This window comes from Blastomonas sp. CCH9-A1 (assembly GCF_001557175.1).
GTDB lineage: Bacteria > Pseudomonadota > Alphaproteobacteria > Sphingomonadales > Sphingomonadaceae > Blastomonas > Blastomonas delafieldii_A.
In genome coordinates this window covers 1-115343 of record NZ_LSHM01000035.1, presented here as the reverse complement: position 1 = coordinate 115343, position 115343 = coordinate 1, and the positions used below count along the sequence as shown (strand labels likewise).

Below are 115343 nucleotides of genomic sequence, written 5' to 3'. Positions count from 1 at the left end.
GGCCTGCGCCTCGTTCATCTGGCGCTGCACGGTCTGCGCCGCTTCCTGCGCAGCCGCCATCATCTCTTCCATGCTTTTCATGCCTTGGCACTCCGTGTTGGCAGGGTTTCATCTCCATGTGGGGAGATTTCCGCCGCAGTCCAGTCTATTTCCGCATCGGGAAAGGCCGCTTGCGTGGCCTTTACCAGCGGATGGTTCAGAATTTCGTCGCGCATCGCCGCTTCGGCCTGCTGCTCGAGCTCAGCCAGGGTCGGCTGCGCCTCGCCCTCGCCGCGTTCGACCTCCCAGCGGCGCCCGGTGATCGAGGCGAGCGCCTCGCGCAGCAACGGCACATAATCGTCGCGGCCAGTGGCGGACTGATAGATCAGCCTGTCCTCGCCCAGCTCGATCAGCCGCATGTCCGCCTTGACCTGCGCGGCGATCAGCCATTTGTTGGCATTGTCGAGCATGTCGACCAGATCGGCCATGGTGCGCGGCGTTGCGGGCGGCGGCGCTACCGGCTCGTCGGGAGCCGCATTCCAGGGCGGGCTATCCTCGGCAGGCGGTGGCGGCGGCGGCGTCGCAGCCTCGGTGGGAGCAGTGGTGTTACCACCAGCCGCTGAAGGCGCATCCGCCAGCTTGCGGGCGAGCGTGCCCGGATCGGGCATGGTCGCGGCATAGAGCGCGCGCAGCAGCGCCATCTCGCACGCCTCACGTGGGACAGGCGCGCTCTCGATCTCGTCATGCCCCTTGAGCAGCAGCTGCCACAGCCGGTGCAGGCTTGCATGGCCGAGCTTGGCCGCCCAGTCGGCGAGCGCCGCGCGATCTTCCTCGCCATGCACGGTGCGGACCCGGCCCGCCGATTTCTGGAGCGTGATCGCATGCACCATCGCCAGCAGCCCGCGCATCACGCTGACCGGATCGACTCCCAGACTGTGCTGCGCATCGAGATCGGCGAGCATCGCGTCGGCATCGCCCGCGATCAGATGCGCGAACAGCCTCCGCATCGCGCCGCGATCGGACAGGCCGAGCATCGCGCGGACCTGTTCGGCACGCACCTGCGGCGCGCCTTCGCTGGCATCGCCGCCAAGGTCCGCATGCGCGATCGCCTGGTCGAGAATCGACAGGCCGTCGCGCACCGATCCTTCTGCCGCATCGGCGATCATCGCCAGCGCGTCGGGTTCGGCGGTGATCGCCTCCTTCACGCAAATCTCGCCGAAATGACTGGCGAGCAGTTCGGACGGAATGCGTTTCAGGTCGAAGCGCTGGCAGCGCGACAGCACCGTGATCGGCACCTTGTTGACCTCGGTCGTCGCGAACAGGAATTTCACGTGCGGCGGCGGCTCTTCCAGCGTCTTGAGCAGGCCGTTCCACGCCTGTTTCGACAGCATGTGCGCTTCGTCGATGATGTACATCTTGTAGCGCGCAGACACGGCGGCATAGCGCACCGCCTCGGTAATCTCGCGAACATCGTCGATGCCGGTATGACTCGCGGCGTCCATCTCGATCACGTCGATATGGCGGCCCTCGGCAATCGCGATGCACGGCTCGCACATGCCGCAGGGCGAAATCGTCGGGCCGCCCTTCCCATCCGGGCCGATGCAGTTCAGCGCCTTGGCGATCAGCCGTGCGGTCGAGGTCTTGCCGACCCCGCGCACCCCGGTCATCAGGAACGCATGGGCCAGCCGCTCGCGCCGGATCGCATTGCCCAGCGTCTGCACCATCGCGTCCTGGCCGATCAGCTCGGCAAAGGTCTGCGGGCGATATTTGCGCGCGAGCACACGATAGGCCTGCCCCGTCGCGGGTACGGGCGCGGCGACCGGCGGCAGATCGAGCCCGAGGCCCGGCATTTCGCCTGCGTCATTATCCATATCGTTGGGCCGGGAATCGTCCATAGATGCTGATTAGCCGCTGCCGCCGGTGGATCAAACCGAAACCGCCCGCCTGTTCAAAACAGAGGGTGTGGGAGGGGTACGGCGCTGAGGGATGGTAGGAGCCGGACGACCCGCGGCGAAAATCGTTGTGGCTGCTTCCTTCCGGACCTGACCAGATTGGCGACGGCTACGTCCGCCCGACTCCCGAGCGCCATATGGCGAGTTGATGACAGAAAAGCAAGCCGGGCCGAAAACGCGGTCAGACGCCCTGCATATCGTAGCTTTCGGCCGGGACGCGGCAGGTCAGGCTGCCCCATTCCTCGCGCAGGAATATCTGGCACGACAGGCGCGAGGTGCGCGTCACGGCAACCGCCAGATCGAGCATGTCCTCTTCCATCTCGACCGGATCGGGCAGCTTGGCGAAATCCGCCGGATCGATGATCAGATGGCAGGTCGAACAGGCCATCTGGCCCTCGCACGTGCCTTCGAGCGGCTGACCATTGGCCTGCGCGACATCAAGCAGGCGGTCGCCCTCGCTCGCCTGCACCATCTGACGGGTCTTGCCGTCCGCGCTGATGAACGTCACTTCGATCATCGATCACCCCATCTGCCGATTGGCCGCATCGACGATCAAATGCGCGGCGCGTTCGATTTCGTCAATGGTGGTGTAGCGCCCGAAGCCGAGCCGGATCGACGAACGCACTTGCGGGCTCGACAGGCCCAGCGCCGTCAGCACATGGCTCGGCCGTCCCGACCCGCTGGCACAGGCCGAACCTGCGGAAAAGGCGACCCCGCGCACATCGGACATCAGCCGCGCGACGTCGAGCGCCTCGCGGCGCAGGTTGAGATTGCCGGGATAGCGATTGCTGAGCGATCCATTGACCTGCCATCCCTGGAACAGTGCGAGCGCGCGATCCCGCAACCGCGCGACATGCGCCGCGTCCGCATCCGCCCGCTGCGCCGCCAGCTTCGCCGCAGCGCCGAATCCCGCGCAAAGCGCTGGTGAGAGCGTCCCCGATCGCAAACCCTGTTCCTGCCCGCCGCCATGGATCAGCGGTTCAAGCGCCACGCCCTCGCGGACCCAGAGCGCGCCGATGCCCTTGGGTCCGTGGATCTTGTGCGCGGTGACCGCGATCATGTCCGCAGCGTGCGGCAGCCCGACACGGCCGAAGCCCTGCACCGCGTCGCATAAAAACAAAGCTCCCGCGTCGTGCGCCATGTCCGCCAGAAGCTCGACCGGCTGGATGACTCCAATCTCATTGTTGACCAGCATCGCGGCGACGAGCGCAGTGTCGGGCGTGATGGCAGCGCGCGCCGCATCCATGTCGACCAGCCCCTCACGGTCCACCGGCAGCAGCACGACATCATGGCCCTGCTTCTCCAGCCACAGACAGGTGTCACGAACGGCGGCATGTTCCGTCGCGATGGTGACGATCCGTTTGCGCGGTGCCAGTGCAGGCAGCGCCCCACGGATCGCGAGGTTGAGCGCCTCGGTCGCCCCGCTGGTGAAGATCACGCGCCCGCCCGGCGGCATCAGCGCATCGATCTGGCTTCGCGCGACCTCGACCGCGGCCGAGGCCTTGCGCCCCATGGCGTGCGCGCTGTGCGGATTGGCCCAGCCGCCGGGGCTGTCCGGCCCACCGAGCCATGGCTGCATCGCGGCCAGAGCTTCGGGCGCGAGCGGCGTCGTCGCCTGATAGTCGAGATAGATCGGAGCAGTCGCCATCAACGCTTCGCCCGTGCCGCCATTTCGCGCCACAATTCGATAAAGCGATAGACATGCGCGCGCGTGGTCGAGGGGCCGAAGCTCACCCGAACCACCTCGCCCGCCGCTTTTTCGTCCCAGCCCATCGCGGTCAGCACTGCACTGGTCTTGAGCGTGCCCGACGAGCACGCACTGCCCGCCGAGACCGACACCCCCGCAAGGTCGAACTGGATCAGCTGCGCATTCGCCGCCATGCCGGGCATCCGATAGCTGCCGATGCTGGGCAGACGCGGCGCATTTTGCGCGACCACCTCGCCGCCCGCGCCGCGAATGGCGCTGTCGAGCTGATGACGCAGGTCCGCCGCGCGATCGGTCCAGTAGCGCGCATGGGTAAGCGCGGCGGCAAAGCCCATTGCAGCAGGCACATTCTCCGTCCCGCCGCGATAGCCCTTTTCCTGTCCGCCAGGCGGTTCGAGCAGCCCGAGATCGCGCACCAGCAGCGCGCCGATCCCCGGCGGTCCGCCCAGCTTGTGCGCCGAAACCACGATCATGTCGGCATCGGGCAGCGGCAGCTTGCCTGCGCTCTGCGAGGCGTCGCACAGGCTGAGCGCACCGTTCTCGCGCGCCACCGCGGCGATCGCGGCATTGTCCTGGATCACTCCGGTTTCGCTATTGACCGACTGCACCACCACCATCGGGCGTCCGCCGCAGGTTTCGAGTGCGCGCGCGAGGCTTGCCATCACCAGCCGTCCGTCGAGATCGACCGCGAGCCGCATCAGCGACCGTCCTGCCGGGATGCGCGCCGTCAGACGCTGCACCGCGTCATGCTCGGTGGGATTGACGATCCAGCTATCGGCCTTGCCCGCCAGCATGGCGAGCGCGATCGCCTCGCTCGCACCGCTGGTCAGGATCACCTCGCCATCCCAGTTCAGCGCACCCGCGATCTGCCGCCGCGCCTCTTCCAGCGCCGCCCGCGCCGAGCGCCCATCGCTGTGCGGCGAGGACGGGTTGGCCCAGCGCTCGATCCCCGCAATCATCGCCGCGCGCGCCTCGGTCAGCACCGGTGTGGTGGCGGCATGGTCCAGATAGATGCGCGGTTCGCTCATGGCTGCAACAGGTAGACGGGGTCAGGACAACGGTTCATCGCGTTCCTCTAACCGCAGTCAGGCGCGAATCCACGCATTTTGTTGCTTTTCGCAAGGCGGATTGCGTATAGCGCCCCTTCCCGGCAGCCGCTGCGACCTTATCTGATGCTTCTGCCGCCCCGATATTCACCATGCCGACATTCATGTCGTTTCAGCCGAAAGAGCGCAAAACATGCCCGCCGTCATCTTTCCCGGTCCCGAAGGCCGTCTTGAAGGACGCTTCAGCCCTGCCCCCCGTCCGCGCGCACCCGTCGCGATGATCCTGCATCCGCACCCCCAGGGCGGCGGCACGATGAACGACCGGATTACCCAGGCGCTGTACAAGACCTTCGTGCGCCGCGGCTTTGCCACGCTGCGCTTCAACTTCCGCGGTGTCGGCCGCAGCCAGGGCACGTTCGACAATGGCATCGGCGAACTGTCGGATGCCGCCGCCGCGCTCGACTGGGTGCAGAGCTTCCATCCCGAAGCGCAGACCACCTGGGTCGCCGGCTTCAGTTTCGGTGCCCTCATCGCCATGCAGCTGCTGATGCGTCGCCCCGAGATCCGCGGCTTCATCTCGGTCGCGCCGCCCGCGAACATGTACGATTTCAGTTTCCTCGCGCCCTGCCCCGCTTCGGGCATCATCGTCCAGGGTGCCGCCGATACCGTGGTGACGCCGGGCGCGGTGCAGAAGCTGGTCGACAAGCTGCGCACGCAAAAGCACATCACGATCCACCATGACGAGATCAGCCGCGCCAACCATTTCTTCGAGCACGAGCTCGACGATCTGATGCACTCGGTCGACAATTATCTCGACATGCGCCTCGCGCCGGATTCGCCGATCCGGTGAAAACAGTCATTCGCAAAAGCTGATTGAATAAAAATTTGCAACGGGGTGGGAGATAGCGTAGACTTGAAGTAACTTCAATATGGAGCCATCTTATGAACGGACTCTTGAAGTACTTTAAGGCTGCGCTTTTGCTTTCTGGTGCTTTTGCAGCAGCCCACCCCCTTGCAGCTCAGCCTGTCGCGTCCGATCAGGAAGCTTTTGGTGCGGAAATCGAAGTCATAGGGCGACGACAAACGGAGCCTGAAGTCCGCGAACAAGCCTTTGACTATGTTCGGCGCTCGGGCGTTATAAAAGGTGACAGCCCTATTGCGCGGTGGCATCAGCCGGTATGTCTCAAGATCATCGGCGCGAAGCCCGATTATGCGCGAGTTGTGGAACATAAATTCCGGGCGATTGCGACGATTGCGGAGGTGGAACTCGCCACCGGTCGGTGCAAGCCCAATGTGGTGATCGCGTTCACCACCAACGGCAAACGGGTGGCGCAGGAAATAATCAAGCGCGAGCCGCAGCAGATCAACGAAGTACCGCTTCCCGACCGCAGAATGGTGATCGAAGGCGATGCAGCGGTCCGCTGGTGGTACACGACCCAGCTCGCCACCAGCGAAGGCATGATCACCGGGCTGGATGGCATCGCCATCGCGGATTACGGGTCATCCGAAGGCGGCGGCTCGGTTGTCTCCGACAAATACCCGATGGTTCGCGTCTATCATTCGAGCCTCATTCGGACATCGGTCATGCGGGTGTTGCGAAGCGCTACGATCGTCATCGATGTCAATCAGGCGAATGGCATGTCGCTGGATGCGGTCGCTGCCTATGCGACCCTGGTGGGCTTGGCGGAAATCGCTCCGATCCGCATGCAGCCTCCAAACTCTATTCTTGGCCTTTTCGGGCCGGATGCGACCGTTGCCAGCGCGACTGATTGGGACATCAGCTTCCTGAAAGGCTTATATGCCATCCCCCCCGCCAGATTCGGATGGAAGCAGAAAAAAATGCTCGCCAACCATCTGGTACGGTCCGCCGATGCAGCGGGACAGATTATCGACGAAGGCCAGTTGAACGCGGTGCTGGAAGAAACCAATCGATGACCTAACCGGAGATGACCCGAGGTTTTGCTTAGGAAAAGGATATCAGATGCGCGGGGCATTGAGAAATACTAGCATTGCCTGATAATCGGACCTGCACTATTGTGTACCTCGCCAGTCACAGCTGAGCCGGCCGGAAATAACGAAAATTCTTCCAGCGGGGTGGATATCCAGGTCATTGGTCGGCGCCTGCCAGAGGCCGAATTACGCGAGCAGGCAAACGATTTCGTGCGCCGCTCTGGTGTTGCTAACAAATCCGATCCCGTAGCGCGATGGATCGACCCAGTCTGCCCGAAAGTCGTAGGGATCAAGCCCGAATATGCCGAGATCTTCGAGCAGCAGATGCACGATATCGCGAAGCTGACAGGCATCCGTGCCGCGAGTAAAAGCTGTGCAGCCAATATCGTTGTCAGCTTCACCTCAGACGGAAAGGGCGTTGTGCAGCAGATCGCAGAACGATCGCCCACGCGACTATCGGAACTGATGTCGGCGGAACGCAGACAATTGCTGTCGAGCAATGCACCAATCCGCTGGTGGTACAACGTCCGAACGCAAAATGCCGATGGCATGCAAACGGTCAATTCGGATGGCTTGCTGGCACCGGCCATGGGGACGGATGGGACCACTTTCAGCAGCGGAGTCGGAGGCGAGTCCGCGATTGGAAACGGAACACAGTCCGTTCAGGCCTACCGCTCCAGCATCATCAGCACGCTGGCAGTTCGTGCGTTGGTCAAGGCGACGGTTGTCATCGACGTCAACCTGTCAGAAGGCTATTCGCTCGACGCGGTTGCAGGCTATGCCGCTATGGTCGCGTTTGCCGAGACCAAGCCCAGCGCACAACCGATGGTCAATTCCATTCTTGGCCTGTTTGAGCCCGGGCATCTCTATGACAGCCCAACGGATTGGGACATCACGCTGCTGCGCACGCTATACGCGATGCCGCATGACCGGGCGGGATGGAAGCAGCGCAGAATGCTCGTCGGTGCCATTGTTGACGCGTCGCGGCCGAGCGAAGCGCAGCAATAGCGGCGACGTGATCCCGCAAAGCCTTATCGGAGGCTTCGCCCATATTTAAACTGGCTGCCACTGGACGACGTTCCGTTTTCAGTGCCGCATCGAGACGACTGGTGGCTGTTCCTGCATCTGGAAACGTGGTGATAGCTCAACCGACCTGTACCACCTGCTCGATCGCACCGAAGATGGTGTGTTCCTTATCGTCATGCACGTCGATGCGCACCGTATCGCCGTGCTTGAGGAACGGGGTCTTCATCTCGCCGGTGGTGATCTTTTCGACCATGCGGACCTCTGCGATGCAGCTGTAACCCAGGCCGCCCTCGCTCACCGGGCGACCGGGGCCGCCATCGCTGTCGCGGTTGGAAACGGTGCCCGATCCGATGATCGAGCCTGCGCGCACGCGGCGGGTCTTGGCGAGATGCGCGATCAGCACGCCGAAATCGAAGGTGCAGTCGTCCGATGCCACCGCGCGGCCAAAGGGCTGGCCATTCAGATCGACCAGCAGCTTGCGGTGCAGCTTGCCGTCCTTCCAGTAATCGCCAAGTGCATCGGGCGTCACGAACACCGGTGAAAAGGCACTGGCCGGCTTGGACTGGACGAAGCCGAAGCCCTTGGCGAGCTCGTCGGGGATCAGGTTGCGCAGCGAGACATCGTTCACCAGCCCGACGAGGCGGATATAGCCGCGCGCTTCTTCGGGCGTCACGCCCTGGGGCACATCGCCCGTCACCACCACGATCTCGGCCTCCAGATCGCAGCCCCAGGCCTCGTCCTTGAGCAGGATCGGATCGCGCGGGCCCATCAGGTCGTCCGATCCGCCCTGGTACATCAGCGGATCGGTCCAGAAGCTCTCTGGCAGCTCGGCCCCGCGCGCCTTGCGCACCAGCTCGACATGATTCACATAGGCCGATCCGTCCGCCCATTGATAGGCGCGCGGCAGCGGCGCAGCGGCATCATGTTCGTGAAAGCGCTCGCGCGGGATCGCGGCATGTTCGAGATCGCGCGCCAGCACCTCGAGATACGGCGCCATGCGGTCCCAGTCGTCGAGCGCGGCCTGCAGCGTGGGCACCAGATCGCTGGCATCGGCATACCAGGCGAGATCGTTCGAGACGACAACGAGATGGCCATCGCGGCCGCTCTTGAGTGATGCAAGCTTCATGGGATGCGGCTGCCTTTTCTGTTGCCGGAATGCGAGAATGCTGCGCGCAGCATAGTATCAACTGAAACTTGAATGCAAGACCCGGGCGGCGCCGGTCAATCATCAGTCAGCGCATCCGCGCGCGCCAGCAGCTTGTTCATCAGCGCCGAGAGCTGCGCTCGCTCCTCATCATCGAGCACGGTCATGATTTGCGCCTCCATCTGGAGTGCGAGCGGCATGATCTCGGCATAGAGCGCCTGCCCCGCCGCCGTCAGCGCCAGATGGTGCGACCGCCCGTCCGCCATGTTCGGCGCACGCTGGATCAAGGCGCGCTCGCCCAGCGTCTTCGTAGCGCGGTTGACGGCCACCTTGTCCATCCGCGTCGCCGCCACCAGCTCGCGCTGCGTCGCCTCACCCACATCGCCCAGCACCGCCATCACGCGCCACTCGGGAATCTTGAGGCCGAAGCGCGTGCGATACTCGCGCGCGATGAGATCGCTCACCGCATTCGACGTGATCGACAGGCGATAGGGGAGGAAATCGGCAAGGCGGGTGATGCTGCGGGTCATGTTGCGGATGTCAGGCTATTCAATGTCCAGTTTCACGCCAAGCCAAATCGTGCGTGGCGTTGCGCGCTCGATAATGCCGGGGCCGCTGATGCCGGCCTGCACGGTCGTGTCGAACAGGTTCTCGCCGCGCAGTTCGACCAGCAGATTGCGGTTGATCCGCATGGCGGCTCGCGCATCGACCGTGACCGCATCGTCGAGCGCAAGCTGGCCAAGATCGTCCTCGAACTGCGATCCGACATAGCGCGCGGTGAGATTGATGCCGCTGTCGCCGCCTCGCGGGAACCAGCCGACCGAGCCGGTGGCAAAGTGGCGGGGCACCTGCGCGGGCCTGCGTCCATCGATCGCCGCCTGGCCGGGCGCGGCCTCCACCTTTGCATCGACATAACTATAGGCGGCGGCAAGGCGGACATCGCCGATATCGCCGCTCGCCTCGATCTCGACGCCCCTCGCCTCGACGGCATCGAGATTCTGCCGTTGGCTGAACGCACCCGCCGCCGAAACGAAGCCGACGCCGGGGAAATTGCCGGGTCCGCGCGCCAGCGTCACATTGGCTATGGCATTGTCCAGCCGGTTCCAGAAGACAGTTGCGCCCAGCCGGATGGTGTAGATTTCGTAATCCAGCCCCAATTCTGCGCCGCGCAGCCGTTCGGGCGCGAGCGCGGCATTGGCAGCGGTCGCATCAGGCCCGACACGGAAGGGGCGATACAGTTCGTTCAGCGTCGGCAAGCGCCAGCCGAGATAGCCCGCCCCGCGCAGCTTGAGCAGCCCCGCCGCGTCCCAGGCGAAACCGACCCGGCCAGTCCCTTCCCAGCCGCTGCGGTCATCGAACGCAGCGATGGTCACCGGCGCGCCGGTAGCGAGAACCGTTTCGCGTAATCGGCCATCGCTCAGCCGCCAATGGTCGACCCGCCCGCCGCCGGTCAGCAGCAGATCGGGCGAAGCCTGAAAGCTCGCCTCGGCAAAGGCGCCCAGCGTCTCGCTCGCCCCGCCCGCGCGGCGCAGACGCGTGGGAGCACCCGCGACAAAGGTGAACAGCTCGCGCGTTTCTCCCGTCGTGCGCCGCCATTCGGCGCCAAGGCGCAGTTCGCCCGCGCTACCCAGCGAAGGGCGAATTTCGGCGCGCGCACCCAGCCCGGTGGAGGGCGTGTTGTACTGGTCGAGGCTCTGCGTGACGGTGCGGCGATCCGCGCTGACCGCCCCGAAGCTGCTCTCGAAGCGGCGCATCTGCACATAGGCGAGCGCCGACCAGGGCAGGCTGCCGCGCCCTACCAGCCTCAGGCTGGCGTCGGCGCCGTCGTTGCGGTTGTCGCTGAAGGCAAAGCCGCGCTCGCGCTCGTCGGTAAAGACGCGTCCACTTGCCTGCAGTTCGGTGCTGGCATTGAGCGGCGCGACGAAGCGCAGATTGACACCCAGCTTCTCGAAGGGCGCTGGCCGGTCGACCGGTCCGCGCTGCCGCGCGATCACCGGCGTAAATCCATCGCCCCGCGCATATTGGGCGGAGATCGTAAGACCGCCCTGCCCGAGCGCCTGGCTGGTGCCGATGCTCGCCTCGAGCGACTGTCGGCTGCCATAGGCAACATCGCCATAGAGATTCGACTGGTCGGGCGCGATCCCCGAGCTGTCGAGCTCGATCGTTCCGGCGAGCGCGCCGGGGCCGTCGCCACCGGTGCCGCCGCCGCGCCGCACGCGCACGCTGCCCAGGTTGATGGCGTCATAGCCGGGAAAGCTGATCCAGCCGCCGAACGGATCGCTCTGCGGTACGCCGTCGAGCAGCATCAGCACACGGCTTGAGGCGTTGCCGCCGAGCCCGCGCAGCGTCACCCCCTGGCTCGTCGGATTAGCGCTGCGCGCATCCGACCGGCGGAACTGCTGCAGCCCCGGCACCAACCGCAGCGCGTTCTCGAGCCGCTGGCTGGGTTCGTTCGCCAGCATGTCGGGCGAGATGGTGGTGACGCTATAGGCGCGGTCGCCGATCGGCGCATCGAGAGGGCGCCCGACCACCGTGATCGGCGCATCAGGCCAGCTGATCGTGTCGCCCTGCGGCTGGGCATCCTGCGCATGCGCGGGGGCAGATGCGAGTGCCGCCAGTCCGACGCCGCATATCAGATGGAGGATGGCAACCTTCACGCGGGCTTCACCTTTTCCGGATGGGCAGCGGCAAAGGCCGGGATCGCCTGCAGCGCGGCATCGATCCGCGTCAGGCGCGGATAGGGCGTCATGTCGAGTTCGAACCGCCGCGCATTGACGACCTGCGGCACCAGACACACATCGGTCAGATCGGGGGAATCGCCGCCGAACAGGCTGTTTTCGGGCGCCATAAGTTCGAGCGCGGCAAAGCCCTCGGCGATCCAGTGGCGGTACCAGGTGTCGACCGCCGCCTGGTCCTGGCCCATCTCGTTCTTGAGATAATGCAGCATCCTCAGGTTGTTGACCGGGTGGATGTCCGCGATGATCACCATGGCGCGCGCGAGTGTCGCAGCGCGCGCGACCGGATCGGCGGGGATCAGGCGCGGCTCGGGGCGGGTTGCATCCAGATAATCGATGATCGCCAGCGACTGGGTCAGGTCCTGCCCGTCGATCTGCAGCATCGGCACCAGCCCCTGCGGGTTGCGCGCGACATAATCGGGAGCCTTTTGCTGGCGGGTCAGCAGGTCGGTCGGCACTGCCCGATAGGCGATCCCCTTGAGATTGAGCGCGATGCGGACGCGGTAACTGGCGGACGAGCGCCAGTAATCGAACAGGATGGTGTCGGACATGCGCGAGGCTCCTCGAGGTCGGTTGGCCGGGCCGCGCACCATATGGCGGCAGGATAGCGATGCAAGGCTTGTTTCCCTTTCGCGGAGCGTTAAGCCTTGCGCGATGACCGCCCTGCCCGATCTCGTGCTGTTCGCCAAATATCCGGTGCCGGGCTATGCCAAGACGCGGCTGATTCCTGCTCTGGGCGCGTCAGGAGCGGCAGCAGTCCATCGTCACCTCGCAGGGCGGACCGTCGACATCCTGTTGCAGGCGGGAGCGCCCGTGGAAATTCGCTTTGCTGGCGCTGATGAGACCCAATTCCGCGATTGGCTGGGCGATGGGGTCCTGCTGATCGAACAGGTGGAAGGCGGGCTTTCCGAGCGGTTGATCGATGCCGCACGCGATGATCCGCACATCTTCTTCGGCGCAGACACGCCGGATCTGGATGTCGCGACTGTCGCATCCGCCATGGCCGCGCTGGAAAGCCATGATGTCGTGATCGGCCCCGCAGAGGACGGCGGCTATTATCTCATCGGAATGCAGACGGCACGGCCCGAACTGCTGATCGACATGCCGTGGAGCACCGAAGCCGTGCTACGCGAGACCTTGCGGCGGTGCGATGCTCGCGGCCTTGACGTGGCCCTGTTGCCAACGCTCGCAGATTGCGACCGGCCCGAGGACCTGGCGCGCTGGCCGTATCTCGCGGAGGCTGGCCGATGCGCGTGACGCTGATGATCCCGGCGCTCAACGAGGCCAAGGCCCTGCCGGCAACGATCGCCAATGTCGCCGCGCTCGATCCACAGCCTGATGAAATCCTGCTGGTAGATGGCGGCAGCGAGGACGAAACGGTTGCACTGGCGAGAGCGGCAGGCTGGCGGACGGAGCTTTCGCCGACGCGCGGACGCGGGCCGCAGATCAATTTCGGGGTGGAACAGGCCGGCGGCGATCTCGTCTGCATCCTGCACGCCGACAGTCTGCTGCCGCCCGATGCGATCACGCACATTCGCCAGGTGCTGGCAGACCGCCGCATCGCGCTGGCCACTTTCCTGCCGATCATCCGGGGCGAGAAGACCCGCTGGTTCACCACCGCGCACAACTGGTGGAAGACCTATTATCCCATCGTCACCCACCCGCATCTTTTCGTGCGCGGTGTCCGCCTGCTGTTCGGCGACCATGCGATGTTCTTCCGCCGCACCGATTATCTGCGCATCGGGGGAATCCCGGCGGACGCCACGATCATGGAGGAGGCCGATCTGTGCATCGGCTTTGCGCGACTCGGCAAGCTGAGAATGACGCGCAAGCCGGTCATCACATCCGACCGCCGCATCGCAGCATGGGGACCGCTGAAAGCCAATTATATCTATCTCAAGATCGGGCTCGCCTGGACCTTCGGTATGCGGCACCGGCTCAAGGACATGTACCCGGACGTCCGATAAAAGCGGCATTTTGGGGATATTCGGCTGTCTTCACCTATCGCAAACTTTCGCCACCGTTATGGTACGCTATGGTTATTTCGCACTTGCAACATAGGCCTGATTGTGTCATCTGACCGTTGAACGCAAAAACTCCTTATGGGGAATATCAAAATGAAAATGTTCAAAGCCACTGTGGCCGCGATCGCTCTGACCACCATGGTCGGCGCACCGGTCCTCGCTCAGGCAGCCGGTCGTGTGGCCGCTTCGTCGAGCGAAGAGAGCGAAGCTGAAGGCAGCACCGGTATCATCATCGGCGTCGTCGCTGCTGCTGCCGTGATCGGCGGCATCATCGTCATCGCTGACGACGACGAGCCGAACAGCCCCTGATTTCATCAGGCGCAAGCTAAACGGAAAAGGGCGGCTCCCAAGGGCCGCCCTTTTTTGTTGTGTCAAGCAAGGTCGTACCGTTTGATCGCCCGACGGTGGCCAATGCCGAAGGGGCCGGGTTCGCGAGGAAAAGCGATAAGGCCACGCAGCAGCCCTAGCGAACTAGGCCCTGAAATTGCCACTCTTGCGGGTGATCGAGCCACTGCTTACCGGTTTTTTAACCGGGACGCGGCTAGAGCGGGGCTCTATGGTTCGCCGCCTCACGCCGCCGGGCCGACCACGATCGGGGATTGAGCATGCTGTCCGAAAAGAAGCCTGAAGTTTGCGTTCTGGGTCTGGGCTATATCGGCCTGCCCACAGCAGCGATCATCGCGCGCTCGGGCTGCCGCGTGCTAGGCGTCGATGTCTCCGAGCATGTCGTCAGCACGATTGCCGAGGGCCGCATCCATATCGAGGAAGTCGATCTCGACGGGCTGGTTCAGGGTGTGGTCGCGCGCGGCATGCTGCGCACCTCGCTTCAGGTCGAGCCTTCGGACGTGTTCGTCATTGCGGTACCGACTCCGTTCGACGACAAGCACGCACCCGATATCAGCTACGTGCTCCAGGCCGCGAGCAGCATCGCCGCGGTGCTGAAGGCCGGCGACTGCATCATCCTCGAATCGACCTCGCCCGTCGGCACCACCGAGGAAATGCGCGACCTGATCGCCAAGCTGCGTCCCGACCTCAAGGTGCCGGGCCTCACCACCGACATTCCCGATATCGCGATCGCCTATTGCCCCGAGCGCGTGCTGCCGGGCCGCATTCTCGAGGAACTCACCAACAATGACCGCTCGATCGGCGGCATCACCCCCCGCTGTGCGCGCAAGGCGCTGACCTTCTATCGCCGCTTCGTGCGCGGCGAGTGCATCACCACCGATGCGCGCTCGGCGGAAATGACCAAGCTGGTCGAGAACGCCTATCGCGACGTCAACATCGCCTTTGCCAACGAGCTGTCGATCGTCGCCGACCGCATGGGGCTCGACGTGTGGGAGGTGATCCGCCTCGCCAACCGCCATCCGCGCGTCAACATCCTGCAGCCCGGCCCCGGCGTCGGCGGCCATTGCATCGCGGTCGATCCGTGGTTCATCATCCATGGCGCTCCGGATGAAACCCCGCTGATCCGCACCGCCCGCTGGGTCAATGACGGCAAGGTCGATCATGTGCTCGGCAAGGCGGGCGCGCTGATCGAGGCCAATCCCGACGCGCGCGTCGCGTGCCTGGGCCTTGCGTTCAAGGCCAATATCGACGACTTCCGCGAGAGCCCGGCCAACAAGGTCGCGCTGGCGCTGGCGCAGAAATTCGGCGAACGGATTCACATCGTCGAACCCTATGCGCAGGCGCTGCCGCCCGCCTATGACGGGCTGGGCGCCAGCCTGATCGATGTCGACGATGCGATTGAAAGCTGCGACCTGTTCATCGTGCTGGTCGACCATGACGTGTTCAAGTCGATCCCGCTCGCCGAACGCGCTGCCAAGATCGTCTACGACACGCGCGGCATATGGCCGGACCAGCCTGCGACGCCGGAGCGTCCCAGCGGCCATTTGCGTCTCGCCGGCTGATCGGGCAGACCAAATTCCATGACCATCATCGTCACCGGAGCCGCCGGGTTTATCGGCCATGCCCTGACGCGCGCGCTGATGCAGCGCGGCGAGCATGTCGTCGGCATCGACAATCTCAACCCCTATTACGATCCCGCGCTCAAGCATGCGCGCATTGCCGACCTCGCAACGGTCGACAGCGGACGCTTCGACTTTGCCGAGCTTGATTTCGCCGACCATGAGGCGCTCGAGACCGCGCTCGCACCGCACAAGCTGTCCACGATCGTGCATCTCGGCGCGCAGGCGGGGGTGCGCTACAGCATCGACAATCCGCGCGCCTATGTGCAGTCGAATCTGGTCGGCCATCTCAACCTGCTTGAGATCGCGCGCCACCGTGACGTGCGCCAGTTCGTCTATGCCTCGTCCTCATCGGTCTATGGCAACAGCGATACCGTGCCGTTCAGCGTCGACCAACGCGTCGATCATCCGATCTCGCTCTATGCCGCCACCAAGAAGGCCGACGAGCTGATGAGCGAGACCTATGCGCATCTCTATCGTCTGCCGATGACGGGCTTGCGGTTCTTCACCGTCTACGGGCCCTGGGGCCGACCCGACATGGCGCTGTGGAAGTTCACCAGCGCGATCCTGCAGGGCAAGCCAATCGACGTGTACAACCATGGCGATATGCGCCGCGACTTCACCTATATCGACGATATCATCGCCGGCGTGCTCGCCGTGATCGACCACCCTCCGGCGGACGACGGCGAGGTCAAGCCCGGCGGAAGCGTCTCGCCGCACCGGCTGTACAATATCGGCAATAACCAGCCCGAGCCTCTGGGCCGGATGATCGACGTGATCGAAGCGGCCTGCGGCAGACAAGCGATCCGCAACATGCTGCCGATGCAGCCGGGCGACGTGTACCAGACCTATGCCGATATCAGCGCAATTGCTGCAGACCTGGGCTATGCGCCGTCCACCGGGATCGACATCGGCATTCCCCGCTTCGTCGACTGGTATCGCGGCTATACCGGCAGCTGACTTGCCCTTGTGATGCTGGGCTCGTAACCCTGTCTGGAAGCCGTGCGAAGCATCGGCACAGGCAGGAGACAGGACATGCTCATCATCGAAGGCTGGCTGCAGTTCGCACCGGGTGAAATCGACAAATTTGCCGAGGCCGCCAGGCAGATGGTCGAGGCAACGCGCGAGGAGGAAGGCTGCCTGCATTATGCCTTTGCCCGCGACATGAACGATCCCGATATCATCCGCATCTCGGAACGCTGGGTGGATCAGGCTGCGCTCGATGCGCATTTCCAGTCGCCGCACATGGCCGCTTTCGGGGCAGGACTGGCCCAGGTCGAGCGGCTGGGATCGGACGTGCGGCTCTATGATGGCGATGAAGTCCGCCGCATCATGTAGGGCTTGCAGCCCCTGCCCCGCTCCACCATATCGCGCGCCATGAGCAGAGACAGCAGCAGCATGCCGACATGGCATGGAACCACCATCGTCGGCATCCGCAAGAACGGCAAGGCGGTGATCGCAGGCGATGGCCAGGTATCGATGGGCCAGACGGTGATGAAACCCAATGCGCGCAAGGTGCGCCGCCTCGGCGACGGATCGGTGATCGGCGGGTTCGCAGGCGCCACGGCCGACGCGTTCACGCTTTTCGAGCGGCTGGAAGCCAAGCTCGAGCGGCATTCGGGCCAGCTGATGCGCGCGGCGGTCGAACTCGCCAAGGACTGGCGCACCGACAAATACTTACGCAACCTCGAGGCGATGATGATCGTCGCCGACAAGGAAGTGACGCTGATCCTCACCGGCAACGGGGACGTGCTAGAGCCCGTCGACGGAGTCGCCGCGATCGGATCGGGCGGCAATTTCGCGCTCGCTGCTGCCCGCGCGCTGATGGAGTACGAGCAGGACGCCGAGACGATCGCGCGCAAGGCGATGAAGATCGCCAGCGACGTCTGCGTCTATACGAACGACCAGCTGACGATCGAGACGCTCGACACCGCCGCCTGATGCCCTAGGGTCCGCAGCCATGCTGTGGCAGACGAACAGGCGGGGGTTGGTGACAAGCGGCGGTGCCGCATTGTTGCTGGGGGGATGCACGACAGACGCGACGACGCGCCCGATGCGTGCGCTCCCTGCCCCACCTGCCTGCCTGCCCAGGGTTCAGGTCGATCCCAACCGCGTGATCCGCACCGTGGCCGGGCTGCGTCCGTTCCGTCCCTCCGGCTTCGTGGTGCGCGCCGAGGCATTGGGCGATACGCGGCTGGTGCACAATTACGGGCATGGCGGCGGCGGCATCTCGCTGAGCTGGGGCAGTTCGCGGCTGGCGACCTCGCTCGGTCTGCCGAGTCATTCGGGCCCGGTCGCGGTGATCGGTGCGGGGATCATGGGGCTGACCACCGCAAGGCTCGTGCAGGAGGCCGGCTATCCGGTCACCATCTATACCGCCGCGCTGCCTCCGCAGACGACATCGAACATCGCAGGCGGCCAGATCTTCCCCACCGGCTATTTCGACGACCATGTCGCGACGCCCGAATTCCGCGCGCAGGCCGATGCCGCCGCCGATTACAGCCGCCGCCGTTTCCAGATCATGGCGGGCGACGATTACGGTATCCGCTGGCTGCCCACTTATGATCAGACGCGCCGCGTCGGGCCGCTTCCGTCCGATTTGCGCTTTCCCGGGCGGGTCCGCCTCACCCCCGACGAGCACCCCTTCGCACTCGACAATGTCGTCCGCTACGAGACCATGTATGTCGAGACCGGGCGCTTTCTCGAGCGGCTGCTGCGCGACATTAGGGTGGCCGGCGGCAAGGTCGAGCTGCGCCGTTTCAACACGCCGTCCGAGGTCGCGGCGCTGCCCGAGCAGCTCGTGTTCAACTGCACCGGGCTCGGCGCAGCCAAGCTGTTCGGTGACCCCGAACTCGTGCCGGTACGCGGACAGCTCGCGGTGCTGATCCCCCAGCCCGAAATCCGCTATGCCTATGCCTTCCCCGCCGGATACATGTTCCCGCGCGGCGACGGCATCTTGCTCGGTGGCACCTATGAGCGCGGCGAATATCTTGCCGAGCCTCAGCCGCAGGACATTGCCGCAATCGTCGAATCGCACCGCAGCCTGATGGCGGGATGGCGCTGCGCTTGAAGCCAGCGCGGCCACACCCCAATTTGTGAGCGCGATACTCCCTTCCAGAGAAGACACTGAATGACCGATACGCTTACCCCGAAGAACATCGTTGCCGCGCTCGATGCGCATATCATCGGCCAGAAGGACGCCAAGCGCGCTGTTGCCGTCGCGCTGCGCAACCGCTGGCGGCGTCAGCGCCTCCCCGCCGAGCTGCGCGACGAGGTGACGCCGAAGAACATCCTGATGATCGGCCCTACCGGCTGCGGCAAGACGGAGATCTCGCGCCGCCTGGCGAAGCTTGCCGATGCGCCGTTCATCAAGATCGAGGCGACCAAGTTCACCGAGGTCGGCTATGTCGGCCGCGACGTCGACCAGATCGCCCGCGACCTGGTCGAGGATGCCGTGCGGCTCGAAAAGGAGCGCCGCCGCGAGAAGGTGCGCGAGGCAGCGTCCGAGGCGGCGATGGAGCGGCTGCTCAATGCGCTGGTCGGCGACAATGCCAGCGAAGCGACGCGCCAGAGCTTCCGCCAGCGCATCATCGACAATCACATGAACGATACCGAGGTCGAGATCGAGGTCGAGGCGACGCCCAATATGCCGATGGAAATCCCCGGCATGGGCGGCCAGGTCGGCATGATCAACCTCAGCGACATGATGGGCAAGGCCTTCGGCCAGAAGCGCACCAAGCCGCGCAAGATGCGGCTCGCCGATGCGTGGGACAAGCTGATCGAGGAAGAGTCCGAAAAGCGCATGGACCAGGATGATGTCGCGCGCGTCGCGCTCGCCGACGCAGAGGCGAACGGCATCGTGTTTCTCGACGAAATCGACAAGATCGCGGTGTCCGACGTGCGCGGCGGATCGGTGAGCCGTGAAGGCGTGCAGCGCGATCTGCTGCCGCTGATCGAGGGCACGACCGTCGCCACCAAATACGGCCCGATGAAGACCGACCACGTGCTGTTCATCGCCTCGGGCGCGTTCCACATCGCCAAGCCCAGCGACATGCTGCCCGAACTGCAGGGCCGCCTGCCGATCCGCGTTGAATTGAAGGCGCTCAGCGAGGAGGATTTCTTTCATATCCTGACGCAAACCAAGGCCAATCTGGCGCAGCAATACAGCGCGCTGCTGGGAACCGAGGAGTTGAAGCTGGAATTCAGCGAGGACGCGCTGCGCGAGGTCGCGCGGATTGCCGCCTCGGTGAACGAGACGGTGGAGAATATCGGCGCTCGCCGTCTCCAGACCGTGATGGAGAAGTTGCTGGAAGATATCAGCTTTAATGCAGAAGATCACCGCGGCGAGACGATCAATATAGATGCCGATTACGTTCGATCGCAGCTGACCGGTATCGCCAAGAATACCGATCTCAGCAAATACGTGCTGTAAATTATCGGGGGTTTGATCGACGGACGCCTTGCCTGCGAATCATTTTAGCGGCGTGTTAACCACGAACGTGACAAGTGATTCGCATGACAAGCTTGCGATCTCGGCAGAAACTGGCCCGAAACATGGGACAGCTCGGATTCCGTGCGCAACCCTCCCTGGGCGATGGCACGGATAGCCATCGGCATCCCGAACTCGCATCGATCTCTATCGCCGTCCACCATATGCAGCGCATCTGCACCTGCAGCGTGCACATGCTGCCCAGTGCGATCATTGTGGCGGTGGTCCTCAGCTGGGCGGCCTGGGGCACGCCGGGACGGATGCTGACGTTGACGGGCACGAGCCTGAGCGTCCTGTGCGTGTTCAGCCTTGTTCCGTTGGGCGGTGTATTGAAGCGGTTGGCGGAGGGCCAGGACAGTGCCGACCAGAACCGGCTGGCCAGATTGCATCTGCTGTTCTGCATCAATGCGCTGGTCTCGGGACTGAGCTGGGCCTTGGCATTTGGCGGCCTGATGCACTCGCAAAACAGCCATCTGATCGATCTGGCCGTTCCCCTGGGCATAGGTATCGCCGCGATCGGCGCACTCAACTTCCTGCCCCTGCCCTCTGCCAATCTGTTCTGGTTGAGCGCCATGATGAGCGGTCTGTTCACGGGGATCATGGCGACCGGATACGCCATCACCGTCTACTTCTTTCCGCTCGCGGCGATCTTTGCCATCATCATGTGGCGCAACACTGCGGCCCTATGCAGCAACTTCGCCAGCTATCTTGTGCAATCGGATGAACTGGCCAAGGCGCGAGAGCGCGAATTTGCTCTGCGGCAGAGCGAGGCCGTGGCGGTCGCCGAACGCGATCAGCGTGCCCAGGCGGCGCTGGTTGCGCAACGCGAACAGCATATGGCTGCGCAGCGCAAGGCAATGGCAGCGCTGGCCGAAGGGTTCGAGCTTTCCGTCGTGCAGACGGTCGATCGGCTGACCGACGCGCTGGCGCAACTGGGCAAGAGTGCGGCGGCGCTGCACAGCATCGGCGAGGAGACCGACAGCAGCGCGACCCAGGTCACTGCGCGAGCGAGCAATGTCGGCCTGTCGGTGCAGCATGTCGCCACTGCCATCGAGCAGCTCAACCGATCGGCCAAGGCGATTGCGCAGCGCGTCGATGCCCAGCACCAGGCAGCGGCGGCCGCCCGCAGCGCCAGCATGTCAGGCAGTGTGGCTGTGAGTGCGCTTGCCACCCAGGCGGAAAAGGTTTCGGAAATCACCACGCTGATCAACGAGATCGCCTCGCAGACCAATTTGCTGGCGCTCAATGCAACGATCGAGGCTGCCCGTGCGGGCGAGGCAGGCCGCGGCTTTTCGGTCGTCGCGCACGAGGTCAAGCAGCTTTCGGGACAAACGCGCGGCGCAATCCAGTCCGTCGACGAAACGGTACAGGGAATCCGCGCACGCATGGACCTGACCGAAATGACGATCGATTCGATCGCCGACCAGATCGACCTGGTAACCGAAGGCGCGGCGCATATTGCCAAGGTCATCGCCGATCAGGGCGAGGCGACCAGCGACATCCACTCGAGCAGCCTGCAGGTGGCCAGCGATGCGCACGCGATGGAAGAAACCGCGCAGGCCGTCCGCCACAATGCCGAACGGGTCAAGTCGGTCTCCGATGACATGCGGCTTGTCACCTCGCAGCTGGAGGAACAGGCGCTGGCGCTGCGCCGGGCGAGCAGTGCGTTTCTCGCGGAACTCAGGGCCGCCTGAACCACCAGTCACCGCATTTGTTGCCGCCCCGCTGGGCATATCGTCCGCACCACGCTAAGCTTGACTCCGAGTGTGCGGTTTCATCGCATGTTCATCGGCGGGGCTTCACCTGTCCCGCCTTCGATCGAGCCTCCAGCCATGGAAACCGGCAGCGCATGCAGCACCGCTCCCAGCCTCAGCCTCCTGCGATAGCCCGGCTGCTTGCCAGGATGCTGGCGCTGTGCGCGGCTGCCATGCTGGCGATCCAGCCGGCGGCGGCGCAATCGATCCTGCGCGATGCGGAGACCGAGGCGCTGCTCGCAGATATGTCGCGCGACCTGATCCTTGCCGCAGGGCTTCTGCCGTCCAATGTCAATGTCGTCGTCATCAACGACCGCAGCATCAACGCCTTCGTCGCCGGGACGCAGGACGTGTACATCCATAGCGGGCTGATCGAGGCGGCGGACAATGCCAACGAGGTCCAGGGCGTCATCGCGCACGAACTCGGGCATATCGCGCTCGGCCATTCGATCACTCGGTCGGAAAACGCCTCAAAGGCGGGCAACATCACCATATTGTCGCTGCTGCTCGGGCTGGCGGCAGTGGCCGCTGGCGCGGGCGAAGCGGGGCTTGGCATCATCGGCGCGGGGCAGCAGGCGGCACTGGGCAGGTTCCTGGCACATACCCGGGGCGAGGAATCGGGAGCCGATGTCGCGGGCGCGAAATATCTCTCGCAGGCGGGGCTGACCGGCAAGGGCTCGCTCGCCTTTTTCAAGAAGCTGCAGAATCTGGAATTCCGTCTCGCGATCCCGCAGGAGGACAGCTACAACCGCTCGCACCCGCTGTCGGGCGAACGCATCACACTGTTGCAGGAAATCTATCAGAACGACCCGGCGTACAACAATCCGCTCGATCCGGCGCTCGAAGCGCGGTTCCAGCGGGTCAAGGCCAAGCTGGTCGGCTATGTCGCAGAGCCCACCGAGACGCTACGCGATTATCCCGAGACCGACCAGAGCGTGCCCGCGCGCTATGCCCGGGCTTATGCTTGGCACAAGAGCGCCTACCCTGAAAAGGCGCTGGCAGAGGTCCGCTCATTGCTCGCCGAGGCACCCGACGACCCGTATTTCCTTGAAATCTACGGCCAGATCCTGCTCGAATCGGGGCGCCCCAAGGAAGCAATCGCCCCGCTGCAAAGGGCGGTGGCCAGCACCAACGCCCAGTCGTTGATCGCCGGCGTCTATGGCCATGCGCTGATCGCGACCGAGGATCCGTCGAACCTCGCCGAAGCCGAGCGCGTGCTCAAGGCGGCGGTGGCACGCGATGCGGAAAATCCGTTTGCATGGTATCAGCTGGGCGTGGTCTATGCCGATCGCGGCGATACCGCGCGCGCGGCGCTGGCCAGCGCAGAACGTTACGTGCTTCAGGGCAATGCGCCATTGGCGCTTCAGAGTGCCGAACAGGCGATGACCACCCTGCCCCAGGGCAGCGCCGACTGGATCCGCGCGCAGGATATCGCGATCCTTGCCCGCGATGCGGTTGAACGCCAGCGCCGCCGCCGCTAAGCCGCATCGATCCATTGCATTTCACCAACCAAGGGCCCGCCATGACATCGCAATCGTCTTCTTCCGGCGAGGCCCGTTCAGGGAAACTTCCATTTATGATCGGTGCCGGTTTGCTCACCATCGCCGCAGGTGTCGGCACGCTTCTGTGGCAGAGCGGTGCGACCGTGACCTCGGGCGGCGCGGCGGCACAGGATGCCGACAAGGCGGCGGCCGCCGCCGGGTTCGATACGAAGGACAAGGCGGCGATCGAGGCCATCGTGCGCGCCTATATCCTGGAAAATCCGGAGATCATTCCCGAGGCGGTCGAGAAACTGCGCGGCAAGCAGGCGGCCAAGCGCATCGCCTCGGTGCGCAGCGAAGTCGAAACGCCCTATGCCAGCGCCTTTGCCGGCAATCCCCAAGGCGATGTCGTGCTGGTCGAATATTCGGATTTCGCCTGCGGTTTCTGCCGCCAGAGCGTGGCCGATGTCGCGAAGCTGTTGGGCGAGGACAAGAACCTCAAGATCGTGTTCCACGAGCTCCCCATCCTGTCGGACGAGAGCCGCGTTGCAGCCGCCTGGGGCCTGGCCGCCGCAAAGCAGGGCAAATATTATCCGTTCTACAAGGCGATGTTCGCCGCCGGACGCCCGAGCCAGGCGACGATCGAGCAGGCCGCCAAGACCGCAGGCCTCGACATGGCCGCTGCGCGTGGCTTCGTTGCCAGCAAGCAGGCCGAACAGGTGCTCGACGACAATATCCGCATCGCGCAGCAGCTCGAATTCAGCGGGACGCCCAGCTGGGTCGTGGGCAACCGCGTGCTCAACGGCGCGGTCGGCTATGACGAGCTCAAATCGGCGATTGCCGATGCCCGGTCGGTGAAGAAGCCGGTCGGCTGATTCATGCGCAGGGCAGCGTGCGCCTGGGCCATGGCGGGGCTGATGGCCCTCGCGGCCCCGCTGCCCGCCATCGCGGCTTCAGGACCGTCCAAGGCTTCCGAATGGTCGCTTGGTGAGTTGCGCGCGGCCGATGTCCGCGTGCTCAGCGTGGGTTACCGGCTCGCCACGGCCAACGCTCCCTTCTGCCGCGCGATCGAGAACGCTGCCGGGATGACGCTGCATCATATCGGGCAATATCCCGATGCAGGCGCGGCGCGTGCGACCTTCGGCTTTGCCGGCGACTATGCCGTGCTTGCGCTGGTCGCCGATGGCCCGGCTGCGCGCGCAGGCCTTCGCACCGATGATGCGATCGTCTCGCTCAACGGCATGCCCCTTGCCCCAACTGCCGAGGAACTCGCGGCGATCGATCAGGTCGCGGCCTATCGCCCAATCGCCTGGGCCGATGCGCGGATGCGGGCAGCGCTGGACAAGGGACCGGTGGCGCTGGGCATCCTGCGGGGCGGCGAGCCGATGACGGTCACGGTCGCGGGCACACCGGCCTGCCGAAGCCGGTTCGAGCTGCGCCCGAGCGATTCCTATGGCGCATCCGCAGACGGCGATATCGTCGGCATCACCGTGCCGATGCTGGCCTTCATGGTCGATGATGACGAACTTGCGGCCATCCTGGCGCACGAACTGTCGCACAATCTGCTCGAGCATCGCAGGCGGCTCAACGAGGCGGGGGTTCAGCGCGGGCTGATGCAGCAGCTCGGCCGCAACGCCCGCATCACCCTGGCCACCGAGATCGAGGCGGATCGGCTATCGGTCTGGCTGATGGCCAATGCCGGCTATGATCCGCGCGGCGCCATCCGCTTCTGGACGCGCTATGGCCGCCAGCGCGGCAAGGGCATCTTTTCTGCACCGACGCATTACCGCTGGAAGAAGCGGGTGAGGCTGTTTGAAGATGAACTCGCGACACTGCAGGCGTCCGTGCAGGAGCCCCGCGGCTGGTATCCGCCGCTGCTCGCTGAACCACCAGCGCCGCTCGAGTAACGGTCCAGGACCGTTTGTTCCTCGCCTCGCCGCATGCATCGGGTCGTCTTGCCGCAGGTTTCGAGTCGCAACAGGAACCGATAGCCCCATTTGTCAGTCTCCCGAGGAACAGGGACGAATTTCATTTCCTCAAGGAGCATCTATGCCTTTTCATGCCACCACGTCGGGCATTCGTCTGACCCTGGCCGCGCTCGCGCTTTCCGCCTCGCCTGCGCTCATCGCCCAGCAGAACACGCCACTGCGCGCCGATGTCGCGAGCGAAGCCGAAGCGCTTCCCGATCCCGCGACGATGACCAAGGGGCCCGAGATCAAGGGCGTGCTCACCGCGCGCCAGGGTGACCGAATCCAGGTGCAGACTGCCGATGGCAGCCGCACGATCCTGTTCGTCAACGACCAGACCCAGGTCCGCGCGACTGGCGGTCTGTTCGGAGCAAGCCGCACCCAGCTCGATACCGGCGCGCTGCTCAACGGCCTGCCGCTGACGATCAAGACGCTGCAGTCGGGCGACGCGCTGCTCGCCAGCCAGATCACCTTCAAGAACACCGACTTCAAGACCGCTTCAATGATCCGCACCGGCACCGCGCAGCAGTTCGCCGAACAGTCGGCGGCGACCGAGGCGCTGCGCGGACGCATGGGCGATATCGACCAGTATAACGTCAAGGCGACGACCAACGTCTATTTCGACACCGCGCAGGCGAAGCTCAGCGATCAGGCCAAGGCAGAACTGTGCGCCGCTGCAGGGTCGGCTGAGCAGATGGACAACGCGCTGCTGCTGGTCGTCGGCTATACCGACGCTGATGGCGACGAGGAATTCAACCAGACGCTGAGCGAGAAGCGCGCGGCGAGCGTGATCAACTATCTGCAGCAGGTCTGCAAATGGAAGCCCTACCGAATGCTGACGCCTGCCGGGATGGCCGAGGCCGATCCGGTCGCAGACAATATGACCGAAGAGGGCAAGGCGCAGAACCGCCGTGTTGCGGTCAATGTGCTGGTGAGCAAGGCGGTGGATGGCCTTTACGCCGAAAATTCGGCGCGCTGACCGGTCCGGGTGCCAGAAACATGCAAGGAAGCCCTCCCGCTTGGGGAGGGCTTTTTGCTGTCAGGCCTGTTCGGCGACCTTGGCATACATCGAGTTGATCGGGCGAGCCATCACCCGGCGCACCATCGGCTCGAAGAATTCGAGCGGTTCGCTCTCGTAATCCGGATCGAAGGCTGCCTGGTCGTATTTCTCGCAGAATTCCGCGCAGGCGTCGAAATGGGGCGAGCTGCGGAAATTCTCGCGCACGTCGCGGTCGCCACCGATGAAATGGAAATAGTAATAGCCCTGGAACGCACCGTGATTGGCGCAGATCCAGTGGATTTGCTCGGACACGAACGGCTTGACGATCGCAGCTGCGATATCGGGATGGTTGAAGCTGCCCAGCGTGTCGCCGATATCGTGGAGCAGCGCCATCACGACATATTGCTCGTCGCGCCCGTCGCGATGCGCGCGAGTTGCAGTCTGCAGGCTGTGCTGCAGCCGATCGATCGGAAAGCCGCCGAAATCGCCATCGAGCAAGCGCAGGTGCGCCAGCACGCGATCGGCCAGCCCTCCGGCGAATTCGCGGTACTGCCCGGCGATGATCGCCCAGTCTTCCTGCGTCCCGTTGGTCATCGCGGTGAACTTGGCCCGGGCCTCGGGCGCCAGCATATCCGTCATGGGGCATCCTCTCCTGTCTGTTTGCACGAAGCGTAACCCAGCCTGTCAGAGGATGCAAAAAATTGTGGGGTGCGGGAGCGAAACCGGCTAGACCGGGTTCACCATGGCGATGCTGCCCATCAAGCCGACACCGTTCTTTGCCAACAAGAACCGGGCCTTCTGGAACCTGCAGACGCTGGGCTGGGCGGGAGCCTTGGCGCTGCGCGGCATATCGGGGCTCGCCAATGGCCAGCCGATCTCGTTTCTGGTACCGATCATCATCGCGACGATCACCGGCTATTCGGTCTCGCTGGTGATGAGCGTGATCTATCAGACGCTGATCGACCGCAAGCCGCTAGTCACCTGGGGCGTCACCCTCATCGTGCTGCTGACCGGCTCTGCGCTCTGGGCGTTTGTCGATGCCTGGGTAGCCACGCTCTATCGCCCCGGCACCGACAGCAATTTCACCGCGATCCTGCTCGGCGCCTTCTATCTCGACCTCACCCTGCTCGGCGCGTGGTCGGCGCTCTATTACGCGATCAACTTCTTCCTGCGCATCGAAGAGCAGCAGGACCAGATGCTGCGGCTGGAGAACCAGGCAACCAGCGCGCAGCTCGCAATGCTGCGCTATCAGCTCAACCCGCATTTCCTGTTCAACACGCTGAACAGCATCTCGACGCTGGTGCTGCTCAAGCAGACCGAACCGGCGAACGCGATGCTTTCGCGCCTCTCGTCGTTCCTGCGCTACACGCTCGCCAACGAGCCGACGGCGCGCGTGACGCTCGAGCAGGAAGTCGAGACGCTGAAGCTTTATCTCGACATCGAGAAGATGCGCTTCGAGGAGCGGTTGCGCGCGCATTTCGACATCGAGGCGAACGCGGCCAAGGCGCTTCTGCCATCGCTGCTCTTGCAACCGCTGGTCGAGAACGCCATTAAATATGCCGTGACGCCCAAGGAGGACGGCGCCGATATCACCATCTCGGCGCAACTCATCGGACCTCTGCTGCGTATCACCGTGACCGACACAGGGCCCGGATTGAAGAAGCAAGGCGAGAAGGCCAATGCGTCAACCGGGGTCGGGCTGGCGAATATCAGGGACAGACTGTCCCAGGCATATGAAGACAATCACCGGTTTGAGACACGATCATCACCCGGGGGCGGCTATAGCGTGATTATCGAAATTCCGTTTGAAACACGCGAACAAAGGCAATTACAGGCATGACCATCCGCACCATCCTGATCGATGACGAGAAACTCGCGATCCAGGGCATGCAGCTCCGGCTGGAAAAGTTCGAAGACATTGAGATTATCGATACCTGCCTCAACGGACGCGAGGCCATCCGCAAGATCAAGACGCTCAAGCCCGATCTGATCTTTCTCGACATCCAGATGCCGGGGTTCGACGGTTTTTCGGTCGTGCAGGGGATCATGGATATCGAACCGCCGCTAGTGGTGTTCTGCACCGCCTATAGCGAACACGCGATCAAGGCGTTCGAAGCGCAGGCCGTCGATTATCTGCTCAAGCCCGTCGAGGACGTGCGCCTGGCCGATGCGATCGATCGCATCCGCGAGCGCATCCGCGACAAGAAGGGCCGCGAGGAAGCGGTCAAGCTGATGAACGTCCTCAACGAGGTCGCTCCCGATGCGGTCGAAAATCTCGATCTGGGCGAAGAGGACGAGGCGGCTGCTTCGAACCGCTACGAAAAGCTCATCAACATCAAGGATCGCGGCCAGATTTTCCGCGTGGATGTCGACACGATCGAGCGCATCGACGCCGCGGGCGATTACATGTGCATCTATACCGGGGACAATTCGCTGATCCTGCGCGAGACGATGAAGGATCTGGAAAAGCGGCTCGACCCGCGCAACTTCCAGCGCGTGCACCGCTCGACCATCGTCAACCTGGGGCTGGTCCGTCAGGTCAAGCCGCACACCAATGGCGAGTGCTTCCTGGTGCTCGAATCGGGCGCGCAGGTGAAGGTCTCGCGCAGCTATCGCGACGTGGTGGCAAGATTCGTCCACTGATCGGGTAGCCGTATTGATCGCTTGTGGTCGTCACCCCCGCGAACGCGGGGGTCCCGCTTTTTTCGCGGCCCGTCGCTGATAAGCGGGATTCCCGCGTTCGCGGGAATGACGGCGACGGCGCTAACGCCGCGCGGCGAAGAACGCCTTGAGCATCGCGGCGGCCTCTTCCTCTCCCACACCAGCATAGACCTCCGGCTTGTGGAGCACCGTGAGCTGATGAAACAGGCGCGGGCCATGTTCCACCGCCCCGCCCTTGGGGTCGCTGGCCGCATAATGCAGCCTCGCGATCCGGGCGTGCGCGATCGCGCCCGCACACATCGCGCACGGTTCCAGCGTCACCCATAAATCGCATCCCGTCAGCCGATCGCTGCCCAGTGCCGCGCAAGCCTGGCGGATTGCCATGATCTCGGCATGCGCGGTGGGATCGTGCAGGGCACGCGGCTGGTTATGACCTCGCCCGATGACCTCGCCCTTGCGGACGACGATCGCGCCCACCGGCACCTCGCCCAGCTCTGCTGCCTTGCGCGCAAGATCGAGCGCGAGAGCGGCATATTGGCGGGCGGTTTTGAGCGTCATGCCCTCCGCCTTGCCGCAATGCGCCTTGCGCTGCCAGCAGATTCACGGCAGATACGGGTTATCGGCGCGCAGGCGGTTGACTTGAAGGTCATCTGACGCTAACCGCCCCGTTCTTCTAGCAAACCTATTGCATCAGGATTCTTTATCATGTCGCGCATCTGCGAACTGACCGGCAAGGGCCGGATGGTGGGCCACAATGTGTCTCACGCCAACAACAAGACCAAGCGCGTGTTTCTGCCCAACCTGCAGAACGTCACGCTGATGAGCGAAAAGCTCGAGCGCAGCTTCAAGCTCCGCGTGTCGACCTCGGGCCTGCGCTCGGTCGAGCATGTCGGCGGCCTGGACAACTGGCTGCTCAAGACCAGCGAAGACAAGCTGTCGGCGCGCGCTGCCAAGATCAAGCGCGAACTGCACAAGGCTGCGGCCTGATGGCCTGCCAGCGCACCGTGCTTCATGCCGGTGCGCTGGGCCTTGCAGTATTGGCCGTCCCCGCACAGGCGGGCACGCGCACCACTGCCGAGGTACTCTACTCCGAAAATCCGCAGGAACGCGCCTTTCAGGAGAGCGCGGGCTATAGCGATGCCGTGATCCTGCGCGACGGTACCGTCTATCTGTCGGGCGTGGTGGTTGGCCCAACGGCAGACAAGGCTGCGTTCGAGCGCAGCTACCGCCGCATCAGCGACATCCTGCTGCGCGCAGGCGCGACCTGGGAAGATGTGGTCGAAATCACCAGCTATCACACGGATATAGAGCCGCAAGTTGCGGTCATGTCTGAAGTGCAGAAGCAGTTCATCACCCCGCCTTTTGCCGCCTGGACCGCCGTGCAGGTCACGCGCCTCTATTCGCCCGGCGGTGTTACCGAAATCAAGATCGTGGCGAAGAAGGCGGTTCGCTGAGTTCGAACTTGAGCAGCAGGCTGCGCTGCAGCAGCAGGTAATTGTCGTCCGCAATCACCCACAGGATCGTACGCTGGCCGTCGCGATCGACGGCGATCCCTTCCATATTGTCGACCGGCAGAGGCGGTCTCAGCGTCGCGATGACGCGCGGGCGCACCAGCGCCTTGGGCTTTATCTCGTCCGTCTCGATCAGCGCTATCTTGGCGCTCACCCCTTCGGCCAGATTGAACCTTCGGTGCAGCGCGACCAGTCGGCCGCTTGGCAGCTGTGCGATATCGGTGATGCGATAGCCCTGTGGTGGCTGATAGGCGAACGACGCAGCCTTGGCACCCGGTTCGGCAGGATCGCTTCGGAAGATGAGCCCCACCGTCACGCCAGGACGAATCGAACGCGATTCGGAAAACACGAGAAACCGGCCGTCGCGCAGCCGCACCATCGCCTCTGCCCCGCCGTTGTTCGGCCATTCCTGCATGGACCGCGGCTTGCCGGTCGCCTCGGCGCGCGCGAAGCCGGGGGCATAGCGCCGGATGCGGTGGCGCTGCTCGAACCCCACCCAGAACCGGCCCGAGACGGGATCGAAGGTCAGGCTTTCCGAATCCTGATCCTTCTTGGTGCTGCGCTCGCCCTTGCGCACCGGCAGCGGTGCAATGAAGCTGTCCTGCGCCCTGCCCTTGGGCGTGATCGTGAAGCCCGCAAGGATGGCGGCATCGCTCAGCGCGATCAGGCGGCCATTCCCCATGGCATGCAAAGCGGAAAAGCCGCCGAATTCGCTGTTGTCGCTTTGCAGTTCCCAGCCTCCGACCAGCGTCAACAGTCCGTCGCCGATCCGACGCGGCAGGCGCGGCAGGTCGCGCGGCGTCCGCACCGTAATCTGCTGGCTATCATTGCCGGGGATCGGCGAATCGGCAACGAACGCACCAGTACCAAGGAAGAACAGCAGCGAGGTGAGCGCGAGAGCGCGCCGCAGCGCGACGCGCCCGCGCGGTTCGGCTTTGATCGGCTCCACCGCCCGGCCCTCCCCGTCACTCGGCAGCGAGCGGCCCTTCGTTGAACTGCAGCGCCGAAAGCCGCGCATACAGGCCATTGCGCGCCGAAAGCTGGTCGTGCGTGCCTTCCTCGACGATACCGCCATCGCTCATCACGACGATGCGATCGGCTGAGCGGATGGTCGCGAGCCGGTGCGCGATGACCAGCGTCGTGCGGCCCTGCATCAGGTGCTCGAGCGCATTCTGCACCAGCTTCTCGCTCTCGGCATCGAGCGCCGAGGTCGCCTCGTCGAGCAGCAGGATCGGCGCGTTGCGCAAGAGCGCACGGGCGATCGAGATGCGCTGGCGCTGACCGCCTGAAAGCCGTGCCCCGCCCTCGCCCAGATAGCTGTCGAGCCCCTCGGGCAGCTTGCGCAGGAATTCCTCGGCATTGGCCGCGCGCGCCGCCTCCCAGATCTGCTCATCGCTGGCCGCCCAATTGCCGTAGCGCAGATTGTCGCGTGCGCTGGCGGCGAACAGCACGCTGTCCTGCGGCACGAAGGCCATGCGCTGGCGGATTTCCCTGGGGTCGGCGGAGGACAGCGCCACGCCATCGATCCGTACCGATCCGGCCTGCGGATCGTAGAACCGCTGGGCGAGCTGGAACAGGGTCGACTTGCCTGCACCCGAGGGCCCGACGATCGCAACGGTTTCGCCCGGCGAGACCTGGAGCGAGAAGTCCTTGAGCGCCAGCGTTTCGGGGCGGGTCGGATAGGCAAAGCTCACATTCTGGAAGCTCAGCTGGCCGCGCGGGGGCACTGGCAGCACGATCGGATTGGCCGGGGCCTTGATCTCGGGCTGCTCGTTGAGCAGCTCGTTCAATCGTCCGGCCGCGCCGCCCGCGCGCAAAAGGTCGCCATAGACCTCGGTCAGCGCGCCGAAGGCTCCCGCGACCAGGCCACCGGTCAGCACGAACGCGGCAATATCGCCGCCCGAGAGCCGCCCTTCGATCACGTCGATCGCACCCTGCCACATGATCGCGGTGATCGCGCCGAAGATCAGCGTGATGACGACCGCCGTCAGGCTGGCGCGCAGCGTGATGCGGCGGCGCGCGGTGGCAAAGGTCGTCTCGACCGCCTCACCGAACCGAGCAGCCTCGCGCTCTTCCTGCCCGAATGCCTGAACGATCTTCATCGCGCCGAGCACTTCGGTGGTGGTCGCGCCGACATTGGCGACGCGGTCCTGGCTCGAGCGTGCGACCTTTTCGAGCCGACGGCCGATGAACACGATCGGCAGCACGACCAGCGGGATGCCGAGCAGCAGCATGCCGGTCAGCTTGGGCGCAAGCGAGAACAGATAGACGATGCCGCCAATGCCCACGACCAGATTGCGCAGCGCGACCGAGACCGTGGTGCCGACGACCTGCTCGACGATCGCGGTGTCCGAGGTCATGCGCGAGGCGATTTCCGACGGACGGTTGGTTTCGAAGAACGATGGGGCAAGGCCCAGCATGTTGCGCTGCACCGCGAGCCGGATATCGGCGACGACGCGCTCGCCCAGCCACGAGACGAAATAGAAGCGCAAAGCGGTCGAGACGCCCAGGATCACCGTGATCATGAACAGATAGCGGAACCAGCGGCCAATATCCTCGGTGCTGCCGCCATCGCCGCCAAAGCCGCGATCAATGACGAGCTTGAAGCCTGCAGGAATGGCGAGCGTCGCCCCGGCGGCCACGGTCAGCGCCAGCAGCGCAAAGGCGATCTGGCGCGGATAGGCCGCTGCAAACTTGGCAAGCATCGCCAGATTGCCCAGCTGGCGGGGATTGCCGCGCTTGCCCTTGCCACCCTCGGCAAGGTCTGTGACCGGTTCGTCGAGGCCCGCAGGGTCGTTTGCAGCCGCCGCAGCTACCGCTGGATTGTGTGTTTCCGCCATGGCTGTGCGACTAGCAGGCCATCCGGCTGCACTCAACGTTTTTGGGTTGCCCGCCACCGTCAACGTCACCGTTTCGGGACGTCAGATTTACATCTCCCTAAACGCCTGTAACCGATTGATTAACCCGTGCGTGCGAAGCTTTTTACCGGCAACCACGCACGCCGCACCTGCGTTAATCGCTTGTATTTTCGGTGGTGCAGCGCAACATTGGCAGGTGAGAGGCCGCCGGACAGAGCCGCACCAAGCGGACACGGCGGTTTGCAGGGGAATTTGATGCTTTACCACGCCTATGAACTTCAACGCTCGTTTCTTTCGAGCGCCAGCGCCATCGCGACGATCGGCGCGAACATGCTGAACAGCCCGCTCAATCCCATGACATTCTTCGGAGGCGAGCCGATCATGGCTTCGGCGCTCGAGGTGTTTGCGCACGCCTCCGCGCCCTATGGCAAGCCGGCCTTCGGCATCACCACGGTCGATATCGACGGCGCGCCAAGCGCGGTGAACGAGGAAATCGTGCTCAAGCGGCCGTTCGGTGACCTGATCCGCTTCCGTCATGAGAAGCTGGCCAAGGATGCGCCGCGGCTGCTGATCGTCGCGCCGATGTCGGGTCATTATGCCACGCTGCTGCGCGGCACGGTCGCGCGGATGATCCCCAAACACGAAGTCTACATTACCGACTGGGCCGATGCGCGCGACGTGCCGCTGAAGGAGGGCCGGTTCGATCTCGACGACTATATCGACTATCTGGTCGGTTTTCTCGAGCATGTCGGCCCCGGCGCGCACATGCTCGCGGTATGCCAGCCTTCGGTGCCGTGCTTTGCCGCCGCTGCGCTGATGTCGGCGGACCAGCATCCCTGCCGTCCGAAAACGCTGACGATGATGGGCGGGCCGATCGACACGCGCGAGGCACCCACGGCGGTCAACACCATGGCCACGCAGCGTCCGCTCGCCTGGTTCGAGCATAACGTGATCGCCAAGGTGCCCTTCCAGTACAAGGGTGCAGGCCGCAAGGTCTATCCGGGCTTCATGCAGCTCACCGGCTTCATGACGATGAACCTGGGCAATCACATGATGAGCCATTGGGAAATGTTCAAGCATCTGGTCAATGGCGACGGCGAAAGCGCCGATGCGACCAAGGATTTCTACGACGAATATCGTTCGGTCTGCGACATGACCGCCGAATTCTATCTGCAGACGGTCGAGAACGTGTTCCAGACGCACAGCCTGCCCAAGGGCGAATTCCTGCACCGGGGCAAGCGGATCGATCCGTGCGCGATCACCGACATCGCCTTGCTGGCGATCGAGGGCGAACGCGACGACATCAGCGGCCTCGGCCAGACCCGCGCGGCGCTGACGCTGACGCCGAAACTGCCCAAGGCGAAGAAGAAATATCTGATGGCCGAAAGCGTCGGCCATTACGGCATATTCAACGGCAGCAAGTGGCGCGAACGGATCGCCCCGGTCGTCGAGGACTGGATTGCAAACCACGATTGATCGCATGATCGGACCGGGAGCGGCGTTTCAGGCTTGCCGCCCCGGCCCCCGGCCCTTATCGCCGCGACCATGATCAAGTTGAAGACCGTGCGCGTCGAGCGCTTTGCCGTTGACGGCAGTTTCATCATCAGCCGCGGCGCCAAGACCGATGTCGACGTCGTCTATTGCGAAGTCACCGATGGCACGCATGTCGGCTGCGGCGAGGGCACGCCCATCTATTACGAGGGCGAGACCGCGGACCTGTGCGCCGAAGCGATCGACATGCGCGCCAAGCAGAATCGGCCGCTGACACGCGAGGACCTGCTCAAGACGATGATGGAAGGCGCAGCGCGCAACGCGCTCGATGCCGCGCTCTGGGATCTCGAGGTTCAGGCGACCGGCAAGCCGCTCTGGCAGCTGGCGGGCCTTCCGCAGCCCAAGCCGCTGGTTACCGCGTATACCATCTCGCTCAACGAGCCCGAAGTGATGAAGGCCGATGCCCGGAAGGCCGCCGCCAAGGGCTATCCGCTGCTCAAGCTGAAGCTGAATGGCGAGGATGACCTGCTGCGCGTCGCTGCGGTACGCGTCGGTGCCCCCGATGCGCGGCTGATCGTCGATGCCAACGAGGCTTGGGAAGAGGTCGATCTGGAAGAGATGACGGGTGCGCTGAAGAAGCTCGGCGTCGAGCTGATCGAGCAGCCGGTCGAGGCCGGTTTCGAGGAGGATCTCGAAGGCGTCGAGAGCGCCCTGCCCTTCTGCGCCGACGAAAGCTGCCATGTGGCCGAAGATATCGACCGGGTGGCGTCGACCTTTCAGGCGGTGAATATCAAGCTCGACAAGGCTGGCGGACTGACAGAAGCGTTGCGTCTGAGCGAGGCCGCCAAGGCGCGCGGGCTGAAGACGATGGTCGGCTGCATGCTCTCGACGAGCTTGGGCATCCGCCCCGCCTTCCATCTGGCGCAGACCGCCGATTGGGTTGATCTCGACGGTCCGGCATTGCTCAAGAAGGACCGCGCAGGCGGCTTCAAGTTCGAAAATGGCATCATCAGCCTGGGCTGACACGAAAATCCGCCGTCTGTCCGGACGCGATGGGCAGACGGCGGAAACTTTCAGGTCAAAGCGCAGTTTCGACGTGCTTGCCCTCGAGGTCCTTGGCCGACATCGTGCCGCCGAACGCCATTTTCAGCTTGCCCATCAGCGACATGTCCGCCTGCCAGATTTCGATATGGCTGGGGTCGAAGCGGAACATCACCAGATCGGGATCATTCTTGCCCTGATCGTACCAGGCCTCGACCGTGTTCGACCAGAATTTGTCGATGACGGCGGGATCGTTGTCGATCGTCAGCATACCCGCAATGCAGGCGAACAGCTTGTGCCCTTCGCCGACATATTGCGCCATCGCATCATTGGTCGAGCTGAGACCTTCGGCGAGGCGGCTCGAGCGCGAGCCGTAGAACCAGATCGGACCGTGGCGGCCATCAAACTGTGCGGTCATCGGCATGCTGTGCGCAACCTGCGCAGGCAGGCCGAGCATCAGGAACGGACTGCTTTCAAGCGCGCTCCAGAAGGCGTCGAGCGCCTCTGACGTATCTTCGGTGGAAGCATGGGGGGTGTCGGGGGTCATATCGTGCTCCTGTCTTGGTAACAGGGGATACGACGGACCGCGAAGCGCGTTCCCGAGCTCGCCTTTGCTGCACACAAAGAAGAACCCGCCCTGGCATCGCTACCAGGGCGGGTTCCGGATGCCTTATCGGCGTCTGCGCGATCAGAAGACCTCGTACAGGCCCGCCGCGCCCATGCCGCCGCCGACGCACATGGTGACGACGACGTATTTCGCGCCGCGGCGCTTGCCTTCGATCAGCGCGTGGCCGGTGCAGCGCGCGCCGGTCATGCCATAGGGGTGACCGATCGAGATCGAGCCGCCGTTGACGTTGAGCAGCTCGTCAGGAATGCCAAGCACGTCCTGGCAGTACAGCACCTGCACCGCGAACGCCTCGTTGAGTTCCCACAGACCGATATCGTCCATCTTCAGGCCGAAGCGCTTCAGCAGCTGCGGCACCGCGAAGACCGGGCCGATGCCCATCTCGTCGGGCTCGGTGCCGGCAACGGCCATGCCGACATAACGGCCCAGCGGCTGCAGACCCTTCTGCTCGGCGAGCTTGGCTTCCATCAGCACCGACGACGATGCGCCGTCGGACAGCTGGCTGGCATTGCCCGCAGTGATGTTCATGCCCGGACCCATGACGGGCTGCAGGCCCTTCAGGCCTTCCAGCGTGGTGTCGGCGCGGTTGCCCTCGTCCTTGGTCACCTCGACATCGGTCATCGTGACCTCGCCGGTTTCCTTGTTCTTGAACGCCATCTTCGCCTTTACCGGCACGATCTCGTCGTCGAACTTGCCAGCAGCCTGGGCGGCGGCAGTGCGCATCTGCGAGCGATAGGCATATTCGTCCTGACGATCGCGGCTGATATTGTAGCGCTTGGCCACCGTTTCGGCGGTCTGCAGCATCGGCATGTAGATGTCCTTGTGCATCGCCAGCAGCTCCGGATCAGGGCCGACGCGCATTTCGGGGGTCTGCACCATCGAGATCGATTCGACGCCGCCTGCGACGACAACGTCCATGCGATCGACGATGATCTGCTTTGCCGCGGTCGCGATCGACATCACGCCCGACGAGCACTGGCGATCGATCGACATGCCGGCGACGGTGACCGGCAGACCGGCACGCAGCGCGGCGGTGCGACCGATGGTGTGCTGCACGCCCTGCTGGAGCGCAGCGCCCATCACGACGTCATCGACTTCGGCGCCCTCGATGCCGGCACGCTCGACGGCGGCGCGGATCGAATGCGCCGCGAGCGTCGGCGACGGGGTGGCGTTGAAGCCGCCGCGATAGGCCTTGCCGATCGGCGTACGTGCGGTGGAAACGATAACTGCATCACGCATGGAAATTCTCCTTCAAAGGCTCGCCGCTGTTCGATGGCGAGCGGAAACGGGTCACACGAAAAACTGGCTGATCCACTCGGCCATCACGGCGGGTTTCTCTTCGCCCTCGATCTCGACCGTGAACTCGAGCGTCTGCTGCCACTGGCCAGGGCGCTTCTCCTCGAGCTCGAGCAGCTTGAAATGGCCGCGAACGCGCTTGCCCGAGCGGACGGGCGCAAGGAAGCGAACCTTGTTGCCGCCATAGTTGACGCCCATCTTCACGCCCTCGACGCGCGGGCAGTCCGACTTGGCCATCAGCACCGGGAAGAGCGAGAGCGTGAGAAAGCCGTGCGCGATGGTGCCGCCAAACGGCGTCATCTTGGCCATTTCCTCGTTCACATGGATGAACTGGTGATCGCCCGTCGCATCGGCGAACTTGTTGATCATCTCCTGATCGACCAGCAGCCATTCCGACGTGCCCAGATTCTGGCCCACCATGTCCTTCATTTCCTGCGGGGAAATTGCGCTCATTTCTGTCCCTCCTGTCGATAGTGCAGCAGCCGCCGCGGCGTGCCGCTGTCGTTTGGAATGCGCGTCTTTTGGCGCTTTTCCGCCAGTCATACAAGGCAAGACTGCGCGCCGCTACGGCATGCGGGCGAAGCAAAGCAGTTTACGGAAACGGAAAGCGCAAACCGGCAGAACGACTCGGGTGATCCTCAGCTGTGTTCCTGCACTGTCACCGGAAATCCGCCCACCGGATAGGGCATGATCATCGCACCATCGGGCCCAGCGGTGAAGGTGGTCTGGGTCGGATAGGCAAATTCCAGCTTCTCGGCGTTGAAGCGCTCCAGAATAGCCAGACCGATCCGATGCCGCCCTTCGAACACGACCTCAAAATCGGCGCTCATGATATCAAAATCGAGCTCGAAATCGATCGAACTGGCTCCAAAGCGAACAAAGCCGCATCGGATGAAGACTGCCCCTGCCTCTTCGACAATCTGCTTGAGCATGCCCGGCACCAGTCGTGCCCTGTCCGGCGCGGTCTGATAGATCAAACCGATCGTGTAGCGCGTGCGCCGACGGTTGAGCCGGGTATAGTTGATGATCTGCTTGCCGAGCAGATTGGTGTTCGAAATGATGATCTCCTCGCCCGTAATCGAGCGGAGCCGGGCGCTCTTGAGGCCGATCTTCTCGACCGTCGCGGTGGTCGTATCAAAACCGATCGTCTCCCCGCGCTTGAACGGCTTGTCGAAGATGATCGACAGCGCCGCGAACAGGTCCGAGAATATGCCCTGCGCCGCCAGACCGATGGCGATACCGCCGATCCCCAGACCCGCAATCAGGCCGGTGACGTTCACGCCCAGATTGTCGAGCACCATGATCGCGGCGATGGCGAACAGCACCACCGTCACCAGCAGCCGGATCAGCGACATCGCGTTGGCCAGCGTCTCGCTGCCCGCATCGTCGCTGCCCGAAGCACGGCGCTCGATCATGCCCAGAATGATCTCGCGCGCCCAGATGGCGACCTGGAACACGGCGGCGACGGTGAACAGGAAGGTCACGACGCGGAAAATGCCATCGGGGGCTTCGGAGAAGCCGACGACGAGCCGCGCCGAGACCATGATCAGGAAATACTGCTTGGTCTTGGACAGGGTGCGCCCGATGATCGCGGCGAGCGACAGCCGGTCGGGCTGGCGTTCCGCGTATTTTCGGGCGTGCCGCTGGACATAGGCGAGCGCCAGATAGATCGCCGTACCGACGCCCACCGCAATCGCGATTTCTACCGCATGCGCACTGATCCAGGCCCATAGGCCCGTCAGCTTCTGCTCGACATCTTCAGCGGTGATCGGTTCAGGCAGAACCGGGGATGCGTCGGCGGTCTTTTTGGTCGTCATGCCGCCGAGTTAGGGTTGCACTGTCCATTAGGCAAGTTTGGGCGCAGCTTTGCCATCGATCAGCGGACGGAAGGCGGCCTCCTTGCGACGACGCGCCAGATAGGTGTCGAGCCCGATCTGCATTGCGATCAGCATATAGACGAACGGCTGGAACGCGATGCCGACAAAGGCCGACCCGACCATGAAGATGATCTGCCCGTTCTGCAGCGCCAGCGCGAGCGGGACGACCCAGCGTTCGTCCTCGCGATCGCGCTTGCGGTGGATCCGCTGGATGATCTCCATCCGCACGATTCCGCCGAAATGGATGACCAGCCACAGGAAGAGCCCGAAAAAGCCCTGCTCGCCCAGCATCTCGAAATAGCTCGAATGATAGGCGCGGCCCTTGTCGACGATCTCGTTCTTCTCGATCAGGGTGTTGGGGCCATCGCCCTTGGCCGCGACCGTATCGAACTTGACCCGGTTCTGGAGATAGGCCTCGAAGCCGCCGCCTCCCGGGTTCTGCTGCACATATTTCCAGGTCCAGGCCCAGACAGCAACCCGGGTGGAGGCCGACTGATCCGCCTTGTATTCGCCGATCGTCGCCATGCGGTTGGTATAGCTTTGCGGCAGGAACGGCACCGCTGCCACCGCCAGCGCAGCCGCCACGCCGGCATAGAGGAAGCGATAGCGCACGAAGCGCAGCATCAGCACACCGAGAACCCCGATGCACACCAGCCCGGTTCGCGCCTGGGTTCCGATCGGGATCAGCAGACAGGCGAAGATCAGCGCATAGGCAAAGGTCTTCACCCGCCAGTCGGGCGGAAACACCGTGCCGTAATTGGCCAGCCACAGGATCAGCGGGATGATGCAGATGGCGACGGTCGAGATGATCGAGCCTTCGTAAAGCCCGCTATTGTCCGAAATCAGCAGCTGCATGACGCCATAGCCGCCACCGCCCGAGGCCAGCGTCTTGATGCCGCCGGTGATGATGATCGAACTGGCGCACAGCACCATCATCAGCCCCAGCGCCTCGATGCGCAGCTTGGTGCGCAAGGTCAGTGGCAGGAACATCGCGAAAACCAGCGCCTTCCACACCCATTCCCATTTGCCTTGCGCGTCGATCGGAAAGTCCGCCGTCCGCGTGGTATAGGCGCACCACAGGAACAGCAGCAGCATCACGCCCTGGCGGAACGAGACGCGCATGTCCTTCTTGTCGTCGGCGATCAGCCAGCCCAAAAAGGCAAGGCCGAAGACGATCAGCGAGATGGGCACCGCATTGAGCATCCAGTAGGACAGGCGCTGCGGCGCGACGATATCGATATAGGCGTAGGCCAGCACGAAAAGGAACGGCCGCTTGAAGCCCAGCGCAAGAAATGCGGCCAGGAACGCGACAAAGGCAAGGTCACGCATCGCTGCGCTCCTGCTGGCGAGGCCGTGGTTTCGGCTGGAAGAAGCCGGAGCCCAGCTTGTCCTTTTCGGGCGGATCTTCCTTGTCCAGATCGGCGCGCCAGACGAGCCGCCATGCCGCAACGGCAATCAGCAGGTGCGAGATCGCAATGGCAAAATTGTCGACCATGAACCTGCGGCCCTGCCCCAAATGGTGATGCACCGACTATGCAACAGCCGGCTTGCGGTTTACAGCCATAAGAGCAATGGGTTGACGCGGCGTTAATCCTTTTGCGCCATAGGCTTGCGCGCCATGACCCGGATCCTGCACGTTCTCGATCACAGCCTGCCGCTGCACAGCGGCTACAGCTTCCGCACGCGTGCGATCCTGACGGCGCAGCGGCGCGCCGGGCTTGAGGTGCGCGGCGTGACCAGCGTCCGGCATCAGGCGTCGCTTCCCGCCGGTTCGCATGTCGAAGCGGTCGAGCAGCATGACGGCCTGACCTTTCACCGCACCATGGAAGCCGTATCGGGTCCGCCGGGGCTGCGCGAATGGCGCGACATTGCCGCGCTTGCCCGTGCGACAGAGGCGACGGCGGCGATCTGGAAACCCGACATCCTGCACGCGCATTCGCCCGCGCTCGATGGACTTGCCGCGATCCGCGCCGGGCGCAGGCTGGGCCTGCCGGTGCTCTACGAGATCCGCGCCTTCTGGGAAGACGCCGCGGTCGGCAACGGCACGGGCAGCGAGACCTCCGCCAAATACTGGCTCACCCGGCAGATGGAGAACCGCGTCGTCGCCCAGGCAGACGCGGTCGCCGTCATCTGCGCGGGGCTTCGCGACGATCTCATCGCGCGCGGCTTCCCGGCGGACAAGATCATGGTCTCGCCCAATGGCGTCGATCTGGAGCTGTTCGGCACGCCCGTGCCCGCCGACCCGGCCCGCGCCGAGGCGCTGGGGCTGACCGGCAAGACCGTGCTCGGCTTTATCGGCAGCTTCTACCCCTATGAGGGGCTCGACGACCTGATCGCCGCCATGCCTCTGCTCATCGCGCACAATCCCGACATCCGTCTGCTGCTGGTTGGCGGCGGCCCTGCCGAAGCGGATTTGCGCGCGCAGGCCGAGGCCTCCCCTGCGGCGCACGCCATCCGTTTTGTCGGCCGCGTGCCGCATTCGGAGGTGGAGCATTATTACAGCCTGACCGACATTCTGGTCTATCCGCGCAAGGCGATGCGGCTGACCGAGACCGTCACCCCCCTGAAGCCGCTCGAAGCGATGGCGCAAGGGCGCCTGGTTGCCGCCTCGAATGTCGGCGGCCACCGCGAACTCATCGCCGATGGCGTCACCGGCACGCTGTTCGCGCCCGATGACCCCCAGGCGATGGCCGATGCGCTGGCCGGGCTGATCGCGGGGCGCGAGGGCTGGGACGAGCGACGCGCCACTGCCCGGCGCTTCGTTGCCAAGGAGCGCAACTGGGCGCGAAATGTGGAACGTTATCAACCCGTTTACCAACGCATGCTAGAACGGACCATGGGCAGGCGCATTTCCAGCGCGGCCTGATGACGATGGCACCAGGGTCTTAGCAGCATGGCGACACCGCAAGCGGACGAACAGGAGAGCACCGGCGCCGCCGGAGCCAGCGTCCTCGCGCGCCATCCTTCGGCGATCGCGCTGGGTGGAGGGGTCGCTGCAGCGTTCGGCAGCAGCTTCATCCCGATGAATGCCATCGAAGGCTTTGTCACTGCCTATGGCATCGCCGAATTGCTGCCCGCGGCCGCCCCGCCGCTGGGCGATACCGCCAGGCTGGCGCTGAGCGCGGGCATTGGCACACTGACCGCAGGAGCGCTGCTGGCGCTGCTGCCGCGTGCGGAGAGCGACGAAATGGGTTTTGAAACTTCCATCCGGAAAGCCGACAACACCGGCACCGACGCGAGCCAGACTGGCGCGCCAGTGGCCAAGAGCGGCAAGCTGGCCAGTTGGCTGCGCACGCTGCGCTTCGGCAAGAGCGAACCCGCTCCCGGCACGATCACCGACTTTTCCGACCTCGCCGCGCCGCGCATCCGCAATGGCGACCAGCATCCTGATGCCCCGGTCCGTGCGCCGATCCGCGCCAGCGAAGACCTGGGTGCACCGCTGACCGAGAGCGAGCCGGTCGCGGCAGCGCCGCTCGAACTGGGTGAAAGCATGGCGGTCATCGCACCCGTGAACGCTCCCGAGCCGATTGCGCCGGCCCCTGCCCCGTCGCTGCGCTTTGCGCCCCCGCCCTTTGCAGCGCCGCTCGTCGAGCCTGATATCGAAGAGGACGCCAAAGCGCGCGTCGCCGAGCCGGACGCGCCCGAACCCGAACCTACTGTCGAACTGGCGCAAGCATCGGAAGAACCGGCTGCCGACGCGCGGTTCGAGCACGTCGCCGAACCCGAACAAGCCGAAGCGGCATGGTCCGTCGCCGCTGCAGCGCATCCCGTGCTGGATGCCATGCCGGTCGACGCTCTGCCCGAAACCGGGCTGGCGGACGAGCTCGACCATCTCAGCGTGGCCGAATTGCTGGCGCGGCTCGAATCCGGTCTGGCGCGGCGGCGGCACCAGGCGCAAACCGATCGGACCTCAATGGCGGCTGCCGAGACTGGGGCGCAGATTTTCGCGCTTGGGAAGCCGTCGGTCGACGAAACCGGCGAAGGCGAGGCCGTCCGTCCGTTTCGCCTCCGCCTTGGCGATGTTCCGCACTTCGAAGAACAGGCCGTCGCTGCGGACGAACCCACCGAAGTCCCGGCGGTCGAGGACAGCGCTGAAGCGGAGACGGCCAGTTTCCGGGCGCAGCCGCTCTGGGACGAGGAGGTGGAATATCTGCCGCCTTCGGTTTCGACGAGCGCCGCGGAGCCGATGGTCGATGAAGCTGCGACCCACGCGCCCGGATCTGTCGAAGCCGCTCCTGCGGCACGGGCTGCCACCGAGGACGACATGGACGCAGCGCTGCGCGATGCGCTCGCGACGCTGCGTCAGCTTTCGGATCGCCAGCGCGGCAGCTGATCGCCGCATAGCTGGCACGAAAAGGGGCCAGGCAAAGAAAAAGGGCGGCGTATCGCTACGCCGCCCTTTTCTGTTTCAGCACCAGGGCTGCCGGTCCATTACTGGCCCGGCGGCTTCTGGAAGGTGCCGTACTGTTCGTTACCCACGAAGCCCAGCTTGGTCACACCGCTGCGCTTGATCACGGCGAGAACCTCGTCGGTGATCTGATAGCGCGAACGGGCATCCGGCTGGAACTGCAGTTCGGGTTCCGGATCCATGTTGCGGGTCTGTGCCAGAATGCCGGCCAGCTGTCCCTGCGATACCGGGGTGCCATTCCAGGCGATGGTATCGTTGGTATCGACGGTCAGCTTGTTCTTGACCGGTTCGATCTGGACATCCGGCGGAGTCTGGCTGTCGACCGGCAGGTCGATCTTCACCGCATGGGTCTGGACCGGGATGGTGATGATGAACATGATGAGGAGCACGAGCATGACGTCGATCAACGGCGTCGTGTTCATCTCCATCATCGGCTCGCCATCGTCCTTGCCGCCACTCATTGCCATATCAAGCTACTCCAATTCCTGTGTGCGCACCGAAGCGCTTAACCTGCTTCAACCAGCGCGATGGGCGAGGAAATGAAGCCCACCTTGGCGAAACCGGCGCGCTGCACGGTGAAGATTGCGCCACCGATGCAACGATAGGGTGCATTGACGTCGCCGCGGATGTGCACTTCGGGAAGATCTTCTTCCTTCAGGTTTTCCACGCCACCGGCATTTTCAATGATCGATTCCAGGCGCTTCACAGCGAGTTCCTGAAGCTCGGCATTGTCCACCGGCGTCACGTTCACATAGACGCGGCATTCGCCGTTCGGGCTTGCGCCCGCAAAGCCTTCGTCACCCGGGCTGAGGCCATTGGCATCAGTCGAGGAAACCGAAAGCAGGATGTTTTCGTTCTTCGTCTCGGTCGGTTCGAATTCGACGACCGGGATTTCCAGATCATCCACCGTCTGGATCACGACCGGGATCGCGATCAGGAAGATGATGAGAAGCACCAGCATCACGTCCACGAGGGGCGTGGTGTTGATGTCCGACATCGGCTTCTCTTCGCCGCCGGCGCCTCCAACGCTCATTGCCATCGCAACAAATCCTATTCTGTCATGCCACTAGCCCGAAAGAGCGGTGGCTGTGTCACCGGCCGGTCGGGAAAACCCGGAACGGCCAGTCTATCCGATGCAGCTTCGGCGACGATCGCCGGGCTGCGCGGGAGGGATGCGGTGCCGGAAAGGCTGGCCGCATCCCTGCCCCATGCCGGATTACTTCTTGATCGGTGCGGCGGCCGGAGCGGCGGGCTTGGCAGCGGGAGCCGCCGGAGCCTTGGTCGCCGGGACCACAGCGCCGTTCGAAGCCATGTAGCCCAGAACGTCGGTCGAAAAGGCGCTCAGCTGAGCAGCGATCAGCTTGTTGCGAGCCTGCAGCCAGTTATAGGCAAGCACGGCGGGAACGGCCACGCCCAGACCCAGCGCGGTCATGATCAGAGCTTCACCGACGGGGCCGGCGACCTGGTCGATCGATGCTTGCCCTGCGATACCGATCTTGATCAGTGCGCGGTAGATACCGATAACGGTACCGAACAGACCGATGAACGGCGAGGTCGCGCCCACGGTTGCCAGGAACGGCAGACCACCAGCCAGCTTGGCGTTGATGGCAGCTTCCGAACGGCTCAGCGAACCGTGCAGCCAGTCATGCGCTTCGACGGGGTCGGTCAGCTTGGCATGCTCTTCCTGTGCCTTCAGGCCGTCGTCGACGATCTGGCGATAGGCGGTGTTCTTCTCGAGCTTGTTGGCGCCTTCCTTCATGCTGCCAGCGCGCCAGAAGGTTTCACGAACCTTGGCACCCTGCGAAAGCACCTTCTGCTGTTCGAACAGCTTGGTGAACAGGATGAAGAACGAACCGAACGACATGATACCCAGGATAACGACGGTGGCGTAAGCGATTACACCGCCCTGCTCGAGAGCTTCCGCGAAACCGAAAGCGTTTTTCGGCGCTTCACCTGCAGCCGCAGCCAGCATTTCAATCAACATCAAAACTTCCTCTCAGAAAATAGATAGAGCGCCGCGTGAAAAATCGGTGCGTCTAGAACCAAAACCCAATCCGCCGCAGCGGCATCCAGTCCAAATGTTACTTCGGAATTTCCCAGCGAACCGCGTTCGAATAGGTATCCGAAATCGCGTTTCCGGCAGCGTCGAGAGCCGGCTTGAAGCGCGCCCTGCGGGTCACGTTCTTGCAGGTCGCCTCGTCGAGGTCGGCATGGCCGCTCGATCCGGTGATCTCGCAGTTCGTCACACGGCCGTCGGGACCGATGGTGACGCGGAAACGAGTGGTACCAGCACGCTCTTCACGCAGTGCGCGAGCGGGGTAATCGTTGGGGGTTGCCCAGCTGCCCGGGTTGCCACGCGGCGATGCACCCGAAGCCTTGGAAGGCGGCGGCGGCGGTGCCGGAGGCGCAGGCGGCGGCGCAGCGACAGGCTGCGGGATGAACACCGGCGGCGGAGTGTTGGTGGTGGTGATGACCGGCGCCGTAGTTGGCGGCGTCCGAACGATCGGCGGCGGCGTTACGACCGGCGGCGGCGTGATCGGCTGGTCTGGCGGAGGTGGCGGCGGCTCTTCCGGCTCGATCACCTCTTCCTCAACGTCAACGACGTTCAGCTTTTCAGCCACCGTCTTGACCGCACTATATGCAAGTCCTGTTACCAGGGCATAGATCACCACGATGTGGATCAATGCCACGATAACGAGGGAAACTATCTTGTTTCCGCTTGCCTGTTGATCAGCATAGGCCATTCAGAAACGACGCTCCTTACCCTATTGAAACCCGTCATCCGGGGAGCGCCGACATTGCAATCCACGACACCCGGACAAACCAGCCGATGACCGCAGCTGGTGCATGAAACACACAAGTTGCGGACTGCAACCCGTTAAGGTTTGCCTTCCGCTCCCCAGCCGTGTTCCAGCCTCTGGTTTGTTTTTCTCTTGCCCGAAAGGGGATTTAACGCGCAACTTATCAGCAGGCAATCGCTTAAATGGATTCAGTTTGAATTAACCTTTGAGCCCCGACAGCCGCCCTTCCGGACAGCGAAAACGAGGAGACTCCCCCATGCCGCACGCGCTCAAATCGCTTGCTGCCGCCACCGCCTTAACCGTCGCAATTAGTGGTGGTTTTCCTATCGTATACGGCGCGAATGCACAGGTTTCATCCGAAACGGAGGGACCTGGCTATGTCGCCCTGGCCCGCCTCGCGGATGCCGCTCCGCAGGTGCTGCGGGTCCAGGTCAAGAAGACCACCGTCGTCGATCCGGCGCGCGCGCCCGACGTCGCTCCCACTATGGCACGGCTGTTCGTCGAGGCGCAGGTATTGAATCTCATTCGCGGAAAGCAGGGCGTCAGCGAATCGATTCGCTATCTGGTTGACGTGCCGCGTAACGCCAAGGGCAACGTTCCCAAGCTGAAAAAGCAACAGTTCCTGCTGTTCGCCCGCCCCGGGACGCGTGCCGGGGAGGTGCAGCTTGTCTCCAAGGACGCGCAAGTCGCCTGGACCGCGGCCACCGAGCAGCAGGTGCGCACGATCGTGACCGAACTGGTCAGCACCGGCGCGCCGCCCGCGATCAAGGGCATCCGCGAGGCACTGCACGTGCGCGGCAATCTGCAGGGTGAAGGCGAGACGCAGGTCTTTCTGGCAACGTCGACCGGCGACCCGGTATCCATCACCGTCCTGCGCCGTCCCGGCCTGGCACCGCGCTGGGCGGTGTCGCTGACCGAGATCGTGGACGAGGCCGCCGCTCCGCCGAAGCGCGACACGCTATTGTGGTACCGGCTCGCCTGCTTCCTGCCGCGCGAAATCCCGGCGCGCGCGCTTGTATCCGATACGCCTGCGGACAACGACCTGGCGCGGCGCGACTATAATTTCGTGCTGGAACAGCTCGGTCCCTGCCGCTGACGGGTTGCCGGGGCAGCGCGCTACGCCCTGCCCCGGCCCTCACCCGCTTACTTGCCTGCCATGCCCATCTGCCAGAGGATGAAGGCGAACTCCTCGGCCGTTTCCTTGAGCGAATCGAACCGGCCCGATTTGCCGCCATGGCCTGCGCCCATATTGGTCTTGAGCAGCAGTGCGTTGTCATCGGTCTTGGTGACGCGCAGCTTCGCCACCCATTTCGCGGGCTCCCAATAGGTCACGCGCGGGTCGTTGAGCCCAGCGGTCACCAGCAGCGGCGGATAGGCTTGGGCCTTCACATTGTCATAGGGGCTGTATGATCGCAGCAGGTCGAACGCCGCCTTGTCGGTGATCGGATTGCCCCATTCGGGCCATTCGCCCGGGGTCAGCGGCAGGCTCTCGTCGAGCATCGTGTTGACCACGTCGACGAAGGGCACATGCGCCACGACCGCGCCCCACAGATCGGGATCGGTGTTGACGACCACGCCCATCAGCTCGCCGCCTGCGGAGCCGCCGCTAGCTGTCACCTTGCCCTTCGAAGTGTAACCCTTGGCGATCAGCCCCTTGGCGACGTCGACAAAATCGTTGAACGTGTTGGTGCGCTTGGTCAGCTTGCCGTCGAGATACCATTTGCGGCCCAGATCGTCGCCGCCGCGGATATGTGCAATGGCATAGGCAAAGCCGCGATCGACCAGGCTGAGCCGGGTGACCGAGAAGCTTGGCGGCACCGCATAGCCATAGGCACCATAAGCATAAAGGTGCAGCGGCGCGCTGCCGTCCTTCCTGAAGCCCTTGCGATAGATGATCGAGACCGGCACCTGCGTCCCATCGCGCGCGGCGATCATCAGCCGCTCGGTCTCGTAGTCGGCGGCGTTGTAGCCCGAGGGCACTTCCTGCACCTTGAGCACGGTCAGCTTCTGCGTCGCGACATCATAATCATAGACGGTGTCGGGCGTGACCATCGATTCATAGGCGAGGCGCAGCACCTTCATGTCCCATTCGGGATTGTCGCCCAATGACGCGGAATAGCTCGCCTCGGGGAAGGTGATCGGCTGGACCTTTTTGGGGTCGGCATAATCCCGGATCTCGATCTGATCGAGGCCACCGCGCCGCCCTTCAATGACATAGAAGTCCTTGAAGGCATTCATGTCGGTCATGTAGAAATCGTCGCTGCCGGGGATCAGCGTCGTCCACTCGCCCGGATTGTCGATGCTCGCAGTGGCGAGGCGAAAGTTCACATGCTCATCATTGGTGTGGATGAACAGCGTACCGTCGCGCTCCTCGACGTCATATTCGCGCCCCTTCTTGCGCGGGCTGACCAGGATCGGTTCGGCCAGCACATTGTCCGCAGGCAGCAACCGGATCTCGCTGGTCTCGTTGTCGCCGGTGGCGATGACGATGTACTTCTCGTTCGAGGTCATGCCGACATCGACGCGGAAGCCCTCATCCGCTTCCTTGTACAGCTCGACATCCTTGTCCAGCGGCGTGCCCAGCACGTGCAGCCGGGCGTTGTCGGTGCGCCAGTTCTCGTTGGCCAGGCCATAGATCAGCGCCTTGCCATCGGCGGTCCAGACCAGGCTGGAAAGCGTCCCCGGGATGACATCGGGCAGGATGGTGCCGGTGGTCAGATCCTTGAACCGCGCCTCGAACCGCTCCGACCCGTTGTCGTCGACCGAATAGGCGAGCAACCTGCCATCGGGGCTGACCGAGAAGGCGCCGAGGCGGAAATAGTCCTTGTCCCTGGCAAGCTCGGTCTCGTCGAGGATGAGCTGCTTCTCGCCGCCTGCGACCGGCTTGCGATACCATTTCTTGTACTGCGCGCCCTTGTCATACTCGACCCAGTAGAGCCAGTCGCCGTCCTTCTGGGGAACCGAGCTATCGTCCTCCTTGATGCGGCCCTTCATCTCCTCGAACAGCGCGTCGGTGAGCGCCTGGTGCGGCTGCATCGCGGCTTCGAACCAGCGGTTCTCCGATTCCAGATAGGCCAGCACATCGGCATCATCGACCTTGGGATAGCCCTGGTCGCGCAGCCAGTGCCACGGGTCCTGCACGGTCACGCCGTGGCGTTCGTAGCTATAGGGCCGCTGATCGGCGATGGGCGGCTGGGGCGTGTCGGGCATGGATGCACTTTCGTTAGCAAGAACGGGGGATGACAGGGCCATTGCCGCCACCAGCGCGGCGCGGGCAATGGCGGATGAGAAACTGGGTCGGATCGGCATGTACGGCTCCCTTCGAACTGGATCACGACAGAACGGTCCGGTCGCCAGACTGGCGCTGGTCACGGATTGTCTCTATCTTGCCGCCCAACCGCTTTTGCAAGGAGTTGATACCCCGCCATGCTGATGTCCACCCATGAAGCCCGCCTCGCCGCCTTGCGCGAAGAAATGAAGCGTCAGGGGCTGGATGGTTTCGTCGTTCCGATCTGTGACGAGCATATGAGCGAATATATCGGCGCCTATGCGCAGCGGCTGGAATGGCTGACCGGTTTTGGCGGATCGGCGGGCAGCGCGGTGGTGCTATCCGACCGGGCGGCGATTTTCGTCGACGGGCGCTATACGATCCAGGTGCGCGATCAGGTCGACGGACGGCTGTTCGAATATGTCGGCACCGCGCAGCAGAGCGTTGCAGACTGGCTTGGCGCAAATGTCGGCGAAGGGGCCGTGATCGGCTATGATGCCTGGCTGCACACCCGCGACTGGGTGAAACAGGCGAGCGCAAAGCTGGCCAAGGTCGGCGCGTCGCTCAAGGAAGTGGCAGGCAACCCCGTCGATGCGGTATGGCACGATCAGCCCGCGCGCCCCGATGCGGTGATGAAGCCGCATGCGCTCGAATATGCCGGCAAGGATGCGGGCGAAAAGCGGGCCGATGTCGCAGCCTGGCTGGCGGACGAGAAGCTTGATGCTGCGGTCATCACTGCGCTCGATTCGGTTGCCTGGCTGTTCAACGTGCGCGGCGGCGATGTGACGCACACGCCGGTGACGCTTTCCTATGGCGTGGTGCATCAGGACGGCAGCGCCGACCTCTATGTCGCCCCCGAAAAGGTGACCGACGATCTGCGCGCGCATCTTGGCAACCAGGTCGCGCTGCATGGCTATGACGCCTTTCCTGCAGGGCTCGATGCGCTGAGCGGCAAGGCCGTCGCGGTCGATCCCGAACGCGCGGTCGCGGCGATCTTCGCCCGGCTCGAGGCTGCGGGCGCCAGGATCGTGGCCAAGCGCGACCCGAGCGTGCTGCCGCGCGCAATGAAGAACCAGACCGAGATCGAAGGCCATCGCGCCGCGCAGGCACGCGACGGCGCTGCGGTCAGCCGCTTCCTGCACTGGCTCTCGATCGCTGGCCCGGCAGGCGGTGAGACCGAACTTTCGGCCGCCGCCAAGCTGCTCGAATTCCGCGAGGCGACCGGCAAGCTGATCGACACCTCGTTCGATACCATCTCCGGTGCATCCTCTAACGGCGCGATCTGCCATTATCGCGTATCGGAGGAGACCAATCTGCCGATCGTGATGGACAGCCTGTATCTGGTCGATTCCGGCGGCCAGTATCTCGATGGCACCACCGACATCACCCGCACCATCGCGATCGGTACGCCCACAGCAGAGATGAAGCGTCGCTTCACCCAGGTACTCAAGGGCCATATCGCGCTCGCCACCATCCGCTTCCCCAAGGGCACGACCGGCGGCCAGCTCGATACGCTCGCACGCCAGTTCCTCTGGGCCGATGGCGTCGATTATGCGCACGGCACCGGGCACGGTGTCGGCAGCTTCCTGGCGGTGCATGAAGGCCCGCAGCGCATTGCGGCATTCGGGGGCCAGGGCGAGCCGCTGCGCCCGGGCATGATCTGCTCGAACGAGCCCGGCTATTATAAGGCGGGCGAATATGGCATCCGCATCGAGAATCTGGTGCTGGTCGAACCGCTCGAGATCGAGGGCGCGGAGCTCGACATGCTCGGCTTCGAGACGCTGACCTTCGCGCCGATCGACCGCAACTGCATCGAACCCGAACTGCTCAGCCCCGCCGAACTCGGCTGGCTCAATGCCTATCATGCCAAGGTGCTGGAGGTGGTAGCGCCGCAGCTAGAGGGCGATGCGCTGGCCTGGCTGGAGGACGCCTGCGCCCCGATCGGTTGACGTCCGCGTCAATTTGGGGCGATCCTACCGCTTTACGCCAACGGAATGCTGCGACGCACAATTGCTGCCGATGCAATTGACGTCGCGGCAAAGGTTAATTGCGTTGCAAGAATGTCACGCAGGTAGCGGAATCGCCTGCGTTTCCTAGCTTTTCATTTGTGACAGTCGGGTGTCAGTCATAAGGACATCCCAAAGCCATACGAGCCCTGGGACGGGGCCGTTCTTGTCAGCCATTTTAGGGGAGAACACCCGATGATCATCACCGACACCCGCCTGAAAACGATTCTGCTTTCGGGTGCAGCGCTCGGCACGCTCGCCATGCCCGCTACTGCCTTTGCGCAGGACACCGCGCAGGATGCCGAGAACGCCGACAGCAACGTCATCATCGTGACCGCATCCAAGCGCGAAACCACGCTGCAGGAAATTCCGATCGCGGTTTCGGTCACCAGCGGCGAAGACATTGAGGACGCCCAGGTTCGTGACCTGATCGACCTCCAGACCCTGGTCCCCAGCTTGCGCGTCTCGCAGCTGCAGAGCTCGGCCAACACCAACTTCATCATCCGCGGCTTCGGCAACGGCGCGAACAACCCCGGCATCGAACCTTCGGTCGGCGTGTTCATCGACGGCGTATACCGCTCGCGCTCGGCTGCGCAGATCGGCGACCTGCCCAACATCCAGCGCGTCGAAGTGCTGCGCGGTCCGCAGTCGACCCTGTTCGGCAAGAACGCATCGGCGGGTATCATCAGCATCGTCACCGAGCGTCCACAGTTCGAATTCGGCGGTCAGGTCGAAGCGACCTATGGCAATTTCAATGCCCGTATCCTGCGCGGCGACATTACCGGCCCGATCAGCGAGACCCTCGCCTTCAGCCTCGCCGGCAACATCAACAAGCGCGACGGCTATGCGCGCGACCTGAACCTGGGGCAGAAGTTCAACAACCGCGACCGCTGGGGTGTGCGCGGCCAGCTGCTCTGGGAGCCCAGCGCCGACCTGTCGTTCCGCCTGATCGGCGATTATGACAAGATCGACGAAAACTGCTGTATCGCTGCCAATGTCCGCGAGAACCCGGCCATCACCGCAGCGCTGCGCGCTGCCAGCGGCCAGGCGCGTCCGCTCGAGGCGGCCGATCCGTTCTCGTATCGCGTGCGCAACAACATCCCCTCGACCAACGAGATCGAGAACTATGGCGCCTCGCTGCAGGGTGACTGGAATGTCGGCGCGCTGACCTTCACCAGCATCACCGCTTATCGCGAAGTGCGTTCGCTGACCAATCAGGATTCGGACTTCACCAGCGCCGACCTGATCGGCCAGAACCTCGCCAACACCTCGATCGACACCTTCACGCAGGAACTGCGCGTCGCTTCGGACTTTGACGGCCCGCTGAACTTCCTGCTCGGCGGCTTCTATTTCAACGAAGACATCAAGTTCACCAACGACCTGCTGTTCGGTCGCGACTTCCGTGGCTATGCCAGCGCGCTGATCGGCCCTGCCGTCGGTGGTGCCGCCGGTGTCGAAGCGCTGCTGGGCGTGCCCAACAACACCTTCTTCCGCCAGGGCCAGGGCATTTTCGACGACTTCACCTATGGCAACGACGCGTTCTCGCTGTTCGGCCAGTTCGACCTGAAGCCGACCGATCGGCTGACCTTCACCTTCGGCTTCAACTATACCGAAGACAAGAAGCGCGTCCGTTCGAACGTCGTCAGCACCGACCCGTTCTCGGCGCTCGATTTCGTCGCCATCGGCAACACGCTGATCACGCAGCAGGCGACCGCTACCACGGTCGGCCAGCTTCTTGGCCTGCCCGGTGCAGCCAATGCCGCACAGATCGGCGCTTTCGCGGCGGCAAATCCCGCTGGATTCGCTCAGGTTCAGCAGGGCGCTGCGGCCTTTGCCCGTGCGAACAACACCAACCCGGCGGTGAACCCGCTTCTCGGCCTGCGCGCGCTGCAGTTCCTGCCGCCTTTCCTCAACTTCCCCAACGCGGTGGAAAGCGGCCGGACCAAGGACGACGATTTCTCGTACACCATCCGTGCGAACTACGAGATCACCGACAATCTGAACATCTACGCCACCTATGCCACCGGCTTCAAGGCGACCTCGTTCAACCTGTCGCGTGACAGCCGTCCGTTCCCGACCGACTTCATCCCGGGCTCGCCGGTCAACAATCCGGCTGCTTCGCCGATCCGCAATGCCGGTCTGGCGCTGCCGAACCTGACCACCGGTTCGCGCTTTGCGGGTCCCGAAGAATCGGAAGTCTATGAAGCCGGCATCAAGGCCCAGTGGCCGCTGGTCGCGTTCAACCTGACCGTGTTCAAGCAGTCGATCCGCGGCTTCCAGAGCAACGTCTTCACCGGCACCGGCTTCGCGCTCGCCAATGCGGGCAAGCAGTCGACCTTCGGTATCGAGTTCGACGGCAGCGTGCGCCCGACCGATGGCCTCAACCTGTTCGTCGCGTTCACCTATCTCGATCCGAAATATGACAGCTTCCTGAACTCGGCGGTGGGCGATCTGACCGGTGCGACCCCGGCGGGCATCCCTGCCCTGTCGGCATCGATGGGCGGTTCGTACACCTATGAATTCGCAAGCGGCACCAAGTTCACCGTTCGCGGCGACTATGCCTATGAAAGCGACGTGCAGATCGCCGAAGGTCTGCCGGGCTTCATCGTCACCAACCCGAACGGTACCCGCAATTTCCAGCCCGCGCTGGACATTGCCCGCCAGTTCCGTCGCCAGACCGACCTGGTCAACGTGTCGGCGACGCTCGAGCTGACCAATGGCTTCGAGATCAGCGCCTGGGCACGCAACCTGCTCGACGACCGGTTCATCTCGACCGTGTTCGACTCGGTGGCGCAGTCGCAGAGCATCTCGGGCTATCCCAGCCTGCCGCGCACCTATGGCGGTTCGATCCGCTTCAAGTTCTGATCCAATCACGGTTTGACCGGGCTTGGTCACGATCAGGTTGGCAAGAGATCCAACCGATTGAAAACAGGGAAATGGGGGGCTTCATGCCCCCCTTTTTTTGTGCCCAGCATTGTGTATGCGGAGCAGACGATCCGGAAACGAGAACGAGAGAGGGGAACAGCATGTCGGACGCGCCCATCCGCGCCCATTATCGCAGCATCGCGCCCAAGCGCGTGCACTATCACGAGGTCGATATGCAGAATATCGTCTTCAACGCGAACTATCTGATGTACGCCGATGTCGGCATCACCGAATATTTCCGCGCGCTCAATCTGGCGAGCGGAAAGCCCGAGAGCACCGGCTTCAACCTGTTCGGTCCCGATCACGACATGATGGTGCGCCACGCCGATGTCGATTTCCGTGGCAGCGCCGTCGCAGATGACATCATCGACCTCGCGGTGCGCATCAAGCGCTTTGGCTCGAGCTCGCTGACCAGCGAGTGCGCCATCTTTCGCGGTGACGAACTGCTCACCGTGGTGACGATCAGCTATGTCCATTTCGCGATCGCGACCCGTCGCCCCGCGCCGGTGCCGCAATGGTTCAAGGACATGGTCGCCGCGTTCGAGCCGGTTCGCCCCGAAGGCGTCTGACTGCCAGAAACTGAAGCCAAAGAAAAAGCCCGGTGTTGGCACCGGGCTTTTTCGTGTTTCCAGATCAATTGCCCGGCATGCCCGGCGGCGGCGCCCCCGGAGGACCACCCGGCGCACCCTGGCCCTGGAGCTGCTGCTGCATGGCGCGCAGCTGCATCTCGGGGATGAACTCGATCAGGTCGACGTCGAAAACCAGCAGGCTGTTGGCGGGAATGACGACTTCGCCGGTCTGCGGATTCTTCTTCTCTTCCGCGCCATAGCCGAGCTCGGGCGGGATCCAGAGGCGATACTTGCCGCCGCGCTGCATCTTCTTCAGCGCCTCGGAAAAGCCCGGGATCGATCCGGCAACGGGCATCGGCACCCGCTGGTTGGCATCGAACGGCGTGCCGTCCATCAGCGTGCCCTGATAGTTGATCAGCGTGACGTCCGCATCGGTCGGCGAAGGGCCACTACCCTTGACCAGTTCCTTGAACTGCAGGCCGCTTTCGGTGGTCACCACGCCCGGTTCATCGCCATTGCTGGCAAGAAAGCCGGCGGCCGATTGCGGCACCGACTGCAGGCCGGCCCAGGCCGTGCCGCCCGCAATGGCAACAGCGGCGGCAACACCGATCCACAATTTGGTCAGCGAGCCCTTGGCCAGCGGCGGGATGGGAACGCGGGTAACGGACATGGCAGCCTCCGGTTATCGTACCACAAACCCCTGAAAAGCACTGCAAGGCCTCCACCTTCCAGTCCCATCAGGGGTCGTTGCGACGAATCGGCGTCCCCGATCCGTCAGGTTAGCGATGCTATAACCGGCTTATTTCGCGCCGTCACGTTCCATGCGCTTGCGCTCCAGCTTGCGCGCACGACGAACGGCAGCGGCCTTTTCACGGGCGCGCTTTTCGCTGGGCTTCTCGTAATGCCGACGCAGCTTCATCTCGCGATACACACCTTCGCGCTGCAGCTTCTTCTTGAGCGCCCGCAGCGCCTGGTCAACATTGTTATCGCGTACGAGAATCTGCATAAACTTACGTCAGCTCCATTTCGATTCACGGCCTGCAAACCCGCTCGCGCCACGCCGAGGGGCGCGGAAAACGGACAGCAAAGCCAAAGCTAGAAGGCCAATAAAACAGGGCACGCCAGCCGCATGGCTGTCGGTCACGCGGGGCCGATACCAGCGCGCATCGGCATTTTCAAGGAATTTCGGCACGTTTCAGCCGAAAAGCCCAGGCTGTGCCTCGCTTGCATCGGTTGGCGACACAGGGGGCAGCTCGGCCATGGCATTATCGGGAAAGGGTGCGACCAGCCGCTCGGCTTCCTCCCATTCGGCGCGCAGCCATTGCCCCAGACCGTCGCCCGCCAGCATCACCGGCATCGCCTTGGGATGAACCGCACCGACCAGCGCATTGGGCTCGCAGGTAAGAAAGGCGAAGCGTGCGCCCTCCTCCACCGGGCGCCAGATGCCCGCAAAGGCGAAGGGTTCGCCCGATGCAAGCGCAAACCAGTGCTGCCGCTTGCGCTTCGTGACCGGATCGGGGGCGGCGCCATATTCGCAGAACGCGGTCACCGGCACCAGGCAGCGCCGCGCCGGATCGCGCAGCGCGCCGCGCCACATCGGCGAGTTCAGGTTACGCACATTGGTGATCGGCCGCTTGACCTCGCCGAAAGGGGGCCAGCCCCAGCGCATCGTCGCGAGGCTAGCGCCCTGCCCCTGCGCCACCAGCACTGGTGCCTCGTAATCGGGATAGATGCCCTCGAACGGCGGCAGGTTCGCCCCGCCCAGATCGACCGTACCCAGCGCCGTACCGAACAACTGGCGGATTGCATCGGCGTTGCTTGTCATGCGATACAGGTTGCACATAGCCACCAAAGATAGAGACAGGAGAGCGTGATGGCCACCGCGTTGAAGCCGAGCCCCCAGATGACCACCGAGGAGCATGAAGCGCGCAAGCTGCTCGCCTCCTGTTACCGCGTGTTCGACATGATGGGTTGGTCGGAAATGATCTACAACCACATCACGCTCAAGGTGCCGGGCGAGGAAGACGCCTTCCTGATCAACCCCTATGGCCTGCATTTCAGCGAGGTCTGCGCTTCCAACCTGGTCAAGATCAATTCCGATGGCGAAAAGCTCGACGGCTCGCCCTATCCGGTGAACAAGGCGGGCTTCACCCAGCACAGCGTGTTCCACAAGGAACTGCCGGACATGCACTGCATCATCCACACGCACACCACCGCGACCATGGCGGTCTGTTCGACCGAAGGCGGGTTGCAGCCGACCAATTTCTATGCGTGCAACTTCATCGGCAACATCGCCTATCATGATTTCGAGGGCGTCACCGTCCGCGCTGAAGAAGGCGCGCGGCTGGTCGAGGCCGTTCGCGGGAAGCGGGTGCTGATGCTGAAGAACCATGGCCCCGTCGTCATGGGCCGCACCCTGCCAGAGGCATTCATCACCTATTGGTCGCTCCAGCGCGCGTGCGAGATCCAGCTCGCCACCATGTCGATGGGCAAGCCGATCATCGTGCCCGACGAGGTGGTCGCGGTGCACCAGCGCGATCTCAGCCAGGTGCAGCTGCCAATGGGCGCAGGCGTGCCCGATTTTGCCGCGATGGTGCGCAAGGTCGACAAGATCGACCCGAGCTGGCGCGACTGATCCGCATCCGGGCGGTCTGTGATGGGTGACTTGCAAGCGCGGCTCGGATAAGCGCTGAGCCCATGACCAAGTTCACCGTCAACGACCGCCCGGTCCAGTACCGGCTCGACCCGGAGACGCCGCTGCTCTGGGCGCTGCGCGATGCCTCGAACCTCACCGGCACGAAATATGGCTGCGGCAACGGCGATTGCGGCGCGTGCATGGTCGTGGTCGATGGCGAGGCGATCCGCTCGTGCCTGGTCAGCATCGCCGAGGTCGAAGGGCGCTATGTCACCACGATCGAGGCGCTGAGCCGCGATCGCAGCCACCCGGTGCAGCAGGCGTTCGTCGCCGAACAGGCGGTACAATGCGGCTTCTGCACCCCGGGCATGATCATCGCGGCGAGCGTGCTGCTGCGCAAGAACAGCGATCCCAGCGATGCCGAGATCGACGCCGCGATCCGCAACCTGTGCCGCTGCGGCACCTATCCGCGCGTGCGCGCCGCGATCAAGCGGGCGGGCCGGGTGATGCGCCGTCAGGAAACGATCGCTGCCGCACCGCCGCCGGGCATCTCGCCCGAGGACGCGGCCAAGGACGTGCCCGCGCTCACCCCGCCGGAGTGATCTGGTCGCGTGCAGCCAGCGCGCGCTCGAACACCGCCTCGAACATCGCTTCGGTCAGCCGCCCGGTATTGGTGTTGTACCGGCTGCAATGATAGCTGTCGATCAGCACCCGCCCGTCGCCCAGATCGTGCCGGGCATTGTGCGCAAATGGAAAGGCAGCCGCGCGCAGCCCCAGATGCCGCAGGAAGCTGTCATGCGCGATCCGGCCGAGCGCGATGAACACGCGAAGCTGGGGCAGCGCATCGAGCTGCGCGGACAGGAAGCGGCGGCAGGTGTTGATCTCGGATGGCGTCGGCTTGTTCTGCGGCGGCAGGCACTTGACCGAATTGATGATGATAACGCCCTCGAGTTCCAGCCCGTCATCGATCCGCGATTGGTATGTGCCGCGCGACAGACCGAACTTCGCGAAGGTCGCAAACAGCAGGTCGCCCGCATAATCACCGGTGAACGGGCGGCCCGTGCGGTTCGCTCCGTGCATGCCGGGGGCCAGCCCGACAATGCCCAGCCAGGCGTTCGCATCGCCAAAGGCGGGGACCGGCGCGTTCCACCATTCGGGGTGCCTGGCCTGGCATTCGCGGCGCAGCGCGACGAGGCGCGGGCACAGCAGGCAATCGACCGGGGGTTCGGTATGCGCAATGGGGCTTAACTCCATCATGCTCCCGCGCTAGGCGCTGGGCATGGATGAGGCAAGTACGCAGCATTTTCTGATCGCGCTGGGATCTAACCGGCGGCATCATCGCATCGGAACTCCACGCAAGGTGCTCGATGCCGCATTGCTCGCGCTGGCGAACGAAGGGGTCGATGTCCTGGCCGTCGCGCCCGTGATCGAGACTGCGCCGATCGGCCCCTCTCTGCGCCGCTATGCCAATGGCGCAGCGATCATCACCACGCCGTTGCTGCCCGATGCGCTGCTGGCGCTGTTCAAGCGGGTCGAGGCGCGCTTCGGCAGGCGGCGCGGTCAGCGCTGGTCGGCGCGCACGCTCGATCTCGACATCATCCTGTGGTCGGGCGGCAGCTGGTATTCCCCTTCCCCGCCGCTCATCGTGCCGCACCCGGCCTATCGCACCCGCGCCTTCGTGCTGCGCCCCGCCGCGACGATCGCCCCAAACTGGCGCGACCCGCTGACCGGGCTCAGCATCGCGCAGCTTTGCCATCGTGCGTCACGGGGTTGACCCGATGGGCCGGCCCGACTAGGGGGATGCCCGCACCCGGGTCCGCCCGGCCACCGATGGCGCAACCCTCGCGCCACCCCCAGGGGGCCCTTAGCTCAGTCGGTAGAGCAACTGACTTTTAATCAGTAGGTCGCTGGTTCGAACCCAGCAGGGCTCACCATTTCCAAAAATGCACGGACTTGGAGCACGTCGGACGTTTCCGGCTTTCCGCAAGCCGCTGATGATTGTCGTTCGTTCCGCCAACAGGAAGTTCTCGACAATCCGGTCCGGCCATGATGTTGTTCGTCCATAGAATTCCGAAGCAGTGAACGCATAGGAGAGGGCCATGGGGCGAGGCGCGCAGGCACCGATCCCGCAGATCGATCGACACAGCTTGCGGCAGCTGGAAACGCATTTCGTTGCGCCGGACATTTATCGGCGGGGTGACCTCGCGCTGCGCCAGAGCCAGCTTGCGCAGATGGTCGCCGATCGGGTGATACCGCAGCTGCTGCGCCTGCACGACGAGATCGTGCCAGAAGCGCCGTCGGTGGAGGCGGTGCTCTCCGTCCTGGGGCCCAATCGCGGCGACATTGCGGGACTTGCCGACATTGTTCTTGGCGACGATCTCGAAGCGGCGGTGCGCTATGTGATTGTGCTCCGCGACCGTGGGCTTTCGATGGAAACGCTTTTCATCGAGCTGCTCGAGCCGACAGCCCGGCACCTGGGCGAGATGTGGGACAATGATGCCTGCGACTTCATCGGCGTGACACTCGGCGTCGCACGGCTGCAGAAGCTGCTCGCCGCGTTCAACGACACGCATGTCTGCGATGCACTCGACATGCGGCGCACTGTCCTGATGGCCATGACGCCCGGCGATCAGCATTTTTTCGGCGTAACCATGGTGGAGCGGTTTCTGGAAGCGTCGGGCTGGAAGGTGCAGACCGAAACGGCCGCGTGCGCCGAGGAGATCGCCGACGCCGCGAGGACACGCTGGTTTGCAGTTGCCGGTCTTACTGCCGGCTCCACCCAGATGATCGACAGCCTTTCCGAGACTATCGCTCTGATCCGCAAGCGCTCGCAAAACCCGCATATCGGCATCATGGTCGGCGGGCCGCTTTTTGCCGAGGATCCTTCGCTGGTTGCCGCCGTTGGTGCCGACGCGACAGCCCCCAGTGCACCTACTGCCGTCCTGGTGGCGCAAAAGCTCTCGGATGCAGCATCCGCCCATTTGAACTGAGCTCGGTCAAATCGCCACGCCCGGCAAGGTACTTCCATAAAACTGGGTTCGATCGATGCCGCAATGCCGGGTCGGCAGGCTGGACATTCGTATACCGTTCGTCGAAGACGGGCTTCCCCGTTTGCAATCATGCACTTATGGTCCGCGCCAAACCAAGGGGAATCATCATGAAAATGTCGCTTCGTTTCGCCGTTTCCGCCTTCTCGCTTGCCCTGGGGCTGCCCGCTTCGGTCGCCATCGCCGGTGATGCCGCTGCGCAGACGGCCGAAACCACCCAGGATGCCGCGCTCACCGCCTTTCTCGATGCCGAGTTCGAGGCGTGGGTGAAGATGCAGCCGCAGCTCGCCACGCGGCTCGGCCGCAAGGACGGCGGCGACAAGTGGAACGACCCGAGCGAAGCCGCCGCCGCAGCGCAGCTCAAATGGCGGCAGGACAGCGTCGCGCGGATGAAGGCGAAGTTCGATCGGGCCAAGCTGTCGCCCGAAGCGCAGGTCAACTACGACATCTGGGAGCTGGAGGCCGAGCGTGCCGCCTTGTCCCATGCCAACCGCCTCTATCGCCCGCCCTTCTATTCGCGGCTTTACTCGGCGCACAGCCAGTTGCCCGATTTCCTGATCAACACGCACACGATCGCCGACGAGACCGACCTCAAGAATTACATCGCACGCATCAAGGGCATGCCTGCCGTGCTCGACGTGGCGATCGAGCGGACCAAGGCGAGCGAGGCAGCCGGCATCCGCGCACCGAAATTCCAGGTCGAAACGATCATCGCGGGCAGCGAGAAGCTGACCAGCGGCGCGCCTTTCGGCGACGGCCCCGATGCCGCGCTCTGGGCCGACGTGAAGGCCAAGACCGAGGCGCTGGTCAGTGCCGGCAAGCTGCCGCGCGCTGCTGCGGACCAGCATCTGGCCGAGGCGCGCGCGGCGATCGTCGCGCTCAAGCCCGCCTATGAGCGGGTCATCGCCTGGGCCAGAGCAAGCCTGCCCAACGCGCCGAGCGGCAAGGTGGGCGCGCTGACGCTGCCCGATGGCGCAGCCTATTATGCCAATGAGCTCAGGCTCAACACGACGACCGACTACACCGCCGAACAAATCCACCAGATTGGCCTGTCGGAAGTCGCGCGGATCGAGGCCGAACAGGATGCGCTGGCGCAGAAGGCCGGGTTCAAGGATCGCAGCGCCTATTATGCCGAGCGCGCGCGCCTCAATCCGCCGCGCCAGTTCGACGATGCCGCGCGCAAGGAATATCTCGATAGCGCCAATGCGTTCGTGAAGCACACGCGCGGTCTGCTCGGCCCCTATTTCAACACGCTGCCCGCCTATGGCATCGAGGTGGTCCGCGAACCCGCGTTCTCCGAAGTAGCAGGCGGCGCTGCGCACGCCTCTGCCCCCAGCCCGGATGGCGCGCGCCCGGCGCGCACCTATGTGCATCTGGTCGGCACCGTGCCCGATCCGGCGGCCAAGTACACTTTGATGTGCCATGAGGCGGTGCCGGGCCACAACATGCAAGGCGACATTCAGGTCCGGCAAAAGAGTGGACCGCAATTCCGCGCGGTGACCGGCTATGTCGCGTTCGGCGAAGGCTGGGCGCTCTATGCCGAATCGCTGTGCAAGGAAATGAACGCCTTCCCCGATATCGCCGCCGATTTCATGCGGCTCGATGCCGAGCTGTTCCGCGCGGCGCGGCTGGTAGTCGATACCGGGCTGCACGCCAAGGGCTGGACCGAGGATCAGGCGGTCGAATACATGAACACCACCGGCCGCCAGCCGATCGAGCGCTCGCGTTCCGAAATCCGGCGCTATATCACGCTGCCGGGGCAGGCCACCGGATACAAGATGGGCATGCTCAAGATCGTCGAGCTGCGCCAGAAGGCCGAACAGGCGCTGGATCCCAAGTTCGACATCAAGGGCTTTCACGATCTGCTGATCGCATCGGGTTCGCAACCGCTGTCGATCCTCGAGCGCCGGGTCGACGACTGGATCAAGCGCAGCCAGGGCTGATCGTTGCTGACGCAAAAGCGGGTTTCGATCAGAAACCTGCTTTTGCTGACGCGATGATCGACTATATGGGCGTCACCGGGCGGCGCTGGATGTCGACCGAACAGACGGACACGCCGCCATTTCTGACCCCGCTAATGCCACTGTCGAAATGACCCCGACCGATGCCGGATCGGAAGAGACCGGCATGCGCGTCGCAGCTGCCCCGCAACCCAGGCCAGGCAGCGGCAAATTCCTGACCGGAAGCCTGATGCGGCACGTGGCGGTGATGACGCTGACCTCGAGCATCGGCCTGCTGGCGCTGTTCGTCGTCGATTTCGTCGATCTCTTCTTCATTTCGCAGCTGGGCGATCCCGCGCTGACGGCGGGCATCGGCTTTGCCAGTACGCTTCTGTTCCTCAACTCGTCGCTCAATATCGGCCTGATGATCACGATCAGCGCGCTTGCGGCGCGGCGGATCGGCATGGGGCGCGCGGAAAGCACCCGTGCATTGCTGGGCGAGGTGCTGATGATCGGCGTCGCGCTATCGAGCGTGATCGCGCTAGTTTTCTGGATCTTTGCCCCGCAATGGGTCGAGCTCATGGGTGGCAGCGGAGCGGCCCGAGACGCTGCGGTCAGCTATATCCGCATCGTGGCGCCTTTCGGCCCGGTCACGGTCACGGGCATGGTCTGCTCGGGGCTGTTGCGGGCCTATGGCGACGCCCGGCGCGCGATGAATACCACGCTGGCGATGGCGATGGGCAATGCCGTGTTCGATCCGATCCTGATGTTCGCCCTGGGCTGGGGATTTGTCGGCGCAGCCTGGGCAACGGTCATCTCGATCATCATGATGGCAGCAACGGGCATCATTCCGATCCTGCGCCATTATGGCGGCTTTGCCATGCCCTCGCGCGAGAGTTTTGCTGCCAATCTCACCGACATCCGCAAGATCATGGTGCCGGCGGTGCTGACCAATCTGGCGACGCCGGTGGGCGGCATCATCGCCTTCCGCCTGATCGCAGTCTATGGCGAAGCATCGGTGGCCAGCTATGCGGTGATCGGCCGGATCATCCCGCTCGCCTTCTGCCTGCTGTTTTCGCTGTCGGGATCGATCGGCCCGATCATCGGCCAGAATTACGGCGCCGGTCAGCTCGAGAGGGTGCGCGGCACCATCGACCGCGCAGTGATCTTCGCCGCTGGCTTCACCCTGGCCATCTGGCCGGTGCTGATCCTCGGCGTCGATGCGATCGGCTGGATCTTCGATCTGCCGGCGGGCGGCATGGACCTTATCCATGCCTTTGCCTGGGTCGTCGTGCCCCTGTTCTTCTTCAACGGCCTGCTGTTCATCGCCAATGCCAGCTTCAACAATCTGGATCGCGCGTCCTGGTCGACCTGGACCAACTGGGGGCGCAACACGCTGGGCGTCCTGCCACTCGCGATGCTGGGCAGCCAGATGGCCGGAGCGCCGGGCGTGCTGATCGGCCAGGCGGTTGGCGGTGTGCTCTTCGGGCTGGGCGCCTATTGGCTGACCCGGTACAGGGTAAATCAGCTGCGGCAATTATAGGTTAACCCGTTTGGCGATAGGCGATGTTGCAGCTATTTGTGCAAGTCAGTTTCTCACATCCGGTTTTACGCTGATCATGTCCTCGCCCGATACTCCACTGATCTCGGTCATGATGAGCGTGTACAACGCGGAGCGGTACGTTGCCGAGGCGATCCAGAGCATCCTGGGCCAGACCGAGGGGCGGTTCGAATTCCTGATCGTCAACGATGGCTCGCGCGATGCATCAGGATCCATCATTGATCGCTATGCCGCGCAGGACAGCCGCATCCGTGCGATCCACCAGGAAAATCGCGGCCTGATCGCCAGCCTCAACCGCATGCTCGATGAGGCGCGCGCACCGCTGGTGGCCCGGATGGACAGCGACGATGTCTCGCGGCCAGAGCGGTTTGCAGTGCAGCTCGCCTGGATGCAGGCGCATCCTGATATCGCCGTGCTGGGCACAAACACCGACGAGCTCGATGCCGACGGCGCGTTCTTTCCGTGCAGCGACTTTCACCCCGAACATCCCGCCGACATCCGCGAGCGGCTGATGGCGGCGAGCGCGATGTGCCACCCTTCGGTGATGATGCGCCGCGATGTCATCCGGTCACTCGGCGGCTATCGCGCCGCGTTCCGGCATTGCGAGGATTATGACCTGTGGCTGCGGGTCAGCGAACGCCACGACCTGTACAATCTGCCCGACCGGCTGTTCCTTTATCGCCGTTCGCCCGACCAGGTGAGCGAGAAGCACATTCTGGTGCAGGCGATCGGGGCAGCGTGCGCGCGCTATGCCGCGCAGCAGCGGCGCGCAGGCCTGCCCGATCCGTTCGAAGGCGCCACCAGCCTTCCCTCGCTCGACCAGATCGATGCGGTACTGGGCAGCAACGGTGTGGGCGCGCGGATGCGGCTCGAGGTGATCGACAGCATCAAATATTCGCCCGAGGCGATGAGCGGCGGTGGGCTGGAACTGATGCAGGCGCATCTGCGTGACGGAGGCACCAAACAGGGTTTCTGGCGGACGGCAGGACGCATGGTGAAGATGGGGATGATCCCTCAGGCACTCACGCTCTCGCTCGATCTGATGCGCTACTGACCCTTTCGAGTCACCCCGGCTTTTCAGCCTGTTAACGCCTGCTGCCATGCGTGTCCCTGTGCGAGACAGCGCAATTTGGGCGCTGATTTGGTAATGGTTTTGCGCTATCGGGGGCGTGTGACAGCGATCATATCGCTTCCCCCACCGTCAGGATAACGCTCCTCCCCATGCTTTCGCGCCTTGCCCCCCTCTTGAGAGCCCATGGCGCGATGGGTCTGCGCGAATGGATCGCCTGGCTTTTGCTGGCGCTGGTCCTTTCGGTCGGAGCTTCGCAGATCGTTCGCGCCCAGCGCGCCGACGAGATCGAGCGCGCACCCCGCTATCAGCCCGAAGGCGGCATGGCATTCGAGCATGCTGGAGAGAATTTTCCAGGCTCCGCCTTCTATTATCTCGACGATGCAGGCTCGCTCGCGCCGCCCGCGCCTGCGGTGCTCATCGATCAGGAGCCTGGCCCGGGCACAGCCACCTACATGGTGCGCGGCATGGCCCTGACCGGATCGCCGCTCGATCATGCCCGCGCGCTTCAATGCCTGACGGCTGCGATATATTACGAGGCGGCGATGGAACCTGATGCCGGCCAGCAGGCGGTCGCACAGGTCGTGCTCAACCGCGTGATGCATCCGAGCTATCCCAACACCGTGTGCGGCGTCGTCTATCAGGGGTCGGAACGCGCCAGCGGCTGCCAGTTCACCTTCAGCTGTGATGGCGCAATGGCGCGCACACCGAGCCCGATCTACTGGGCGCGGGCACGCCGCGTCGCCGAACGTGCATTGGCCGGCTATGTCTATCGCCCGGTCGGCACGGCAACGCATTATCACACGACCGAAGTCTCCCCGTACTGGGCACCCAGCCTCGATTATATCGGCACCATCGGCGCGCATCGCTTCTACCGCTGGCAGGGTGCGGCGGGGCGCAGCATCGCCTTCAACGCGCGCTATCTGGGCGGCGAACCCTTTCCGGGACCCAAGCCGCGCACCGTCTTCACGCTGGCTGGCGGCGTCGATCCGCTCGATCCGCTGGTGCTGGCCAAGGCCTATGAGGCGGCCCGACTGAAGGCGGAGTCGGAGAATGCTGGCGCGCTCGAAGCCCAGCGGCTTGGTCGCCCCTCTGCCGTCGCCAATCCCGCGATATCGGGCAGCCCGGTGCCTGCCTATGCGCCCGAAATCGCACGGCGCGGCGGCGAGAATGCGCTGCGCGGCAGCAACCTGCCCGATAACAGCCAGATACGCCCCGAATATCGCAATTCCGGCCAGTGGATACGCCAACCGGGCAGCTGAAATGCGCTCCGCCACGCGGCGTTACGCACGCATTAACCACGTTTGGCAACCAGCTTCGCGAAACCGCGCTTAGCACTTGCTATCTTATCATCCGACCTCGGCCGCCATGTTGCGCCGCCGCCTGTCCCGAATTGGGACTCGGCGCCAGCAGGGACTGCCGACCGCTTGCTCGCAAAAGCCAGGGAGGCGCAAAAAAACCGTCCTGTTTTCGGTAACTTGGTGCTCTGGACGTCACACGCGATCGTTGGATGGGCCGCTGCTACCAGAGCCGGATGCAGGCGACCGATGAAACCTTCGATCCGAGGCAAATTTGCATTTGGTTAACCGCCTGCAGGGTATGACGGTTTACGAGGAAGTAACCACATGAAGTCCGTCGCCACTCGTAACAGCAAGAAACCGGCCAGCCCGATGCGCATCCTGCTCATCTGGACGCTGGTGTCGGGCCTGTTGTTCGGCGTGGCAGAATTCGCTGAGCCGCTGGATGACCTTTTGCTGGCCATCCGCAACAAAGCGCGTGAGCACAATGCCAGCGGTCAGGTCGTCGTGGTAGGCATCGACAATCTGGCGCAGCAGGAAGTGGGCGACTGGCCTTGGAAGGCCGATCGCTATGCCCGGATGATAGAAAATCTCGGAAATGCCGGTGCGCGACGAATTTTCTTCGATTTCCCGATCAATGGCCTCAAAAATGACCCGGGCGCACCACGACTTATCGAGGCGCTGAAAAGCCATTCGGGAAAAGTCTATCTTTCGGCCGCCTTTTCTAACGACGATTCGACCGGCAAGCGAATTCCGCTCATTCCGCCGCATGAGGCAAGGCGATACTCGCATCTCGTGAACACGAATGTGTGGATCAACGGATACAATATCGTCTGGTCGGCCCGATATGCCAACCGGGTCGGCGACCTTGTCGTCCCGTCGATCGCGTCGGTTCTGTCGGGAGCTCGTGGCGGGATCGATGAAGAGTTCCCGATTGATTATTCAATCGCCATCGGTTCTCTACCGTATATCAGTGCGAGCGAGATTGTCCGCGGTGACGCGGTGGTCTCGCGCGTGCGTGGCCGCGATGTCATTATCGGCACCAATGCCAACGGCATAGGCAATCGCTATTCGGTTCCCGGCCACGGCCCATCGGCAAGCGTTTTCGTGGCAGCTCTGGCTGCCGAGACCCTTCTGGCCGGCGCTCCGGGAACTTATGGCTGGTGGGTGCCATTCCTTCTGGCTCTCGCCGTCACCGCAATGATGATGCGCGTTTCGCGAACGCCTCTGGTGCTGGGAATGCTGGTGCTGCTGCCAAGTTGCGCGCTCGGGCTACCGCTCTTGCTCGAATCCTATGGGCACTACACGCAGATCATGCCGGCGACAGTCCTGATGCTCGGCTCGATGGGTCACCTGGCATGGCGGCTGCATCGCCAGCGGTTCGACGAGCGTGGCATGGTCAACGAGGTTTCGGGGCATCCCAATCTCAACGCCCTTCGCGCAGAAGGCGTCGAAACCCAGGATGGACTGATAGCGGCCCGCATCCACAACTATGCCGAAGCCGCCACAGCTCTGCCTGCTGCTGCAGAAAAGGAACTGGTCGAGCAGATCATCCTGCGCCTGTCGCTCGGCAACGGAGGATGCAAGGTCTATCAGGGTGACGAGGGCATTTTCATGTGGCTGGTTCCGGCCGGTTCGGTAGGCAATGTCGGCGATCAGCTTGCCGGTCTCAGTGCCATTTTCCGCAGCCCTGCCAATGTCTCCGGGCGCCTGATCGACCTTGGTATCGCCTTCGGGGTCGATGCCGATCCCGGCCGGTCGATCCAGAGCCGGATGTCGAGCGCCCTACTCGCCTGCCAGGAGGCCCAGAATGCCGGCGAGCATTGGCGCGTCTATGATCCAACCAAGCTCGAGGCGACCGAATGGCGCGTGACCATGCTGGGCGAACTTGACGCTGCGATCGACAATGGTGAGGTCTGGGTCGCGTTCCAGCCGAAGCTCGATCTGCTGTCCGGCGAGATCTGCGGCGCGGAAGCGCTGGTCCGCTGGACGCATCCCGAAAAGGGTCCGATCAATCCCGAGGAATTCATTACTGCGGCTGAACGCCATGATCGGATCGAAAAGCTGACCGAACACGTGCTCAACCGCGCGGTGCAGGTCGCAGCCAGCCTGAACAAGGGCGGGCGCAAGTTCGACATGGCGGTCAACCTGTCGCCGCGGCTCATCGGTCATGCAAATCTCAAGCCGATGGTGGTCCAGACATTGCGCCGCCACGGCCTTCCCGCCGAGCGCCTGATTCTGGAAATCACCGAAACCGCAGCGATGTCCAGTGCCGAATCGGCGATGCAGGAACTGCGCGACCTGCGCGGTATCGGGCTGCAACTGTCGATTGACGATTATGGCACCGGCTTTTCGACGCTAGACTATCTCAAGCGCTGTCCGGCAACGGAGCTCAAGATCGACCGCAGCTTCGTGCGCATGCTGGTATCGAGCCGGTCCGACCGAATCATGGTCAATTCGACGATAGAACTGGCTCATTCGCTCGGTGAAGAGGTGGTGGCCGAGGGCGTCGAGGACAATGAGACGCTCCAGCTGCTTGGTCAGATGGGGTGCGACAAGGCCCAAGGCTATCTGATCGGGCGCCCCATGCCCTATGAGGCACTGGTCGATTATCTGGCTGATCACTCGCCAGCCAAGGCTGCCTGAACACCCAAATCCTTGAAAATTCTAAGCATTCCAGTCCGTGGCGAATCGCCGCGCGCCGCGCCGCGCAATGTCATTGGTTAATGGCTTGTTGACCATTTTACATTCTGTTAGCCTTCTTTCTGGGCGTGTCTCGTAGTTCGCGCCCTAAATGGAGTGCTAAAAATGGCAAAGCGTACCAAGCAGCCGGTTCGCGGCTTCTGGGACTGGGTCCTGGGCGGCGGCTGGAGCAACTGATTTAGAGGTTCTTTTTCAAGAACTTAGATCAGGTGGCCCCGATCGCAAGGTCGGGGCCATTTTTGGTATCGCAGGGCCGAGCAGCAAGCAGCACCGACGAAACGCAGGGCCGTCGTGCAGATGCAATCCGGCGATCATCAGTCAAAGTTGACTGTCGATTCGAAAAGGTTAACGCCAGAATTGCACAGTTCGCCGCTGCATAGGCCCCGATACTCAGCGTCGTCTGTCTCTACTTGCCTTCGAAGCGCGGCGGGCGCTTTTCGAGAATGGCATCGATCGCCTCGCGATGATCGTCCATCTGCTGCAGCACCCCCTGCCAAATCGCCGCCTGATCGAGATGCTCGGCGAGCGTCACGTCGCGCGCATCCTTGATCAGTCGCTTGGTCTTGCGAATCGCGGCAGGCGGGAATTGCGCCACCATGTTCGCAAGCTCCATGGCACGCCCGATCAGTGCGTCGCCCGGCACCACTTCGGACACCAGACCATAATGCTCGGCCTTGGCCGCATCGATGAACTCGCCGGTCAACATCATTTGGGTCGCCTTGGCATGGCCGATGATCCGTGGCAGCAGCCACGCGCCGCCATCGCCCGGGATGATGCCTACGCGCAGGAAACTCTCGGCAAAGACCGCATCCTCCGCCGCGATGCGGATGTCGCACATGCAGGCAAGGTCGCAACCGGCACCGATGGCATGCCCTCGAATCGCGGCGATAACCGGGACCGATAGTCGCTCCATCGTCATCGGGATGCGCTGAATCTGCGTCTTGTACCAGTTCTCGAGTTGCATCGGGCTCATATGCTGCTCGGATGTCAGAGCCTTGATCTGCTTGATATTGCCGCCCGAACAGAAGCCCGGCCCCTCGCCGGTCAGCACGACGCAGTCGATATCGGGATCGGCATCGGCAGCTTCGAGCGCAGTGACGAGCGCGCCGATCACCTCCTCGGCCAGCGCATTGCGCGTTTCCGGTCGGTTGAGCGTGATCGTCGCGATCCGACCCTCCACCGCATAAAGCACCGGCGGCGGCGTGTCGCTTGCGGTGCGGGCGACCCGATCGGCATAGCCGCCGCCGTGGAACAGCAACGGCGGCTTGCCCTCGCTCTCGTAATCGACGACCTCACCGACCATGATCACATGATCGCCGCCCTCGTAAAGATGCCGCGTGTTGCAGATCAGCCTTGCCGAACAGCCCTGGATGTTGGGCGGCCCCTCCTCCCCGATATCGAGCCCGGCAAACTTGTCCTCGATCCGGGAGGCGAAGCGGTTGGAAAGATCGTCCTGATCGCTCGCCAGGATGTGCACCGCGAACTGTCCAGCCTGCTCGAACGCCGCCATCGACCGGGCCGAGCGGGCCAGCGACCACAGGATCAGTGGCGGATCGAGCGACACCGAGTTGAAGCTGTTCGCCGTCACTCCCACCGGGACGCCATCGGCATCGCGCGTGGTGACGATGGTAACGCCGGTGGCAAACTGCCCCAGTGCATTGCGATAGGTCTTGGGATCGAAATGGGCCATTCCCCTGCCCTAGCCGCACGCGATTGCCCCGCGCAACGGCAAAAGTCCGGGGCGTGATCCAGACAATTTGCTTGGCCGGTTTTGCCATGGCCAGTACACTGGCAGCCGAGACACAGGGCGGCGGGGCAACAACGGCAATGAGCGGCGAATTTGAAATGGCAGGCGCTATTGCCGAGGGCGGAATGTGGGCGCGCGTCGCTGAACCCGCAGCTGGCGAAGCGCATGGCGAAGGCCATGGCAAATGCCTCAATTGTGGCACACTCCTTGCCGGACCGCACTGTCATCAATGCGGTCAGGCGGCGCACGTCCATCGCTCGATCTCGGCCTTCTGGCACGACATCCTGCACGGCGTGCTGCATTTCGATGGCAAGTTCTGGAACACGCTGCCGCTGCTCGCCTGGCAACCGGGGCACCTCACCCGCCGCTATATCCATGGCGAACGGGCGAAGTTCATCAGCCCGATGGCGCTGTTCCTGTTTGCGATCTTCCTGATGTTCGCGATCTTCTCCTATGTCGGCTCGCCCAATTTCTCCGGGCGAGCCGGCGCCGAGGCGGAGAAGGAAGGCGTCAAGGTCACGGGTTGGCGCGAGGGCATGCAGCAAGAGATGCTCAAGCTCGAGGGCGAACTGGCCCCCAAGGTCAAGCAGTTTGCCGCACTGCCCAAGGAAAGCCCCGATCGCGGCAAGCTGGAGGCCGAAATTTCCGATCTCAAGGGCGAGATCAACGCGCTGTCTTACGCTACCACCGGCAAGCCTCGCTACCCCGATCTGCTGTCGGACAAGGGCGCTCCTGACTCTGTGCCATTTGAATTCAATACCGATGTCGATACCGGCTTTCCGGCGTTCGACGCCTGGATCAACAAGGTCGCAGCCAAGGCCAAAAAGAACCCGGAGCTGCTGCTCTACAAGATCCAGTCGAACGGCTACAAGTTCGCCTGGCTGCTCATCCCGCTATCGATCCCGTTCGTCTGGCTGGCGACGATCGGCAAGCGCGGCCACCGGTTCTACGACCATGCGGTGTTCACGACCTATTCGATCGCGTTCATGTCGCTGCTGTTCATCGTTGTGACGCTGTCGTGGAAGTTCAATATCGCGCCTGGACTGGTGATCACCGCAGCGCTGCTCTACGCGCCGTTCCACATGTACCGCCAGCTGCGCCACGCTTATGGGACGTCACGGATTGGTGCCGTGTTTCGCCTGTTCCTGCTGCTCAACTGCACCGGTATCGTGGTGCTGCTGTTCCTCACGATCCTGATCAACCTGGGGCTGATCGGCTGACGCTCAGCTGCCGAAAAAGCGCCGCTTGATATCCTCGGCGAGCCGCGCCGGGCGCAGCGTTTCCGCATCCAGACAGCACCAGCTCGACTTGACCTCGGCCAGCACATCCTCGCCGCGGCGGATGATCGTCTCGTAAAAGGCGCGCGCGCCGTGCACCTTCTCGAGCATCACCGAAGCAATCACCTGATCGTCGAGAAAGGCAGGCTTGCGATAGGTGATCTCGTGCTTGAGCGCGACCCATAGATGTTCGGCCACCGCCTGGGGCGGCGCGATATTCTGCCAGTGCGCGATCACCGCATCCTGCACCCATTTGAGATAATGGGCGTTGTTCACATGCCCCATGAAGTCGATCTCGGACGGATCGACGCTGATGGGATGGTCATGGCGGATGGCGGCGGAGTCAGGCATGGCCGCAATGTAGCGATTTGTGCAGGTTTACGGAAGCGGCAATTGCCGGAGGCTGAAGCGAGCCCCCGGCAATGGCAGGGCGATCAGAAGGCGTAGCGTGCAATCAACTGGAAGACCGGTCCAGCCTCTTCTGACTCCAGCTCGTATTCGTCGAAGCTGCGGTCGATCTGATCATCGACCGTGGTGAACTTGTTGAACACTTCGCGCTTCTTGCCGTTGAGCAGGTTCGAGCCAACGGCGCGGATCGTCAGGCTGTTGCCGAAGCGCTTTTCGATGAAAATTTCCAGATCAGCACCATAGGTGGTGGTGACTTCCTCACCGATAACCCGCCCCACTGCGCGGCCCTGTTTGCGATAAGTGGCACCAAAGGCCATCCCGATCGATTTCAGGTCCTGGATCGCGCCGAAATTGTAGACGAATTTCGACTGGTCGTTGAACCGGCGGTCGCCGAAGATATCGGTGATCTCGCTGTCGAGATACGACACGTTGCCGAAAATGCCCGTATCCGGAAGGCCAAGAAAGCCGAGGTCGGTCGACATGTCGAATTCCACGCCATAGACCTTGCCGGCGCCGACATTGCGCGGCTGGAACACAAACGTGCCCGCACCTTCCGAACCGACCCTGCCGGTATTGGTAAGCTCGATCAGGTTCTGGACGTCACGGTAGAAGAAGTTGATGCCGACGATACCGCCGCGCCCGATGCGACGCTCATAGCCCAGATCGATGCCCCAGGCGGTCTCCGGGTCGAGCTGCGGATTGCCAAGGAGATCGTTATCGCCCAGTTCCGCTTCCAGCAGCGCAGGCGAAATGAAGTTGAACTCCGGACGACGGTTGGTGCGTGCCACCGAGCCGATGATCCGATCGCGGTCAGTGATGTCGTATTTGAACGAGGCCGAGGGCAGCAGCTTCTCATAGTCGTTGCCCTGTACGCCGGCAGCCGGAACCGTCGCATCGACGATGTTCAGGTCGGTCGTCTCGTAGCGCAGGCCGGCTTCCCAGGAGAAGCCGCCGTGGCGACCTTCGACCAGCGCAAAGCCGTCGATGCGACGTTCCTCGATGGTGTTCACGCTGCCCGGCTCGGGAGCGAGTGCGCCGAAGGCGGTGTTGAGGCTGGTCGGGTTTTGCTGGAACTGGTTCCAGTTTCGCGCCGCAGCCACATTGAAGCGGTTGCGCACCGTCAGGATTGCGGTGTCGCGATCCTTGTCCTGATAGAAACCGCCAAAAACCAGCTTGATCTCATCGCTGAGATCGACGGCATGCTCCAGCTTAACCGTGAATTCGCTGTCGTCGATGTCGGTTGTGGTCAGGTCGCCGGTGAAACGTGGGGTTGCCCGGTCGAAATCGACCTCGAATTCGGTCTCGCGCTGCTTGTCGGTGAAATTGGCATAACCGATGCGTAGCGAGGTCTTGCCCGCCGACCATTCGTGCGAGAGTTTTCCGTCGATCGTATAGTTTTCCTGATCAATCTCGTTCACATTCGCATTGTCGGTCAGCAGGTTGCCGCTGGCAGCGCCATTACGCACTGGACCGTTGATCGCGGTCGGGCTGTTATACTCGTAGCTGCGCTCGGACTCAGTGCGATCCGTGCGGACATAAAAGCCGCGAATCTGGAAGTTCGTATCGCCGCCATCGATCTCATAAGTGGCGTTGACCGAATAATCCTTGCCGTCGCGCGTGTCGGTCTGATCCTCGCGATTGACGAAGTCCTGCGTTGCGAAGCTGGGATTATTCTCGGGCGAGTCGCTGTAGCGCAGGCTCGACTTGAGCTTGGGGTTGTGACGCCCCTGGAAATTGCCACCGACCAGCAGACGGCCCGGGCCGACCTTGCCGCCGAACACCGCGCCGAAGCTGGGTTCGAATTCCTCGTCATCATAATAAAGCGCACCGCCGCGCACATAGCCGCCGTCGAGCTGATAACCGTCGCGCAGCACGATGTTGAGCGAACCCGCTACCGCATCGCCCGTGCGCCGTGCCGAGTTGGAGCGCACGATCTCGACCCGCGAGATCAGTTCGGCCGGAATGCGGTCGAGGAAGAACGAACGGTCAGCCTGGCCGCCGGGAACGCGCTCACCATTGATCAGGATCTGGGTATAGCCCGGCGGCAGACCACGCAGACGCGGACCGTCGCTTTCGATAACGTCCGAGAGGAAGGTGACCGAGGGCACGCGCTTAAGGGCGTCGCCGGCGGTCAGCGGCTCGAAGCGCTGGAAATATTCGGTGCCATATTCGAGCACCGGCTCGGCGCCGTCGACACGGTTGCGGTAGCCGATCTGGCCCTGGACCACGATATCCTGCGAGGTCGTAATCTCCTGGTCGCTGTCGCGCGGCTGCTCTTCGGCCACAGCGTCCTGCGCCGAAGCGAGCACGGGCAGCATCGCCAACCCGGCAATGCCCGCGAGCAGCGTGCAGCGCGTCGCACGGTTGAAACCGAAAATATTGGTCATGAGTTTCCCCCCGAATCAAACAGCCGGATCGGCTGCGTTCGGCGCGCCGCTAACAGCGCTCCAAGACGGGTGGATGAACTTCAGGTTTCAGATTTGCGTCAGTTCTTGCACAAAACTGTCATCAGCGCGCCATATCGACGTGGCAGCGGCCCCATACCGCAAATTCACTTCGACAAAGGATTTCCCGTCATGGCCGCTCGTTCTTCCATCCCCCTTTTCGGGGCGAGCCTTTTCGCTCTGCTGGCCGGTGCCTGCGCGCCCAAGGAAATCCCGCTCGAGACCCGAATCGCCAATGCGCTGCCGGCCGTCGATGTGCCTGCCACGGCGGAAACCGTGCCCGTCGGCACCGCCAATGCCGATGCGGCGGACGATCCGGCGATCTGGCGCAACCCGGCCAATCCCGCCGCCAGCCTCATCGTCGGCACCGACAAGAAGGCCGGGCTGTATGTCTATGGCATGGACGGCAAGGTGCGCGGCTCCTCGCTGACCGGACGCTATAACAATGTGACTCTGTTCGCAGGCGAGCATGGCATTGTCGTCATCGCCAGCGACCGCACTGATCCCGTCAATTCCAAGCTTGCGCTGTTCCTGCTCGATCCGGCCACCGGTTCGCTTGCTTCGCTCGCGAGCGTGCCGAGCGGCGTGGGCGAAGGCTATGGCGTGTGCGTCACCGCTGCGCCGCGCATCGCGATGGTCGGCGCGCCCGATGCGATGACCGCCTATGCCGCGATCAAGGACGGCACCGTCCGCCAGATCAGCATCACGCACAAGGACGGGAAAGTCGAGCACAGCGCCGGCGCGACCTGGAAGCTCAAGACTCAGATCGAAGGCTGCGTGGTCGATCCGGCGACCGGCGCGCTCTATGTCGGTGAAGAGGATGTCGGCATCTGGAAGATCGACCCCGCGCGCCCCGAGGCCGCACCGGTGCTGTTCGCCGCCGCCGACAGCAAGCAGCTGGTCGCCGATGTCGAGGGGCTGGCGCTTGCCACGCGCGAAGGCGCAAGCAGCCTGCTCGTCGCCTCGAGCCAGGGCGACCATGCCTATGCGGTGTTCGACACCGCCAATGGCAAGCTGCTCGGGCGCTTCCGCATCAACGGCGGCGCGCTCGACGGCACGTCGGAAACCGACGGGATCGAGCTGGCGGTCGGCAATTACGGCCCCGGCTTCGAACGCGGCCTGTTCATCGCGCAGGACGGCGACAATGGCGGCGGCACGCAGAATTTCAAGCTGGTGAGCTGGGCCGCGATCCTCGCCGCGCTGGGGCTGTAATCAGCCCCGCCCGCGATAGCCCGGAACGTCCTGCGGCGGCAGCCACAGCCCTTGCGGCGGTTCGCCCGATTGCCAGAACACGTCGATCGGGATGCCGCCGCGCGGATACCAGTATCCGCCGATGCGCAGCCAGTGCGGCTGCATCTCTTCGAACAGCCGTTCGGCAATGCCGACGGTGCAGTCCTCGTGAAAGGCCTGATGGTTGCGGAAGCTGCCCAGGAACAGCTTCAGCGACTTGGATTCGACCATCACCCTGTCGGGTGCATAGTCGATGACCAGATGCGCGAAATCGGGCTGCCCGGTGACCGGGCAGAGCGAGGTGAACTCGGGCACGGTGAAGCGCACCAGATATGGCCTGCCGGGACGAGGATTGGGCACATAGTCCAGCACCGCCTCTTCGGGAGAGGTCGGCATGGGGCTGTCTTTGCCCAGAAAGCGTGTTTGGGGTTGATCAGTCATGCGCCTCATCTAATGCGGCACACGGCTGATGTCATCTCCCGCCCCGCATTCAGCGCCGATTAAGCGCTCAGACCGCGTGGCGGATGCTTCAACTGGGGATGGTCAGCCTTTTGTCGGACCGGTCGCACGCGCGCCGGCCGCATCAGCTATACGGGGAATTTCGTCGGCATGAACGGTGACGGCCGCAAGATCATTGGGACGCTATTGGCAGCAGGCCTGCTCGGCCTGAGTGCGCCCGGCATGGCGCAGGACAATCCTGGCAGCTTCTCGCTCCCGGCAGGGGCGCAGCCGAGCCCACAGCCGCCATCCGACGTGCAAGGTCCGGTCGATGCCGAATTGACCCCGCCGCGCCGGACGGATGAACCCGCCGAGCCCGCACCGCGTCCCCCGGTGGCGACGATCGCGCCGACCCCGGTGCCGCGCCAGCAGACTCCGCGCCAGCAGACCCCGCGCGCGCAGGAAACGCCGCGTCCACGCCCTGCCAGCCCACGCCCGGCGGCGCAGCAGACGCAAGCGCAGCCGCGCGTGCAAGCGCCTGTCGCGGCGCCAGCCCCCTCACCCGCGCCCGATACGCCGGTCAGCTCGGCTGAGCCGTCTGATCAGGCTCCCGCCGCCGAACTCCCTGCAACCGACGCCCTGCCCGTGCCCGAACTGCCGGGCCTTTCCGAGCCCGATCCGGCAACCACGCCGGAGACCGACCCTGCCGAGGTTGAAGACGCCGGCTCGATCTGGTGGTGGGCTGCCGCTGGCCTGGTCGCGCTCGCGAGCCTGGTGTTCATGGGCCTGCGCTCGCGCAAGCCCAAGCCCGCCGTCGCTGCCGACACGCCGGTGCATCTGCAGCCGGTCGAGACGGTGCCGACCCCGCCGCTGCGCCAGCAGCCAAAGGTGGCCGCGCCTTCTGCCCCTGCACCGCGCCCAGCCGCACCTCAGCCTCAGCCGCAGCCTCAGCCTCAGCTTCAACCGCAAGCGGATTTGAAATTCGACGCTGCGCAGATGGCAGGAAGCTGGCGCGCCGCCGCAGCGACACCACCGCCGCCAGCCATCCCGGCCACCGCTCGCGCGCCCGTCATGGCGCCGCCGCCCGAGGCGGAAGAGGCGGACATGGACGAAATCCTGCCCGATTCGGCGCTCGCCGATTCCGCCGGTGGCGCGTCGGCCTCGCTCGGAGCCCCGCCGGGCGTGCCGCAGCGGCATCAGCTCGGCGGTGAAACCCCCGCGCCGGTGGTCCCGCGCCTGCTGCTCGACTACACGACGCTGGGCATCGACGTGACGCTGGTGAACGCAGTGGCGCGCTATCATCTGGGCGTCACCAACATGTCCGACATGTCCGTAAGCAACATCGCGCTGCACGGTGCGATCGTTCAGGCGCGCAAGGGCATGCCGCCGACGATCGACCCGATGCGCGGCGACAGCCTGCTCCCGCATCTGCAGAAGATCGCCGATATCGACCCCGGCAGTACCCAGCGCTGCGAGGGCCAGATCCGCTTGCCGCTCGGCCAGATCGAGCCGATCGCGATGCAGGGCCGCATGCTGTTCGTGCCGCTGGTGCACATCTGGATCGGCTATAACGGCCCGGACGGCACGCGTTATGCGGTCACCCAGTCGTTCGTGCTGGGCGAGGAGAGCAATCCGCCCGGCCCGCGCGTCGGCCCCCTGCGGCTCGATCTCGGTCCGCGCCGCTTCACCTCGATCGGTCAGCGACCCTTGCAGCCTGCCTGATCGCGGCACTGCTTGCCAAGCATGGGGCGATCATGCCAATCAGCTGAAACGTATACGGAATGTTGATTCCGCGCTGAGAGGGTCCCCAACATGCTGAACCGGTTCGCTTCGTCCGCTCTGGCCCTGTGCCTGTGTCTTTCGCCCCTGCCGCTCTCCGCGCAGGACGGTGGCAAGGCGCAGGAAAAGGCAGCACCTGCCAAGATCGAGCCGATGGTGTCGGTGACCAAGCACAGCGGCACCTTCGGCGGCCAGCGCGTCGCCTATACCGCCACCGCCAGCGACACCTTCCTCAAGGACGAAAAGGGCAACCCGAAGGCGAGGATCTTCTCGGTCAGCTATGTCAAGGATGCGCCCGAGCCGAACCGCCCGGTCACCTTCCTGTTCAATGGCGGCCCCGGATCGGGCTCGCTCTGGCTGCACATGGGCGCGTTCGGCCCCAAGCGCGTCGCCATCCCCAATGACGGCCGCGACGATGGCGCGCCGCCCTATCGGCTGATCGACAATCCCGACAGCCTGCTCGACGTGACCGACATCGTGTTCATCGATCCGGTCGGCACCGGCTTTTCGACTGCGCTCGGCGACGCCGACCCCAAGGAATTCTGGGGCGTCACCAAGGATGCGAAATCGGTCGCGCAGTTCATCCGCCAGTGGCTCAGCGACAATGGCCGCTGGAACGCGCCCAAGTTCCTGGGCGGCGAAAGCTATGGCACCACCCGCACCGCCGCCGTCGCGAACGAGCTGGAAGGCACGTATAACGACGTGGCGCTCAATGGCCTGCTGCTGATCTCGACCATTCTCGATTTCGGGGCGCAGGCCGAGGTTCCGGGCAATGAGATGCCCTATGTGCTGATGGTGCCGAGCATGGCGGTGACCGCGCTCTATCACGGCAAGACGCAGCCCGCCGCCTCGGGCCCCGGCCCCGATGCGCTGGCGCAGGAGGCGCGGGCCTTTGCAACCAACGAATATCTGCCCGCGCTGATGAAGGGCAGCGCGCTGGTCGGCGAGGAGCGAGCGGCGATCCGCGCCAAGCTTGCGCGCTATACCGGTCTGTCCGAGCAATATCTGGAAAATGCCGATCTGCGGGTGACGCCCGGCCGCTTCTACAAGGAGCTGCTGCGCGACCGTGGTCTGGTGGTCGGCCGGCTCGATGCGCGATATACCGGCAAGGATTATGACAATGCCGGGGAAGAGCCCGACAACGATCCCAGCTTCTATGGCATCGACGGCAGCTATACCGCCGCACTCAACGCCTATGTGCGGCAGGAGCTGAAGTTCAGCCCCGAGCGGCAATATGTCACGATCGGCGGCGTGCGCGACTGGGACTGGGACCTGCCCGGCAATGGCGGCGAATCGCGCTATTACAAGAATGTCGCGCCCTATATCGGCCGCGCGCTGCGCGAGAATAGCGGCCTCCGCGTCCTTGTCGCCCAGGGCTGGTACGATTTCGCCACCCCGTTCTTCGGCGCGGAATATTCGCTCACCCGCACCGGCATCCCCACCGACCGCATCGAATATACCCGCTATGACGCTGGGCACATGATGTACGTGAACGAGACGGACCTCAGCAAATTGTCGCGTGATATTCGCGGGTTTATCGGGCGTCGGTGAGGAGGCTTGCGATGACCACGATCTACGGCATCCCCAATTGCGACACGATGAAGAAGGCGCGGACCTGGCTGGAGGGTCAGGGCGTGGCTTATGACTTTCATGACTACAAGAAGGCCGGGATCAGCGCGGAGAAGCTGGATGCCTGGGCCGATGCGGTCGGTTGGGAGCTGTTGCTCAACAAGGCGGGGACGACGTTCCGCAAGCTTCCCGATAGCGACAAGGCAGGGATCGACCGGGCGAAGGCCATCGCGCTGATGGTGGAACAGCCTTCGCTCATCAAGCGCCCGGTGCTGGAATATCCCGGCGGCGTGCTGGTCGGCTTCAAGCCCGATGCCTGGGCGGCAGCGCTGGGCTGAGCTGGGCTGTCACATGCCTGTCAGCTTGGGCGTTTAGGACCTGTCGATACATCATCGTCATTCCCGCGAACGCGGGAATCCCGCTATGATCGCTGACCCCTGTGAAGAAGCGGGACCCCGTTGCACTGGGGTGACGAGACTATCGCGAGCTGAGGAGACCCGAAAATGCCCAAGGCCATCTGGAACGGCACCGTCATTGCCGAAAGCGACGATACCGTCGTCGTCGAGCGCAATCATTATTTCCCGCGTGAGCATGTGCGCGCCGATCTGCTGGTGCCCAGCGACACCACCAGCTTCTGCCCTTGGAAGGGCACGGCGAGCTATTATTCGCTTGAGGTCGACGGCAAGACCAATACCGACGCGGTCTGGTATTATCCCGAGCCCAAGGATGCGGCGAAGGACATCCGCGACCGGCTCGCCTTCTGGAAGGGTGTCGAGGTCGTCGCGTGATCCTGGCGGCGCTGGCGCTCGCCATGGCTGCGAACGGACCGATCGTCATTGCGCATCGCGGCGCGAGCGGCGAGCGGCCCGAGCACACCTTGGGATCGTATGCACTCGCGATCGACCAGGGCGCGGATTTCATCGAGCCCGATCTGGTGAGCACGAAGGACGGCGTGCTGGTCGCGCGGCACGAGAACGAGATTTCGGAAACCACCGATGTCGCCGCGCACCCTGAATTCGCCGACCGCAAGACGACCAAGACGATCGACGGCCAGAGCCTGACCGGCTGGTTCACCGAGGATTTCACGCTCGCCGAACTCAAGACGCTGCGCGCGAAGGAGCGCCTGCCGCAGCTCCGCCCAGCCAACACCGCCTATGACGGGCAATGGGATGTACCGACGCTCGACGAAATCATCGCCCTGGTGAAGCGGCGCGAGCAGGAGACCGGGCGGCGCATCGGCCTGTACCCGGAGACCAAGCACCCGAGCCATTTCCGCGCGCTTGGCCTGCCGCTTGAGGAGCGGCTGGTCGCAACGCTCGCCAAGGCGGGTTATGACGGCGCGGATGACCCTGTGTTTATCCAGAGCTTCGAGGTCGATAACCTCAAGCGCCTCAATGCCATGACCGAGTTGCCGCTGATCCAGCTGATGGCGAGCGTGGCCGGTCCGCCCGACCAGCCCGGCGTAACCTATGCCGCGATGAGCACGCCCGAGGGCCTCGCCGAAATCGCGCTTTATGCCGATGGCGTGGGGCTCGAAAAGGCGATGGTCATTCCGCGAACCGCCGATGGCAGGCTGGCCGCGCCGACGCGCATCGTCGCCGATGCGCATGCCGCCGGGCTCAAGGTGCATGCCTGGACCTTCCGGCGCGAGAACTATTTCCTGCCTGCCGAGTTCAAGGCAGGCGACAGCCCGGTTGCGGTCGGTAAAGTCGGCGCGGAGATCAAGGCGTTCCTCGCCACCGGGATCGACGGGCTGTTCTCCGACAATGTCGCCGAAGCGGTGGCAGCTGTTCGATGATCACGGGGCGCTGATCAAGGCTTAGGGGCTTTCTCCCCCGAAGCTGTCCCTTCCTCGATCGCCGCCTTCTTGCCGTCGCGGATCGACATGACCATGTCCTTGCGATCCGCAGCATCGGGCTTTTCGGGCTCGTCGTTCAGTACCTTGGCCGCGCGCGGCGCGAGGCACACGGTGGCCGCCACCGGCAGATGGTCCGACCCGACATTTTCCAGCACCTTCATTTGCACGAGGGTGAAATCGGGCGACATGAACAGGTGGTCGAGCGGCCAGCGCAGGCCGGGAAGGTTCGCCGGGAAGGTCGCATAGAGCCCGCGCCCGACGCGCGGGTCGAGATAGCCGCCGATCCGCTTGAACATCTGCGAGGTGCGCGACCAGGCGACATCGTTGAAATCGCCCATGGCCAGCACCGGCAGATCGGTGAGCTTGGCATGGCGCGCGGCGATCGCGATCTCGCCATCGCGCTTGGCGGTGTCCTCGCCCGGCTGGGGCGGACGCGGGTGCAGGCCGATATAGCGGAACTTGGCCCCTGCCCCGGTCGAGATGGTCGCGAAGACCGAGGGCGTCTCGGTATCGATCAGCCAGGTGATCTCGGCATCCTCCACCGGCAGCCGCGACAGGAAGATCAGGCCATAGAGGTTGGGCAGCGGGGCCGATTGCCGGTGCGGATAGCGGTCGATCACCGGCTTCAATGCCCTTTCCCAGCCCTGGTCGGTCTCGAGCAGCAGCACGATATCAGGGTCCTCGCGGTCGATCAGGTCGATCGTGCGCTGATAGTCGCGGTTGGTCTGCAGCACGTTGAACGAGAAGGCGGAGATGCAGTTCTCCTTGTTGATCACCGCCTGCGCCACCTCGGTCTTGGCGAGCGGAGTATAGGGATAGATGCGAAAGCCCTGCCAGCCGACCACCAGCAGCATCAGTGCGACCACGATGCCGCGCGCCCAACCGGACAGGATGGGGATCGCCAGCACCAGGGCGATTAGCGCGAGCACCATCAGCCCCAGGCGGGGAAAATCCCACATGCGGATATACCAGCGATAGCTGGTCAGCAGACTGAGCGCCGTGCCGGTAGCGGCAAGCGCCGCCAGCGCGAAAACCAGGATTCGCAGCATGCCTGAAATCACCCGAGCCAGAAGAAACAACGCCTTGTCGCCGTGTCGGACGCACAAGGCAAGCAAGCGTTGCACATAGGTAAGGTTTGCACCCCGCCCCTGCCCCCGCTACACCGGCGTCCATGTCCACCACCTACACGCTCGACACGTCGACCAGCCGCGCCAATCCCACCCCTGCGCCGATGAAGCGCCTGACCGTGCCTGCGATCCAGCGGCGCAAGCAGGCGGGCGTGACCGAGCAGCCGGTGGTGATGCTGACCGCCTATACCGCGCGCATGGCGCAGCTGCTCGATCCGCATTGCGACATGCTGCTGGTCGGCGATTCGCTTGGCCAGGTGATCTATGGCCTGCCGAGCACCGTGCCGGTGACGCTCGAGATGATGGCGGCGCATGGCGCAGCCGTGGTGCGTGGCAGCTATCACAGCATCGTCGTCATCGACATGCCGTTCGGCAGCTACGAAGCCTCGCCCGAGATGGCCTTTGCCAGCGCCGCACGGCTGCTCAAGGAAACCGGCGCGGCGGCGGTGAAGCTCGAGGGCGGCGCGGCGATGGCGCCGACGGTCAAGTTTCTCACCGAACGTGGCATTCCCGTGGTCGGCCATGTCGGCCTCACCCCGCAGGCGATCAATATCTTGGGCAGCTATGCCGCGCGCGGAAGGTCGGACAGTGAGGCGGACAAGATCGTCGCCGATGCACAAGCGCTCGACGAGGCGGGTGCCTTCGCGATCGTCGTCGAGGGCGTGGTCGAACCGATCGCGATCGCGGTGACCGAAGCCGTGTCCGCCGTGGTCATCGGCATCGGCGCATCGGCGCGCTGCGACGGCCAGGTGCTGGTCACCGAGGACATGCTCGGGCTGTTCGAGCGCACCGCGCGCTTCGTCAAGCGCTACGAGAACCTCGCCGAGGTCATCGAGACTGCGGTAAAGAGCTATGCCCGGGAAGTGAGTAACCGCAGCTTCCCCAGCGCCGACCAGACCTACGCACCCAAGGACTGAGCCCGGCTATTTCTCGCTGCGCTTGAGCAGCGCCACCAGTTCGTCCTTCCAGAACTTGGCCCAGGTGTGCGTGCTGTGCCCGCGCGTCTCGTCGGTCGCCTTGATCAGCAGATATTTGCCATCGGGCAGCCGCTTGCCGAAATCCTCGGCGACGCCATAGTCCCAGGGATTGATGAAATCGTCCGACGAGTTGATCCAGGTGACCGGCATGGTCATCGCCTCGATCGTCTTCGAAGGGTCGTAATTCCGCGAGGATTCGATCTGGTAGATGATGTCATTGGCGTCGATGCCCTTCATGGAAGCCTCGATCCGCTGGGTGATATAGGCATCGGCCGCATCGCGCGTGCCATAGGCCTTTTGCAGATAGAGCGGCGCGAAGCCCGCGACCTGCAACAGGCTGGCCGCGACGCGCAGGCCCATGACCGGCGGGCTGGTGTAATTGCCGCCCTGCCAGGCCGGATCGGCCTTGATTCCCTCGATCGCCGCCTTGCGCCACATGCGGTTGTGCCCCGCGATCGGCATCGGCAGGCAGGCCATCGGCATCATCGCCTGGACAAAGCCCGGATCGACCTGACCCCAGACGAAGCCGTGCATGCAGCCCATCGAGGTGCCCATGATCAGCCGCAGACGATCGACCTTCAATCCCTCGACCAGCATCTGCCGCTGCGCACGCACCATGTCGGTATAATCATAGGCAGGGAAGCGCATCCGGAGCCCGTCCGAGGGCTTGGACGATTTGCCGTGCCCGATATTGTCGGGCAGGATGATGTAGTATTTGGTGATGTCGAGCGGCTGGCCGGGGCCGAACAGCTCCTGAGCGAATTGCGGTTGCAGGAACTGCAGCCCGGTGCCGCCGGTTCCGTGGAGAACCATTACCGCGTTGGTGACACGGCCTTGCGCGTCGCGCTTCGGCGTGCCGAGCGTCGCATAGTGCATCCGCAATTCGGGCAGCACCTCGCCGGTGCCGAAGCGGAAATCCTTGAGGACGATATCGCCCTGTGTGAGCTGCACCGCATAATCGACATCCGGTGCCGCCTGTGGCGGTCCTGGCTGCGCAGCGGCGGGCACGGCAAGCATCGCGCAGCCGAGCAATGCGGCGAGCATCTTCATCTTCATGGCAAACCCCTCTGTCCTTGAGGGGGCAACATTGCAGCGCAATCAACGGGTTGCAACTGTCCCGACGATGAGGCCAGATGATCGGCGCTTTCAGGCGGCGGCATGCACCCGGTTGCGACCGCTGCGCTTTGCACCGTACATCGCCGCATCGGCCTGCGCGAGTGCATTGTCGAGCGACCAGCCGGCGCGATAGGGCGCGACCCCGACCGAGATCGACAGCGCAATCGGTTCACCCTCGGGCGATCGGAACTCCAGGGCATCGATCGCACCGCGCGCACGCTCCGCGATCGTCATGCCCAGGCCGAATGGCAGGCCGCACAACAGCATCGCGAATTCCTCGCCGCCGACCCGCCCCAGCAGATCGTCGGGGCGCAGCGCCGCCTGCAGGGTCGATGCCACCAGCTTCAGCGCCTCGTCGCCAGCGGCATGGCCATGCTCGTCGTTGATCGCCTTGAAATGATCAATATCCGCCAGCAGCACGCATGCCGGGGCCTCATCGGCATAGGCTGCGGCATCGCGGTAGAAGGCTGCGCGATTGATCACCCCCGTCAGCGCGTCCCGATCGGCCCGGATCAGCAGATCAGTCTGCATGTCGAGCAATTGCGCAGCGAGCTGGCCATTGGCCTCGATCTGCCGGACCAGCACGATGCTGATGGTTGCCGTAACGGCAGCGGGCGATACAACGGCAAAGACCCAGAACGGCCAATCGACACTTTCGTGCAGCGCATGCACCATCGCCTCTAGACCAATCAAAGTCACCAGGACGCCAAACGCGACACAGAACAGGATTTTCTTGAGCGGGCTCATGCAAATCCGGTTAATCTCGAAAGCTTAAGACTAACCAAATACGCCCTGTCTTGGTCAGAAGCACTGCTCAAGGGCAAATAAGCATAAAATCAGGCGCCATTCGGGTCGCCATGACCAGGTCGGCAAGGATCGCTTCAACGGGCAACCATGACGCGATTGCGCCCCTCGCGCTTGGCGCGGTACATGGCTTCATCCGCCTGCGCGAGCGCAGCGTCGAGCGAAGCTCCTGCATCATAGCTGGCCACGCCGATTGAGATAGAAAGGCCGACCCGCAAGCCATCTGCCGATCGCATGCACAGCCCGGCAATGGCGCCGCGAGCCCGCTCGGCGATCGCCAGCGCCAGCGGCAACGGCATTTCACTGAGCAGCACCGCGAATTCCTCGCCGCCGACCCGGCCGAGAAGATCGTCGGGTCGCAGGGCCGCCTGCAGCGTCGATGCAACCAGCCTCAGCGCCGCGTCGCCCAGCGCATGCCCATGGCCATCGTTGATCGCCTTGAAATGGTCGATATCGACCAGCAGCACGCTCGCCGGCGCGTCGCCCGCATAGGCAGCGGCATGGCGGTAAAAGGCGGCACGGCTCAGCACACCGGTCAGGTGATCGCGATCCGCCCGCGTGAGCAGTTCGCGCTGCGCCACCAGCAGTTCGAGATTGAGCCGACGGTTTGCCTCGGCCTGGCGAACCAGCACATAGCTGGTCGGTGCCGAGACGACGATCGGGCAGACGATGCCAAAGGCCCAGTAGATGAATTCGATCGGCTCGCCCGTCGCCAGGACCAGCGTCTCCAGCGCCACAAGCGTCGCCACGACGCTGAACGCGATTGCAAGAAGGATTTTTTGCCACGGGCGCATGTAAAGCCCGGTAAAGCAAAAGGTTTAAGACACGGCAAATGCTTGGCCGTCGGACGGCCGAAGGAGGATCAGCGCACGGTCGCGCGCGACCGCTTCAGCCGGTACATATGGTCGTCGGCCCGCGCCAAGACCTGCTCCGCCTCGTCATCGGGGTGGACGAAAGCATGGCCGAAGGTGGCCGACAGGCTGGTCGCTGCCTCGCCATGGCCGACGCGGCAGGCCGCGATCCCGGCGGTCAGCTGTGCGACCTTGTGCTCGACATCGCCTTCGCCGATCGCGCCCAGGATCAGGGCGAACTCGTCCCCGCCGATCCGCGCGACGACATCGGTCGAACGCACATTGGCGAGCAGCACCTTTGCCACGCAGCGCAGCGCCTCGTCGCCTGCCGCATGCCCGAAAGTGTCGTTGATCAGCTTGAGGTCGTCGACATCGACGAACAGCAAAGCGGCCCGGCTCTGGTAGCGCTGGCAATGCGCAATCGCGCTCACCACCGCCTGCTCGAAATAGCGGCGGTTGAACAATGGGGTGAGCGTATCGCGGCAGATCTCGTCCTCGAGCTGGCGCACGCGGGCGGTCAGCAGCGCGTTCTGGTGCTTGAGGTCAGCGCACAACAGGGCGAGCTGCTCGTGGCTCAAAGCCACGTCAGCCTGGGGTGGTTGTCCACCCGGGCCGCCTTGCACATCGGTCATCTTCATATATGTGCCTGCAAACTTCCCCGGCGCGGTGCCTTGAACCTTGGGCATAGCAAGCAAGGCCCGGACAGGCATGATTTAAATCACATTCACCATGTATAATCTGTGCACAAGCGGGACAGTGGCGCGCTCTGGCGCGGCTCGATGCTTTTCGCGTGCAGGGTGATTGCGGGTCTCAGGCTTTGCCTTTAAGACCCTGGCCAGACCAGCAATTACGCGGAGAGACATGCGTGGCCGAGCCACTTGAAACGCCCGACCGCCAGACCGCCGGAGCGACCCGCGTCGCCATCATCATGGGCAGCCAGTCGGACTGGGACACCATGTCGGGCGCCGCAGCGGTGCTCGACGAGCTCGGCGTCGCGCATGATTGCCGCATCGTCTCGGCCCATCGCACCCCCGACCGGCTGGTGAACTTCGCCAAGACGGCGGTCGATTCGGGCTTTCAGGTCATCATCGCGGGAGCAGGCGGCGCGGCGCACCTGCCCGGCATGGTGGCCAGCATGACGCGGCTCCCGGTGCTCGGCGTGCCGGTGCAGAGCAAGGCGCTGAACGGCATGGACAGCCTGTTGTCGATCGTCCAGATGCCTGGCGGCATTCCGGTCGGCACGCTGGCTATCGGCCCTGCGGGCGCGAAGAACGCCGGTCTTCTGGCCGCCTCCATCCTGGCACTCCATGATCCTGCGCTGGCCGAAAGGCTCGATGCCTGGCGTGCGGCGCAGAGCGATTCGGTGGGCGAACGTCCGGCATGAGCGCGATCATCCCTCCCGGCAGCACCATCGGCATCATGGGCGGAGGGCAGCTCGGGCGGATGCTCAGCCTTGCCGCCGCGCAGCTCGGCTATCGCTGCCATGTTTTCGCCCCCGAGGCGACCAGCCCCGCGGGCGAAGTCTCGGCCGAGACGACCTGCGCCCACTATTCGGACAGCGAAGCCCTCGCCGCCTTCGCCAAGGCTTGCGATGTCGTGACCTACGAATGGGAGAACGTTCCGGTCGCGCCGCTCGATGGAATCGCGGGCCTTGTCCCCCTGCGCCCCTCGCCGCGCGCGCTCGAAGTCGCGCAGAGCCGGATCGACGAGAAGCGCTTCGTCGCCGAACTTGGCGGACGCACCGCGCCGTTCGGCTTTGCTCAAACCGAGGCGGAGGTCGCCGCCGCTATGCAGGTTGCGGGCACGCCTGCCATCATCAAGTCGAACCGCATGGGCTATGACGGCAAGGGCCAGGCGCGGGTGATGCCCGGAGACGACCCGGTCGCCCGCTGGTTTGAGGCCGGCGGCGTTCCGGCCATCATCGAGGGCTTCGTTACCTTCGATGCGGAATTCTCGGTCATCCTGGCGCGCTCGCCCCAGGGCGAGATCCGCTTCTGGGACAGCGCCGAAAATGTGCATCTTGCAGGGATTCTGGACCTTTCGAGCGTTCCTGCGAGCGCCGCGATCGAGGCGCAAGTGCCCGCCGCGCGCGAGCTTGCCGCACACGTCGCCGAAAAGCTCGATTATGTCGGCGTGCTGACGCTGGAATTCTTCGCGACCAGGGATGGTCCGGTGTTCAACGAAATGGCCCCGCGCGTGCACAATAGCGGGCACTGGACGATCGAAGGCGCGTTCACCAGCCAGTTCGAGAACCATATCCGCGCGATCTGCGGCCTGCCGCTGGGCGAGACCGCGCTTGCCTGTCACGGGGCCCAGATGCGCAACCTGATCGGCGAGGCAGCGCATCAATGGCCGGAGCTGCTCGCCGATCCCGCCAACCATCTGCACCTCTATGGCAAGCACCGCGCGCTTCCCGGTCGCAAGATGGGGCATGTCACACGCATCACGCTGGAAGCTTCAGGGGCGGCATCATGAACCATCCCGAGATATTCCTCGTCCTCGCCCGCGCGCGCAACGGGGTCATCGGTGCGAACGGCACCCTGCCCTGGCACCTGCCGATGGACCTGCGCCATTTCAAGGCGCTGACTCAGGGGCGGCCGATGATCATGGGCCGCAAGACCTTCGACAGCCTGCCCGGTCTGCTGCCCGGCAGGCGCCATATCGTGCTCACCCGCGATGAGGACTTGGCGGAGGATGGCGCGGAGGTCGTGCACAGCATGGACGAAGCCATTGCAGCGGCTAATGCGCCGCATGTCGCGGTGATCGGCGGCGCGGAAATCTTCACCCTGTTCCTGCCGCATGCCGATCGGATCGAGCTGACCGAAGTGCATGCCGACGTGCCCGGCGACACGCATATGCCCCCCTTCGATCCGGACGTCTGGCAGGAAAGCGCGCGCACCGATCACCCCGCCGATTCCGAGCATCGCGACCGGCCTGCCTTCAGCTTCGTGACTCTGGTGCGGCGGTGATCCGCAAGATTCTGCTGGGGCTGGTCCTGCTCGTTGTTGCAGGGCTGATCTTCACCGTCACCGTGCTGCCCGGGCTGTTCGAGAAGCAGACCAATATCGTCACCGACGAGCCGCTGCCGGCGGTCCGCGCCGACGCGAAGGCGCTGCACGAGACGCTGCAGATTGCCGATCTGCACGGCGATACCTTGCTGTGGAAGCGCGACCTGCTCGACAAGGCGAGCCGTGGCCAGATCGACCTGCCCCGGCTCGAGGCAGGCAATGTCGCGCTGCAGGTCTTCTCGTCGGTCTCGAAGACGCCCAAGGGCCAGAACTACGACAGCAACTCGGCCGATACCGACAATATCACGTTGCTTGCGATGGCGCAGCTGCAGCCGGTGCGGACCTGGTTCTCGGTGCACGAACGCTCGATGTGGCATGGTCAGCGGCTGGAAGCAGCGGCGAAGGAATCGGGCGGTCGGCTGATGCTGATCCGCGAGCCTGCCGATATCGACAAGCTGCTCGCCGCACGCGCAGCGGGCAAGCCGGTGACCGGCGCGCTCTATTCGGTCGAGGGGCTGCAGAATCTGGAAGGCAAGGCGGAGAATCTCGACCGGCTCTATGGCGTCGGCATGCGAATGGCTGGCCTCGTCCATTTCTTCGACAATGAGCTGGCCGGATCGATGCATGGCGAGCGCAAGGGCGGGCTGACCCCGTTCGGGCGCCAGATGATCCGCGCGATGGAGGCGCGCGGCATCATCGTCGACATCGCGCATTCGAGCCATAAGGCGGTCGCGGAAATCCTGGCGATGGCGCGCCGTCCGGTCGTCTCCAGCCATGGCGGGGTGCAGGCGGTGTGCGGCGTCAATCGCAACCTTTCCGACACCGAAATCCGCGCTGTGGCGGCGACCGGCGGCATCATAGGCATCGGATACTGGGACGGCGCGATCTGTTCGACCGACCCCAAGATGATCGCCAAATCGATTGCCCATGTCCGCGATCTGGTCGGCATCCAGCATGTCGCGCTGGGCAGCGATTTCGACGGGGCGGTGACCACGCGGTTCGACACCAGCCAGATCGTGCAGGTCACGCAGGCGCTGATGGATATCGGCTTCACGCCGGAGGAAATCCGCGCGGTGATGGGAGGCAATACGCTCCGCATCCTCAAACAGGGCATTGAACCCCTGCCCGGCAAGGGCCTATAGGGCGCCCCTATGATCAGGGTGGAGGGCAGCGATCGGCTGCCAGACAGGTTGCGCGGGGGCATCATCGCGCTGGGCAATTTTGACGGCTTTCATGCCGGTCACCAGGCCGTGGCCGGGCATGCCATCCGCTGGGCCAAGTCCGAAGGCCGCCCTGCGATCATCGCCACCTTCGATCCGCATCCGGTGCGCTATTTCAAGCCCGACACCCCGCCCTTTCGCCTCACCAGCCTCGACCAGCGCCAGCGGCTGTTCGGGCAGGCGGGCGCGGACGCGATGCTGGTCTTCGCCTTCGACCAGACGCTCGCCAGCACGCGGGCGGAGAGTTTCATCGCCGATCTGCTGATCGAGCGCTTCGGTGCGGTCGGCGTGGTGACGGGCGAGGATTTCACCTTCGGCAAGGGTCGTGGCGGCAATGTGCAGGTGCTGCGCGATCTCGGCGCGCTGCTCGGGCTGCGCAGCGAGGCGATCGGCCCGGTCACCACCGACGACGCGGTGATCTCATCCAGCCGTATCCGCCAGTGCCTGATCGAGGGCCGCCCCGACGAGGCCGAACGGCTGATGACCCGGCCCTTTGCGGTGCAGGGCGTGGTGCAGCATGGCGACAAGAACGGGCGGTTGCTCGGCTTTCCCACCGCGAACCTCGACATGGGCAGCTATTTGCGGCCGAGATACGGCATTTATGCCGTCACCGGGCATCTCGCCGATGGCCGCGTGCTGAAAGGTGCGGCGAACCTTGGCATCCGTCCGCAATTCGATCCGCCCAAGGAATTGCTCGAGCCGCATTTCTTCGATTTCGACGAAGACCTGTACGGCCAGACGATCGAGGTGGCGCTGCGCCATTTCATCCGGCCCGAGGCGAAGTTCGAAGGCTGGGACGAATTGAAGCGCCAGATCGATGCCGACTGCGTGCGCGCGCGGGAATTGCTTGCCTGAAACGCCGCCGCGCCGTAAGCGCCAGCCACTATGACTGAGCAATCGCCAAGCGCCGCCGCCGACTATAAAGACACCGTCTTTCTGCCGCAGACCGACTTCCCGATGAAGGCGGGTCTCGCCCAGAAGGAACCGGCGATTCTGGCGCGTTGGCAGGAGCAAGACCTGTACGCGAAGCTGCGCGAGGCGCGCCGCGGCCGCGAGAAGTTCATCCTGCACGATGGCCCGCCTTATGCGAATGGCGACATGCATATCGGCCATGCTCTCAATCATATCCTGAAAGACATGGTCTGCCGCACCCAGTCGCTGCTCGGCAAGGACGCGCCCTATGTGCCCGGCTGGGACTGCCATGGCCTTCCGATCGAATGGAAGATCGAGGAGCAGTATCGCAAGAAGAAGCTCAACAAGGACGAGGTCGACCCGGTCGCCTTCCGCGCCGAATGCCGCGCCTATGCGCAGCATTGGGTAAACACCCAGCGCGAGCAGTTGAAGCGCCTGGGCATCAATGGCGACTGGGACAATCCATACCTGACGATGGACTTCGCTGCCGAGGCGACCATCGTGCAGGAGCTGATGAAATTCGCCGAAAGCGGCCAGCTCTATCGCGGGGCCAAGCCGGTAATGTGGTCACCGGTGGAAAAGACCGCGCTCGCCGAGGCCGAGGTTGAGTATCAGGACGTCACGAGCACGCAGATCGATGTGGCGTTCGAGATTGTCGATGCGCCCAATGCGCCCGAACTGGTCGGTGCCTATGCGGTGATCTGGACGACCACGCCCTGGACGATCCCGGTGAACCAGGCGCTCGCTTATGGGCCTGAGGTTGAATATTCACTCGTCGAAGTGACTGTGAATTACGAAGAAGGTCTGGCGGCCAACCTGGGTGAGCCCGGTAAGTTCATTGTTGCAACACCGCTCTTGGAAGCATTCAAGAGCCGGCTTAAAATCGAAAGCCCTGACCTTTTTGCTTGGGAAATAAAGAGCAAGGTCAAGGGCTCGGACCTCGCTGGAGCCACCGCCCGTCACCCGATGCACGCACTTGGCGGGTTCTTCGCCAAGCCCCGCCCGTTTCTGCCCGGCGATTTTGTCACCACCGATGCGGGGACGGGCCTTGTCCATATGTCGCCCGACCATGGCGAGGACGATTTCGACCTGTGCAAGGCGCATGGCATCGAGCCGGTGTTCGCGGTCGAGGGCGAGGGGCGCTATCGCGACGACTGGGCGTGGCTCGGCGGTGCGGACGAGCGGCGGATGTCGGTGATCAACCCCAAGTTCAACGCGCCCGATGGCCCGATCTGCGAAGATCTGCGCGCCGCCGGTGCGCTGCTTTCGGCGGGGGCGTTTCAGCACAGCTATCCGCACAGCTGGCGCTCCAAGGCGCGCGTCATCTTCCGCTGCACCCCGCAATGGTTCATCCCGATGGATGCGCCGCTGGCACACATCACCACCTCCGCTCAGGCTGAGCCTGTCGAAGCCCCCGCGCGGACGCTTCGACAGGCTCAGGGTGAGCGGACGTTGAGAGAAACCGCCCTCCAGGCCATCAGCGACACCCGCTGGGTGCCCGCCAAGGGCGAGAACCGCATCCGGTCGATGGTCGAGGGTCGTCCCGACTGGGTGATCAGCCGCCAGCGCGCCTGGGGTGTGCCGATCACGCTGTTCGTCAACCGCAAGACCGGCCAGTATCTGAAGGACGCAGGCGTCAACGCCCGCATTGTCGCGGCGATCCGCGAGAGCGGGGTCGATGGCTGGAACGAGGCGGCGGTCCCTGCCCTGCTCGGCCCGGACTATGACCCGGCGGACTATGAGCGCGTCACCGACATACTCGATGTCTGGTTCGACAGCGGCTGCACCCATGCCTTCGTGCTGGAAAGCGGCAAATGGCCCGATCTGCTGCGCCCCGAAGGCTATGTCGGACCCAAGGCGGACCTGTATCTCGAAGGCTCGGACCAGCATCGCGGCTGGTTCCAGTCCTCGCTGATGGAAAGCTGCGGCACGCGCGGCCATGCGCCCTACAAGGCGGTGCTGACCCACGGCTTCACGATGGACGCCAAGGGCATGAAAATGTCCAAGTCCTTGGGCAACACCATCGATCCGCTGACGCTGATCAAGGATTCGGGCGCGGATATTCTGCGGCTTTGGGCGCTATCGGTCGATTTCACCGAGGACCACCGCATCGGCAAGGAAATCCTCGCCGGCGTGTCGGACCAGTATCGCAAGCTGCGCAACACCTTCCGCTATCTGCTCGGCGCGCTCGCCGGGTTCGAGGAAAGCGAGAAGGTGGCGGTCGAGGACATGCCCGAGCTGGAGCGCTATGTGCTGCACCTGCTTGCGGACATGGACGCCGAGCTGAAACAGGCGGTCGAGGACTTCGACTACAACACCTATGTTCGCACCCTCGCCGATTTCGCCAACAACGACCTGTCGGCCTTCTTCTTCGATATCCGCAAGGATTGCCTCTATTGCGACATCGGCCCCGCCGCCCCGCAAGGCACGGACAAGCGCCGCGCCTATCGCACCGTGCTGCACGTGCTGTTCGAGGCGCTGGTCCGCTATGCCGCGCCGGTGCTGGTGTTCACGGCGGAAGAGGTATGGACCACGCGCTATCCCGATGGCGGCAGCGTGCACCTGCTCGAATGGCCGGAACTGCCCGAGCTGGGCGATGGCAGCGAACTGATGGGCCGCTGGAGCCGCTTGCGCGACCTCAAGGACAGCGTGACCGGCGCGATCGAACCGTTCCGCCGCGACAAGGTGATCCGCTCGAGCCTGGAAGCCGAAGTCAAGATCGCAGCTGATGCCGTGCCGGATGGACAGCTTAGCGCCACCGAGCTGGCAGAACTTTTCATCACCGCCGATGTTTCGACGGCGGCTGGCGGGACAATCATCGTCAGCCGCACCGAACACCACAAATGCGGCCGCTGCTGGCGTCACCTTCCCGAGGTGACCGAAGACGGCGCGCTGTGCGGTCGTTGCTCGGAGATGCTGGCGTGATGGCGCTGACGATCCCTTCCCGTCATGCTGAACTTGTTTCAGCATCCATCGACCATCTGGGTGCCGACAGGGCGAAGGCGCTTGGTGCCCGATGGACCCTGAAACGAGTTCAGGGTGACGGATATGGCGCAGGCCGGGAGTGCGCTGCATGACCCTCACCCGCTTTCGCACCGAGGGCGTTGTCCTGGCGCTTGCCATTCTCGTTATCGACCAGCTCGCCAAGTTCATCGTTGCAGGTCCGCTCGCGCTGAGCAGCCGGATGCAGATCGAGATCACGCCCTTTTTCAACCTGACCTGGGCGGAAAATCGCGGCGTCTCGATGGGCTTCCTCACCGCCGAAACCGAAACCGCGCGCTGGATGCTTGTCGTGCTGACCGGCATCATCGCCACCATCGTGCTGCTGTGGATGTTCAAGGAACGCGCGCGCGGCGATATCCTGGCGCTGGGCATGATCCTGGGCGGGGCGCTCGGCAACATCATCGATCGCGCGCGGCTGGGTTATGTCGTCGACTATGCGGACCTGCATTTCGGCGCGTTCCGGCCGTTCATGATCTTCAACATTGCGGATGCGGCGATCACCATCGGGGTGCTGTTATTGCTTGCCCGCGTTCTGATAATCGGCGACAAAGCCGCGAAATCTGAAGGCCCTACATCGGGGGTTCAGGCTGGCGGGCATAGCGGAGACGCTCACGCCGCCAAGACGGAGAATCAAGATGCTTAATTCCGGGCGCAAATTGGCCCTGATCGCCGGTATGTCCCTCGCAGCGGCGACGCTTTCGGCCTGCGGGTCGAGCGGCGGCATTTTCAACCGCGATCGCCCCGACGAGTTCGCCGTTTCGCGTCAGGCACCGCTGGTGATTCCGCCCGATTTCTCGCTGACCCCGCCCACCCCGGGCGCCGCGCGTCCGCAGAATGTTTCGGCCAGCCAGCAGGCGCTCGATGCGCTGTTCGGCGGCCCGCAGCCGCGCAGCGGCGTCGAGGGCGCAGCCTTGAACCGCGCCGGCACGCCCGATGCCGCCATCCGCTCGCAGGTTGGCGATCCCAAGACGCAGACCACCGACAAGGGTGCCACCACCCGCGACATCGTCGCCGCGCCCGAGGGCGACGGTCAGGACGCCAAGGCTGCCGTTCCGCCGCAATAAGCGCGCAGACAGGTTACAAGAAAGCCCGGCGAATCGTCTGATTCGCCGGGCTTTCTTGTATCTGGAGCCGAGATTGGATCGGGATCAGGCCCGCGCGCCATCCCCCACCACCGAGACGCCAGCGCTGTTGTGGCGCAGCGCCTTGAGCACGGTCTCGACGATGCCGTCGGCATCGAGCCCGGCTTCGGCATATTGCTTTTCGGGCTTGTCCTGGTCCTGGAATACGTCCGGCAGGCGAAGCGTGCGCAGCTTGAGGCCCGCATCAATCAAACCTTCGTCCGACGCCATGGTCAGTACATGCGCGCCCAGGCCGCCGATCGCGCCCTCTTCCACCGTCACGCACACCTCGTGCGTCGCAAGCAGCTTGCGGATCATCTCCTCGTCGAGCGGCTTGGCAAAGCGCAGGTCGGCGACCGTGGTCGAAAGCCCCTTGGCGTCGAGCACGTCGGCGGCCTTCTGCGCCTCGGCGAGGCGCGTACCCAGTGAAAGAATCGCGACCTTCTTGCCCTCGCGCGCGATGCGGCCCTTGCCGATCTGGAGCCGCTCGGGAACCTCCGGCAGCGCGACGCCGACGCCATTGCCGCGCGGATAGCGGAAGGCGATCGGACCGCTGTCGTGGCACGCAGCGGTATAGGTCATGTGCACCAGTTCCGCCTCGTCGGCGGCGGCCATCACCACCATGTTGGGCAGCGTCGCCAGATAGGTAATGTCGAACGATCCGGCATGGGTCGAACCATCGGCGCCGACCAGGCCGGCGCGGTCGATGGCGAAGCGCACCGGCAGGTTCTGGATCGCGACATCGTGCACCACCTGGTCATAGGCGCGCTGCAGGAAGGTGGAATAGATCGCGCAGAACGGGCGCATCCCCTGCGCAGCGAGGCCAGCGGCAAAGGTCACCGCGTGCTGTTCCGCAATGCCGACATCGAAGCTGCGGTCGGGATGCGCCTGGGCGAACTTGTCGACCCCGGTGCCCGAAGGCATGGCAGCGGTGATCGCACAGATCGTGGGGTCGGTCTCCGCCAGCTTGGCCAGCGTTTCGCCGAACACGTTCTGATAGGCCGGCGGACCTGCCGCGGCCTTGTCCTGCTTGCCGGTGACGACATCGAACTTGGCGACACCATGGTATTTGTCCGCCGCCGCTTCGGCCGGGGCATAGCCCTTGCCCTTCTGCGTCACGACATGGACCAGGCACGGCCCTTCCGCGGCATCGCGGATATTCTCGAGCACCGGCACCAGCTGGTCGAGATTGTGCCCGTCGATCGGGCCGACATAATAGAAGCCCAGCTCTTCGAACAATGTGCCGCCCATGGCCATGCCGCGGGCATATTCGTCGGTCTTGCGCGCGGCCTGGTGCAGGCTGCGCGGCAGCTTGCGCGCCAGGCGCTTGAGCGCTTCGCGCACGCCCAGGAACTCGCGGCTCGAAACGATCCGCGCGAGATAGCCCGAAAGCCCGCCGACCGGCGGCGCGATCGACATGTCATTGTCGTTGAGGATGACGACCAGCCGGTTGCCCGCGCGTTCGGCATTGTTCATCGCCTCATAGGCCATGCCCGCGCTCATCGCGCCATCGCCGATCACCGCGATCGCCTTGCCGGGCGCGCCGCTCATCTGATTGGCGGTGGCAAAGCCCAATGCCGCCGAGATCGAGGTCGAGCTGTGCGCCGCGCCGAACGGATCATATTCGCTCTCGCTGCGCTTGGTGAAGCCCGACAGGCCCCCACCGGTGCGCAGCGTGCGGATGCGGTCGCGCCTACCGGTCAGGATCTTGTGCGGATAACACTGATGGCCGACATCCCAGATCAGGCGATCGTTGGGCGTGTCGAACACATAATGGATCGCGGTGGTCAGTTCGACCACGCCGAGGCCCGCACCCAGATGTCCGCCGGTCACCGATACGGCCGAGATCACTTCCTGGCGCAGCTCGTCCGCCAACTGGCGCAGCTGGGTCGGTTTCAGCTGACGCAGGTCTGCCGGGGTCTTGACGGTGTCCAGCAATGGCGTTTCGGGCAGATTGGTCATTGAATTCCCTTTCAACCGCGAATCCTAGACCCATTTTTGGGCTCTGTCGAATGATCGACCCGGATGACGGCCTTGAGTGTAAGTTTTTTTGGACAGTTCCGCAAATGCGGAATTTCAGTCACAGGCCGCGCAGCGTCCGCGCACCTCTATGACCGGGCGTATATCGACATAGCCAGCCGCTTCTGCCGTCTTGCGTACGCTGCGCGACAGTCCATCATCATCAATATGCGTCGCGTTTCCGCAGGAATCGCACACCAGGAATATGCAATCGTGCACGCATCCCGGGTGTGAGTTGGCGATATACGCATTGATGCTCTCCACCCGGCGCGCCAGATTGGTGCGCACGAACAGGTCGAGAATGCGATAGACGGAGTTGGGCGCCACCCGCTTGCCGCGCTTGCGGCTGACGGAATCGGCAATGTCATAGGCCGATGCCGGCTTTTCGATCTCGGCCAGGGCGGCAAAGATCGACTCGCGCATCTCGGTCCACTGCTCGCCCGCTGCTTCCAGCGAGCGCCGTGCGGCGACGGCGAGGTCTTCGCCCTCGTGCTCGTGATGCTTGTGGCCATGGTCTGTGACGGTCGACATGGCGCTTATCTACGCATCCCGCCCGCAGGTTGCAATGGCCCGACCGGGCTCAGCCGCGCACGGGCTTGGCAATATAGAGCGCCGGGAAGGTCCGCTTGAGATTGCTCACCTTCACCGCATCCCAGCGGACGATATAAGGGTGGGCCGGATTCTTGAACATGAAGTCCTGGTGATAGGTTTCAGCCGGATAGAAGGCCTTGTACGGCTCGACCGCCGTGACGATCTTGCGCTTCCACGCCCCTGACTTGTCGAGCTCTGCAATATAGGCGCGCGCCACCTGGGCCTGCGACTTGCCTACCGGCACTACGGCGGTGCGATACTGGGTGCCGCTATCGGGTCCCTGGCGGTTGAGCGTGGTCGGATCGGCGACCACCGAAAAGAAGACCTGCAGCAGCTGGCCATAGCTGACCTGCGATGGATCATAGACCACGCGCACCGCCTCGGCATGGCGCGTGCTGCCGCTCGACACCTCGTCATAGGTCGCATTGGCCTTGCCGTCGCCATGATAACCGGACACGGCGCTCTTCACGCCCTTGATATGGCTGAACACGCCCTCGACACCCCAGAAGCAGCCGCCAGCAAAAATCGCGACCGCCTGCTTACCCGATTCGGCTGCCTTGAGCTTGGGCGCCGGGATGATCTTCGCCTCTTCCGCTGCCAGGGCAGCGGGCTCCAGCACGGTCAGGGCCGCGCCGAACAGGCCGATGCCGGCCAGGATGGGGAGAAGACGCAAAGGCAGGTTCATTTCAGGATAGAACTCTCGATAGCGGGCCGCGCGTTTTCGGCACGGCCGTCTTCGGGCAGCAGCACGAACATCGCGATCGCGCCGATGGCAAAACCGCCCAGGAAATTGCGGAACAGATCCGACTTGAAGATAGTAGTCATGGTTCGTCTCTTGTCATGTGTCCGCAGGCCCGGTTCGGGGGAATGGCCTGCCGGGTTACATCGGAAGGACCATCTGGTGCCCCCGACGGGCGAATCAAGCAGCACCGCGGATAGTTCTGCTTGGGGTGCCCGCAATGTGCCTGAATCGGCTGTACGCGCTGTGAACCACGACACAGGCGATGGTTCAGCTTTTCGGCGAACGTCGGATGGAGGTCGATCAGGCGACCCAGCGGTCAATCGATCAGCCGCGCCCGCATCAGCCCGCGCAGCGAATTGCCCAGCCAGAAGCCGTTTGTCAGGTCGCCGGGCACCAGCCGCGCCTCCACCGCCCTGCCCTGCTCGATCAGCTCGCGCCGCAGCACGCCGGGGAGCAAGCCCTGATCCAGCGCGGGGGTGAGCAGCCGACCGTCGCGCTCGACAAACAGGCTGGTAAAGCTCCCCTCGGTCAGCGCGCCGCCGGCATCGGTGAACAGCACCTCGTCCGCGCCCTGCTGCGCTGCAGCCTCGCGACGGGGAGCGTCATAGCAATCCCGGTCGGTCGTCTTGTGCGCCAGCCGCAGATCGTCGGCAGCCAGCGCCATCGGCCGCAACGCTACCTTGAGCGGCTCGCCCAGCGGTGCGGGCATCGGGCGCATCTCGATCGCGGTATCGCCCGTCGCGGCGAGCAGCAGCCGGATGCGCGTGGGCATCTCCAGAAAGAAGCAGGCATGGTTGAGCGCGTTGCGCACGGCGTGCCGATCGAACGAAAAGCCCAGCGCCGCCGCGCTCGCCTTCATCCGCTCCAGATGCAGTTCCAGCCGGACGATGCCGCTTGCAGGATCAAAGCCCATGGTCTCGATGAGATCGAACCGCCCCGCCCTTGCCTGCAATCCTGTCGCCGCCTTCAAGAACGCCCCCTTGACCAGACATTCGCGCCATTCGTCTGCTGCGCCGGAATCCGCGACCACACCCGATCCCAGCCCCAGGCTGACCTTTTGCGTATCTTGCGCCAGATGCAAGGTGCGAATTGCGACATTGAACGCGGCGTCGCCCGGCTGGCCGCTTCGGTGCGGGTCGATCCGCCCGATCGATCCGCAATAGATGCCGCGCGGCCCGGCCTCGATTGCACGCAGCAATTCCATCGCGCGGATCTTGGGCGCCCCGGTGATCGAGCCGCACGGATAGATCGCGCGGAGAATGTCGATCACGTCGCGGTCCGGCGCGAGCGCCGCGCGGACGGTCGAGGTCATCTGGTGCACGCTGGGATAGCTTTCGATGCGGAACAGGTCGGTGACGCGCACGCTGCCGGGCACCGCGACGCGCGCCAGATCGTTGCGCAGCAGATCGACGATCATCAGGTTTTCCGCCCGGTCCTTTTCCGAGCCGCGCAGCTGCTCCGCCGCCAGGGCATCGCGTGCCGGATCTGCCTCGCGCGGGCGCGTGCCCTTCATCGGGCGGGCGGTCATCGCGCCATCGCGCAGCGAGAAGAACATCTCGGGCGACAGGCTCAATTGCCAGTCGGCACCGTCGAACACCACGCCGCCATAGCCCGCCGCCGATCCCGCGCGCAAAGCCCGATACAGCGCCAGCGGGTGGCCTGATATGGCAGCATGGTTCTGGAAGGTCAGATTGGCCTGATAGATATCGCCGCGTGCGATCGCCTCGTGCACCAGCGCAAAGCGCGCCGCATAGTCGTGCTCGGCCATTGCGGAGCGCGCCGGGGTGAGAGAGGCTTGCGCCTCCCCGCTCTGCAGGGTGAGCCAGTCCGGCACGGCCTCGGGCGGCATGACGTCATATCCTTCGAACAATCCGAACCACGCGAGCCGCATCGGCCCCAGCGCCTCGAGCAGCGGCCGCAGCCGGGGTTCGAGGGCATAGCCGGCCTCGTAGGCAAGATAGCCCGCCGCATGCAGCCCTTGCCGCCCCGCGCTGCGCAACTCGTCGAGCAACTGGTCCAGCTCCCCGGCGGTGTGCGCCGACAGGCAGCGCACCGGATCGCGGTACAGCCGCGCCGGGCTGGCCCCCTGGACACGGGCATCATCGAGCAGAACGAAGGGCTGGGAAAGAGGGGCGGGCCTGGGGTCCATGGCCCGCGCTTCTAGGGCCTGGCTGCATCACTGCCTAGAGGGGTGTTTGGCAGGCCATCTGGCTGTGCGGTTGCCAAGGGCGCGCGCGCCGCATAGACGGGCAGCAAGACATGAAGGGACGCAGGATGCATCGGCGCAGTTGGACATGGGCGCTGGCCGCGCTGGCGGTCGGTCTGGCTGTCCCTGTGGCCGCCGAGGACGCCGCCCCGGCCGATCCCATAGTGCCGCCCCCGGCTGCGATGGTCGCCGATGGCGTTCCGCCGATCGGGCAATCGCTGGTCGCCGATACCCGCCCCTATCTCGAATACCGCACCGCCGGTTTTGTCGGCTGGCACCCCGTCGACCGGTCGATGCTGATCACCACGCGCTTTGCCAATGTCGCGCAGTTGCACCGCGTCGCAGCCCCCGGATCGGCGCGGCGGCAGGTCACCTTCGAGGAAGAGCCGATCTTCAGCGGCAGCTGGTCGCCCGATGGCGAGGTGCTGCTGCTCGAGAAGGACGCCGGGGGTAACGAGGTCTCGCAGATCTATGCGCTCGAATCGGGCCGGCTGACTTTGCTGACCGACGGCAAGAGCCGCCACGCGCTGGGACCGTTCTCCGACGACGGCAAGCTTGTTGCCTATGGCAGCAACATGCGCACCGGGGTGTATAACGACATCTACATCATGGACCCGCGTACGCCCGGGTCGGCGCGGATGGTGCTTTCAACGGACAGCGGCGGCTGGGCGGCGATCGATTTCGCGCCCAACGGCCGCGACCTGCTGGTGTTCAACTATATCTCGGTGACTGACAGCCAGTTGCACATCATCAATGTCGAGACCGGCGCGATCCGGCAGGTGACGCGCGATGCCACCCCGGTCGCCTATGGCAATCTGCAATTCGCTCCCGATGGCCGTCTGTGGGTCTCGAGCGACAAGGACTCGGACGTCCAGCGGCTCGGGCTGCTCGACACCGAGACCGGGCTGTTCACCCCGATGATCGACGGCGGGCGTTGGGACATCAGCAGTTTCGATATATCGAAGGATGGCAAGACCATCGCCTATGTCGTTAATGAAGCAGGCTTTTCCAGGCTTTATCTTTACGACATCGCCAGTGGGGCCAAGCGCCAGGTGACGGGGCTCCCCCCGGGCGAGATCGGATCGGGAATGAAGTTTGCACCCTGGGGCGATCTCGGTTTCACCGTCTATTCCAACCAGTCGCCGGGTGATGCCTATAGCCTCGACCCAGCGACGCTCAAGGTCACCCGCTGGACCGAGAGCGAGACCGGCGGCCTCGACCCGGCGGACAATGTCCTGCCCGAACTGGTCGAGATCAAGAGCTTCGACGGCGAGGCGATTTCAGGCCTGCTCTATCGGCCCGATCCCGGGAAGCACCCCGGCAAGCGGCCGTTGATCATGTCGATCCATGGCGGGCCGGAGGGTCAGGCGACGGCAGGATTTCTGGGCCGAACCAATTATCTGATCAACGAACTGGGTATCGCGGTCTTCTATCCCAATGTTCGTGGTTCGACCGGGTTCGGCAAGCGCTTCGTCAATCTGGACAACGGGCCTTTCCGGCGCGAAAATTCGGTCAAGGATATCGGCGCCTTTCTTGACCGGCTCAACCGATATCCGACGCTCGACGCGAAGCGGTTCGGCGTTACCGGTGGCAGCTATGGCGGATATATGTGCTATGCCAGCGCGATCCGCTATGGCCGCCGCTTCAACGCGGCAAGCTGCATCGTCGCCATTTCGAATTTCGTGACTTTCCTAGAAAATACAGAAGAATACAGGCGGGACCTCAGACGGATAGAATATGGCGACGAGCGCGTTCCCGAGCTGCGCGCCAAGCTGGAGGAGATCAGCCCGCTCACCCGGGTCGATCAGCTGAAGATTCCGCTGATGGTGGTGACCGGCGCCAACGATCCGCGGGTTCCGGCGAGCGAGGCCGATCAGATCATCGATGCGGTGCGCTCGCACGGCGGCAGTGCCTGGCATCTGCTCGCACGCAACGAGGGACATGGCTTCCGCCGCAAGGAAAACGCCGATTATCTCTTCTGGGCCACGCTCGCCTTCTGGCAGCAGCATCTGCTCGGCGAACAGCCGGGCGCTGCCGACTGAACCTTCTCGCACAAGGATATCCCATGGTCGCCTCCGTCTTCGATCTGTTCAAGATCGGCATCGGCCCTTCGAGTTCTCATACCATGGGGCCGATGGTCGCGGCCGGGCGCTTCGTTGCGCGGCTGGAGGATGCGGGGCTGCTGGACAGGGTCGCGCGGGTGGAGACGCGGCTCTACGGATCGCTGGCGCTGACAGGCAAGGGCCATGCCAGCGACCGCGCGATCCTGCTCGGACTGGCGGGCGAGGAGCCGGTGACATGCGACCCCGACGCCGCGGACCGGCTGATCGAGACGATCCGGGCGGATGGCGAAATCCTGCTCGCGCGGCACCACCGCATCGCCTTCGACGAAGCGGCAGACCTGATCTTCCTGCAACGCGAGCGTCTGGAATATCACAGCAATGCCATGACCTTCACCGCCTTTGCGGCGGATGGTTCTGAACTCGACCAGCGTGCCTATTATTCGGTCGGCGGCGGCGCGGTGATCGACGAAGCCGAGACCGGCGGCAACGCGCCCGGCGGCGGCGGGCTTTGGGACGTGCCGCATGTCTTTCGCTCGGGCGCGGACCTGCTCGCCATTGCGGCGGAGACGGGGCTCTCGATCGCCGAGATCATGCGCGCCAACGAGCTGGCCGCGCGCAGCCCGGAGGCGCTGTCGGCAGGTCTGGCCGAAATCGCGTCGGCCATGTCGGCCTGTATCGACCGCGGCATCCGCACCGGCGGCATTTTGCCCGGCGGGCTCAAGGTCAGGCGCCGCGCGCCGCTCGTCATGGCGCATCTGATGGAGCGGCAGGAGCGGATGCTGTCCGATCCGCTGACCGTGATCGACTGGGTCAACCTCTGGGCGCTGGCGGTGAACGAGGAAAATGCGGCAGGCGGCAAGGTCGTGACCGCCCCCACCAACGGCGCAGCGGGGATCATTCCGTCGGTGCTGCGTTTCTACGACCGTTTCGCGCCCGGCGCGGATCAGGCTGGTATCGAGCGGTTCCTGCTCACCGCAGCCGCGATCGGATCGCTATTCAAGGAGAACGCCTCGATCTCGGGTGCCGAAGTGGGCTGCCAGGGCGAGGTCGGTGTCGCCTGCTCGATGGCGGCGGCCGGGCTGGTCGCGGCCTGGGGCGGGTCGGCGATGCAGGTCGAGAACGCGGCGGAAATCGGCATGGAGCACAATCTGGGGCTCACCTGCGATCCGGTCGCCGGCCTCGTCCAGGTGCCGTGCATCGAGCGCAACGCGGTCGGTGCGGTCAAGGCGATCGAGGCAGCGCGGCTGGCGATGATGGGCGATGGCACGCACCGGGTCAGCCTGGACGAGGTGATCGAGACGATGCGCCGCACCGGGCTCGACATGAACGAGCGCTACAAGGAAACCTCGCAGGGCGGGCTCGCGGTCAACGTGGTCGAGTGCTGAGCCGCTCGGCGCGTGCCTTCTCGCGCGCAACCTCGCGCAGCGCCATCGCGCGGTCCCACCAGGGATGGCCTGAATGGGTTTCAGCAACGGTGCGGACCCGGCGCCCACCGAGATAGATGGCAAGCCCCCCGGTCCGATCGAGCAACGCCCGGTCCGCCTTGAACCAGCGCGGACGGCAGCTCTTCGGCAGCCAGCGGCCCGCGATCACGATATCGGCCCTGCGGCATGCAGCGGCGAGGTCGCGTTCGGGAATGCGCTCGCGGCTTCGACCAATGAGCACCTTTTGGTCGCGCAGCACCAGGCTGCAGAAATCGGCATTGCAGCGCGCGCCCGGCCAGTCCTCCATCGCGATCGGCTCGCCCTGAAAGGCGGCGCTTTCGCTCAGGCTCTGCAGCGCATAGTCGCCGGTCCTGCGGCGCAGCAGCACCAGTCCGCCGCCGGGCGCGTTGACCGCAACATGCTGCCCGTCGCCCGTCACCAGCAGATCGGGCGCAGGCTGGAGCGCGGCGAGCAAGGAGGCGGTCGCCACCGGCACCAGCCCCAACCAGCGCCAGCGCGTTCGCCACAGGAACAGCCACAGCCCGCCAAGCACGAACAGCGCGAAGACGTGCCCACCGGTTCGCGGGAACAGCGCTACCGCGCCCGGTGCACTTGCGACAGAATGCGCCAGATCGATCAGTGCCTGGATCGCAATGCCGCACAGCCACCAGAAGGGCGCGCCGAGACCGACAGTATCGAGCAGCAGCGCCAGCGCCTCGACCGGCATGATGACGAAGGTGGTGAGCGGGATCGCCACCATGTTGGCGAGCGCGCCGTAGAGCCCCGCCTTGCCGAAATGGTGCAGCGCGATCGGCATCAGCGTGAACTCGATCAGCAGCCCGGTGAGGAAGGTCATCGCCAGGAAGCGCGACGCTCGCCCGGCCCAGCCTAGGTCCGCCGCTGCCCAGTGCCGCATCGCGGGAAGATCGTGCAGCGCGACGATCGCGGTGACGGCAGCGAAGCTCAGCTGGAAGCTCGGCCCCATCAGCGATTCGGGCCAGACCAGCAGCACCAGGAATGCTCCTGCCGCGATCAGCCGGGGCGAGACCGGATCGCGCCCGAGCGCCAGCGCGAGCAGCACCAGCAAGGCCGCCGCGCACGATCGGATCGTCGGCACCTCGGCCCCGGTGAGCAAAGTATAGCCGATACCGGCCAGCGCCCCTGCCCCGGCTGCGACGAGCGGCAGTCGCCAGGCGCGCGCGAGCGACGGGAACAAGGCGAGCAGCCGCAGCGTCAGCAGCCACACCGCGCCGATCAGCGCGGTGACGTGCAGCCCGCTAATCGAGAGCAGGTGCGCCAGGCCGCTCGACCGCATCGCCTCGGCATCTTCCTCGCTGATCGCGCCGCGATCGCCCGTCGCCAGGGTCGCGGCAATGCCGCCTGCCCCTCCGGGCACCGAGGCCTGGATATGGGCCGAGAGCCGCGCACGCAGCGAATCGAGCGCCCCGGCCGTTTCACCGGGCTTGAGCAGCTGCGGCTTGTCGAGCATGCTGCCGGTCGCGCCGAGCCCGTCGAACCAGGCGCGCTGGGCAAAGCTGTAACCGCCGGGCAGCGCCGCCTGCGCGGGCGGCATCAGCCGCGCCCGGCCTGCAATGATCGCGCCGGGCCGCAGCGTTGGGTCATCGTGTTTGAGCTCGAGATTGACTCGAACCTGCTCTGGCAGGCCCAGCGCAGGAACGGGCCGGATGATCAGGCGCACCATATCGCGCGCGGGGATCGTTTCGCGCGCCTCGATCCGGCCGGTCAGCGTACCGAACCAGGGTGCGGGCAGCGGGTCGGCGGCGACGCGCTCGGCGCGCCAGGCCATGGTCGCGCAACCTGCCGCGAGCATCAGCAGGCCCACGAACAGGCAGCGCGCGGCCAGTTCCATCGCGCGAAAGGACCGGCACCAGGCGAGCGGCGCCAGCGCGCCTGCCAGGCTGAGCGCGATGACCGCCACCGGCCATTCACCGCCGGGCAGCGCGAACCAGGCGGCAATCCCCGCGCCGAACGCGACGACGATCCATACCGGCAGCTGATCGCGCTCTGCCAGCAGCCATTGCCCTATGGCCGCGACGGAAGGCGGGGCCATTGAAAACCGGCGCAGACTGGCCATTTGTCGCTGCCAGAAAGCCGTGCTAGAGGCGGTCGAAATTGCCATCATCGGCGAGTTTGAAAGGAAAGCGTAAGTGAGTGCAAGCGGCGAAAAATCGGACCTTCCGGCGGGTGCGTCCGGCGGTCAGGTCGTAACCCGGTTCGCCCCTTCCCCCACCGGATTCCTGCATATCGGCGGCGCGCGCACCGCGATGTTCAACTGGCTGTTCGCCCGCCACCATGGCGGCAAGGCGCTGCTGCGGATCGAGGATACCGACAAGGCGCGTTCCACGCCTGAAGCGATCGACGCGATCTTTGCCGGTCTCGACTGGCTGGGCCTCGATTGGGACGACACACCGGTCTTCCAGAGCGAGCGCGCGGCACGGCATGCCGAGGTTGCGCACCAGCTGCTCGATGCGGGCAAGGCGTACAAGTGCTTCGCCACTGCGGAGGAGCTGGAAGCGATGCGCGCCGAGCAGCGCGAGAAGAAGCTGCCGATGCGCTATGACGGCCGCTGGCGCGATCGCGATCCCAGTGAAGCACCGGCGGGCGCCCCCTACGTCGTGCGGCTAAAAGCACCGCAATCGGGCAAGATGACGATTGCCGATCAGGTCCAGGGTAACGTCACCGTCGATACGCGCGAACTCGACGATTATGTCCTGCTGCGCTCCGATGGCACCCCCACCTATATGCTCGCGGTGGTCGTGGACGATCACGATATGGGCGTAACCCACATCATCCGCGGCGACGACCATCTCAACAACGCCTTCCGCCAGCTCGCGCTGATCCAGGCGATGGGATGGCCCGAGCCCGTGTACGCGCATATCCCGCTGATCCACGGCAATGATGGCGCGAAGCTCTCGAAGCGTCACGGCGCATTGGGCGTGGAAGCCTATCGCGACGACATGGGCGTGGTCTCCGATGCCATGTTCAACTATCTGCTTCGTCTGGGCTGGGGCTATGGCGACCGCGAGAAGATCTCTCGCGCCGAGGCGGTCGAGCTGTTCTCGCTCGCCAATGTCGGAAAGTCGCCCTCGCGCTTCGATGCCAAGAAACTGATCAACCTCAACGGACAGTATCTGCGCGAGATGGACGATACCGCGCTTGCTGCACTGGTCGCACCGCGCGTGGCGGCATTGATGCCCGAATTCGATCCGGCCGGCGGCATCGATCTGCTGGGCCGCGCCATGCCGGTGATGAAGCCGCGCGCGCGCGACCTCAACGAACTCGCCGAAGGAGCGCAGTTTCTCTTCAAGAATCGCCCGTTAAGCATGGACGAGAAAGCAAAATCCCTGCTAGACGAGGCAGGGGTCGCGGTCTTGCAGACAGTATTACCGGTTCTGGCCGAAGCACCGTCATGGACGGCTGCCGCGCTGGAGGAAAAGCTTACCCAATTTGCCGAGGCACAGGGGCACGGCCTTGGCACTTATGCCCAGCCGCTGCGCGCCGCCCTGACCGGACAGGCGCGCTCACCGGGTATATTCGACGTGCTCGAACTGCTGGGTCGCGAGGAATCGCTCGCCCGGATCAACGATATCACGCACGTGGCCGCCTGACGGCCCCACGCGCACCGTCACTACGTTTGGAGGAGAAGAACCGTGTCAGACAGCGCATCATTGAAGATCGGCGACAAGGAAAGCGGCTATCCGATCCGCTCCGGCACGATCGGTCCGGACGTCATCGACATCCGCAAGCTCTATGCCGAAACCGGCTGCTTCACCTATGATCCGGGCTTCACCTCGACCGCCAGCTGCGATTCCGCGCTGACCTATATCGATGGCGACGAGGGCGTGCTGCTGCACCGCGGCTATCCGATCGGCGAACTGGCCGAGGATTCGAGCTTCATGGAAGTCTCGTACCTGCTGCTTAACGGCGAACTGCCGAGCAAGGACGAGCTCGACAGCTTCACCTACACGATCTCCCGCCACACGATGCTGCACGAGCAGCTGATGCAATTCTATCGCGGTTTCCGCCGCGATGCGCACCCGATGGCGATCATGTGCGGCGTCGTCGGCGCGCTCTCGGCCTTCTATCACGACTCGACCGACATTGCCGATCCCGATCACCGCCGCATCTCGAGCCACCGGCTGATCGCCAAGATGCCGACGATCGCGGCCGCAGCGTACAAATATTCGGTCGGCCAGCCCTTCGTCTATCCCGACAACTCGCTGTCCTATACCGGCAATTTCCTCAAGATGACCTTCGGCGTTCCTGCCGAGCCCTATGAGGTCAACCCGGTGGTCGAGCGCGCGCTCGATCGCATCTTCATCCTGCATGCCGACCACGAGCAGAACGCCTCGACCTCGACCGTGCGCCTCGCCGGTTCCTCGGGTGCCAATCCGTTCGCGTGCATCGCGGCGGGCATCGCCTGTCTGTGGGGTCCGGCGCATGGCGGCGCCAACGAGGCCGCACTCAACATGCTGCGAGAGATCGGCACGCCCGACAAGATCCCGCACTATATCGAGCGCGCCAAGGACAAGAACGATCCGTTCCGCCTGATGGGTTTTGGTCACCGCGTCTACAAGAACTACGATCCGCGCGCGACCGTCATGCAGAAGACCGTGCGCGAGGTGTTCGACGCGCTCAAGGTCAGCGATCCGGTGTTCGAGGTCGCGCTGCAGCTCGAGGAAATGGCGCTCAACGACCCCTATTTCATCGAGAAGAAGCTGTTCCCGAACGTTGACTTCTATTCGGGCGTGATCCTCTCGGCGATCGGCTTCCCGACCACCATGTTCACCGCTCTGTTCGCTCTGGCGCGCACCGTCGGCTGGGTGGCGCAGTGGAACGAGATGATCTCCGACCCCGGCCAGAAGATCGGCCGTCCGCGTCAGCTGTATACCGGCCCGACGCAACGCCCCTATGTGAAGATCGGCGACCGCTGATTTTTCACGGCGGACATCGCCAGACAGACGAAGCGCCCTCCCCTCACCGGGAGGGCGCTTTGCTTTGAGGCTGCGTCCTAATGGCAGGCCGTAGTGCAACGTCCCTCGACTTCGCTCGGGAACGCGGGAGGTGGTCAGGGGTTCTCTGGATCCTAACCGTGCCACAGGAGCTGGCCAACATCCTGGCACCCCCCTTCCGTTTGTCCCGAGCGAAGTCGAGGGACGTAGGCGCAGAAGCGGGATTCCTGCTTTCGCGGGAATGACGAGGCTGGCTTAATGAAAGCGGAACGCGCGCGTCAGACGCGCATCGGCATCAGCACGTAGAGCGCGGTGGCCTTGTCGTTCTCGCGGATCAGCGTCGGGGCGCTGCTGTCGGCCAGGTGAAGCTCGACCACATCGCCATCGATCTCGCTCAGGATGTCGAGCAGATAACGCGCGTTGAAGCCGATCTCGAACCCGTCGCTGGCATACTGCCCTTCGACCTCTTCGGCCGCGGTGCCGTTTTCCGGGCTGGTGACCGAAAGCGTGATCTTGTCCTTTTCCAGCGCCATCTTGACCGCGCGGGTCTTTTCGGTGGCGATGGTGGCAACGCGGTCGACGCCCTGTTCAAAGGCGCGCGGGTCGATCTTGAGCAGCTTGTCGTTCGCGGTCGGGATGACGCGGCTGTAATCGGGGAAGGTCCCGTCGATCAGCTTCGAGGTCAGGATCGCGCTGCCCAGGGTGAAGCGGATCTTGCTCGCCGACAGGTCGACCTGCACGCGCGAATCGCCGCGCTCGTCGAGCAGCTTGCGCAGTTCGGCGATGCATTTGCGCGGCACGATCACGTCGGGCATGCCTTCCGCGCCATCGGGCCGGTCGAGCGTCACGCGCGCGAGGCGGTGGCCATCGGTCGCGGCGGCCTTGAGCACCGGTCGGTCATCATCGGCGACGTGTAGGAAGATGCCGTTCAAATAATAGCGCGTCTCTTCAGTCGAGATCGCGAAACGCGTCTTGTCGATGATCTGCACCAGCTCCGCCGCAGCCAGCTCGAAGCTGGTCGGCAGGTCGCCCTCGGCAATCACCGGGAAGTCGTCGCGCGGCAGCGTCGGCAGCGTGAAGCGGCTGCGGCCTGCGCGCACCAGCATCTTGCCGTCGGCGGCATCGAGCATCACCTGGCTGCCATCGGGCAGCTTGCGCGCGATCTCGAACAGCGTGTGCGCCGATACCGTGATCGATCCGGGGGTCTCGACCGAATAGGCGCTCATCGTCTCGACGATCTGCAGGTCGAGATCGGTCGCCATGAAGCGCAGCGCGCCATCGCTCGACGCCTCGATCAGCACGTTCGACAGGATGGGGATCGTGTTGCGCCGTTCCACCACCGACTGAACATGGCTGAGGCTCTTGAGGAGCGTCGCGCGTTCGATTGTCGCTTTCATGAAAATCCCCCGAGGCACTGCGGCCTCATCAGCAAATGACATATCCGCCATGCAGGCAGATTCCGGACCCACTTCATTAACAAGATTGGCTTTAGGGGCAAGCCGATAGCCGGGGAAACGCGCCAAAACTGTGGAAAATGACGGGATAGACTTGCCTATTGGCCCCCCTTTGCCGAAACGGGTCCGATATGACGCAAAATTCCCGCTTCACCTGCCCGCCGGTGCCCGGACGCCTGTTCATCGCGCGCCATGGCGAGACCGTGTTCAACGCCGCCAAAAGACTGCAGGGTGACCATCTGCACACCCCGCTGACACGCGCGGGCTTTGCCCAGGCCGATGCCATGGGCGCAGCGCTCGCAAGCGTGCTGGGGACGAAGCCGGATTTGAAGCTCTGGGCATCGGATACCGGCCGCGCGCTCCAGACGCTGGCGGTGATCACCGAACATCTCGGGCTCGACTGGCACGATGCCGCGCGCGACATCCGCCTTGCCGAGATCGGCATGGGTTGCTGGGGCGGGCGCTATTATGCCGAGGTGGTCGAAAAGGTCGGCCCGATCGTCAGCGCCGACATGCTGCTCACGCCCGCCCCCGATGGCGAGACTTATCCCGAGATTGCCGAGCGCGTCATCGGGTGGCTGGCCGATCATGCCGACGAACCGGGCGACCGGCTGGTGATCATGCACGGCATATCCAGCCGGGTGCTGCGCGGCGTGCTGCTCGGCCTGCCCGAACACCCGCAATTCGGCGCGCCGATCGCGCCCGGTCTGCCGCAGGGATCGGTAGTGATGATCGAGAACAGCCAGGAGCAAATCGTCGTCACCGGCACCGGCGGAGGTCATGCGTGAGGCGATGCGTCGCCGCGCTTGCGCTGATCGCCTCGCTCGTGCCGACGGCACACGCGCGCGACAGCCTCGGCGTATTCGAGGCCTGGGGCGCCTTCCGCGACCCGCAAGTGCCCCGCTGTTATGCCATAGCGCAACCCGATGAGATACGCGGGACCCGGCAATACCGCCCCTTTGCCAGCATCGGCTATTGGCCCAAGCGCGGCGTGCGCGGCCAGTTCCACCTGCGTTTGAGCCGTGCGATGGCTAGGGGGCAAGCCGTCACGCTGACGATCGGCATCCGCCGCTTTCGCCTGACCGGTGGCGGCGGCGATGCCTGGGCCCGCGACAAGACGATGGATGCCAGCATTATCGCCGCGATGCGCTCGGCGCGCGAAATGACCGCGAGCAGCCAGGATGCACGCGGCAACACCATCCGCGACCTGTATCTGCTGAAGGGCGCCGCGACCGCGATGGACGCCGCTGCCCTGGGCTGTGCGCGACGCAGCTAGATACGCTCGAGCAGCCGCTCGACACTGGCATGGGCCGCCTTGTGATGGTCGCCCCTGGCACGCCCCTCCTCTTCCAGCGCGGCGCGGAGCGCGTCGATCTGCACGTCGGTGAGATGCTCGATGCCGATAAAGGCATTGCGCGCGTCCTGCTGCGCGCGGATCAATTCGTCGAGCTTGGCCTGCATCGCCGCCGCATCGCGGTTCTGGCTGTTCTGGATCACGAACACCATCAGGAAGGTGATGATCGTGGTGCCAGTGTTGATCACCAGCTGCCACGTATCCGAATAGTCGAATACCGGCCCGGTTACCCCCCAGATCACGATGATCAAAGTGGCCGCGAAAAAGGCAAAGGGCCTGCCCACCAGCCAGGCGACACGGGTGGCAATCACGGTGAAGAAACGATCCATGGGGGCTCCTGAAGACGTCGGACGGTGGTTCGCCAGCGGCACAGCTAGCAATTCCGCCGGAATTTGACTATGTGCGCCGCCATGAACGCCGAAACGCCTATCTCCATGCCCATCCCGGGCCATATCGACCCCGTGCCGGTGCCGCGCGCGATCACGCCGCGCGCCGATGGCCGCAGCGACCTGATGGGCCTTGCGCGCGAGGATATCGGCGCGCTTCTCGAGGCTGCCGGGCTCGACCGCAAGCAGGCTAAGCTGCGCTCGAAACAGCTGTTCCACTGGATCTACCATCGCGGCGTCACCGATTTCGAAAGCATGACCGACATCGCCAAGCCGATGCGTCCATGGCTCGCCGAGCGCTTCGTCATCGGTCGTCCCGAAATCGTCGAGGCGCAGGTTTCGAGCGACGGCACGCGCAAATGGCTGCTGCGCACCGACGACGGCCAGGATTACGAGATGGTCTTCATCCCCGATGCGGACCGCGGCACCCTGTGCATCTCGAGCCAGGTGGGCTGCACGCTCAACTGCCGCTTCTGCCATACCGGCACGATGCGGCTGGTGCGCAACCTGACGCCGGGCGAGATCGTCGGCCAAGTGATGCTCGCGCGCGATGCGCTAGGCGAATGGCCCAAGGGCGCGATGGACCGGCTCGACGAGGACGAGGACGCTGCCGCCTATACCGCCGATGGCCGGCTGCTCACCAATATCGTGCTGATGGGCATGGGCGAGCCGCTGTACAATTTCGATCATGTCCGCGACGCGATGAAGGTCGTCATGCACGGCGACGGCTTGGCGCTCTCCAAGCGGCGCATCACGCTGTCGACCAGCGGCGTCGTGCCGATGATGGCGCGCTGCGGCGAGGAGATCGGCGTGAACCTCGCGGTCTCGCTGCATGCGGTGACCAAGGAGGTGCGCGACGAGATCGTGCCCTTGAACCGCAAATACGGGCTCGAACAGCTGCTCCAGGCCTGCGCGGACTATCCCGGCGCGAGCAATGCGCGCCGCATCACCTTCGAATATGTGATGCTCAAGGACAAGAACGACAGCGACGAAGACGCGCGCGAGCTCGTCCGGCTGCTCAAGGCTTATGGCCTGCCCGCCAAGGTGAACCTGATCCCGTTCAACCCCTGGCCCGGCGCGGCGTACGAATGCTCCGATCCCGAGCGGATCAAGCGCTTTTCGGACATCGTGTTCGAAGGCGGCATCAGCGCGCCGGTGCGCACCCCGCGCGGCCGCGATATCATGGCCGCGTGCGGGCAGCTGAAATCGGCCGCCGAAAAGAAGAGCCGCGCCGAGCTCGACCGGCTGGCCGAAGAGAAGCAGGCGGCTTTGGGTTAGCTCTCCTTAAATCCTCCCCGAGCTTGTCTCGGGGAGGGGGACCGCCGACTGCAAGTCGGTGGTGGAGGGGAAGCGAGATGGCACATCTGCTCATCTGAAGCACGACCCCGCTGCCCCTCCACCACCCGCTGCGCGGGCGGTCCCCCTCCCCCAGCAAG

106 protein-coding genes, 1 tRNA gene and 1 other RNA gene (1 of these 108 running past the window's edge) are annotated in these 115343 nt (G+C 64.1%); 62 read left to right on the top strand and 46 right to left on the bottom strand.

All coding sequences use genetic code 11. From position 1 onward, the window contains the following. The 6 genes from AX725_RS11530 to AX725_RS11505 form a co-directional block, all read right to left on the bottom strand. Nucleotides 1-81, bottom strand: the beginning of a protein-coding gene (locus AX725_RS11530) for a YbaB/EbfC family nucleoid-associated protein (protein ID WP_060977851.1). 255 nt of this gene lie to the left of the window's left edge; the window shows 81 of its 336 coding nt (coding positions 1-81); the start codon lies at nt 79-81; the stop codon falls past the left edge of the window. Beyond that, nucleotides 78-1829, bottom strand: a complete 1752-nt coding sequence (locus AX725_RS11525) for a DNA polymerase III subunit gamma/tau (protein WP_060977909.1) — start codon at nt 1827-1829, stop codon at nt 78-80. The genes AX725_RS11530 and AX725_RS11525 overlap by 4 nt, the downstream gene beginning before the upstream one ends. Before the next feature lie 136 nt (nt 1830-1965). After that, nucleotides 1966-2061, bottom strand: an RNA gene (gene ffs / locus AX725_RS11520) — signal recognition particle sRNA small type. Nucleotides 2062-2112: 51 nt separating this feature from the next. After that, on the bottom strand, nt 2113-2448 hold the full coding sequence (locus tag AX725_RS11515; RefSeq protein ID WP_066114066.1) for a 2Fe-2S iron-sulfur cluster-binding protein: 336 nt from the start codon (nt 2446-2448) through the stop codon (nt 2113-2115). 3 nt (nt 2449-2451) lie between these two features. Then, nucleotides 2452-3579, bottom strand: coding sequence for a cysteine desulfurase family protein (locus tag AX725_RS11510; RefSeq protein ID WP_081096860.1), 1128 nt, complete (start codon nt 3577-3579; stop codon nt 2452-2454). Then, nucleotides 3579-4664: a cysteine desulfurase family protein gene (locus AX725_RS11505; protein WP_060977854.1), complete on the bottom strand. Its 1086-nt coding sequence runs from the start codon at nt 4662-4664 to the stop codon at nt 3579-3581. The genes AX725_RS11510 and AX725_RS11505 overlap by 1 nt, the downstream gene beginning before the upstream one ends. 211 nt (nt 4665-4875) lie before the next feature. On the opposite strand from AX725_RS11505, the gene AX725_RS11500 reads away from it, so the two are divergent. The 3 genes from AX725_RS11500 (at nt 4876) to AX725_RS11485 (ending at nt 7640) form a co-directional block, all read left to right on the top strand. Then, nucleotides 4876-5532: an alpha/beta hydrolase gene (locus AX725_RS11500; RefSeq protein WP_023837854.1), complete on the top strand. Its 657-nt coding sequence runs from the start codon at nt 4876-4878 to the stop codon at nt 5530-5532. A 92-nt stretch (nt 5533-5624) separates the two neighbouring features. Further along, nucleotides 5625-6617 (top strand): hypothetical protein, encoded by a 993-nt coding sequence (locus AX725_RS11490; protein ID WP_155645654.1) that lies wholly within the window; start codon nt 5625-5627, stop codon nt 6615-6617. 159 nt (nt 6618-6776) lie between these two features. Next, entirely contained in the window at nt 6777-7640 is an 864-nt protein-coding gene (locus tag AX725_RS11485) for a hypothetical protein (RefSeq protein ID WP_060977857.1), read from the top strand. 136 nt (nt 7641-7776) lie between these two features. On the opposite strand, the gene AX725_RS11480 is transcribed toward AX725_RS11485, so the two are convergent. The 4 genes from AX725_RS11480 to maiA all read right to left on the bottom strand — a co-directional run bounded on the left by AX725_RS11480 (nt 7777) and on the right by maiA (nt 12088). Then, on the bottom strand, nt 7777-8784 hold the full coding sequence (locus AX725_RS11480) for a fumarylacetoacetate hydrolase family protein (protein ID WP_066114063.1): 1008 nt from the start codon (nt 8782-8784) through the stop codon (nt 7777-7779). Between the two features lie 95 nt (nt 8785-8879). Next, nucleotides 8880-9332, bottom strand: a complete 453-nt coding sequence (locus AX725_RS11475; RefSeq protein ID WP_060977859.1) for a MarR family winged helix-turn-helix transcriptional regulator — start codon at nt 9330-9332, stop codon at nt 8880-8882. Between the two features lie 15 nt (nt 9333-9347). Next, complete coding sequence (locus tag AX725_RS11470) at nt 9348-11459, bottom strand: TonB-dependent receptor (protein WP_060977860.1); 2112 nt, start codon at nt 11457-11459, stop codon at nt 9348-9350. Beyond that, nucleotides 11456-12088, bottom strand: a complete 633-nt coding sequence (gene maiA / locus AX725_RS11465) for a maleylacetoacetate isomerase (RefSeq protein ID WP_060977861.1) — start codon at nt 12086-12088, stop codon at nt 11456-11458. The genes AX725_RS11470 and maiA overlap by 4 nt, the downstream gene beginning before the upstream one ends. Nucleotides 12089-12191: 103 nt before the next feature. On the opposite strand from maiA, the gene AX725_RS11460 reads away from it, so the two are divergent. The 14 genes from AX725_RS11460 to AX725_RS11395 all read left to right on the top strand — a co-directional run bounded on the left by AX725_RS11460 (nt 12192) and on the right by AX725_RS11395 (nt 26195). Then, nucleotides 12192-12794, top strand: coding sequence for a TIGR04282 family arsenosugar biosynthesis glycosyltransferase (locus tag AX725_RS11460; protein ID WP_060977862.1), 603 nt, complete (start codon nt 12192-12194; stop codon nt 12792-12794). Next, complete coding sequence (locus AX725_RS11455) at nt 12785-13504, top strand: glycosyltransferase (RefSeq protein WP_060977863.1); 720 nt, start codon at nt 12785-12787, stop codon at nt 13502-13504. Before AX725_RS11460 ends, AX725_RS11455 begins: the two co-directional genes overlap by 10 nt. Nucleotides 13505-13654: 150 nt before the next feature. Next, nucleotides 13655-13870, top strand: a complete 216-nt coding sequence (locus AX725_RS11450; RefSeq protein WP_060977910.1) for a hypothetical protein — start codon at nt 13655-13657, stop codon at nt 13868-13870. Nucleotides 13871-14166: 296 nt separating this feature from the next. Further along, the gene (gene wecC / locus AX725_RS11445; protein WP_060977864.1) at nt 14167-15468 is read left to right on the top strand and encodes a UDP-N-acetyl-D-mannosamine dehydrogenase; all 1302 of its coding nucleotides are present in this window, start codon (nt 14167-14169) and stop codon (nt 15466-15468) included. Between the two features lie 18 nt (nt 15469-15486). Beyond that, the gene (locus AX725_RS11440; protein WP_060977865.1) at nt 15487-16485 is read left to right on the top strand and encodes an NAD-dependent epimerase/dehydratase family protein; all 999 of its coding nucleotides are present in this window, start codon (nt 15487-15489) and stop codon (nt 16483-16485) included. 75 nt (nt 16486-16560) lie between these two features. Then, nucleotides 16561-16863 carry a putative quinol monooxygenase gene (locus tag AX725_RS11435; RefSeq protein ID WP_060977866.1) on the top strand — a complete coding sequence of 101 codons (303 nt, stop codon included), beginning with the start codon at nt 16561-16563 and terminating at the stop codon, nt 16861-16863. A gap of 60 nt (nt 16864-16923) precedes the next feature. Beyond that, nucleotides 16924-17466, top strand: coding sequence for an ATP-dependent protease subunit HslV (gene hslV / locus AX725_RS11430; protein ID WP_060977911.1), 543 nt, complete (start codon nt 16924-16926; stop codon nt 17464-17466). A 49-nt stretch (nt 17467-17515) separates the two neighbouring features. Beyond that, nucleotides 17516-18595, top strand: a complete 1080-nt coding sequence (locus AX725_RS11425) for an FAD-dependent oxidoreductase (RefSeq protein ID WP_208597879.1) — start codon at nt 17516-17518, stop codon at nt 18593-18595. A gap of 60 nt (nt 18596-18655) precedes the next feature. After that, nucleotides 18656-19957 carry an ATP-dependent protease ATPase subunit HslU gene (gene hslU, locus AX725_RS11420; protein ID WP_060977868.1) on the top strand — a complete coding sequence of 434 codons (1302 nt, stop codon included), beginning with the start codon at nt 18656-18658 and terminating at the stop codon, nt 19955-19957. A gap of 122 nt (nt 19958-20079) precedes the next feature. Then, a complete protein-coding gene (locus AX725_RS11415; RefSeq protein WP_060977869.1) occupies nt 20080-21708 on the top strand; it encodes a methyl-accepting chemotaxis protein in 1629 nt (542 codons plus the stop codon). Between the two features lie 155 nt (nt 21709-21863). Beyond that, a complete protein-coding gene (locus AX725_RS11410) occupies nt 21864-23249 on the top strand; it encodes a M48 family metalloprotease (RefSeq protein WP_060977870.1) in 1386 nt (461 codons plus the stop codon). A 95-nt stretch (nt 23250-23344) separates the two neighbouring features. After that, the gene (locus AX725_RS11405; RefSeq protein ID WP_067513546.1) at nt 23345-24124 is read left to right on the top strand and encodes a DsbA family protein; all 780 of its coding nucleotides are present in this window, start codon (nt 23345-23347) and stop codon (nt 24122-24124) included. 42 nt (nt 24125-24166) lie between these two features. Then, nucleotides 24167-25156, top strand: a complete 990-nt coding sequence (locus AX725_RS11400; RefSeq protein WP_157759162.1) for a M48 family metallopeptidase — start codon at nt 24167-24169, stop codon at nt 25154-25156. A gap of 142 nt (nt 25157-25298) precedes the next feature. Continuing rightward, the gene (locus AX725_RS11395) at nt 25299-26195 is read left to right on the top strand and encodes an OmpA family protein (RefSeq protein WP_060977872.1); all 897 of its coding nucleotides are present in this window, start codon (nt 25299-25301) and stop codon (nt 26193-26195) included. A 60-nt stretch (nt 26196-26255) separates the two neighbouring features. Here AX725_RS11395 and AX725_RS11390 read toward each other — a convergent pair whose 3' ends face one another. Next, complete coding sequence (locus AX725_RS11390; protein WP_060977873.1) at nt 26256-26855, bottom strand: HD domain-containing protein; 600 nt, start codon at nt 26853-26855, stop codon at nt 26256-26258. Nucleotides 26856-26958: 103 nt separating this feature from the next. Here AX725_RS11390 and AX725_RS11385 point away from each other — a divergent pair, with 103 nt between their 5' ends. Both AX725_RS11385 and AX725_RS11380 read left to right on the top strand, forming a co-directional pair. Continuing rightward, complete coding sequence (locus tag AX725_RS11385; RefSeq protein ID WP_060977874.1) at nt 26959-28056, top strand: sensor histidine kinase; 1098 nt, start codon at nt 26959-26961, stop codon at nt 28054-28056. Further along, nucleotides 28053-28859, top strand: coding sequence for a LytR/AlgR family response regulator transcription factor (locus tag AX725_RS11380; protein ID WP_060977875.1), 807 nt, complete (start codon nt 28053-28055; stop codon nt 28857-28859). Before AX725_RS11385 ends, AX725_RS11380 begins: the two co-directional genes overlap by 4 nt. 120 nt (nt 28860-28979) lie before the next feature. Here AX725_RS11380 and AX725_RS11375 read toward each other — a convergent pair whose 3' ends face one another. After that, nucleotides 28980-29435 carry a nucleoside deaminase gene (locus tag AX725_RS11375; RefSeq protein WP_060977876.1) on the bottom strand — a complete coding sequence of 152 codons (456 nt, stop codon included), beginning with the start codon at nt 29433-29435 and terminating at the stop codon, nt 28980-28982. A 147-nt stretch (nt 29436-29582) separates the two neighbouring features. Here AX725_RS11375 and rpmB point away from each other — a divergent pair, with 147 nt between their 5' ends. Continuing rightward, nucleotides 29583-29864 (top strand): 50S ribosomal protein L28, encoded by a 282-nt coding sequence (gene rpmB / locus AX725_RS11370; RefSeq protein WP_060977877.1) that lies wholly within the window; start codon nt 29583-29585, stop codon nt 29862-29864. Then, nucleotides 29864-30331 (top strand): Rid family hydrolase, encoded by a 468-nt coding sequence (locus AX725_RS11365; protein ID WP_060977878.1) that lies wholly within the window; start codon nt 29864-29866, stop codon nt 30329-30331. The genes rpmB and AX725_RS11365 overlap by 1 nt, the downstream gene beginning before the upstream one ends. Here AX725_RS11365 and AX725_RS11360 read toward each other — a convergent pair. Both AX725_RS11360 and AX725_RS11355 read right to left on the bottom strand, forming a co-directional pair. After that, nucleotides 30300-31337: an esterase-like activity of phytase family protein gene (locus tag AX725_RS11360; protein WP_157759163.1), complete on the bottom strand. Its 1038-nt coding sequence runs from the start codon at nt 31335-31337 to the stop codon at nt 30300-30302. The genes AX725_RS11365 and AX725_RS11360 overlap by 32 nt on opposite strands. Before the next feature lie 16 nt (nt 31338-31353). Next, a complete protein-coding gene (locus AX725_RS11355) occupies nt 31354-33228 on the bottom strand; it encodes an ABC transporter transmembrane domain-containing protein (protein WP_081097046.1) in 1875 nt (624 codons plus the stop codon). A gap of 273 nt (nt 33229-33501) precedes the next feature. Here AX725_RS11355 and AX725_RS11350 point away from each other — a divergent pair, with 273 nt between their 5' ends. After that, a complete protein-coding gene (locus AX725_RS11350) occupies nt 33502-34722 on the top strand; it encodes a polyhydroxyalkanoate depolymerase (RefSeq protein ID WP_060977880.1) in 1221 nt (406 codons plus the stop codon). Nucleotides 34723-34791: 69 nt separating this feature from the next. Continuing rightward, nucleotides 34792-35760, top strand: coding sequence for an N-acetyl-D-Glu racemase DgcA (gene dgcA / locus AX725_RS11345; RefSeq protein WP_060977881.1), 969 nt, complete (start codon nt 34792-34794; stop codon nt 35758-35760). A gap of 55 nt (nt 35761-35815) precedes the next feature. On the opposite strand, the gene AX725_RS11340 is transcribed toward dgcA, so the two are convergent. From AX725_RS11340 to AX725_RS21295, 6 genes are all read right to left on the bottom strand, one after another. Further along, entirely contained in the window at nt 35816-36325 is a 510-nt protein-coding gene (locus AX725_RS11340; RefSeq protein ID WP_060977882.1) for a pyridoxamine 5'-phosphate oxidase family protein, read from the bottom strand. A 141-nt stretch (nt 36326-36466) separates the two neighbouring features. Beyond that, nucleotides 36467-37642 carry an acetyl-CoA C-acyltransferase gene (locus AX725_RS11335; RefSeq protein ID WP_060977883.1) on the bottom strand — a complete coding sequence of 392 codons (1176 nt, stop codon included), beginning with the start codon at nt 37640-37642 and terminating at the stop codon, nt 36467-36469. 51 nt (nt 37643-37693) lie between these two features. Further along, a complete protein-coding gene (locus tag AX725_RS11330) occupies nt 37694-38152 on the bottom strand; it encodes a MaoC family dehydratase (protein ID WP_060977884.1) in 459 nt (152 codons plus the stop codon). 185 nt (nt 38153-38337) lie between these two features. Beyond that, nucleotides 38338-39516: a mechanosensitive ion channel family protein gene (locus tag AX725_RS11325; protein WP_060977885.1), complete on the bottom strand. Its 1179-nt coding sequence runs from the start codon at nt 39514-39516 to the stop codon at nt 38338-38340. A 27-nt stretch (nt 39517-39543) separates the two neighbouring features. After that, nucleotides 39544-40905: a putative O-glycosylation ligase, exosortase A system-associated gene (locus AX725_RS11320; protein WP_060977886.1), complete on the bottom strand. Its 1362-nt coding sequence runs from the start codon at nt 40903-40905 to the stop codon at nt 39544-39546. After that, a complete protein-coding gene (locus AX725_RS21295; protein WP_167348194.1) occupies nt 40898-41071 on the bottom strand; it encodes a hypothetical protein in 174 nt (57 codons plus the stop codon). The genes AX725_RS11320 and AX725_RS21295 overlap by 8 nt, the downstream gene beginning before the upstream one ends. Nucleotides 41072-41194: 123 nt before the next feature. Between AX725_RS21295 and AX725_RS11315 the strand changes: the two genes are divergently transcribed. Both AX725_RS11315 and AX725_RS11310 read left to right on the top strand, forming a co-directional pair. Continuing rightward, nucleotides 41195-42442 carry a TIGR04063 family PEP-CTERM/XrtA system glycosyltransferase gene (locus AX725_RS11315; protein ID WP_060977887.1) on the top strand — a complete coding sequence of 416 codons (1248 nt, stop codon included), beginning with the start codon at nt 41195-41197 and terminating at the stop codon, nt 42440-42442. Nucleotides 42443-42469: 27 nt separating this feature from the next. Next, nucleotides 42470-43909, top strand: a complete 1440-nt coding sequence (locus tag AX725_RS11310; protein WP_066114061.1) for a hypothetical protein — start codon at nt 42470-42472, stop codon at nt 43907-43909. A 98-nt stretch (nt 43910-44007) separates the two neighbouring features. Here the strand turns inward: AX725_RS11310 and AX725_RS11305 are convergent, their stop codons facing one another. From AX725_RS11305 to AX725_RS11290, 4 genes are all read right to left on the bottom strand, one after another. Next, nucleotides 44008-44451, bottom strand: coding sequence for an ExbD/TolR family protein (locus tag AX725_RS11305; RefSeq protein ID WP_060977889.1), 444 nt, complete (start codon nt 44449-44451; stop codon nt 44008-44010). Between the two features lie 38 nt (nt 44452-44489). Next, a complete protein-coding gene (locus tag AX725_RS11300) occupies nt 44490-45023 on the bottom strand; it encodes an ExbD/TolR family protein (protein ID WP_060977890.1) in 534 nt (177 codons plus the stop codon). Nucleotides 45024-45200: 177 nt separating this feature from the next. Then, nucleotides 45201-45968: a MotA/TolQ/ExbB proton channel family protein gene (locus AX725_RS11295; RefSeq protein WP_060977891.1), complete on the bottom strand. Its 768-nt coding sequence runs from the start codon at nt 45966-45968 to the stop codon at nt 45201-45203. Nucleotides 45969-46065: 97 nt separating this feature from the next. After that, nucleotides 46066-46728: an energy transducer TonB gene (locus AX725_RS11290; protein WP_060977892.1), complete on the bottom strand. Its 663-nt coding sequence runs from the start codon at nt 46726-46728 to the stop codon at nt 46066-46068. 313 nt (nt 46729-47041) lie between these two features. Between AX725_RS11290 and AX725_RS11285 the strand changes: the two genes are divergently transcribed. Beyond that, entirely contained in the window at nt 47042-47881 is an 840-nt protein-coding gene (locus AX725_RS11285; protein ID WP_067513551.1) for a hypothetical protein, read from the top strand. A gap of 47 nt (nt 47882-47928) precedes the next feature. Here the strand turns inward: AX725_RS11285 and AX725_RS11280 are convergent, their stop codons facing one another. Further along, nucleotides 47929-49995, bottom strand: a complete 2067-nt coding sequence (locus AX725_RS11280) for a S9 family peptidase (protein ID WP_060977893.1) — start codon at nt 49993-49995, stop codon at nt 47929-47931. 222 nt (nt 49996-50217) lie between these two features. Between AX725_RS11280 and AX725_RS11275 the strand changes: the two genes are divergently transcribed. The 3 genes from AX725_RS11275 to AX725_RS11265 all read left to right on the top strand — a co-directional run bounded on the left by AX725_RS11275 (nt 50218) and on the right by AX725_RS11265 (nt 55553). Next, nucleotides 50218-52002 (top strand): aminopeptidase P family protein, encoded by a 1785-nt coding sequence (locus AX725_RS11275; protein WP_060977915.1) that lies wholly within the window; start codon nt 50218-50220, stop codon nt 52000-52002. Nucleotides 52003-52254: 252 nt separating this feature from the next. After that, entirely contained in the window at nt 52255-54924 is a 2670-nt protein-coding gene (locus tag AX725_RS11270; RefSeq protein WP_060977894.1) for a TonB-dependent receptor, read from the top strand. Nucleotides 54925-55085: 161 nt separating this feature from the next. Continuing rightward, complete coding sequence (locus tag AX725_RS11265) at nt 55086-55553, top strand: acyl-CoA thioesterase (RefSeq protein ID WP_060977895.1); 468 nt, start codon at nt 55086-55088, stop codon at nt 55551-55553. Between the two features lie 64 nt (nt 55554-55617). Here AX725_RS11265 and AX725_RS11260 read toward each other — a convergent pair whose 3' ends face one another. The 3 genes from AX725_RS11260 to AX725_RS11250 form a co-directional block, all read right to left on the bottom strand. Continuing rightward, nucleotides 55618-56223 carry an FKBP-type peptidyl-prolyl cis-trans isomerase gene (locus AX725_RS11260; RefSeq protein WP_060977896.1) on the bottom strand — a complete coding sequence of 202 codons (606 nt, stop codon included), beginning with the start codon at nt 56221-56223 and terminating at the stop codon, nt 55618-55620. Nucleotides 56224-56352: 129 nt separating this feature from the next. After that, the gene (gene rpsU / locus AX725_RS11255) at nt 56353-56559 is read right to left on the bottom strand and encodes a 30S ribosomal protein S21 (protein WP_007688176.1); all 207 of its coding nucleotides are present in this window, start codon (nt 56557-56559) and stop codon (nt 56353-56355) included. Nucleotides 56560-56748: 189 nt separating this feature from the next. Next, on the bottom strand, nt 56749-57396 hold the full coding sequence (locus AX725_RS11250; protein ID WP_060977897.1) for an SOS response-associated peptidase: 648 nt from the start codon (nt 57394-57396) through the stop codon (nt 56749-56751). 30 nt (nt 57397-57426) lie between these two features. Here AX725_RS11250 and AX725_RS11245 point away from each other — a divergent pair, with 30 nt between their 5' ends. Next, nucleotides 57427-58188 carry a class II aldolase/adducin family protein gene (locus tag AX725_RS11245; RefSeq protein ID WP_060977898.1) on the top strand — a complete coding sequence of 254 codons (762 nt, stop codon included), beginning with the start codon at nt 57427-57429 and terminating at the stop codon, nt 58186-58188. 62 nt (nt 58189-58250) lie between these two features. Further along, complete coding sequence (locus AX725_RS11240; protein WP_060977899.1) at nt 58251-58790, top strand: (2Fe-2S)-binding protein; 540 nt, start codon at nt 58251-58253, stop codon at nt 58788-58790. Here the strand turns inward: AX725_RS11240 and AX725_RS11235 are convergent. Then, entirely contained in the window at nt 58774-59445 is a 672-nt protein-coding gene (locus tag AX725_RS11235) for a uracil-DNA glycosylase (RefSeq protein WP_060977900.1), read from the bottom strand. The two genes, AX725_RS11240 and AX725_RS11235, sit on opposite strands and share 17 nt — an antisense overlap. A 22-nt stretch (nt 59446-59467) precedes the next feature. Here AX725_RS11235 and folK point away from each other — a divergent pair, with 22 nt between their 5' ends. From folK to AX725_RS11195, 8 genes are all read left to right on the top strand, one after another. Continuing rightward, nucleotides 59468-59962 carry a 2-amino-4-hydroxy-6-hydroxymethyldihydropteridine diphosphokinase gene (folK, locus tag AX725_RS11230; protein ID WP_060977901.1) on the top strand — a complete coding sequence of 165 codons (495 nt, stop codon included), beginning with the start codon at nt 59468-59470 and terminating at the stop codon, nt 59960-59962. A gap of 84 nt (nt 59963-60046) precedes the next feature. Beyond that, nucleotides 60047-60122: transfer RNA gene (locus AX725_RS11225), tRNA-Lys, on the top strand. Nucleotides 60123-60419: 297 nt separating this feature from the next. After that, nucleotides 60420-61178 carry a cobalamin B12-binding domain-containing protein gene (locus AX725_RS11220; RefSeq protein ID WP_157759164.1) on the top strand — a complete coding sequence of 253 codons (759 nt, stop codon included), beginning with the start codon at nt 60420-60422 and terminating at the stop codon, nt 61176-61178. A gap of 167 nt (nt 61179-61345) precedes the next feature. Then, nucleotides 61346-63178 carry a DUF885 domain-containing protein gene (locus AX725_RS11215; protein WP_066114058.1) on the top strand — a complete coding sequence of 611 codons (1833 nt, stop codon included), beginning with the start codon at nt 61346-61348 and terminating at the stop codon, nt 63176-63178. A 148-nt stretch (nt 63179-63326) separates the two neighbouring features. After that, nucleotides 63327-64718: an MATE family efflux transporter gene (locus AX725_RS11210; protein ID WP_060977904.1), complete on the top strand. Its 1392-nt coding sequence runs from the start codon at nt 63327-63329 to the stop codon at nt 64716-64718. Nucleotides 64719-64794: 76 nt separating this feature from the next. Beyond that, a complete protein-coding gene (locus AX725_RS11205; protein ID WP_060977905.1) occupies nt 64795-65790 on the top strand; it encodes a glycosyltransferase in 996 nt (331 codons plus the stop codon). 209 nt (nt 65791-65999) lie between these two features. Continuing rightward, on the top strand, nt 66000-67067 hold the full coding sequence (locus tag AX725_RS11200; protein ID WP_060977906.1) for a cell wall hydrolase: 1068 nt from the start codon (nt 66000-66002) through the stop codon (nt 67065-67067). Nucleotides 67068-67430: 363 nt separating this feature from the next. Then, entirely contained in the window at nt 67431-69749 is a 2319-nt protein-coding gene (locus AX725_RS11195; RefSeq protein ID WP_060980208.1) for an EAL domain-containing protein, read from the top strand. Between the two features lie 463 nt (nt 69750-70212). On the opposite strand, the gene AX725_RS20545 is transcribed toward AX725_RS11195, so the two are convergent. After that, a complete protein-coding gene (locus AX725_RS20545; protein ID WP_082730690.1) occupies nt 70213-71496 on the bottom strand; it encodes an enoyl-CoA hydratase-related protein in 1284 nt (427 codons plus the stop codon). A gap of 86 nt (nt 71497-71582) precedes the next feature. Between AX725_RS20545 and AX725_RS11185 the strand changes: the two genes are divergently transcribed. After that, complete coding sequence (locus AX725_RS11185) at nt 71583-72773, top strand: DUF3667 domain-containing protein (RefSeq protein WP_231725765.1); 1191 nt, start codon at nt 71583-71585, stop codon at nt 72771-72773. A 3-nt stretch (nt 72774-72776) separates the two neighbouring features. Here the strand turns inward: AX725_RS11185 and AX725_RS11180 are convergent, their stop codons facing one another. Continuing rightward, nucleotides 72777-73181, bottom strand: coding sequence for an acyl-CoA thioesterase (locus AX725_RS11180; protein ID WP_060980210.1), 405 nt, complete (start codon nt 73179-73181; stop codon nt 72777-72779). A gap of 83 nt (nt 73182-73264) precedes the next feature. Further along, complete coding sequence (locus tag AX725_RS11175; protein WP_060980211.1) at nt 73265-75625, bottom strand: TonB-dependent receptor plug domain-containing protein; 2361 nt, start codon at nt 75623-75625, stop codon at nt 73265-73267. A 189-nt stretch (nt 75626-75814) separates the two neighbouring features. Here AX725_RS11175 and AX725_RS11170 point away from each other — a divergent pair, with 189 nt between their 5' ends. Next, nucleotides 75815-76894 (top strand): phytase, encoded by a 1080-nt coding sequence (locus AX725_RS11170; protein ID WP_060980212.1) that lies wholly within the window; start codon nt 75815-75817, stop codon nt 76892-76894. Here AX725_RS11170 and queF read toward each other — a convergent pair whose 3' ends face one another. Continuing rightward, complete coding sequence (gene queF / locus AX725_RS11165) at nt 76895-77353, bottom strand: preQ(1) synthase (RefSeq protein WP_060980213.1); 459 nt, start codon at nt 77351-77353, stop codon at nt 76895-76897. A 168-nt stretch (nt 77354-77521) separates the two neighbouring features. Between queF and AX725_RS11160 the strand changes: the two genes are divergently transcribed. The 5 genes from AX725_RS11160 (at nt 77522) to AX725_RS11140 (ending at nt 82496) form a co-directional block, all read left to right on the top strand. After that, the gene (locus tag AX725_RS11160; protein ID WP_060980214.1) at nt 77522-79072 is read left to right on the top strand and encodes a hypothetical protein; all 1551 of its coding nucleotides are present in this window, start codon (nt 77522-77524) and stop codon (nt 79070-79072) included. A gap of 90 nt (nt 79073-79162) precedes the next feature. Continuing rightward, a complete protein-coding gene (locus AX725_RS11155) occupies nt 79163-80680 on the top strand; it encodes a S10 family peptidase (protein ID WP_060980215.1) in 1518 nt (505 codons plus the stop codon). Between the two features lie 11 nt (nt 80681-80691). After that, nucleotides 80692-81036, top strand: a complete 345-nt coding sequence (locus tag AX725_RS11150) for an ArsC family reductase (protein ID WP_060980216.1) — start codon at nt 80692-80694, stop codon at nt 81034-81036. Nucleotides 81037-81201: 165 nt separating this feature from the next. Beyond that, nucleotides 81202-81486 (top strand): DUF427 domain-containing protein, encoded by a 285-nt coding sequence (locus AX725_RS11145; RefSeq protein WP_060980217.1) that lies wholly within the window; start codon nt 81202-81204, stop codon nt 81484-81486. A 23-nt stretch (nt 81487-81509) separates the two neighbouring features. Next, nucleotides 81510-82496, top strand: a complete 987-nt coding sequence (locus AX725_RS11140; RefSeq protein ID WP_082730691.1) for a glycerophosphodiester phosphodiesterase — start codon at nt 81510-81512, stop codon at nt 82494-82496. 14 nt (nt 82497-82510) lie between these two features. Here AX725_RS11140 and AX725_RS11135 read toward each other — a convergent pair whose 3' ends face one another. Then, a complete protein-coding gene (locus tag AX725_RS11135) occupies nt 82511-83605 on the bottom strand; it encodes an endonuclease/exonuclease/phosphatase family protein (RefSeq protein WP_060980219.1) in 1095 nt (364 codons plus the stop codon). A 122-nt stretch (nt 83606-83727) separates the two neighbouring features. On the opposite strand from AX725_RS11135, the gene panB reads away from it, so the two are divergent. Next, nucleotides 83728-84600 carry a 3-methyl-2-oxobutanoate hydroxymethyltransferase gene (panB, locus tag AX725_RS11130; protein WP_060980220.1) on the top strand — a complete coding sequence of 291 codons (873 nt, stop codon included), beginning with the start codon at nt 83728-83730 and terminating at the stop codon, nt 84598-84600. A gap of 6 nt (nt 84601-84606) precedes the next feature. Here panB and AX725_RS11125 read toward each other — a convergent pair whose 3' ends face one another. The 4 genes from AX725_RS11125 to AX725_RS11110 form a co-directional block, all read right to left on the bottom strand. Beyond that, the gene (locus AX725_RS11125; RefSeq protein WP_067512545.1) at nt 84607-85716 is read right to left on the bottom strand and encodes an alpha/beta fold hydrolase; all 1110 of its coding nucleotides are present in this window, start codon (nt 85714-85716) and stop codon (nt 84607-84609) included. A gap of 90 nt (nt 85717-85806) precedes the next feature. Further along, a complete protein-coding gene (locus AX725_RS11120; RefSeq protein WP_060980221.1) occupies nt 85807-86523 on the bottom strand; it encodes a GGDEF domain-containing protein in 717 nt (238 codons plus the stop codon). A 134-nt stretch (nt 86524-86657) separates the two neighbouring features. After that, complete coding sequence (locus AX725_RS11115) at nt 86658-87374, bottom strand: GGDEF domain-containing protein (protein WP_060980222.1); 717 nt, start codon at nt 87372-87374, stop codon at nt 86658-86660. Between the two features lie 68 nt (nt 87375-87442). Beyond that, nucleotides 87443-88069, bottom strand: coding sequence for a GGDEF domain-containing protein (locus tag AX725_RS11110; protein ID WP_196490423.1), 627 nt, complete (start codon nt 88067-88069; stop codon nt 87443-87445). Nucleotides 88070-88296: 227 nt separating this feature from the next. On the opposite strand from AX725_RS11110, the gene purE reads away from it, so the two are divergent. The 8 genes from purE (at nt 88297) to AX725_RS11070 (ending at nt 96638) form a co-directional block, all read left to right on the top strand. After that, the gene (gene purE, locus AX725_RS11105; RefSeq protein WP_269454091.1) at nt 88297-88815 is read left to right on the top strand and encodes a 5-(carboxyamino)imidazole ribonucleotide mutase; all 519 of its coding nucleotides are present in this window, start codon (nt 88297-88299) and stop codon (nt 88813-88815) included. Continuing rightward, nucleotides 88812-89906 (top strand): 5-(carboxyamino)imidazole ribonucleotide synthase, encoded by a 1095-nt coding sequence (locus AX725_RS11100; protein WP_196490424.1) that lies wholly within the window; start codon nt 88812-88814, stop codon nt 89904-89906. The genes purE and AX725_RS11100 overlap by 4 nt, the downstream gene beginning before the upstream one ends. Further along, entirely contained in the window at nt 89903-90400 is a 498-nt protein-coding gene (locus AX725_RS11095) for a dihydrofolate reductase (protein ID WP_066114047.1), read from the top strand. Before AX725_RS11100 ends, AX725_RS11095 begins: the two co-directional genes overlap by 4 nt. Then, the gene (locus AX725_RS11090) at nt 90397-91581 is read left to right on the top strand and encodes a dipeptidase (protein WP_197418013.1); all 1185 of its coding nucleotides are present in this window, start codon (nt 90397-90399) and stop codon (nt 91579-91581) included. The genes AX725_RS11095 and AX725_RS11090 overlap by 4 nt, the downstream gene beginning before the upstream one ends. 9 nt (nt 91582-91590) lie before the next feature. Further along, the gene (locus AX725_RS11085) at nt 91591-92514 is read left to right on the top strand and encodes a bifunctional riboflavin kinase/FAD synthetase (protein ID WP_060980225.1); all 924 of its coding nucleotides are present in this window, start codon (nt 91591-91593) and stop codon (nt 92512-92514) included. Nucleotides 92515-92544: 30 nt separating this feature from the next. Continuing rightward, nucleotides 92545-95496: an isoleucine--tRNA ligase gene (gene ileS, locus AX725_RS11080; RefSeq protein WP_066114043.1), complete on the top strand. Its 2952-nt coding sequence runs from the start codon at nt 92545-92547 to the stop codon at nt 95494-95496. 148 nt (nt 95497-95644) lie between these two features. Continuing rightward, nucleotides 95645-96217 (top strand): signal peptidase II, encoded by a 573-nt coding sequence (gene lspA / locus AX725_RS11075; RefSeq protein ID WP_060980227.1) that lies wholly within the window; start codon nt 95645-95647, stop codon nt 96215-96217. Then, on the top strand, nt 96210-96638 hold the full coding sequence (locus AX725_RS11070; protein ID WP_060980228.1) for a DUF3035 domain-containing protein: 429 nt from the start codon (nt 96210-96212) through the stop codon (nt 96636-96638). The genes lspA and AX725_RS11070 overlap by 8 nt, the downstream gene beginning before the upstream one ends. 84 nt (nt 96639-96722) lie before the next feature. Here the strand turns inward: AX725_RS11070 and dxs are convergent, their stop codons facing one another. From dxs to pabB, 5 genes are all read right to left on the bottom strand, one after another. Next, entirely contained in the window at nt 96723-98657 is a 1935-nt protein-coding gene (dxs, locus tag AX725_RS11065) for a 1-deoxy-D-xylulose-5-phosphate synthase (protein WP_066114040.1), read from the bottom strand. Between the two features lie 114 nt (nt 98658-98771). After that, nucleotides 98772-99245, bottom strand: coding sequence for a Fur family transcriptional regulator (locus AX725_RS11060; protein ID WP_066044110.1), 474 nt, complete (start codon nt 99243-99245; stop codon nt 98772-98774). A 49-nt stretch (nt 99246-99294) separates the two neighbouring features. Beyond that, the gene (gene msrA / locus AX725_RS11055) at nt 99295-99990 is read right to left on the bottom strand and encodes a peptide-methionine (S)-S-oxide reductase MsrA (protein WP_060977108.1); all 696 of its coding nucleotides are present in this window, start codon (nt 99988-99990) and stop codon (nt 99295-99297) included. Continuing rightward, a complete protein-coding gene (locus AX725_RS21290; protein WP_167348181.1) occupies nt 99987-100130 on the bottom strand; it encodes a hypothetical protein in 144 nt (47 codons plus the stop codon). Before AX725_RS21290 ends, msrA begins: the two co-directional genes overlap by 4 nt. A 233-nt stretch (nt 100131-100363) precedes the next feature. After that, nucleotides 100364-102196 carry an aminodeoxychorismate synthase component I gene (gene pabB, locus AX725_RS11050; RefSeq protein ID WP_060977107.1) on the bottom strand — a complete coding sequence of 611 codons (1833 nt, stop codon included), beginning with the start codon at nt 102194-102196 and terminating at the stop codon, nt 100364-100366. Nucleotides 102197-102321: 125 nt separating this feature from the next. Between pabB and AX725_RS11045 the strand changes: the two genes are divergently transcribed. Together AX725_RS11045 and AX725_RS11040 are read left to right on the top strand one after the other, a co-directional pair. Then, on the top strand, nt 102322-104295 hold the full coding sequence (locus AX725_RS11045; protein ID WP_060977106.1) for a S9 family peptidase: 1974 nt from the start codon (nt 102322-102324) through the stop codon (nt 104293-104295). A 23-nt stretch (nt 104296-104318) separates the two neighbouring features. After that, nucleotides 104319-105701, top strand: a complete 1383-nt coding sequence (locus AX725_RS11040; RefSeq protein ID WP_060977105.1) for an L-serine ammonia-lyase — start codon at nt 104319-104321, stop codon at nt 105699-105701. Here AX725_RS11040 and AX725_RS11035 read toward each other — a convergent pair. Then, entirely contained in the window at nt 105682-107835 is a 2154-nt protein-coding gene (locus AX725_RS11035) for a ComEC/Rec2 family competence protein (protein ID WP_208597795.1), read from the bottom strand. The two genes, AX725_RS11040 and AX725_RS11035, sit on opposite strands and share 20 nt — an antisense overlap. 73 nt (nt 107836-107908) lie before the next feature. Here AX725_RS11035 and gltX point away from each other — a divergent pair, with 73 nt between their 5' ends. Both gltX and AX725_RS11025 read left to right on the top strand, forming a co-directional pair. Then, a complete protein-coding gene (gltX, locus tag AX725_RS11030; RefSeq protein WP_060977103.1) occupies nt 107909-109369 on the top strand; it encodes a glutamate--tRNA ligase in 1461 nt (486 codons plus the stop codon). 42 nt (nt 109370-109411) lie between these two features. Then, nucleotides 109412-110695, top strand: a complete 1284-nt coding sequence (locus tag AX725_RS11025; RefSeq protein ID WP_060977102.1) for a citrate synthase — start codon at nt 109412-109414, stop codon at nt 110693-110695. A gap of 296 nt (nt 110696-110991) precedes the next feature. On the opposite strand, the gene dnaN is transcribed toward AX725_RS11025, so the two are convergent. Further along, nucleotides 110992-112110 (bottom strand): DNA polymerase III subunit beta, encoded by a 1119-nt coding sequence (gene dnaN / locus AX725_RS11020; protein WP_060977101.1) that lies wholly within the window; start codon nt 112108-112110, stop codon nt 110992-110994. A 188-nt stretch (nt 112111-112298) separates the two neighbouring features. On the opposite strand from dnaN, the gene AX725_RS11015 reads away from it, so the two are divergent. Both AX725_RS11015 and AX725_RS11010 read left to right on the top strand, forming a co-directional pair. Continuing rightward, nucleotides 112299-112955, top strand: a complete 657-nt coding sequence (locus AX725_RS11015) for a histidine phosphatase family protein (protein WP_060977100.1) — start codon at nt 112299-112301, stop codon at nt 112953-112955. Beyond that, nucleotides 112952-113443 (top strand): hypothetical protein, encoded by a 492-nt coding sequence (locus tag AX725_RS11010; protein WP_066114038.1) that lies wholly within the window; start codon nt 112952-112954, stop codon nt 113441-113443. The genes AX725_RS11015 and AX725_RS11010 overlap by 4 nt, the downstream gene beginning before the upstream one ends. Here the strand turns inward: AX725_RS11010 and AX725_RS11005 are convergent. Beyond that, nucleotides 113440-113850, bottom strand: coding sequence for a low affinity iron permease family protein (locus tag AX725_RS11005; protein WP_060977098.1), 411 nt, complete (start codon nt 113848-113850; stop codon nt 113440-113442). The genes AX725_RS11010 and AX725_RS11005 overlap by 4 nt on opposite strands. An 81-nt stretch (nt 113851-113931) precedes the next feature. Here AX725_RS11005 and rlmN point away from each other — a divergent pair, with 81 nt between their 5' ends. Next, on the top strand, nt 113932-115185 hold the full coding sequence (gene rlmN / locus AX725_RS11000; protein WP_208597794.1) for a dual-specificity RNA methyltransferase RlmN: 1254 nt from the start codon (nt 113932-113934) through the stop codon (nt 115183-115185). Nucleotides 115186-115343: the final 158 nt, after the last annotated feature.

Coding starts and splice junctions, on each gene's coding strand:
- AX725_RS11525 (WP_060977909.1), bottom strand. CDS start 1,829: ATGCCGGGCCTCGGGCTCGATCTGCCGCCGGTCGCCGCGCCCGTACCC.
- AX725_RS11515 (WP_066114066.1), bottom strand. CDS start 2,448: ATGATCGAAGTGACGTTCATCAGCGCGGACGGCAAGACCCGTCAGATG.
- AX725_RS11510 (WP_081096860.1), bottom strand. CDS start 3,579: ATGGCGACTGCTCCGATCTATCTCGACTATCAGGCGACGACGCCGCTC.
- AX725_RS11505 (WP_060977854.1), bottom strand. CDS start 4,664: ATGAGCGAACCGCGCATCTATCTGGACCATGCCGCCACCACACCGGTG.
- AX725_RS11500 (WP_023837854.1), top strand. CDS start 4,876: ATGCCCGCCGTCATCTTTCCCGGTCCCGAAGGCCGTCTTGAAGGACGC.
- AX725_RS11490 (WP_155645654.1), top strand. CDS start 5,625: ATGAACGGACTCTTGAAGTACTTTAAGGCTGCGCTTTTGCTTTCTGGT.
- AX725_RS11480 (WP_066114063.1), bottom strand. CDS start 8,784: ATGAAGCTTGCATCACTCAAGAGCGGCCGCGATGGCCATCTCGTTGTC.
- AX725_RS11475 (WP_060977859.1), bottom strand. CDS start 9,332: ATGACCCGCAGCATCACCCGCCTTGCCGATTTCCTCCCCTATCGCCTG.
- maiA (WP_060977861.1), bottom strand. CDS start 12,088: ATGTCCGACACCATCCTGTTCGATTACTGGCGCTCGTCCGCCAGTTAC.
- AX725_RS11460 (WP_060977862.1), top strand. CDS start 12,192: ATGACCGCCCTGCCCGATCTCGTGCTGTTCGCCAAATATCCGGTGCCG.
- AX725_RS11455 (WP_060977863.1), top strand. CDS start 12,785: ATGCGCGTGACGCTGATGATCCCGGCGCTCAACGAGGCCAAGGCCCTG.
- AX725_RS11450 (WP_060977910.1), top strand. CDS start 13,655: ATGAAAATGTTCAAAGCCACTGTGGCCGCGATCGCTCTGACCACCATG.
- wecC (WP_060977864.1), top strand. CDS start 14,167: ATGCTGTCCGAAAAGAAGCCTGAAGTTTGCGTTCTGGGTCTGGGCTAT.
- AX725_RS11440 (WP_060977865.1), top strand. CDS start 15,487: ATGACCATCATCGTCACCGGAGCCGCCGGGTTTATCGGCCATGCCCTG.
- AX725_RS11435 (WP_060977866.1), top strand. CDS start 16,561: ATGCTCATCATCGAAGGCTGGCTGCAGTTCGCACCGGGTGAAATCGAC.
- hslV (WP_060977911.1), top strand. CDS start 16,924: ATGCCGACATGGCATGGAACCACCATCGTCGGCATCCGCAAGAACGGC.
- hslU (WP_060977868.1), top strand. CDS start 18,656: ATGACCGATACGCTTACCCCGAAGAACATCGTTGCCGCGCTCGATGCG.
- AX725_RS11415 (WP_060977869.1), top strand. CDS start 20,080: ATGGGACAGCTCGGATTCCGTGCGCAACCCTCCCTGGGCGATGGCACG.
- AX725_RS11410 (WP_060977870.1), top strand. CDS start 21,864: ATGCAGCACCGCTCCCAGCCTCAGCCTCCTGCGATAGCCCGGCTGCTT.
- AX725_RS11405 (WP_067513546.1), top strand. CDS start 23,345: ATGATCGGTGCCGGTTTGCTCACCATCGCCGCAGGTGTCGGCACGCTT.
- AX725_RS11400 (WP_157759162.1), top strand. CDS start 24,167: ATGGCCCTCGCGGCCCCGCTGCCCGCCATCGCGGCTTCAGGACCGTCC.
- AX725_RS11395 (WP_060977872.1), top strand. CDS start 25,299: ATGCCTTTTCATGCCACCACGTCGGGCATTCGTCTGACCCTGGCCGCG.
- AX725_RS11390 (WP_060977873.1), bottom strand. CDS start 26,855: ATGACGGATATGCTGGCGCCCGAGGCCCGGGCCAAGTTCACCGCGATG.
- AX725_RS11385 (WP_060977874.1), top strand. CDS start 26,959: ATGGCGATGCTGCCCATCAAGCCGACACCGTTCTTTGCCAACAAGAAC.
- AX725_RS11380 (WP_060977875.1), top strand. CDS start 28,053: ATGACCATCCGCACCATCCTGATCGATGACGAGAAACTCGCGATCCAG.
- AX725_RS11375 (WP_060977876.1), bottom strand. CDS start 29,435: ATGACGCTCAAAACCGCCCGCCAATATGCCGCTCTCGCGCTCGATCTT.
- rpmB (WP_060977877.1), top strand. CDS start 29,583: ATGTCGCGCATCTGCGAACTGACCGGCAAGGGCCGGATGGTGGGCCAC.
- AX725_RS11365 (WP_060977878.1), top strand. CDS start 29,864: ATGGCCTGCCAGCGCACCGTGCTTCATGCCGGTGCGCTGGGCCTTGCA.
- AX725_RS11355 (WP_081097046.1), bottom strand. CDS start 33,228: ATGGCGGAAACACACAATCCAGCGGTAGCTGCGGCGGCTGCAAACGAC.
- AX725_RS11350 (WP_060977880.1), top strand. CDS start 33,502: ATGCTTTACCACGCCTATGAACTTCAACGCTCGTTTCTTTCGAGCGCC.
- dgcA (WP_060977881.1), top strand. CDS start 34,792: ATGATCAAGTTGAAGACCGTGCGCGTCGAGCGCTTTGCCGTTGACGGC.
- AX725_RS11340 (WP_060977882.1), bottom strand. CDS start 36,325: ATGACCCCCGACACCCCCCATGCTTCCACCGAAGATACGTCAGAGGCG.
- AX725_RS11335 (WP_060977883.1), bottom strand. CDS start 37,642: ATGCGTGATGCAGTTATCGTTTCCACCGCACGTACGCCGATCGGCAAG.
- AX725_RS11330 (WP_060977884.1), bottom strand. CDS start 38,152: ATGAGCGCAATTTCCCCGCAGGAAATGAAGGACATGGTGGGCCAGAAT.
- AX725_RS11325 (WP_060977885.1), bottom strand. CDS start 39,516: ATGACGACCAAAAAGACCGCCGACGCATCCCCGGTTCTGCCTGAACCG.
- AX725_RS11320 (WP_060977886.1), bottom strand. CDS start 40,905: ATGCGTGACCTTGCCTTTGTCGCGTTCCTGGCCGCATTTCTTGCGCTG.
- AX725_RS21295 (WP_167348194.1), bottom strand. CDS start 41,071: ATGGTCGACAATTTTGCCATTGCGATCTCGCACCTGCTGATTGCCGTT.
- AX725_RS11315 (WP_060977887.1), top strand. CDS start 41,195: ATGACCCGGATCCTGCACGTTCTCGATCACAGCCTGCCGCTGCACAGC.
- AX725_RS11310 (WP_066114061.1), top strand. CDS start 42,470: ATGGCGACACCGCAAGCGGACGAACAGGAGAGCACCGGCGCCGCCGGA.
- AX725_RS11305 (WP_060977889.1), bottom strand. CDS start 44,451: ATGGCAATGAGTGGCGGCAAGGACGATGGCGAGCCGATGATGGAGATG.
- AX725_RS11300 (WP_060977890.1), bottom strand. CDS start 45,023: ATGGCAATGAGCGTTGGAGGCGCCGGCGGCGAAGAGAAGCCGATGTCG.
- AX725_RS11295 (WP_060977891.1), bottom strand. CDS start 45,968: ATGTTGATTGAAATGCTGGCTGCGGCTGCAGGTGAAGCGCCGAAAAAC.
- AX725_RS11290 (WP_060977892.1), bottom strand. CDS start 46,728: ATGGCCTATGCTGATCAACAGGCAAGCGGAAACAAGATAGTTTCCCTC.
- AX725_RS11285 (WP_067513551.1), top strand. CDS start 47,042: ATGCCGCACGCGCTCAAATCGCTTGCTGCCGCCACCGCCTTAACCGTC.
- AX725_RS11280 (WP_060977893.1), bottom strand. CDS start 49,995: ATGCCCGACACGCCCCAGCCGCCCATCGCCGATCAGCGGCCCTATAGC.
- AX725_RS11275 (WP_060977915.1), top strand. CDS start 50,218: ATGTCCACCCATGAAGCCCGCCTCGCCGCCTTGCGCGAAGAAATGAAG.
- AX725_RS11270 (WP_060977894.1), top strand. CDS start 52,255: ATGATCATCACCGACACCCGCCTGAAAACGATTCTGCTTTCGGGTGCA.
- AX725_RS11265 (WP_060977895.1), top strand. CDS start 55,086: ATGTCGGACGCGCCCATCCGCGCCCATTATCGCAGCATCGCGCCCAAG.
- AX725_RS11260 (WP_060977896.1), bottom strand. CDS start 56,223: ATGTCCGTTACCCGCGTTCCCATCCCGCCGCTGGCCAAGGGCTCGCTG.
- rpsU (WP_007688176.1), bottom strand. CDS start 56,559: ATGCAGATTCTCGTACGCGATAACAATGTTGACCAGGCGCTGCGGGCG.
- AX725_RS11250 (WP_060977897.1), bottom strand. CDS start 57,396: ATGTGCAACCTGTATCGCATGACAAGCAACGCCGATGCAATCCGCCAG.
- AX725_RS11245 (WP_060977898.1), top strand. CDS start 57,427: ATGGCCACCGCGTTGAAGCCGAGCCCCCAGATGACCACCGAGGAGCAT.
- AX725_RS11240 (WP_060977899.1), top strand. CDS start 58,251: ATGACCAAGTTCACCGTCAACGACCGCCCGGTCCAGTACCGGCTCGAC.
- AX725_RS11235 (WP_060977900.1), bottom strand. CDS start 59,445: ATGATGGAGTTAAGCCCCATTGCGCATACCGAACCCCCGGTCGATTGC.
- folK (WP_060977901.1), top strand. CDS start 59,468: ATGGATGAGGCAAGTACGCAGCATTTTCTGATCGCGCTGGGATCTAAC.
- AX725_RS11220 (WP_157759164.1), top strand. CDS start 60,420: ATGGTCGCCGATCGGGTGATACCGCAGCTGCTGCGCCTGCACGACGAG.
- AX725_RS11215 (WP_066114058.1), top strand. CDS start 61,346: ATGAAAATGTCGCTTCGTTTCGCCGTTTCCGCCTTCTCGCTTGCCCTG.
- AX725_RS11210 (WP_060977904.1), top strand. CDS start 63,327: ATGACCCCGACCGATGCCGGATCGGAAGAGACCGGCATGCGCGTCGCA.
- AX725_RS11205 (WP_060977905.1), top strand. CDS start 64,795: ATGTCCTCGCCCGATACTCCACTGATCTCGGTCATGATGAGCGTGTAC.
- AX725_RS11200 (WP_060977906.1), top strand. CDS start 66,000: ATGGGTCTGCGCGAATGGATCGCCTGGCTTTTGCTGGCGCTGGTCCTT.
- AX725_RS11195 (WP_060980208.1), top strand. CDS start 67,431: ATGAAGTCCGTCGCCACTCGTAACAGCAAGAAACCGGCCAGCCCGATG.
- AX725_RS20545 (WP_082730690.1), bottom strand. CDS start 71,496: ATGGCCCATTTCGATCCCAAGACCTATCGCAATGCACTGGGGCAGTTT.
- AX725_RS11185 (WP_231725765.1), top strand. CDS start 71,583: ATGGCCAGTACACTGGCAGCCGAGACACAGGGCGGCGGGGCAACAACG.
- AX725_RS11180 (WP_060980210.1), bottom strand. CDS start 73,181: ATGCCTGACTCCGCCGCCATCCGCCATGACCATCCCATCAGCGTCGAT.
- AX725_RS11175 (WP_060980211.1), bottom strand. CDS start 75,625: ATGACCAATATTTTCGGTTTCAACCGTGCGACGCGCTGCACGCTGCTC.
- AX725_RS11170 (WP_060980212.1), top strand. CDS start 75,815: ATGGCCGCTCGTTCTTCCATCCCCCTTTTCGGGGCGAGCCTTTTCGCT.
- queF (WP_060980213.1), bottom strand. CDS start 77,353: ATGACTGATCAACCCCAAACACGCTTTCTGGGCAAAGACAGCCCCATG.
- AX725_RS11160 (WP_060980214.1), top strand. CDS start 77,522: ATGAACGGTGACGGCCGCAAGATCATTGGGACGCTATTGGCAGCAGGC.
- AX725_RS11155 (WP_060980215.1), top strand. CDS start 79,163: ATGCTGAACCGGTTCGCTTCGTCCGCTCTGGCCCTGTGCCTGTGTCTT.
- AX725_RS11150 (WP_060980216.1), top strand. CDS start 80,692: ATGACCACGATCTACGGCATCCCCAATTGCGACACGATGAAGAAGGCG.
- AX725_RS11145 (WP_060980217.1), top strand. CDS start 81,202: ATGCCCAAGGCCATCTGGAACGGCACCGTCATTGCCGAAAGCGACGAT.
- AX725_RS11140 (WP_082730691.1), top strand. CDS start 81,510: ATGGCTGCGAACGGACCGATCGTCATTGCGCATCGCGGCGCGAGCGGC.
- AX725_RS11135 (WP_060980219.1), bottom strand. CDS start 83,605: ATGCTGCGAATCCTGGTTTTCGCGCTGGCGGCGCTTGCCGCTACCGGC.
- panB (WP_060980220.1), top strand. CDS start 83,728: ATGTCCACCACCTACACGCTCGACACGTCGACCAGCCGCGCCAATCCC.
- AX725_RS11125 (WP_067512545.1), bottom strand. CDS start 85,716: ATGAAGATGAAGATGCTCGCCGCATTGCTCGGCTGCGCGATGCTTGCC.
- AX725_RS11120 (WP_060980221.1), bottom strand. CDS start 86,523: ATGAGCCCGCTCAAGAAAATCCTGTTCTGTGTCGCGTTTGGCGTCCTG.
- AX725_RS11115 (WP_060980222.1), bottom strand. CDS start 87,374: ATGCGCCCGTGGCAAAAAATCCTTCTTGCAATCGCGTTCAGCGTCGTG.
- AX725_RS11110 (WP_196490423.1), bottom strand. CDS start 88,069: ATGAAGATGACCGATGTGCAAGGCGGCCCGGGTGGACAACCACCCCAG.
- AX725_RS11100 (WP_196490424.1), top strand. CDS start 88,812: ATGAGCGCGATCATCCCTCCCGGCAGCACCATCGGCATCATGGGCGGA.
- AX725_RS11095 (WP_066114047.1), top strand. CDS start 89,903: ATGAACCATCCCGAGATATTCCTCGTCCTCGCCCGCGCGCGCAACGGG.
- AX725_RS11085 (WP_060980225.1), top strand. CDS start 91,591: ATGATCAGGGTGGAGGGCAGCGATCGGCTGCCAGACAGGTTGCGCGGG.
- ileS (WP_066114043.1), top strand. CDS start 92,545: ATGACTGAGCAATCGCCAAGCGCCGCCGCCGACTATAAAGACACCGTC.
- lspA (WP_060980227.1), top strand. CDS start 95,645: ATGACCCTCACCCGCTTTCGCACCGAGGGCGTTGTCCTGGCGCTTGCC.
- AX725_RS11070 (WP_060980228.1), top strand. CDS start 96,210: ATGCTTAATTCCGGGCGCAAATTGGCCCTGATCGCCGGTATGTCCCTC.
- dxs (WP_066114040.1), bottom strand. CDS start 98,657: ATGACCAATCTGCCCGAAACGCCATTGCTGGACACCGTCAAGACCCCG.
- AX725_RS11060 (WP_066044110.1), bottom strand. CDS start 99,245: ATGTCGACCGTCACAGACCATGGCCACAAGCATCACGAGCACGAGGGC.
- msrA (WP_060977108.1), bottom strand. CDS start 99,990: ATGAACCTGCCTTTGCGTCTTCTCCCCATCCTGGCCGGCATCGGCCTG.
- AX725_RS21290 (WP_167348181.1), bottom strand. CDS start 100,130: ATGACTACTATCTTCAAGTCGGATCTGTTCCGCAATTTCCTGGGCGGT.
- pabB (WP_060977107.1), bottom strand. CDS start 102,196: ATGGACCCCAGGCCCGCCCCTCTTTCCCAGCCCTTCGTTCTGCTCGAT.
- AX725_RS11045 (WP_060977106.1), top strand. CDS start 102,322: ATGCATCGGCGCAGTTGGACATGGGCGCTGGCCGCGCTGGCGGTCGGT.
- AX725_RS11040 (WP_060977105.1), top strand. CDS start 104,319: ATGGTCGCCTCCGTCTTCGATCTGTTCAAGATCGGCATCGGCCCTTCG.
- AX725_RS11035 (WP_208597795.1), bottom strand. CDS start 107,835: ATGGCCAGTCTGCGCCGGTTTTCAATGGCCCCGCCTTCCGTCGCGGCC.
- dnaN (WP_060977101.1), bottom strand. CDS start 112,110: ATGAAAGCGACAATCGAACGCGCGACGCTCCTCAAGAGCCTCAGCCAT.
- AX725_RS11015 (WP_060977100.1), top strand. CDS start 112,299: ATGACGCAAAATTCCCGCTTCACCTGCCCGCCGGTGCCCGGACGCCTG.
- AX725_RS11005 (WP_060977098.1), bottom strand. CDS start 113,850: ATGGATCGTTTCTTCACCGTGATTGCCACCCGTGTCGCCTGGCTGGTG.
- rlmN (WP_208597794.1), top strand. CDS start 113,932: ATGAACGCCGAAACGCCTATCTCCATGCCCATCCCGGGCCATATCGAC.